Origin of the sequence: Fodinibius roseus (assembly GCF_900129315.1) — a bacterium.
Taxonomy (GTDB): domain Bacteria; phylum Bacteroidota; class Rhodothermia; order Balneolales; family Balneolaceae; genus Fodinibius; species Fodinibius roseus.
The window spans coordinates 172,046-270,949 of the sequence record NZ_FQUS01000004.1 but is presented as its reverse complement, the minus strand read 5'-3'; the positions used below and the strand labels follow the sequence as shown (position 1 = coordinate 270,949).

Annotated in this window: 84 protein-coding genes and 1 rRNA gene (1 of these 85 running past the window's edge); 52 read left to right on the top strand and 33 right to left on the bottom strand. The window is 49.4% G+C overall.

The genetic code is table 11. The features are described from left to right. Window positions 1-85, top strand: a 5S ribosomal RNA gene (gene rrf, locus BUB16_RS22355); the annotation flags it as partial. A gap of 179 nt (window positions 86-264) precedes the next feature. Continuing rightward, complete coding sequence (locus BUB16_RS21400) at window positions 265-456, top strand: hypothetical protein (protein WP_073060487.1); 192 nt, start codon at window positions 265-267, stop codon at window positions 454-456. A 110-nt stretch (window positions 457-566) separates the two neighbouring features. Here BUB16_RS21400 and tgt read toward each other — a convergent pair whose 3' ends face one another. Then, window positions 567-1,694, bottom strand: a complete 1,128-nt coding sequence (gene tgt, locus BUB16_RS05640; protein ID WP_244545646.1) for a tRNA guanosine(34) transglycosylase Tgt — start codon at window positions 1,692-1,694, stop codon at window positions 567-569. Window positions 1,695-1,841: 147 nt separating this feature from the next. On the opposite strand from tgt, the gene BUB16_RS05635 reads away from it, so the two are divergent. The 11 genes from BUB16_RS05635 (at window position 1,842) to BUB16_RS05585 (ending at window position 12,257) form a co-directional block, all read left to right on the top strand. Next, window positions 1,842-2,567: a polyprenol monophosphomannose synthase gene (locus BUB16_RS05635; protein ID WP_073060479.1), complete on the top strand. Its 726-nt coding sequence runs from the start codon at window positions 1,842-1,844 to the stop codon at window positions 2,565-2,567. Window positions 2,568-2,858: 291 nt separating this feature from the next. Continuing rightward, complete coding sequence (locus tag BUB16_RS05630; RefSeq protein WP_073060476.1) at window positions 2,859-3,830, top strand: acetyl-CoA carboxylase carboxyltransferase subunit alpha; 972 nt, start codon at window positions 2,859-2,861, stop codon at window positions 3,828-3,830. 6 nt (window positions 3,831-3,836) lie between these two features. Then, the gene (locus BUB16_RS05625) at window positions 3,837-4,271 is read left to right on the top strand and encodes an acyl-CoA thioesterase (RefSeq protein WP_280173642.1); all 435 of its coding nucleotides are present in this window, start codon (window positions 3,837-3,839) and stop codon (window positions 4,269-4,271) included. 6 nt (window positions 4,272-4,277) lie between these two features. Then, entirely contained in the window at window positions 4,278-4,784 is a 507-nt protein-coding gene (locus BUB16_RS05620; RefSeq protein ID WP_073060470.1) for a DUF2085 domain-containing protein, read from the top strand. Then, complete coding sequence (locus BUB16_RS05615) at window positions 4,756-5,352, top strand: DUF4199 domain-containing protein (RefSeq protein ID WP_084088056.1); 597 nt, start codon at window positions 4,756-4,758, stop codon at window positions 5,350-5,352. The genes BUB16_RS05620 and BUB16_RS05615 overlap by 29 nt, the downstream gene beginning before the upstream one ends. A gap of 19 nt (window positions 5,353-5,371) precedes the next feature. Next, window positions 5,372-6,337, top strand: coding sequence for a CPBP family intramembrane glutamic endopeptidase (locus tag BUB16_RS05610; protein ID WP_139240198.1), 966 nt, complete (start codon window positions 5,372-5,374; stop codon window positions 6,335-6,337). Beyond that, window positions 6,330-6,599: a putative signal transducing protein gene (locus tag BUB16_RS05605; RefSeq protein WP_073060462.1), complete on the top strand. Its 270-nt coding sequence runs from the start codon at window positions 6,330-6,332 to the stop codon at window positions 6,597-6,599. Before BUB16_RS05610 ends, BUB16_RS05605 begins: the two co-directional genes overlap by 8 nt. Window positions 6,600-6,604: 5 nt before the next feature. After that, window positions 6,605-7,426 (top strand): phosphatidate cytidylyltransferase, encoded by an 822-nt coding sequence (locus tag BUB16_RS05600; RefSeq protein WP_073060459.1) that lies wholly within the window; start codon window positions 6,605-6,607, stop codon window positions 7,424-7,426. Beyond that, window positions 7,413-8,441: a dipeptide epimerase gene (locus tag BUB16_RS05595; RefSeq protein WP_073060456.1), complete on the top strand. Its 1,029-nt coding sequence runs from the start codon at window positions 7,413-7,415 to the stop codon at window positions 8,439-8,441. Before BUB16_RS05600 ends, BUB16_RS05595 begins: the two co-directional genes overlap by 14 nt. 422 nt (window positions 8,442-8,863) lie before the next feature. Beyond that, window positions 8,864-11,224: a TonB-dependent receptor gene (locus tag BUB16_RS05590; protein ID WP_244545645.1), complete on the top strand. Its 2,361-nt coding sequence runs from the start codon at window positions 8,864-8,866 to the stop codon at window positions 11,222-11,224. Between the two features lie 67 nt (window positions 11,225-11,291). Beyond that, complete coding sequence (locus BUB16_RS05585; protein WP_084088055.1) at window positions 11,292-12,257, top strand: DUF4249 family protein; 966 nt, start codon at window positions 11,292-11,294, stop codon at window positions 12,255-12,257. Between the two features lie 163 nt (window positions 12,258-12,420). Here BUB16_RS05585 and BUB16_RS05580 read toward each other — a convergent pair whose 3' ends face one another. Next, window positions 12,421-12,576, bottom strand: coding sequence for a zinc ribbon domain-containing protein (locus BUB16_RS05580; protein WP_073060453.1), 156 nt, complete (start codon window positions 12,574-12,576; stop codon window positions 12,421-12,423). A 40-nt stretch (window positions 12,577-12,616) separates the two neighbouring features. Then, window positions 12,617-13,462, bottom strand: coding sequence for a fumarylacetoacetate hydrolase family protein (locus BUB16_RS05575; RefSeq protein WP_073060450.1), 846 nt, complete (start codon window positions 13,460-13,462; stop codon window positions 12,617-12,619). Between the two features lie 697 nt (window positions 13,463-14,159). On the opposite strand from BUB16_RS05575, the gene BUB16_RS05570 reads away from it, so the two are divergent. The 10 genes from BUB16_RS05570 (at window position 14,160) to BUB16_RS05525 (ending at window position 28,547) form a co-directional block, all read left to right on the top strand. Beyond that, a complete protein-coding gene (locus BUB16_RS05570; protein WP_073060447.1) occupies window positions 14,160-15,158 on the top strand; it encodes an aldo/keto reductase in 999 nt (332 codons plus the stop codon). A 280-nt stretch (window positions 15,159-15,438) separates the two neighbouring features. Further along, on the top strand, window positions 15,439-16,773 hold the full coding sequence (locus BUB16_RS05565) for an asparagine synthase-related protein (RefSeq protein WP_073060445.1): 1,335 nt from the start codon (window positions 15,439-15,441) through the stop codon (window positions 16,771-16,773). Window positions 16,774-17,069: 296 nt separating this feature from the next. Beyond that, window positions 17,070-18,002: an archaeosine biosynthesis radical SAM protein RaSEA gene (locus tag BUB16_RS05560; protein WP_073060441.1), complete on the top strand. Its 933-nt coding sequence runs from the start codon at window positions 17,070-17,072 to the stop codon at window positions 18,000-18,002. Then, a complete protein-coding gene (locus BUB16_RS05555; protein ID WP_073060438.1) occupies window positions 17,999-19,537 on the top strand; it encodes an NAD(P)/FAD-dependent oxidoreductase in 1,539 nt (512 codons plus the stop codon). Before BUB16_RS05560 ends, BUB16_RS05555 begins: the two co-directional genes overlap by 4 nt. A gap of 388 nt (window positions 19,538-19,925) precedes the next feature. Beyond that, a complete protein-coding gene (locus BUB16_RS05550) occupies window positions 19,926-21,557 on the top strand; it encodes a sulfatase family protein (protein ID WP_073060590.1) in 1,632 nt (543 codons plus the stop codon). Window positions 21,558-21,904: 347 nt separating this feature from the next. Continuing rightward, window positions 21,905-23,500: a sulfatase gene (locus BUB16_RS05545; protein ID WP_073060436.1), complete on the top strand. Its 1,596-nt coding sequence runs from the start codon at window positions 21,905-21,907 to the stop codon at window positions 23,498-23,500. Between the two features lie 187 nt (window positions 23,501-23,687). Next, window positions 23,688-24,986, top strand: coding sequence for an L-fuconate dehydratase (locus tag BUB16_RS05540; protein ID WP_073060433.1), 1,299 nt, complete (start codon window positions 23,688-23,690; stop codon window positions 24,984-24,986). A 35-nt stretch (window positions 24,987-25,021) separates the two neighbouring features. Continuing rightward, entirely contained in the window at window positions 25,022-25,801 is a 780-nt protein-coding gene (locus tag BUB16_RS05535) for an SDR family NAD(P)-dependent oxidoreductase (protein ID WP_073060430.1), read from the top strand. A gap of 277 nt (window positions 25,802-26,078) precedes the next feature. After that, the gene (locus BUB16_RS05530) at window positions 26,079-27,446 is read left to right on the top strand and encodes an Nramp family divalent metal transporter (protein ID WP_073060427.1); all 1,368 of its coding nucleotides are present in this window, start codon (window positions 26,079-26,081) and stop codon (window positions 27,444-27,446) included. 297 nt (window positions 27,447-27,743) lie between these two features. Continuing rightward, window positions 27,744-28,547 (top strand): endonuclease/exonuclease/phosphatase family protein, encoded by an 804-nt coding sequence (locus BUB16_RS05525; RefSeq protein ID WP_073060424.1) that lies wholly within the window; start codon window positions 27,744-27,746, stop codon window positions 28,545-28,547. Between the two features lie 116 nt (window positions 28,548-28,663). Here the strand turns inward: BUB16_RS05525 and BUB16_RS05520 are convergent, their stop codons facing one another. From BUB16_RS05520 to BUB16_RS05495, 6 genes are all read right to left on the bottom strand, one after another. Continuing rightward, window positions 28,664-29,617 carry a DNA-3-methyladenine glycosylase family protein gene (locus BUB16_RS05520; RefSeq protein WP_073060421.1) on the bottom strand — a complete coding sequence of 318 codons (954 nt, stop codon included), beginning with the start codon at window positions 29,615-29,617 and terminating at the stop codon, window positions 28,664-28,666. An 85-nt stretch (window positions 29,618-29,702) separates the two neighbouring features. Further along, complete coding sequence (locus BUB16_RS05515) at window positions 29,703-31,442, bottom strand: ATP-dependent DNA ligase (RefSeq protein ID WP_073060419.1); 1,740 nt, start codon at window positions 31,440-31,442, stop codon at window positions 29,703-29,705. 110 nt (window positions 31,443-31,552) lie between these two features. Next, complete coding sequence (locus BUB16_RS05510) at window positions 31,553-32,518, bottom strand: MBL fold metallo-hydrolase (protein ID WP_073060414.1); 966 nt, start codon at window positions 32,516-32,518, stop codon at window positions 31,553-31,555. After that, the gene (locus BUB16_RS05505; RefSeq protein WP_073060411.1) at window positions 32,518-32,946 is read right to left on the bottom strand and encodes a hypothetical protein; all 429 of its coding nucleotides are present in this window, start codon (window positions 32,944-32,946) and stop codon (window positions 32,518-32,520) included. The genes BUB16_RS05510 and BUB16_RS05505 overlap by 1 nt, the downstream gene beginning before the upstream one ends. Window positions 32,947-32,958: 12 nt before the next feature. Further along, window positions 32,959-33,918, bottom strand: coding sequence for a TerC family protein (locus BUB16_RS05500; protein WP_073060408.1), 960 nt, complete (start codon window positions 33,916-33,918; stop codon window positions 32,959-32,961). 313 nt (window positions 33,919-34,231) lie between these two features. Continuing rightward, entirely contained in the window at window positions 34,232-35,170 is a 939-nt protein-coding gene (locus tag BUB16_RS05495; RefSeq protein WP_073060405.1) for a hydrogen peroxide-inducible genes activator, read from the bottom strand. Between the two features lie 166 nt (window positions 35,171-35,336). Here BUB16_RS05495 and BUB16_RS05490 point away from each other — a divergent pair, with 166 nt between their 5' ends. Further along, on the top strand, window positions 35,337-35,621 hold the full coding sequence (locus BUB16_RS05490; protein ID WP_073060402.1) for an acylphosphatase: 285 nt from the start codon (window positions 35,337-35,339) through the stop codon (window positions 35,619-35,621). After that, window positions 35,621-36,154, top strand: coding sequence for an RNA 2',3'-cyclic phosphodiesterase (thpR, locus tag BUB16_RS05485; protein ID WP_084088053.1), 534 nt, complete (start codon window positions 35,621-35,623; stop codon window positions 36,152-36,154). Before BUB16_RS05490 ends, thpR begins: the two co-directional genes overlap by 1 nt. 187 nt (window positions 36,155-36,341) lie before the next feature. Here thpR and BUB16_RS05480 read toward each other — a convergent pair whose 3' ends face one another. From BUB16_RS05480 to BUB16_RS05465, 4 genes are all read right to left on the bottom strand, one after another. Next, complete coding sequence (locus tag BUB16_RS05480) at window positions 36,342-36,644, bottom strand: ferredoxin family protein (protein ID WP_073060395.1); 303 nt, start codon at window positions 36,642-36,644, stop codon at window positions 36,342-36,344. Beyond that, complete coding sequence (locus BUB16_RS05475; RefSeq protein ID WP_073060392.1) at window positions 36,641-37,966, bottom strand: FAD-dependent oxidoreductase; 1,326 nt, start codon at window positions 37,964-37,966, stop codon at window positions 36,641-36,643. Before BUB16_RS05475 ends, BUB16_RS05480 begins: the two co-directional genes overlap by 4 nt. Window positions 37,967-38,122: 156 nt before the next feature. Next, complete coding sequence (locus BUB16_RS05470) at window positions 38,123-39,097, bottom strand: electron transfer flavoprotein subunit alpha/FixB family protein (protein ID WP_073060389.1); 975 nt, start codon at window positions 39,095-39,097, stop codon at window positions 38,123-38,125. 274 nt (window positions 39,098-39,371) lie between these two features. After that, the gene (locus BUB16_RS05465; protein ID WP_073060386.1) at window positions 39,372-40,154 is read right to left on the bottom strand and encodes an electron transfer flavoprotein subunit beta/FixA family protein; all 783 of its coding nucleotides are present in this window, start codon (window positions 40,152-40,154) and stop codon (window positions 39,372-39,374) included. A gap of 320 nt (window positions 40,155-40,474) precedes the next feature. On the opposite strand from BUB16_RS05465, the gene BUB16_RS05460 reads away from it, so the two are divergent. The 3 genes from BUB16_RS05460 to pyk all read left to right on the top strand — a co-directional run bounded on the left by BUB16_RS05460 (window position 40,475) and on the right by pyk (window position 44,204). Further along, on the top strand, window positions 40,475-40,978 hold the full coding sequence (locus tag BUB16_RS05460; RefSeq protein WP_073060587.1) for a cupin domain-containing protein: 504 nt from the start codon (window positions 40,475-40,477) through the stop codon (window positions 40,976-40,978). 219 nt (window positions 40,979-41,197) lie between these two features. Then, window positions 41,198-42,610 (top strand): GWxTD domain-containing protein, encoded by a 1,413-nt coding sequence (locus tag BUB16_RS05455; RefSeq protein WP_084088052.1) that lies wholly within the window; start codon window positions 41,198-41,200, stop codon window positions 42,608-42,610. Between the two features lie 160 nt (window positions 42,611-42,770). Then, window positions 42,771-44,204 (top strand): pyruvate kinase, encoded by a 1,434-nt coding sequence (pyk, locus tag BUB16_RS05450; protein WP_073060385.1) that lies wholly within the window; start codon window positions 42,771-42,773, stop codon window positions 44,202-44,204. A gap of 120 nt (window positions 44,205-44,324) precedes the next feature. Here the strand turns inward: pyk and BUB16_RS05445 are convergent, their stop codons facing one another. After that, window positions 44,325-45,251, bottom strand: coding sequence for a 3-methyladenine DNA glycosylase (locus BUB16_RS05445; RefSeq protein WP_244545644.1), 927 nt, complete (start codon window positions 45,249-45,251; stop codon window positions 44,325-44,327). A gap of 335 nt (window positions 45,252-45,586) precedes the next feature. Here BUB16_RS05445 and BUB16_RS05440 point away from each other — a divergent pair, with 335 nt between their 5' ends. Then, a complete protein-coding gene (locus BUB16_RS05440; RefSeq protein WP_073060382.1) occupies window positions 45,587-46,522 on the top strand; it encodes a UbiA family prenyltransferase in 936 nt (311 codons plus the stop codon). A 266-nt stretch (window positions 46,523-46,788) separates the two neighbouring features. On the opposite strand, the gene BUB16_RS05435 is transcribed toward BUB16_RS05440, so the two are convergent. From BUB16_RS05435 to BUB16_RS05425, 3 genes are all read right to left on the bottom strand, one after another. Beyond that, window positions 46,789-49,953 (bottom strand): T9SS type A sorting domain-containing protein, encoded by a 3,165-nt coding sequence (locus BUB16_RS05435; RefSeq protein WP_073060380.1) that lies wholly within the window; start codon window positions 49,951-49,953, stop codon window positions 46,789-46,791. Between the two features lie 19 nt (window positions 49,954-49,972). Next, window positions 49,973-50,410, bottom strand: a complete 438-nt coding sequence (locus BUB16_RS05430) for a hypothetical protein (RefSeq protein WP_073060377.1) — start codon at window positions 50,408-50,410, stop codon at window positions 49,973-49,975. Window positions 50,411-50,496: 86 nt separating this feature from the next. After that, window positions 50,497-51,321, bottom strand: a complete 825-nt coding sequence (locus tag BUB16_RS05425; protein ID WP_211483098.1) for a 3-keto-disaccharide hydrolase — start codon at window positions 51,319-51,321, stop codon at window positions 50,497-50,499. A 394-nt stretch (window positions 51,322-51,715) separates the two neighbouring features. Between BUB16_RS05425 and BUB16_RS05420 the strand changes: the two genes are divergently transcribed. Together BUB16_RS05420 and BUB16_RS05415 are read left to right on the top strand one after the other, a co-directional pair. Further along, entirely contained in the window at window positions 51,716-52,900 is a 1,185-nt protein-coding gene (locus BUB16_RS05420) for an aspartate aminotransferase family protein (protein WP_073060375.1), read from the top strand. A 262-nt stretch (window positions 52,901-53,162) separates the two neighbouring features. Next, a complete protein-coding gene (locus tag BUB16_RS05415; RefSeq protein ID WP_084088050.1) occupies window positions 53,163-53,963 on the top strand; it encodes a hypothetical protein in 801 nt (266 codons plus the stop codon). 2 nt (window positions 53,964-53,965) lie between these two features. Here BUB16_RS05415 and BUB16_RS05410 read toward each other — a convergent pair whose 3' ends face one another. Next, window positions 53,966-54,400: an MATE family efflux transporter gene (locus tag BUB16_RS05410; protein ID WP_084088049.1), complete on the bottom strand. Its 435-nt coding sequence runs from the start codon at window positions 54,398-54,400 to the stop codon at window positions 53,966-53,968. A 592-nt stretch (window positions 54,401-54,992) separates the two neighbouring features. Between BUB16_RS05410 and BUB16_RS05400 the strand changes: the two genes are divergently transcribed. From BUB16_RS05400 to BUB16_RS05390, 3 genes are all read left to right on the top strand, one after another. After that, window positions 54,993-56,180 (top strand): PQQ-dependent sugar dehydrogenase, encoded by a 1,188-nt coding sequence (locus BUB16_RS05400; protein ID WP_073060570.1) that lies wholly within the window; start codon window positions 54,993-54,995, stop codon window positions 56,178-56,180. 112 nt (window positions 56,181-56,292) lie between these two features. After that, on the top strand, window positions 56,293-57,654 hold the full coding sequence (locus BUB16_RS05395; protein ID WP_073060367.1) for an NAD-dependent succinate-semialdehyde dehydrogenase: 1,362 nt from the start codon (window positions 56,293-56,295) through the stop codon (window positions 57,652-57,654). A gap of 288 nt (window positions 57,655-57,942) precedes the next feature. Further along, a complete protein-coding gene (locus BUB16_RS05390) occupies window positions 57,943-58,764 on the top strand; it encodes a hypothetical protein (protein WP_073060364.1) in 822 nt (273 codons plus the stop codon). Window positions 58,765-58,834: 70 nt separating this feature from the next. On the opposite strand, the gene BUB16_RS22025 is transcribed toward BUB16_RS05390, so the two are convergent. After that, on the bottom strand, window positions 58,835-58,969 hold the full coding sequence (locus BUB16_RS22025; RefSeq protein ID WP_280173641.1) for a hypothetical protein: 135 nt from the start codon (window positions 58,967-58,969) through the stop codon (window positions 58,835-58,837). Window positions 58,970-59,127: 158 nt separating this feature from the next. Here BUB16_RS22025 and BUB16_RS05385 point away from each other — a divergent pair, with 158 nt between their 5' ends. From BUB16_RS05385 to BUB16_RS05360, 6 genes are all read left to right on the top strand, one after another. Then, entirely contained in the window at window positions 59,128-60,189 is a 1,062-nt protein-coding gene (locus tag BUB16_RS05385; RefSeq protein ID WP_073060361.1) for a PA0069 family radical SAM protein, read from the top strand. A 303-nt stretch (window positions 60,190-60,492) separates the two neighbouring features. Further along, window positions 60,493-61,071 carry a thioredoxin family protein gene (locus tag BUB16_RS05380; protein ID WP_073060358.1) on the top strand — a complete coding sequence of 193 codons (579 nt, stop codon included), beginning with the start codon at window positions 60,493-60,495 and terminating at the stop codon, window positions 61,069-61,071. A 7-nt stretch (window positions 61,072-61,078) separates the two neighbouring features. Next, on the top strand, window positions 61,079-61,738 hold the full coding sequence (gene pdxH / locus BUB16_RS05375; protein WP_073060354.1) for a pyridoxamine 5'-phosphate oxidase: 660 nt from the start codon (window positions 61,079-61,081) through the stop codon (window positions 61,736-61,738). A gap of 24 nt (window positions 61,739-61,762) precedes the next feature. Beyond that, window positions 61,763-62,443 carry a tRNA (guanosine(46)-N7)-methyltransferase TrmB gene (trmB, locus tag BUB16_RS05370; RefSeq protein WP_073060351.1) on the top strand — a complete coding sequence of 227 codons (681 nt, stop codon included), beginning with the start codon at window positions 61,763-61,765 and terminating at the stop codon, window positions 62,441-62,443. Between the two features lie 423 nt (window positions 62,444-62,866). Continuing rightward, complete coding sequence (locus tag BUB16_RS05365; protein ID WP_073060347.1) at window positions 62,867-63,484, top strand: TetR/AcrR family transcriptional regulator; 618 nt, start codon at window positions 62,867-62,869, stop codon at window positions 63,482-63,484. 26 nt (window positions 63,485-63,510) lie between these two features. Then, a complete protein-coding gene (locus BUB16_RS05360) occupies window positions 63,511-65,985 on the top strand; it encodes an acyl-CoA dehydrogenase (RefSeq protein ID WP_073060345.1) in 2,475 nt (824 codons plus the stop codon). A 315-nt stretch (window positions 65,986-66,300) separates the two neighbouring features. Here BUB16_RS05360 and BUB16_RS05355 read toward each other — a convergent pair whose 3' ends face one another. The 3 genes from BUB16_RS05355 to BUB16_RS05345 form a co-directional block, all read right to left on the bottom strand. Beyond that, window positions 66,301-67,683, bottom strand: coding sequence for a class II 3-deoxy-7-phosphoheptulonate synthase (locus tag BUB16_RS05355; RefSeq protein ID WP_073060342.1), 1,383 nt, complete (start codon window positions 67,681-67,683; stop codon window positions 66,301-66,303). 231 nt (window positions 67,684-67,914) lie between these two features. Beyond that, window positions 67,915-68,976: a WG repeat-containing protein gene (locus BUB16_RS05350; protein ID WP_073060339.1), complete on the bottom strand. Its 1,062-nt coding sequence runs from the start codon at window positions 68,974-68,976 to the stop codon at window positions 67,915-67,917. Between the two features lie 119 nt (window positions 68,977-69,095). Further along, entirely contained in the window at window positions 69,096-69,749 is a 654-nt protein-coding gene (locus BUB16_RS05345; protein WP_073060337.1) for a hypothetical protein, read from the bottom strand. 138 nt (window positions 69,750-69,887) lie between these two features. Here BUB16_RS05345 and uvrA point away from each other — a divergent pair, with 138 nt between their 5' ends. The 5 genes from uvrA (at window position 69,888) to radA (ending at window position 77,518) form a co-directional block, all read left to right on the top strand. After that, window positions 69,888-72,734, top strand: coding sequence for an excinuclease ABC subunit UvrA (gene uvrA, locus BUB16_RS05340; RefSeq protein ID WP_073060567.1), 2,847 nt, complete (start codon window positions 69,888-69,890; stop codon window positions 72,732-72,734). 500 nt (window positions 72,735-73,234) lie between these two features. Next, entirely contained in the window at window positions 73,235-73,390 is a 156-nt protein-coding gene (locus tag BUB16_RS21395) for a hypothetical protein (protein ID WP_170864290.1), read from the top strand. A gap of 266 nt (window positions 73,391-73,656) precedes the next feature. Then, window positions 73,657-74,733 carry a class I fructose-bisphosphate aldolase gene (locus BUB16_RS05335; protein ID WP_073060335.1) on the top strand — a complete coding sequence of 359 codons (1,077 nt, stop codon included), beginning with the start codon at window positions 73,657-73,659 and terminating at the stop codon, window positions 74,731-74,733. Window positions 74,734-75,050: 317 nt separating this feature from the next. Further along, entirely contained in the window at window positions 75,051-76,142 is a 1,092-nt protein-coding gene (locus BUB16_RS05330; protein ID WP_244545643.1) for a lysylphosphatidylglycerol synthase transmembrane domain-containing protein, read from the top strand. A gap of 2 nt (window positions 76,143-76,144) precedes the next feature. After that, window positions 76,145-77,518 (top strand): DNA repair protein RadA, encoded by a 1,374-nt coding sequence (radA, locus tag BUB16_RS05325; RefSeq protein WP_073060333.1) that lies wholly within the window; start codon window positions 76,145-76,147, stop codon window positions 77,516-77,518. 26 nt (window positions 77,519-77,544) lie between these two features. Here the strand turns inward: radA and rpsU are convergent, their stop codons facing one another. From rpsU to BUB16_RS05290, 7 genes are all read right to left on the bottom strand, one after another. Continuing rightward, entirely contained in the window at window positions 77,545-77,742 is a 198-nt protein-coding gene (gene rpsU, locus BUB16_RS05320) for a 30S ribosomal protein S21 (protein ID WP_073060331.1), read from the bottom strand. 256 nt (window positions 77,743-77,998) lie between these two features. Continuing rightward, on the bottom strand, window positions 77,999-78,607 hold the full coding sequence (locus BUB16_RS05315) for a hypothetical protein (protein WP_073060327.1): 609 nt from the start codon (window positions 78,605-78,607) through the stop codon (window positions 77,999-78,001). A gap of 161 nt (window positions 78,608-78,768) precedes the next feature. Next, window positions 78,769-79,470, bottom strand: coding sequence for a hypothetical protein (locus tag BUB16_RS05310; RefSeq protein ID WP_139240196.1), 702 nt, complete (start codon window positions 79,468-79,470; stop codon window positions 78,769-78,771). A 303-nt stretch (window positions 79,471-79,773) separates the two neighbouring features. After that, the gene (locus BUB16_RS05305) at window positions 79,774-80,616 is read right to left on the bottom strand and encodes a TIGR02757 family protein (protein ID WP_073060321.1); all 843 of its coding nucleotides are present in this window, start codon (window positions 80,614-80,616) and stop codon (window positions 79,774-79,776) included. A 274-nt stretch (window positions 80,617-80,890) separates the two neighbouring features. Next, window positions 80,891-81,988: an A/G-specific adenine glycosylase gene (gene mutY / locus BUB16_RS05300; protein WP_244545642.1), complete on the bottom strand. Its 1,098-nt coding sequence runs from the start codon at window positions 81,986-81,988 to the stop codon at window positions 80,891-80,893. Between the two features lie 26 nt (window positions 81,989-82,014). Further along, the gene (locus tag BUB16_RS05295; RefSeq protein WP_073060315.1) at window positions 82,015-83,580 is read right to left on the bottom strand and encodes a putative Ig domain-containing protein; all 1,566 of its coding nucleotides are present in this window, start codon (window positions 83,578-83,580) and stop codon (window positions 82,015-82,017) included. A gap of 6 nt (window positions 83,581-83,586) precedes the next feature. Then, the gene (locus tag BUB16_RS05290) at window positions 83,587-84,561 is read right to left on the bottom strand and encodes an NAD-dependent epimerase/dehydratase family protein (RefSeq protein ID WP_073060312.1); all 975 of its coding nucleotides are present in this window, start codon (window positions 84,559-84,561) and stop codon (window positions 83,587-83,589) included. A 102-nt stretch (window positions 84,562-84,663) separates the two neighbouring features. Here BUB16_RS05290 and BUB16_RS05285 point away from each other — a divergent pair, with 102 nt between their 5' ends. The 6 genes from BUB16_RS05285 (at window position 84,664) to BUB16_RS05260 (ending at window position 93,892) form a co-directional block, all read left to right on the top strand. Then, entirely contained in the window at window positions 84,664-85,818 is a 1,155-nt protein-coding gene (locus BUB16_RS05285) for a glycosyltransferase family 4 protein (protein WP_073060309.1), read from the top strand. 10 nt (window positions 85,819-85,828) lie between these two features. Next, entirely contained in the window at window positions 85,829-86,956 is a 1,128-nt protein-coding gene (locus BUB16_RS05280; RefSeq protein ID WP_244545641.1) for a glycosyltransferase family 4 protein, read from the top strand. A gap of 94 nt (window positions 86,957-87,050) precedes the next feature. Further along, window positions 87,051-88,295, top strand: coding sequence for an aminotransferase class I/II-fold pyridoxal phosphate-dependent enzyme (locus tag BUB16_RS05275; RefSeq protein ID WP_073060307.1), 1,245 nt, complete (start codon window positions 87,051-87,053; stop codon window positions 88,293-88,295). A gap of 3 nt (window positions 88,296-88,298) precedes the next feature. Continuing rightward, window positions 88,299-89,432, top strand: a complete 1,134-nt coding sequence (locus BUB16_RS05270) for a GNAT family N-acetyltransferase (protein ID WP_084088047.1) — start codon at window positions 88,299-88,301, stop codon at window positions 89,430-89,432. 332 nt (window positions 89,433-89,764) lie between these two features. Further along, complete coding sequence (locus BUB16_RS05265) at window positions 89,765-91,159, top strand: class II fumarate hydratase (RefSeq protein ID WP_073060300.1); 1,395 nt, start codon at window positions 89,765-89,767, stop codon at window positions 91,157-91,159. A 276-nt stretch (window positions 91,160-91,435) separates the two neighbouring features. Continuing rightward, window positions 91,436-93,892, top strand: coding sequence for an alpha-ketoacid dehydrogenase subunit alpha/beta (locus tag BUB16_RS05260; protein ID WP_073060298.1), 2,457 nt, complete (start codon window positions 91,436-91,438; stop codon window positions 93,890-93,892). Between the two features lie 254 nt (window positions 93,893-94,146). Here BUB16_RS05260 and cyoE read toward each other — a convergent pair whose 3' ends face one another. Then, the gene (gene cyoE / locus BUB16_RS05255; protein ID WP_073060295.1) at window positions 94,147-95,052 is read right to left on the bottom strand and encodes a heme o synthase; all 906 of its coding nucleotides are present in this window, start codon (window positions 95,050-95,052) and stop codon (window positions 94,147-94,149) included. A gap of 96 nt (window positions 95,053-95,148) precedes the next feature. Here cyoE and BUB16_RS05250 point away from each other — a divergent pair, with 96 nt between their 5' ends. Continuing rightward, window positions 95,149-96,087 carry a COX15/CtaA family protein gene (locus BUB16_RS05250; protein WP_170864289.1) on the top strand — a complete coding sequence of 313 codons (939 nt, stop codon included), beginning with the start codon at window positions 95,149-95,151 and terminating at the stop codon, window positions 96,085-96,087. A gap of 141 nt (window positions 96,088-96,228) precedes the next feature. On the opposite strand, the gene BUB16_RS05245 is transcribed toward BUB16_RS05250, so the two are convergent. The 3 genes from BUB16_RS05245 to BUB16_RS21730 all read right to left on the bottom strand — a co-directional run. After that, on the bottom strand, window positions 96,229-97,200 hold the full coding sequence (locus tag BUB16_RS05245) for a nitrilase family protein (protein WP_073060290.1): 972 nt from the start codon (window positions 97,198-97,200) through the stop codon (window positions 96,229-96,231). A 394-nt stretch (window positions 97,201-97,594) separates the two neighbouring features. Continuing rightward, complete coding sequence (locus BUB16_RS05240; protein ID WP_073060286.1) at window positions 97,595-98,119, bottom strand: hypothetical protein; 525 nt, start codon at window positions 98,117-98,119, stop codon at window positions 97,595-97,597. A 159-nt stretch (window positions 98,120-98,278) separates the two neighbouring features. After that, window positions 98,279-98,904 carry the 3' portion of a D-alanine--D-alanine ligase family protein gene (locus BUB16_RS21730; protein WP_211483097.1) on the bottom strand. 391 nt of this gene lie beyond the right edge of the window, so the window shows 626 of its 1,017 coding nt (coding positions 392-1,017); its start codon lies beyond the right edge, outside the window — the gene reads right to left on this strand; its stop codon occupies window positions 98,279-98,281.

Sequence of the window (98,904 nt, the reverse complement as noted above, 5' to 3'; positions counted from 1 at the left end):
CCCGTTCCCATCCCGAACACGGCCGTGACCCTGCTCAGCGCCGATGGTACTGCCCTCAGGGCGGAAGCGTAGGTCCCCTCCTGCTCCCTTTTTTTAGATCAAAGCCCTTTATGCTTTATAGCATGAAGGGCTTTGCTATTTTATTCTGTAGAGCTTTTCCTTTTTTCTTTCCAAATCAAATTTGCAAGAATTAGATGATTGCATCTCTTCCAAAAAGATTAACCGGTCTTTATCATTTCATATCCGAATAATTGATCAAAAAGTGTGTCCGGAGCGATAGTCTCCCAAAAAGGTGTCTGTTTCCTTATTAAACAGCACATTCAGTTTCATCTTAAATCGAATGTGGGCGAAACCGCCCTGGTATATCCGTATATTCCCAAAGGTTTCAGGCGTCAGGCCCGGAAAGCCCTTGAAGAGCTGGAGCTAACCCGGGATTCACGGGACACTGTAGCATAAGAACTTTTTCCTGCCCGGGCTTAGCGGCGTTTAAACCAGCCATATAATCCAAAATACAAGAAAATAAGTGCCTATGTCCGCTGAAGAAGCATATTCACTGGGAAAATGGCCTATATCTTAGTATCCAATACCTTTGCCTTCTCTTGGTACCAATTATGGAAGCTGTCATTGGCTATTCGCTCTTTGACTTTTTCCATTAGCCAGAGATAAAAGGTAAGATTATGCAGGGAAGCCAGCTCAAGTCCCAATAGCTCGCTATTGCGAAACAGGTGGTGAATGTATGACATTTTGTATTGTGAGCACAGATCCGTGGGAAAATCGGGATCCAACGGCCGGTTATGATTCTTCCACTTGGCGTTTCGAATATTAATGTAGCCATTCCGGGTGAAAATTTGTCCGTTTCGTGCATTGCGGGTGGGCAGCACGCAATCAAACATGTCGATGCCGCGGGCGATACAATGTAAAAGATTCGCCGGTTTGCCGACGCCCATAAGATAACGCGGCTTGTTTTCCGGCAGATAATCGGTATTCAGATCGGTCATCTCATACATCAGCTCTGTGGGTTCTCCTACGCTGAGCCCGCCAATAGCAATCCCCTCAAAATCCAGATCGGTTACATACTTCGAGGACTCTTTCCTTAAATCGGGATAGGTGCCGCCCTGAACTATACCAAACTGAAATTGTCCGTGCTCGTATTTTGAACTCGTATTCAGAAACGCCTGTCGTCCCCGTTTTTCCCAGCGGTGTGTAAGTTCCATCGATTCTTTGGCATAGTCGCGACTGCTGGGATAAGGGGGACATTCATCCAGAACCATAATAATATCGGATCCGAGGGTTCGTTGGATATCAACTACATTTTCGGGGGTAAAAAGATGTTTCGATCCATCCAAATGGCTTTTGAAATGGGCGCCCTCTTCTTTAAGTTCCCGGTTGTCAGAAAGGGAAAAAATTTGGTAGCCACCGGAATCGGTAAGGATAGGATGGTCCCAGTTGATAAATGAATGGAGACCACCGGCATTTTCTATAATATCGCAGCCTGGTCGTAAATACAGGTGATAAGTATTTCCAAGGATAATTTGTGCCTTCACTTTATCGATAAGCTCATCCTGTTTGACGGCTTTGACGGTACCGAGGGTGCCTACAGGCATGAAAATAGGGGTAGATATGGTGCCGTGATCGGTAGAAAGGGTGCCCATGCGGGCTTTTGTTGACAATGCGGTCTTGTGTAAGTCAAACAAGGTATCAATAATTATATGGTTTTCTTATTAGTTGATCACAATGGCTTAAGGTAATGAATTTCCCGCTGTAACATTAATGCGCTTTTTTTGTTATTCTTAAGATAATTTTGAGCTAAATTTACGTAATTCGTTCGCTAATATCGCTTTATGGCTCATTCTACATTAGTTATAGTTCCCACATATAACGAATCTCATAACATCGGGAGGCTTATCGAAAAGGTGATGAGTCTGGGTGAAATGCATTTGTTAATTATTGACGACGGCTCGCCGGACGGGACCGCTGATATTGTCAAAAAGAAGCAGGAACAATATGCCGATGCGCTCTTTTTAATTGAGCGTTCGGGTAAACTGGGGTTGGGTACGGCCTACGTTCGGGGGTTTAGGTATGCACTGGAGAATGGCTATACCTATATTTGTGAGATGGATGCTGATTTTTCTCATAATCCGGAAGATTTGCCACGACTGATTAAAGAGGTGGAAAAGGGGCATACGGATGTAGCTATTGGTTCACGTTATGCGGATGGGATAAGCATTGTCAACTGGCCGCTGAGTCGTCTTATACTATCATATAGCGCAAATCTCTATGCGAGATTTATTACGGGTCTGCCCATATTCGACACTACAGCGGGATTTAAATGCATCCACCGGAAAGTGCTGGAGACGATTTCTGTTGAGAACATACGGTCCAACGGCTATGCCTTTCAGATTGAGCTGCATTTCAGGGCATGGAGAGCCGGCTTTACACTCAGTGAGGTAGCGATCATCTTTCGCGAAAGACAAGAAGGCATATCCAAGATGTCAAAGTCCATTGTATGGGAGGCTATCTGGAGGGTATGGACGCTCAAAATTCAAAGTATTATGGGGATGCTGTGATTTTGAGGCAGACTGCAGGGGTCGAGAGTCCTGCCCGACAGAGCAAGAACGGAGTATTATTATCTTCCCGGGGAGGGCCTGCGAAACTTATTTATACTGTACGGCGGACGTCTTTATCTTGCGAAGATAAGCTCAATAACCGAAAACAAACAATATTTAAACTTAATCCTTGATCCGGCGTTTAAAAATCAGCACTCTCCGATAACCGATAACAAAATAAAGTCCTTAAACTCTTCCCAGTAGTTTGTATATTTGGTTCTCAATGCCTGAAACCAGTTTCAGATTATTATTATGCAGTATTTAGATTTTGAACAACCGATTGCTGATTTGGAGAAAAAAATTAATGAACTCCGCAATCTCTCGATAACGGATGAAGATGTGTTGACGCCCGAAATAAAGCGTCTTGAAGAGCGGGTGGATGAACTGAGAAAATCAATTTTCCAAAACCTTACCCGCTGGCAGCGCGTGCAGCTGGCCCGTCATCCTGACCGACCGTACACTTTGGATTATATTAAAAAAATCACAGAGAATTTTGTGGAAATCCATGGTGACCGTTATCAAAGCGATGACAAGGCTATTGTGGGCGGGTTTGCTACGATCGACGGAAGATCGGTCGTCATTATGGGCCATCAAAAGGGAAGAGATACGGAAAGCCGTCAATACCGGCGATTCGGAATGGCGAACCCGGAAGGCTATCGAAAAGCCTACCGGCTGATGAAACTGGCAGAGAAATTTGATATCCCGGTGATTACATTGCTTGATACGCCGGGCGCTTATCCAGGGTTAGAGGCGGAGGAGCGGGGACAAGCTGAAGCCATTGCAAAAAACCTTAAAATGATGGCAACGCTTAACGTACCGATCATCACGGTGGTTATCGGAGAGGGGGCCAGCGGCGGTGCTATCGGCATCGGGATGGGTAATGAGGTCTATATGATGGAGAATACCTGGTATTCAGTCATATCGCCGGAATCCTGTTCCTCGATCTTATGGAAAACGTGGGATTACAAAGAACAGGCGGCATCGGTGCTCAAACTGACTGCTGAAGATCTGAAGGATCTTGACATTATTGAAGGTATTATCGAAGAACCCCTGGGCGGGGCGCATCGCGACCCGGAGGCTTCGGCGACAGTCGTGAAACAGCAGCTTCTGGAGTCGCTGGATCGGCTGGGGGATATGAACAGCAGCGAACTTGTAGAGGCTCGTATTGAAAAGTATTCCCGGATGGGACAGTGGAAAACAGCCTCCAAAGTAGAATCGGGGTAACGGATCGTGTTTCCTGAAAAAGAACCTGTTTATACGTACCCCCATCAACTGCGAAGTCGTTATGGAGAGACAGATAAGATGGGTTACGTTTATTATGGCCGGTACCTGGAATATTTTGAAGAGTCGCGTACCGAAATGATCCGATCACTGGGATTTTCTTATGCGCGACTTGAGGATAACGGCGTGATGCTGCCGGTGGTGCATACCGAAGTTGATTACAAAGCCCCGGTCTTTTATGATGAACTGATGAAAATTGAAGTGCTTCTCTACGATATCCCATCGGTAAAGCTGGAAACGTACTACCGTGTTTTTACGGACCGGCGGGAGGCCCCGCATATCCTGGGGAAGGTGGTACTCTGCTTTATGAAAGAGGAAACCCGCAAGCCGTGTCGGGCTCCGGCTGATTTTATAGACAACTTGTCTTCTGCTGTTGAATCCTGATTTGCTATGCAGACTCGTCATCTTACCTTATATCTGCTGGTACTGGTCTTGGTTGTGGGGATGGTGATTATGGCCCTGGGCGGGGGACTTTTTGGCCAGCAACAGTTTTGGCTGCTGCAATGGCAGCACCAGGCGCTTGCCAACCTGTGCCACCAGATAGCCGACCGATCGTTTTGGATAGGGGGTCAGCCTATGGCGGTGTGCAGCCGGTGCCTTGGAATATACGGTGGATTGGCTTTCGGATGGCTGCTCCTTCCTTTTGCAGGATTTTGGAAGATAAACTCCCATCGCTCCCGGTTGTTGAAAAAGCTTCTTATTGCAATGGCAGTGATGAATTTGATAGATATAGTTGGAAATTACGGCTCTTTTTGGGAAAATACGCTGACTTCGCGACTGATACTGGGCGGCCTGTTGGGAATAGCCGCTGCAGTACTCTTCTCGGGAGTATTTTTTAACAGGAAAAAAGAATCAACGGGGAAATATTATGGAAAACTCACAACAAGGGGAATCTGACAATTCACAGCGGGATGCAAGTTATCAACCAGCTCCATCATACTGGATGGCGGTGACGACTGCGGGACTGATATTCGGGATCATAGTTTTTGTTCTGTCCTTAATCACCAGTTACGCGACCATCAACTCAGAACCTACGGGTTCCTTCTTTTCACCCTCTCAATTTATCGGCGTTTTCGCCTGCCTGGCCGGGGCTTTTGGCGGTATGCTGGCAACCTGGCATTACGCGCGCGAATATGATAATATCCCCATCAAGTTGGGAAAGGGGGCGCTTATCGGATTTTTAACAGGGGTCTGTATCACTATTGTGAGCGTGGCGCTGAGCCAGGTGTGGCAGTTTGTGGATCCGGATATGACCCAGAAAATAATCGACAGCACAATCGCCAATATGGAGGCTATGGATATGCCGGACGCCCAAAAGCAACAAATGATTGATGTCACGGTTGAAGGAATTCGCAGCAACAACAGTATGGGCATGCAGCTGCTGTGGGGGGTGCCGATTAACGGAATCCTAAATCTTATTACCGGTATGATCGGAGCGAAAATATTTGGCCAGCAGGAAGGATAATATTTATAATATTTTTTTGATGAACGAGGAAGCAGAAAACAAGCAGCAGTTTACAGCATCTGACCCTGGCAGACTTTATACTTCCTGGGCTGAACGTAACGGTTTTTCCCACTGGGCGTTGGCGTTGATGTGGATCATAGCGGCTTTTATGCTTTTCCAGGTTACGGCTTCGGTCATTGCGCTTGCCCTGATCGGGATGGAAGGGGGACTAAGCTCAGACCCGTCGGAGGCAATGAAGATGATGACAGATAACCTGGACCTGGTCTTTATTGGTAATTCAACGGGGCAAATTCTCTTCCTTGGGCTGGCGACCTGGTTTTATGCCCGCCTCCATACTTCGCGGTCTGCCCACAAGGCCTTTATGCGGTTTAACTTCCGGGGCGATACCCTGCGTTACATGTTGCTGGCGGCGGTACTGGTGGTTGTGGGTCAGCCAGTCATCTGGTTTCTCTCGTGGCTCAATACCCTCATTCCCCTTCCGGATGCTTTTGCCAATATCCAAACTTCGCAGATGGAAATGATTGAAAATTTCCTGCAAAGCGATCATATGATGTGGCTTACGCTTTTTCACGTGGCTGTCGTCCCGGCGATATGCGAGGAGGTGTTATATCGCAGCTACGTTCTGCGGGCCTTTGAAAAAAGCTGGGGTATCTGGCCGGCTATTATTATTTCGGGGCTCCTCTTCGGACTTTATCATATGCAGTTGAGCAACCTTTTTCCACTGGCCGCTATCGGGATACTCCTTGCCTATATCACCTGGGTTTCTAAAAGTGTATTACCCGCTATGGCCGGACATTTTGCGAATAACGGGGGCAGCGTGCTGTACGGAACCTATTACCCGGAATCGGCTTTTGCCGAGATGACCCCGGAATCGATGCCTCCCATCTGGGCCGTAAGTATCAGTCTGGTAATTACGTCATATATTGTATATTGGATGTATAATCAGTATAAAAAAAACAGGCACAAGGAGGCACATTATGTTTGATGGACCGAAGCCGAATGAAATAGAAGATTGGGTGTGTGTATTCGAACGGGGGACAGAATACGAGGTGGAATCTGCCAAAAATTACTTGTCAAGCATGGAGATTCCATCACAGATCCTCTCCAAACGGGATTCCGCTTTTAGCCTGAATGTGGGTGAGACCGCCCTGGTATACCTGTACGTTCCCAAAGATTTTGAACAGCAGGCCCGGGAAGCCCTTGAGGAGTTGGAGCTGCCTGAGGATTCGAACCGGGAAGAGGAGTAGTTTTTGTGAGTGAGCTGACCAAACGTATCCTCTTTGCCGTTCCTGCTGCTGCCTTTTTCCTGTACCTTACGTATGTGGGCGGGGTGTTTTTTGCGACCCTGATTGTGCTCATCGGCCTGCTCATACAGCGGGAGGTTTCCGTAATCAGCGGGAAGGCCGGCTTTCCCGCCGATCCGATGTTCCCCTACATTATTGGACTGTGGGTTTTATTATCCCCTTTCTTATCCCACAACCTGGTGGTCGGACTGACTGTCTTTTTGCTGTTTATCGGGACCCAGATTATTAAACCCGGGGACCGGGGGCTCAAATCACTTGTGTCCACCGCGTTTTGTGGCCTTTACGCTTCCCTCGGACTACTGGCACTGCTTTTGATCAGGCAGCTGGGGAATACAGAGACCGGTTTTATATTGACGCTTAGCCTGCTGCTGATGGTCTGGGGGAACGATATCTTCGCCTATTTCGGAGGCAAAAATTTCGGCAAAAATCATTTGGCCCCGAAAATAAGTCCCAATAAAACATGGGAGGGCTTTTTCTTCGGCATTGCAGGAGCCCTGGCGGGACTCGCTATTGCCTTTTACCTGGTACCGTTCGCCTATCCGTCACCCCTGCCTCTGATGCTGCCCGCCGTCTTGCTGATCAGCGTATTTGGTCCTGTTGGTGACCTGACCGCCAGCCGGCTGAAAAGAGCGGCCGGTGTAAAAGATGCTTCAAGGCTTATACCGGGACACGGGGGCTTTTTTGATCGTTTTGATGCGCTTATCCTGGCTGCCCCCGCTTTTTACGTCTATTTGAAATCTTTGGAGATCATGGGATATGTTTCGTTTTAACATTCGTTGTGAAATAAAAGAACTAACGCTCAAACAGCCCTTTACCATTGCCCGCGGCACCAAGAGGACGGTCCCGAATGTTTTTGTCTCTCTTTCCGCCGACGGCTGTGTAGGCCTGGGTGAGGCGGCCCCGAATGCCCGGTACGACGAAGACGCCTCAAACGTAACTGCTTTTATCGAAAGCTTGCCCGGCGCTTTTTTTGAGGAGGTATCGACCGGAGAAGCACTGGCGGCAAAGCTTGATGCCCGGCAGCCGCAGGTAAAGGCCGCCATGGCTGCCGTGGAGATGGCCTGGCTCGACTGGTGGGGCAAGAAGCAGGCAAAACCGCTCTGGAGGATGTGGAATGCCCCCTCAAACGCTACCCCGCCGACCTCCTATACGATCGGACTTGATACCCTTGAGGTGATGCAGGATAAGATCCGGGCTGCTTCGACCTATCCGATCCTGAAAGTAAAGCTGGGCACGGAACGGGATCGTGCTATCATCGAAGCTATACGGAAAATTACGGATAAACCTATTCGCGTGGATGCCAACGAAGGATGGAAAACTATTGGTGAGGCGAAAGAACAGATCTCCTTTTTAGCCCGTCAGAACATTGAAATGGTAGAGCAGCCGATGCCTTCTTCCATGATGGATAAGATGAAGAGATTGAAACAGTGGTCGCCGCTGCCCCTGATGGCCGATGAGAGTTTTAAAGGAGGAGAAGACCTCGACGAGATAGCCGAAGCCTTTCACGGTATTAACATCAAACTTATGAAGATCGGGAGTCTGGTGAAAGCGCGTGCGGTTATTGAGGAGGCCCGAGAACGCAATCTCAGCGTTATGACAGGCTGCATGATCGAGAGCTCGCTGGCCAACACCGCGGGCGCTTTACTGGGACTCTGGTCGGACTACGTGGATTTGGATGGTCACCTTTTGATTAAGGATGATCCATATAAGGGAATGAACCTGGATCACGAAATGAGAGCCGTTCTGAGTGAAAAACCCGGACTGGGAGTCTCCGTAAGCAGTTAGCAAGAGGGAAAAGAAAATGGGCAAGGGTCAGAATTTTCTTTTCCAATCGTATAAATAGCTGAAACATCGGGATTATGCGTCCGTATAAAGGGACTGTCAGTTTTGAGGAAAATTTCTGAAATGCAGGTTGAGCAGGAATGATTGGAGATGGATTCCCATTTTTGTTCCTGTTACCGAGAGAAGACGAACTACCCATCACAGGGAGGCATTGACCGAATAAGGCCGGTAAAGCGTATGCCGGCAGGTACTGCAAGGGAATGAGTTTTGCCGGAAAAAGGTTGTTTTCCTGCGATAGGCCATACGTCACTATTTGTTTTCCCGTCTGATACAACCGACCCCGAATTATCAGGGTATACGAAGGGGAAGCGAGGATAAGGGAAAGTTTTTTCTTTAACCGAATGACATAATATTATCAGGAACGCATGTTAGCTACTATGATATCAAAAGAGAAATCCTCTGACATATCCGTTGCGTCAGGTGTACTATTCCTGCTAATGCTTCTAAGCTACACGGCGTCAGGGAGAGGGTGGACAGCTCACGCGGCCACCGAAACAAGTGCCGATAAGTCCCCCGGAGCAGAAGAGACAGCTGGCATAAATGCTTCGGTAAACGGCTTTATTACCGACCGGGAAAGCGGAGAGACACTGCTGGCGGCTAATGTGGCGCTGTTAGAAATTAACAGGGGGACCTCTACCAATAATTCGGGCTACTATACGATTACCAATATTCCACCGGGCACCTATACTCTCGTTGCTACTTATATTGGGTACCAGCGGTATGAGCAGGAGATTACGCTCGAAGAGGGAGAAAACCGGCGCATTGATATTGCATTGGAACCCAAGAGTCTTCAGCTGGATGAGCTTGTCGTCCAATCGCAGGCGGAAGAGGAGGAACAGAAAGATATCGGCCGCGCCCAGATATCAACCCAGCTTATTAAAGAGTTGCCCGCTGTTTTGACCCCGGATGTGTTCCGTTCGGTACAGCTGCTCCCGGGGGTTAAAGCGGCTTCTGATTTTTCGAGCGGACTCTATATTCGGGGCGGGAGTCCCGACCAAACCCTCATCCTGCTGGATGAAACCACGGTCTACAATCCCTCGCACTTCTTCGGGTTGTTTTCTACCTTTAATCCCGATGCGGTAAAGGACGTACAGCTCTATAAAGGCGGGTATCCGGCGGAATACGGGGGACGTATCGGCTCGGTGTTGACGATCTATAATAAAGACGGCAACCGGAATGAAACCGAGGGGACGGCCAGTATCGGGATGCTGGCCTCGCGGGCCTCGATAGAGGGACCCTACAAGTACGGGTCGTATATGCTGGCAGTCCGCCGTTCCACGATTGAGCCCGTACTGGGATTTATAGAAGATGCTCCCGAGACTTTTTACTTCTATGACATCAACGGGAAGATTAATTTTGATATCTCTGAGAACGACAGGCTCTCGCTGGCCTTTTATTCAGGGACGGATGTCATTTCCTGGCCTATTTTTGAGGATGCCGTCATTGATTTAAACTATGGCAATCAAACGGTCAGTGCCCAATGGAGGAAGATCATCTCGGATAAACTTTTTAGCACGGTTACGGCCACCGGATCGAGGTATTTTAATGAACCGCAATTCCAGTTTGGCGGGACCTCCTTCGAGAGTGAAAACAATGTCCGCGATGGTTCGCTGAAGGCCGACCTGGAGTATATCCCGAATGAATATCATACCATATCGGTTGGATTCTGGGGAGGAGCTATGACGCTTCGCCTCCAGGAGCTTTTTGACGGGGAATACGCCTTCGACCGGGAGCTTGATTCGCGGTACGCCTCGGCCTATCTTCAGGAGCAGTGGAAACCATCGGATCGGTGGATGGCAACGGGGGGACTCCGTCTCAACGCCTTCTCAAAAGGAAGCTACCTGAGGCTTGCCCCCCGGCTTTCAATAGAACACCGGCCGACCGAAAATATACGTCTCCAGACTGCATATGGTCGCTATAACCAGTTTCTTACACTGATGACCAACGAGGCCTTTTCGGGTTTTGACACCTGGCTGACGACCGCGGAGAATGTTCCCCCCTCGTATGGGGACCAGTTTTCCCTGGGTATTAAAACCATCCCGTTCTCCGGCTATGGTTTCGATGTTGAGGTCTACTACAGAACCATGAGAGATCTGTTTGAGCTGGACCCTTTTGTGGGTGACAATGCGGGACTGGATTATGCGGAACAATTCCGTTTCGGGAAAGGCTATGCCTACGGCATGGAAGTTTTCCTGGAAAAACAAGTGGGACGTTTAAGTGGTTTTGTCGGGTATACGTTTGGAGTCACGCGCCGAAAATTTCCCGGATTTAATGTTGATCTGCCGGATGAGCCGCGCCGGGGCCGGTTTTACCCGCCAAAATACGACCGCACACACGATATGAACATTGTTGCAAACTACCGGTTGTCGCAACGGTGGAGCGTCTCGGCCGTGTTTAATTATTCCACGGGTCAGGCTTACACCGACCCGCAGGGACGCACACAGTTTTCGAATCTTCCCTGGGGCAGCAGCGACCGCGACGCATTTGTCATTGGCAATATGAATTCATCGCGCTTGCCCCCCTACCACCGGATGGACCTGTCGTTCAGCCGGTCGGGCCGGTTCTTTAACCTGGGGGATGCGGAGTGGCAGTTCCAGCTCATCAATCTTTACAACCGGAGCAACATTTGGTTCTATAATTATGATTTTGATGAAAACCCGGTGGAACGAGAGGATGTATCGATGCTGCCCATACTCCCGGCCATCTCTTATACGGTACAGTTCTAAACGGTATTATGATCTGTCTCATATTGTTACAAGAAGTCCATCGGATTAACTATAAATTTCGTAAGTCATGATGTTGAATGCCCTGATTACCGATCATGTTAACCTCCTTCCCTCTGCAGGTGTCAGAAGAATAGGAGGACTGTTTGTTACCTTGATTTTCTTTCTTTTGCTGAACACCGCTTGTGAAAACTATGCACAGGACAGTTATGAGGAGCTTGTTGTATTGGAGGCGTATGCCACTGCCAACCGTCCCCTTCCGGAAGTACGGCTTAGTAAAACACTGCCCACCGGGCAGGAGTACAGCTTCGAGGAAGCCGCACTGGACGAGGCTAATGTGGAGGTGGTCCTGCTGGAAGAAGACGGCGCTGAGGAAGTGGTATTTGATTATCGTTCCTCTGAGGTGAAAGGAGTCTACGTTGCCGAAGACCCGACGCACCGGGTGCTCCCCCGAAGAACCTACCGGATCACAATCAATTTTGATAATCGACCGGAAATCCTTCGTGCCGAGACAACCATTCCGGATGCGATAGAGATTCTTAATGAGGTGCCAGATACCGTTATCTATCAATCACCCGAACAAATGGAACTGGTTATTTCAGCTTTTGAGCAAACACAAAAGCAGAGTATTTTTGTGTTTAATACAGTGGCTTCAGAGCCGGAAGAGGAGGATCTGACCCCTTTTTATAAAAACCTGGTGGAGGAAGAAGACGACACAGAGGTCGAGGATTTCTACAATACGGAGACCACGCCCGTCAACGAGGGAAATTTTGATGTAAATGACGATGGAACAATTACAGTCCAGTTTCCCTGGATAGGCGTCGCTTTTTTTGGTGATAACAGGGTCGTAGCCAATTCTATCGATGAAAATTTGTCGGATCTGATTTCCTCGCAGGAGGTTCAACTTGGCGGGGGGACGCTCTCACCCGGTGAGATTCCCAACCTGCGTTATTATGTGGAGGGCGGCATCGGCATTTTCGGCAGCTTTGCATCCGATACGGTGCAAACGTTCTTTAAGAGACCGGGGGGGATGTGATGGGGTGCATCTCTGCTGCTGTTTTTCCTTAGCCTTGCTGAAGAACAACTTTCTCGGTCAGAAATCCGGGCCAATCGCCTCAAAGGACCATAACATAGGTTTCAAACTTTGTCACCCGTTACAACTATCGAAGTTCGACAGACAGCTGTGAGCTGTAAGTTCATCAAAATACGAGCCATAATAGTAGCAGGATTACCATAATCCAGGCCATAATTTTGATGCTTGTGGGCTGTTGTGGAAATTCATAACCGCAAATGGGACATACTTCCGCATCACGATCAACCTCCATGGCGCAGCCGGGACATTCTTTCTTTTCCATCGCGCTTTTGAATAAGTTCTGCTCAGCTTTGTTTCGACCGTCATGCTTTTTTTACCGGGTTGTTGAGTTCGCCTATACCGCTGATCCAGGTGCGTACGGTATCTCCCGGTGTCAGGTAGACGGGAGGCTTGCGGCTGAATCCCACCCCCTGGGGCGTCCCCGATGCAATAACATCACCCGCTTCGAGGGTAAAGGAATGTGAGAGGCGGGCGACCAGGTCGGCGACTCCAAAAACCATATCCCCGGTATTGGCCTCTTGCATGGTTTTGCCGTTGACGCTGCACCCTATGTCGAGGTCTTGTGGATCAGAAATTTCATCGGAAGTGACTATAACGGGTCCCAGGGGACAAAAGGTGTCCAGTGATTTGCCGCGTACCCATTGCTCGTCGCTGAACTGCAGGTCGCGCGCTGATACATCATTGATGATGGTATAGCCGAAGACATGGGAGAGGGCCTCTTCCGGGGAAATATTTTTGGCCTTCTTTCCGATCACGATCCCCAGCTCCACTTCATAGTCGACTTGACTTGTAAGGTCGACGGGAATTTCAATAGCATCCGTCCCGGAAATAATGGAACTGGAAAATTTGGCAAAGACCAGCGGAGTGTCGGGGACTTCCATCTTGGATTCAGAGGCGTGGTCCAGGTAATTCAGGCCGATCGCCACAATTTTTGAAGGGTTACTGATGGGAGCGGCAAAATCCTCTGCACGAACCGGTTGTCCCCCCCCAGGCTGCTCGGCCAGGGCTTGTGTCAGCTGTTCATAGTCCTTTTGGTCACTTCTGATCAGTTCCATAAGGGATCCGTCAAAACCGAGATCAGCTAAAGCTATACTGTTTCCCTCAACAATCGCAGCAGGAGTACCGTCGTTTAAAGTCGTTAATTTCACAGGATATGATTTTTAATAAGTTAGTGTTTAATAATGACTGATTACAAAAAAAGGTAATAAGTATTGCCTGACCGGTGCCATGCCCCCTCTCATGATGTCGTAGCGGGCCCGATCGTCATCATAACGAAACCGCTTTGACCATAACATCCGGGATCCATGGGTTTATACATGGGGTTTATACATGTGTTCACGCGTAAGCTTCCGGGCAAAGAGCCCGTCGGACTTAGCAAAATCTACTGCGGGTTCGTTGAATTTAGCCAGGTTCCGAGCTTTTTTTGTTAAGCACGTCAATCAATCACCTCAATTGATCCCAAAATCGTCTGACGCTCTCCGCGGCCTCAAAGCACGGCAATATAAATGGTAAAAAAGAAAATTAATTATAAATAGCAACATACAGGATACCAAATTTTTCTGTTGTGCAGGGAAATTTTCATGCGTTTCCATTCCACGCCTGAAAACAATATCTTAGTCCACTGCAGGAACTCAAGAGTACGAGCTCCTGTTATTACGCTTTTGTAGGGGGCTTTGCAAAATTGCTCTTTTGCCCAATGTCAGCGTTATCGGTCGGTTGAAATTCTCACATATAACTATATGCTGCGAGGGCAACCTGCCTCTGGCCTTGACTTTGAACACAGTTTCTGGTTTTTCAAAGCTCTCTGTTAACTAATAGTATTCAAAATTATATTATTTATTGCTTATGGAATATCGAGCGCTTGGAAATACCGATCTTAACCTTTCAGTTGTCACTTTTGGCGCATGGGCCGCCGGCGGCTGGATGTGGGGAGGAACGGAACAAAATAATTCTGTCGAAGCTATACGGGCCGCTTATGATCACGGGGTCACCTCTATTGATACGGCGCCGGTCTACGGACAGGGATTAAGTGAGAAGATTGTGGGAGAAGCGATTAGTGATATCCCGAGAGATGAAGTCCAGATTTTGACGAAATACGGCCTCCGCTGGGATACCGACAAAGGTCACTTCCGGTTTGCGAGCAAAGACAATCACGGCAACGATATTGACATGCATGAGTACGCTGCCAGGGAAAGTGTCATGAAGGAATGTGAGGATAGCCTGCGACGCCTGGGAACCGATTATATCGACCTGTACCAAATTCACTGGCCCGATCCCACTACCCCGGTTGAAGAAACAATGGAGGCCATGGACCGGCTTAAAGAACAGGGAAAAATCCGTGAAGCAGCTGTCTGCAACTATAATGTGGAGCAACTGAAAGAGGCGGAGCAGTATCACAATATTGTCTCCAATCAAGTACCGTACAGCATGTTGCAGCGAGATATCGAGGAGGACGTGGTGCCGTATTGCATAGAACATGGCAAGGGGATTCTGGCGTACAGTCCCCTGCAGCGCGGACTGCTGACCGGCAAGATGGAGCCCGGACAGGATTTTTCAGAAGGCGATCACCGTGCCGATAATCCCTACTTTTCGGATGAAAATATCAGGCGGACCAACGCTTTTCTGGAGAAAATTTACCCCATTGCAGAGGCCCATGATGCTACCCTGGCGCAGCTGACGATACGGTGGACGATCCAGCAGCCGGGCATAACGATAGCATTGGTTGGCGCCCGCAACGAGGAACAGGCCACGCAAAATGCAAAGGCCGCGGATATTAAGCTCAGTGATGAGGAGATCGCCACGATCAACAGCGAACTCGATGAGCTGGAGCTTGACCTGGGATGATGTCTCATCCCTGACTACTCATAGCAGATGTTATGATGCCGTTTTTTAAGACTTCCGTTTTCTGCTATATTTATAATAACTTGTAGTGCGGGTGGCACCTAATGGGCCTTAAGTGTCCAAAAAGTACTATAAATACTGGTTTGATAAGGACGCTGACAGGAGTGTACTCCCGTTAGCATGCTTTCAGGCCAGATGACCGCACAACGCATTATAATAATACGTTAGTAAAATGTTTCGTTTCAACCTGCTTAGCTAATACTATATACCTGTAATATGTCTTATGGCTGCACCACATGAACATCAATATGTAGAGGATTTTGAAAACCTGCTCGATCCCGGGGGCAATACTATTTTAAACATGTTGCCGGGAGAGGCGCGGGAAGCTGTACGTTCCGGTGATCCGGGGAAGGTCCGCAGGATTGACGGTTCGTTTGCTATTGCCGAAAAGAAGGGGAAGGAGGTATACCTGGCCCGGTCCATCGGTCGCCCCATGCGCTATTTCCTGGCCAAGCAGGCCGCGGGACCCCTGCTGGTGGTTGCAGAACGCATCGACGAGATTTTCAGCTATCTCAAAGAGCAGGACCTGCACGAGCAGTTTCATCCCTCTTATACGCGGATGGTCCCCGCCCATCATTTGACCCGGCTTCAGCTGGTCGGCTGCCCGGATCCGAGTCCCGAGTACCGGCGCTATTTTGATCCGCAGCAGGAGACCCTGGACGGTGATCTGGATGCGATTGGTGCCCGGTATATCGGGGCATTGGCCGAGGAGTGCCGGAAATGGCTGCAAACCGTCCCGGAAAAAGAACCGGTCGGAGTGCTCTTTTCAGGGGGGATAGACAGCGGATCCGTTTTCCTGGTCCTTTATCACCTGATGCTTGAGATGGGACTCTCCCCGCAGCGGCTTAAAGCGTTCAGTCTTTCGGTGGAGGGGGGAACGGATGCCAAGCAGGCAGCGCACTTCCTGGATCAGCTGGATCTCTCCCTGTTCCTGGAAGTCATTGATGTCCCGCCCGGCGAGATCGATTACAAGAAGACCATACGGATTACGGAAGACTATAAATCGCTGGATGTGGAGGCGGCGACGATGACCGAAGCCCTGTGCCGGACTATCCGCGAGCGCTATCCCGAATGGAACTACCTGGCGGACGGGGACGGCGGGGATGAAAATATGAAGGACTACCCGATTGAAGAAAATCCCGAGCTCACCATTCGCAGTGTGCTCGGAAACCAGATGCTTTACCACGAAGGGTGGGGCGTCGACAAGATAAAGCATTCTCTCACGTATTCAGGGGGACTCAGCCGCGGACATGTTCGCACCTATGCCCCGGCCCGCCACTACGGGTTCAGGGCGTTTAGTCCCTATACCCTGCCGAATGTTATTGAAGTTTCGGAAGGTATTCCCTTTATCCGGCTGACCGGCTGGGATCCTGAAGAGCTCTACGGCCTGAAAGGGGAGATCGTGCAGCGTGGTGTAAAGGCGGTAACGGGGCTGGAGATGCCGGTATTTCCGAAGCGGAGATTCCAGCACGGCGCCGCGCCCAGAGAGAAAACAGACGAACTTTTTGCGGATGACGAGATGGAATATCGCCGGTATTTCGCTTCGCTATATGCGTAGTGGCCCGTTGGATACGTATCTTGCAGAAGCCTTTGCAAAACCGTTTTTTTGGCCAATGTCGGCGTTATCGGTCGGTTGAAATCCTCATATATAGGCAATATGCTGCGAGGGCAACCTCCCTGGGATTTGACCTTGAACAAAATTCCTGGTTTTTCAAAAACTTCTTGTATTTCATTCCGATGACTGTTCCATTTCAGAAGCGAGGATAAACGGGACCCAAAAACGTCGCTGGCCGGGTAAGTTGTACCGGCATCTCCTCTATCCTGGCTTAAGTCTTTCTAACGTATAACAAACCCATGTTGGATACTTCCGAAATTATTGATCTTCGCCCCCCCCGCAACAAGGTACGACCCGATCGCCCGTACCACTTTCTGCATGAACAGGAGCGGGGGCCCGATGGAGCGTTGAAAGAGGTGAATACCATTTTCCTGACCAACAGCGAATGTCCCTTTAAATGCGTGATGTGCGATCTCTGGAAAAACACGCTCACAGAACCGGTTCAGCCGGGACATATCCCCGACCAGATTTCGTATGCCCTCCGGCGGCTCCCGCAGGCGAGTGCCGTTAAACTCTATAACAACGGAAACTTTTTTGATCGCAAGGCGGTCCCCCCGGAAGATTACGAAGCTATTGGCGAACTCCTTTCCGGTTATGAGCGGCTTATTATTGAAAATCACCCCAAACTTTGTGGGCCCGGCTGCCTCTCTTTTCAGCAGCTGCTCGGCGGCCGTCTGGAAATTGCGATGGGACTGGAGACGATTCACCCTGAAGTACTTCCAAAACTGAATAAACAAGTTACCACGGAAAATTTTGCGGAAGCCGCTTCGTTTCTCGCCCAAAACGACATCGATGCACGCGCTTTTATCCTCCTGAATCCCCCGTTCCTGACAGATCCCGAAGAACATATAGCCTGGGCGGTAAAAAGTGTGGAATTTGCCCTCCATTGCGGCGTTTCCGCCTGCAGTATCATTCCCACCCGAACAGGCAACGGCGCCATGGAGAAACTTCAGCAAGAGGGACATTATGTGCCGCCGACCATAGCAGCACTCGAACAGGCCTTTGAACAGGCGCTCCGCTTTGACGGGGGACGAATTTTTGTCGACCTGTGGGATTTGAAGCGGTTTTCGGAATGCAATCATTGTTTCGAAGAACGAAAGCAGCGGCTCGAAAAGATGAACCGGGAGCAGCGGATATATCCTCCCGTGTCGTGTATACAGTGTTGCGAATGAAGGAAAAAAGGTATGATATCGCCGTTATCGGGGCAGGTTTTGCCGGTTCACTGACCGCCCTGGGACTGGATCAGCTGGGCTATAATGTGCTTCTCATTGAAAAAGAAGCGCATCCCCGCTTTGCCATCGGGGAGTCGTCCACCCCCATCGCCGATATGATTCTGCGCGACCTCGCGGGCCGCTACGATCTATCGTGGCTGTACAGCTTTTCCCGTTATGGTAGCTGGCAGGACCACCACCCCGAAGTGGCGTGTGGAATTAAGCGCGGATTCAGCTATTACAGCCACCGGCGGGGACGTCCTTTCCGAACGGATGAAGCGCATTCGCGCGAGTTGTTGGTAGCCGCCAGCGTCAGCAACCGGCAGTCCGATACGAACTGGTACCGGCCGGATCTGGATGCTTTTCTCGTTTCCAAGGTACGGGAGACAGGCATTGACTACTTTGATCAGACGACTGTCACCTCGCTGTTGCGAACGGCCGGAAGATGGGAACTGGAAGCCCGTCGGGAAAAGGATTTTCAACTGTTTTCCAGTGACTGGATCATCGATGCTACCGGTTCGGGTGCGCTGCTTCATCAGCTCGGCATCCCTTCGGCGGGTGTTGATCTACGGACCCGCACCTCCGCTATTTTCTCTCATTTCACCGGGTTGAAGCCCTGGCAGTCCTGGCTGCGCGAGCACCATATCTCAACCGGAGATTACCCCTACAATCCCGACTTTTCGGCTCTGCATCACCTGCTGGACGAAGGCTGGCTCTGGATGCTGCGTTTTAACAATGGCACTACGAGTGCGGGACTGGTGTTGGAGCAATACATAAGGGCCCGTTTGCCTGAAAATAAGCAGGCGGCCTGGAAGCACGTCATCGGGCGCTATCCGTCCCTCGCGGATCTGTTTGAAAAAGCATCTGTCGCTGAGCTGCCGGGACAGCTGTTCTCAGCCCGAAGACTGCAGCGAAGAGCACAAAAGGTGTACGGGGAGGGCTGGGTGGCGCTCCCGCATACGGCCGGATTTGTAGACCCCCTTCATAGCACCGGTATTGCGCACTCGCTGTCCGGCGTCGAACGTATTTTGTATGCCTTTGAAGAGGGGGGAGGGAGCGCTTCCTCACAACCCCGATCTGACTTTTTAGCAACATACGAGCGAGCTGTTTTCAGGGAGCTCCGTTTCATTGACCTGCTGGTTGACGGCTGTTACAAAACCCGGAGAAATTTCGATCTGTTTACAACATACAGCATGCTCTATTTCACTGCTGCCATAAATTATGAACAAAAGAGACTCCGGGGATTGTTTGATATCGAAAATGACGCTTTTCTTTTGGCAAATCATCCCCGCATTCCCGCTCTGATACACCAATGCTACCGGGAGGTGCAGGAGATCAGCTCACGTCCGGATAGCGAGATCCCGCAGGAGGTCATTGAAAAATTCCGGGTCCGCGTCAAAAAGGAAATCGCTCCCTTTAATCCGGCCGGACTCCTGGATCCGGATATTCCGAATATATATGAGCATACCGCTGCGGATTTGGGATGCGAAAAGTAGAATATCCTGGATGCCCTCCAGGCACAGGGCTTCACCCCGGGCAGTAATAATCCGCAGGACTTGCATAACGAACGCATATGGTACGACGAGGGTGCACCGGACTGGGGGGAAGGACCCGGCTACTAAGCTGTGGTCCAATTCCCCACCCTCTGGGTCGGGATAACAGAGAACATTTGCGGGGCAAAATCGAATCGATACCTCGATGGCTATGCCTCGAAGTAGTTTAATCCGTTAATTTATGAAAGGGAGTAGCTTTTGCAAGAGTTACTCCCTTTTTTTTGTTTAGTTCGGTTTGTTGGTTATAATCTTGTGATTGACAAGAACACAAGCTGAACAGAGAAAAATATTCTAAAATAAACGGGTTTTTAAGGTAATGGTAAAGCAACCGATGCATAAGCATATTATTTTCATACTTGTAATAGCGTGTACTGTTTTTCAGATTTCCTGCGGATCTTCTCAACAGGGAGAAGAAGAGAAGACAGAGCGTCCCAATATTGTGTTTATTATGACCGACGACCACTCCTACCAGACTCTGAGCGCCTATGATGACCGCTTTATCGAAACACCGAATATTGATCGGATTGCCGGGGAAGGGGTGAAATTTGTCAACAGCTTTGTGGGCAATTCCATTTGTGCCCCCAGCCGGGCGACGCTGTTGACGGGTAAACACTCCCACAAAAACGGCCAGATTGACAACGGTGGCGCCTTTGACGGATCCCAGCCGACATTCCCCAAGTATTTGCAGCAGGCCGGCTACCAGACAGCCCTGATCGGAAAATGGCACCTGCGCAGCACGCCCACCGGCTACGATCACTACAACCGGCTGATCGGGCAGGGAGACTACTATAATTCGGACTTTATCGTCAACGGGGATACCATCCCCTCCGACGGCTATGTAACAGACGTGATAACGGATAAGAGCCTGGCATGGCTGGAGAGCCGGGAAAGCGACCAGCCGTTTGCTCTGCAGATTCACCACAAGGCCAGTCACCGGGTATGGATGCCGGATACCTCGCTGCTGGAACCGGGCGGACCGGAGCCGTTTACACTGCCGGACATGAATGCCGGTGAAGGGAAAGATCAGGTCCCCGGCGAGCCGAATAGGCTGTCCGGACTGCCGAGTACTTTTTTTGATGATTACGAGGGGCGAAGGGCCGCGGCCGCCCAGAAAATGAGCATTATTGAGGATATGGATATCGTCTATGACCTGAAGATGCTGGATGAGGAGGGCGAATTGGAAACCAAATACCGGGATATGTATGCCAATGGCCGGTATGCAGACTTGAATGAGGAGCAGAAGGAAGTCTGGGATGCCTATTACGATCCTATTATTAAAGAATTTAAAAAGCAGCGGGATCAGATGTCAAAGGTAGAGCTGGCCCGGTGGAAGTACCAGCGCTATATGCGCGATTATCTGAAGACGGTGCGAACGGTTGATGATAATGTCGGCCGGGTGCTGGACTACCTGAAAGAGAACGACCTCTATGAGAATACCCTGATTGTCTATACCTCCGACCAGGGATTTTATATGGGTGAGCACGGATGGTTCGACAAGCGCTTTATGTATGAGGAATCGATGCGAACTCCCCTTCTCATGAAATTTCCCGAATCAATATCCACCCGAGACGAGGTGGATGAGTTGGTCCAGAATATCGATTATGCGCCTACGCTGCTCGACATCGCCGGGACGGAAGTGCCGGGAGATATGCAGGGCAAATCCCTGCTTCCGCTGGTACAACACGCCGATGAGGACTGGCGAGAGGCTCTCTACTACCACTATTATGAATTTCCCAACCCGCATATGGTCAAACGCCACTACGGGATCCGTACGGACCGATATAAGTTGATTCATTTTTACAATGATATTGACGACTGGGAGCTGTACGACCTGCAGGAGGACCCGAAGGAGATGAATGACCTCTACGGCAAGGAGGGCTACGGGGAAATTACCCGGGAGCTGAAAGAGAAACTTGCCGGATTACAGGAGAAGTATGAGGATACGGACCGGAGCACCTATTGATTGCAATAAAGCCTCTTTTAATAAAGGAGCTTTGGTCTTGCAATCCCTGCCTTGCTTCTACCGATTTCCTGGGAGGTGATCTGTGGCAGGGAAGGGGTCGGTCATCAGTACCTCACGCCTTCAGCGTGTCAGCTGCTGAAATTCGGGGGATTAGGAAGCACTGCGGGATTTGCCAGGGAACTTATAATTGCAATATGAACAACGAAGAAAGTTCTGGCGGGGATTGATGGGTGAGATTGGTAAGGTAGTGTGGAAAGATAGGGAATTTTCTTATTTTTTTCGGAATAATGCGCCCGTTTCTCTCGGTTGCCGGCAGCAAACAGAAAAAATAATAGAAAAGATTTATTATGACGGGTAAAAACTGGATTTCTCTTCTTTTGTTGGGATTGGTTATAGCTTGCAACACACAGCCGGGGCAAGATGGCCGGCAAGCCGGTTCGGAACAGCCGAATATTATTCTGTTTCTGGTGGATGATCTGGGCTGGCAGGATACTTCGGTGCCCTTTCACAAAGAGCAGACCCCGTTTAACGAGTTCTACCAGACCCCCAATATGGAGCGGCTGGCCGGCCAGGGAATGCTTTTTACGAATGCCTATTCTGCCAGTCCCGTCTGCACGCCCACCCGGAGCAGTATTATTACCGGGAAAAATCCGGCTCGTACCAATATCACGGACTGGACGTTGCACAATGATCCTGAGAGGATGGAGCGCACCGGTCAGGATTACCCGGTGAAATCGCCTGATTGGGCCGTGGAAGGAGTACAGCCGGACAGTATGCTGTTGACTGAGGTCCTGAAGGCGCAGGGTTATCGTACTATTCACGTGGGGAAAGCACATTTTGGGGCCCTCCGAACGCCCGGTGCGGATCCGACAAATCTGGGGTTCGATGTTAATATTGCAGGCCATGCTGCCGGGGCGCCGGGGAGCTATTGGCCTGAGGATAACTATGGCAACGAGGAACCCGGTTCAGCCTGGGCGGTGCCGCGGATGGAGGATTATTACGACAGCGAGGCCAACCTTACAGAAGCATTGACGATTGAAGCCAACAAGGCCATCGACAATGCTGTTGAAGCGAACAAGCCTTTCTATATGAATATGGCCCATTATACTGTGCATGCTCCCATCATGGCCGACAGGCGGTATTACGAGGATTATCTGGAGGCCGGTGTGGACAGCGTGGAGGCAAAATATGCTTCCATGGTTGAGGGCATGGACAGCAGCCTGGGCTCGATATGGCAGAATCTGAAAGAGGAAGACATTGCTGAAAATACGATTATCCTGTTTATGTCTGATAACGGGGGACTGAGTGCACACACCCGGGGCACCACGCCGATGGGGACGGGCCTCAATACCCATAACAAGCCGCTGCGCAGCGGTAAGGGATCGGCTTACGAGGGTGGTATCCGGGTGCCGATGATTGCCGCCTGGGCTGAAAGGGCGGAGGACCACCCCCTGCAGAGCCGCTTTGAAATCCAGCCCGGCAGCAGGAATGAAACGCCGATCATTTCCGAAGATTTTTACCCGGCTATTCTTGAGTTGGCGGGACTTGATTCTGGTTCGGCAGCATTTCAATCCACAGATGGCCGCAGTTTTATACCGCTCTTGCGTAGCGGCAAAGCCCCGGGAACCGGAGAGGACCGGGCGTTGGCATGGCACTACCCGCACAAGTGGGGTCCCAGTGGACCGGGGTACGAACCGTTTACGGCGATTCGTGACGGGCAATGGAAGCTGATCTATTTTTATAAGGATCAGGAGTGGGAGCTGTATAACCTGGAGGAGGATATCGGTGAAGCAAACAATCTGATCGAAGAGGAAAAAAAGGTTGCCATGCAGCTGGCAGAACAGATGAGGGCCTGGATGCAGGAGGTAGGTGCCCAAACCCCGGTATCTCGTGAAACCGGTGACCAGGTGGCTCTGCCGAAGATCAGCCGGGAAATGAGATAAGGTAGAAGCCTTAAGCGGATTTTTTACTTGACATTTTGCGGTCGGATGGTACCTTGTAGGAAGCCGTTTTGGGAGTCCGGGAAGGATGGAGCGGTAAAAACAGAATCAGGGACAGGCGGTTGAGATCTCATTGCAGTCCGCAGACAAACAAGCAGTAACGCCTGAATTATTTGAATAAACAGTGGAAATGGATACAGATATACGGGTCACCGGCATAGAAGTTAAGGATATACGCTTTCCCACCAGTCAACAGCTGGATGGCTCCGATGCGATGAATCCCGACCCGGACTACTCGGCGGCTTATCTGGTGTTGAAAACAGACACGGAATTCGAGGGACACGGGCTCACTTTTACGAACGGGCGGGGGAATGACCTGTGTGTGGAGGCAATCAGGCAGCTGTCGGTACATGTATTGGACCGCCCCTTCAGCGAGATAGTTAACAATTTTGGCACCTTTTGGAACGCCCTGGCCCGCGACAGCCAGCTGCGGTGGCTTGGCCCCGAGAAAGGCGTTATCCATTTAGCCATGGGAGCGCTCGTGAACGCCTTGTGGGACCTGCATGCGAGAATAGAAGAAAAACCTTTGTGGCAGTTACTGGCTGACATGTCTCCGGAAGAATGGATTCGCTGCATCGATTTTAGTTATATCACCGATGTTCTTACCCCGGACGAAGCCCTAAAACTTCTCCGCAGGCAGGAAGATAATAAAGCCGGACGCATCCGGGAGTTGCGGGATCGTGGATATCCCGCCTATACGACGTCCGCCGGATGGCTCGGCTACTCCGACGAGAAAATACGCAGATTGTGCCGCGAAGCCGTGCAGGCGGGGTGGGACGCCGTGAAAATGAAAGTGGGCGGCGACCTAAAAGACGACCTGCGCCGCGCTGCTATCATACGAGAGGAGATCGGCTGGGAACGGAAGCTTATGATGGATGCCAACCAGAAGTGGGATGTGGATGAAGCGATCAGGAATATGGAAGCTTTATCCGAATTTGAGCCCTGGTGGATCGAAGAGCCCACGAGTCCTGATGACATTCTGGGACACGCAAAAATTGCGGAAGCAATCGACCCCATAAAAGTAGCTACCGGAGAGCATGCACAAAACAGGGTTATCTTCAAACAGCTGATGCAGGCCGGCGCGCTGGATATTTGCCAGATCGACAGCTGCCGGGTGGGAGGCGTCAACGAGAACCTCGCGATTATGTTGATGGCGGCAAAGTTTGATGTCCCCGTATGTCCCCACGCCGGGGGCGTAGGCCTGTGCGAATATGTGCAGCATCTTTCAATGATTGACTATATCGCTGTCAGCGGACGCCAAAAGGGGCGAATGACCGAATACGTGGATCACCTGCACGAGCATTTTCTGGAGCCGGCTAAAATAGAAAACGGGCACTATATACTGCCCGACCAACCGGGATACAGTATTGAAATGAGGCAGCAGAGTCTGCGCGATTATGCCTATCCCGAGGGATCCATATGGCGATAAATAGAAAACACGACCTGAAAGAAAAAAGATAGATCATGGATATTCGATTTGATGATAAGACGGCAGTCGTTACAGGCGGGGGCAGCGGTATCGGGCGGGCCATTTGTTCGCTGTTTGCTGAGTCCGGTGCTCATGTTTGTATTCTGGATTATGATAAAGAGTCGGGACAGGCGGTCTGTGATGAAATCAAAGCAGGGGGACACTCATGCAGCTTTTATTTTTGTGATGTCGGTGATCAGCCGGAGGTTCACAGTACCTTTGATCAACTTACAAGCGAATGCGCGCAGGTTGACATCCTGATTAACAATGCGGGGATTGCGCATGTGGGCAACCTGGAAAATACGGCCGAAGAAGATTTCGACCGCATCTATGAGGTAAATGTAAAAGGAGTCTACAACTGCATGCACGCCGTAATCAAACAGATGGTGGAGCAGGGCGGTGGGGTTATCCTGAATTTGGCTTCGGTGGCTTCGTCAGTGGGGATTGAAGATCGTTTCGCCTACTCCATGAGTAAAGGCGCCGTACTGACAATGACACGCTCGGTAGCCAAGGATTATATTGATGATAACATTCGCTGTAATTGTATTTCGCCTGCGCGCGTTCATACGCCGTTCGTCGATGGTTTTTTGAAAGAGAACTACCCGGGCCGGGAGGATGAGATGTTTGACAAACTGTCCCGAACACAGCCGATCGGCCGGATGGGGCAACCGGAAGAAATTGCCGCGCTGGTGCTTTATCTCTGCTCCGACCGGGCGGGATTTATCACTGGAACCGATTATCCGATCGATGGTGGATTTATCAGGCTAAATACCTAAGTTCAATTTCGTATTCGTATGGGTGGGGTAACCCTCTGTATCGATCCGGTAATCCTGGGAAGTTACGTATAAAAAGTGTTTATGAAACGCTCTCATGTGCCCGAATTCCCGGATTGAGCCCCCGGCTTATGTACGGTATCATACCTAATTCAGGAAGTCGGACAGGAAAGGCTTGAAATGGGAAGCAATGACGAGGATTCTGGAAAGAAGAAAGGAATAACGGGTCGACAGATATGAAAATAGTTGTAGATGGATAGATTAATAAAATGCGGGATTTATGAAGCCGAAAAACAGAAGACCTGAGAATCCTTATGTGTTGACGGAGGAGAGTGTCAAAACGCCCCCGACCTCTTTTTGGGGGACCCTGAGCCACTTGGGACCGGGGTTTATATTGTCAGCCGCTATTGTGGGCTCAGGTGAACTTATCGCTACAACGACCCTGGGAGCCCGGGCGGGTTTTGTCACTTTTTGGGTCGTCCTCCTGAGTTGCCTGGTTAAAGTGACTATTCAACTGGAATTCGGGAAGCATGCGATCAGTACGGGCGAGACTGTAATGAGCGCTTTTAATAAATTGCCGGGATGGAAGTTCAGAGAAATAAGCTGGTCCATTTGGGCCTGGCTGTTTATCCAGTTTTTCAAGCTGCTGCAGGTTGGAGGTATCATAGGCGGGGTGGCCATCACGCTGAATATTGTTTTTCCCTCCCTGAGTGTCACGATATGGACCCTCGTCGCAACAGTGACAGCAGCCCTACTGGTATACCGGGGATACTACCCGTTTGTAGAACGGTTTTCGCTGGTCATGATCGCTTTTTTTACCCTGTTTACCTTTCTGTCGGTCTACTTCCTGCAGTATACCTCCTACGCATTTACCTGGGAGGAGATGGCAATGGGACTGGAATTTAATCTGCCCGCAGCTATGGCGGGAGTAGCCATCGCCGCATTCGGAATAACCGGCGTGGGCGGAGACGAAATTATGTACTACAATTACTGGTGTCTCGAAAAAGGCTATGCCGCCTACACGGGTCCCGCCGCAGAGACCGAGGAATGGAGGCAGCGTGCCAAAGGGTGGATCCGGGTGATGTACTGGGATGCTATCCTGTCCATGATCGTATATACGTTAGTGACCGCTGCATTTTATTTGTTGGGGGCTGCGGTGTTGCATGCGCAAAATCAAATTCCGCAGGGATATGAGATGATCGAGACGCTTTCCGGGATGTATACCGAGACCATGGGCAGCGGAGCCAGAAACGTTTTTCTGCTTTGCGCGGGAGTGGTGCTCTTTTCCACCCTTTTCTCGGCCCTGGCGAGCTGGACCCGTATTTTTGCGGATGCGTTCGGACAGCTGGGCCTGGTGGATTTTTATGATAACAGACAGCGAAAAAAAACGATAGCGATCCTGGCCTGGGTATTTCCCGTTTTGTGGGCTCTGTCTTTTCTCTTTTTACAGCTGCCGGTTACGATGGTCATTGTAGGAGGCTTTTTTACCTCAGTTTTGCTCCTGGTTGTTGTATTTGCGGCTGTTCATTTCCGGTATGTGCGGCTGGACGCCAATTTAAGACCCGGAAAATTATATGACGTCGCATTCTGGCTGAGCGTATCGGGCATCGTCGTTGCCGGGATCTACGGAATTACCAGATTTTTTTAAATATCAATTCATGACTGCTTGTTCGTATCCATTGTTATGGATGTACGGGGGGATCTGTAGCATTCTGTGAGTTTATGCGTGTGTCCATAAATAGACATTTATGAAAACCGACTGTCAAAGACCATTTAACAACATAAAATTTTTGACCGGAACTCACCACACCTTATAAGGGGGCTTGGCAAAACTCCTGATTTTGTAAAGATTTCTTTAAGATATTTTTTTCGATATCACGACGAAATTTGATATCATCTTCAGAGCAGTTTCACGTTAATTTTTAAAGCGTACTTCAAAACTACGATGAGAGCAACCCCCCTTTTTTTAATGATGCTCTGGCTGCTGTCGTGGAAGACAGCTCCGGCGCAGGATACCCTGACCATAATGTCGTATAACATCTATCATGCGGAACAGGCCTATGATGAGGGCAAAAGCAGCCTGCAGGATATTGCCGATCTCATTAACAGGGAACAGCCCGATTTTGTGGCTCTTCAGGAAGTTGATGAGATGACGGAGCGTCTGGCTGAAATCCATAATGGGAAGCCCTTTAGTCTCACCGATAGCCTGGCTGAACTGACCAGGATGAAGGGATACTTCGTGAAAACGATAGCCTACCGAGGGGGCGGTTACGGCATAGGACTACTTTCAAAAAGATCACTGACGCCTCAAAAGGTTGAGCTGCCGAATCCACAAGAGGGTGAAGTGCGGGCATTCCTGTTTGCCGAAGCGCAGACGGCATCGGGACAACCTGTAATTTTTGGAGGGACCCACCTGGATCATCAGTTTCCTGAGAATAAAACGGCGCAGGTCCAGGCCATCAGCGGGTATTTTTCCAACAGAAATATTCCCATTATACTGGGGGGAGATTTTAATTTCACGCCCGATTCAGAGCAATACGCACAGATGCAGCAACAGTGGACTGATGCTGCAACACTGTTCAGTGGAGAACCGGAACCGACGATTCCTGCCGACGATCCCGGCCGGAGAATCGATTACTTCTTTCTGTCAGACAGCGGCCGTTGGGAGGTAGTAGACTTGAGGACAATTAAGAAGACATACTCCGATCACGTGCCGGTGGTGGCTACCGTCGTCCTTCACCCGGAATAGCTACCTATCGGCAAGGGGAACTACATGGAACCGAATCCACCATTTCCCTATTGCTATGTTTCCTGCTTTATGGGGAGGGTTTACCTTTAACCGCGACAAGAAACATAAGAGATATGTCAGTTTTTTGACTTCTGTTTCTTTTCTTTTTCTTTGAGTACCCAGTTAACAAACAGAAATTCCAGGGCCGCCGCTTCGTAACCTTCCCAGCAGGCTGTCATCTGCCGGAATTCCTCTTCTGAGGTATGATCCGGATCCCCTCCGTAACTCATAATAATCCACCTGCGGTGTCCCTTTTCTTTGCCTTTGCTCTTATTGCTGGGAAAGACGGCATCTGTGCGATTGCGTAACAGCATCAGCTGCTGTGCCGAAGTAGGCCCCACACCGCGTACGTCCCTGATGGTGTCATAAAAAGTCTGGGGATCACACTGTTCCAACTGGTCCAAATCCTGTTGGCCGGATAGAAGATCTTCGGCAAAACCGATGATGAATTCTCCTTTGCGCTTGGTGGGACCCAGTTTACGGATGCTCATCGGGCTGGCTTTAACCAGCTGGTGGGGCCGGGGCCAGGCAGGAACATTTTTTCCCAGTTCAGTAACCAGCGAACCGTAATTCTTTCGAACTTTATACACCATTTTTTTGGCCGTGGGCTTGTGTGAAAGTCGCATCTGGATAATGCGATTGATGGTATCCTCGAACAGGTTGGCGCGGGACATGCGCTTGAGTCCGTACAGCTCGGTGAGCTTGGAACCCAATACCGGATCGTCAGCGGCTTTATCATAAAAGGGGCGCAAATCGAGTTGGGTGCCTAAAATACGACTCAGGCTCCTATTGGCTTCTTCAATTTCTGATTTGTCCAGCGGTTCGGGACTCTCAAAGTGAAATTCCGGTTCCTCCGGGTTACCGTTGAAAAAAGTGGTAATCAGCACATCGCGATCACCTACGGGGATGGGACGTCTGAAGCCTTCTTCAAATACTTTTTCGGGTTCATGTTCGTGATCAAAATATTGATCAATATCGAGACACAGGAACCAGTCGTGCGGGGGGATGGATGTAAGCGTCCAGCTACTCATGGGAATTAGGAATTAGGAATTAGGAATTAGGAATTGGGAATTAGGAATTGGGAATTGGGAAATCGCGTTTTCACTGCGCGGCGATTCAGTCTTTTGTCGACGTATAATTTTCATGAATTAAAAACGAGGGATTTTCATCCTGTTTGAGTCGATTTTGGTTAATCTTTTTCTGATATAGATTTTCAACCTTTTTGAGCGTAGCGGTTTCAACCGGATCCGAATTCCAGCGGATGATGCTGAAACGCGGCCGGTGAAGCACATAATTTGCCTTCGTTCGCTTGTTTAGCCTAATGTCATCAAATTCAAGCTCAACCACAATTTCCGGGATAAGTCCCAGTGTAGGCCCGTATTTTTCAACGGTTAGATCCCGGATACGTTTCTTGAGCCGTTTTGTTTCTTCATCACCCAGATCATCAGCACCGGATTTGCCAATGGGAATGAATTCTTCCTCATAGCGGGGGTCTTCCCTCACCCGGACCCCCAGGGTATAACCGGTATGGCGGCGGCCATGTTTTCCATTTTCGGTATGGACATACATGAGCACGGTCTTCAGTGAACCGGCTGGTTTTATTATGTTAATCCATGAATCCGAGGGCTGCCCGTATGTTTCATAGGCGCTTTCTCTGAGTTTAAGAACAAGACCCTCGTTACCATGGGACAGCGACCGGATAAATAATTTTTTAAGATGATCCCGGTCCCGCACGTCAAACTGGCTGGCAATGGGAACCGAGTGGTTCTCGGACAGTTTCTCCAATATCTGTCTCCGCCTGCTCAAAGACTTCCCGGAAATGAGCTCCCCTTTATGATAAAGGATATCAAAAGCGATAAACAGCGCCGGGTATTGTTCCAGCATATCGGCGCCGGGTCGTTTCTTTTTCATCTTCATCCGTTTTCGGAGCAGCTGTCCGGGCAGGATTTCACGATCCCGGTATGCACAGATAACCCCGTCCAGGACAACATCCGGGATTGGGCGGGACAGGAAAAAATGTGTAACATCCGGGAAGGGACCGGTGACTTCGGTACCGTCAGATGCATATAGCTTCACCCGATTTCCACTAAGATGCACCTGCGTGCGCAGGCCGGCGAACTCTTCTTCCGCCACATAGCGAGTGAGGTCGACAGCTTCAGCTTCTTTTGCTGGTGAAGCGGACATAGGCGGGAGCGGGTGGAAGGGGAAAAACCGGGCTTCCTCCAGCTTGTCATGCTTGCAGAGCAGGGCCGTACGGCCCATACGACCCGTGATTGTCACTGCATGGCGGACCCGGGAAGGGTCGCGCTCAAATGCTTCAGCAAGGGCGGAAGCCAGCTGCTGTGAGGAAAGGCCGGTCTCCAGTGCACCCCGCATAAGGCGAATGTAATAATTGATTTCCACCGGTGTCATCTTCCGCCATGCGCTTTTCAGGAGGGTTTTCTTAACGGTGCGTGTTGAGAGCCCGGAAAGCCTTTCATAGTTTTGACGGATATCTGAAAGTGAAAGTCCGGCAGATGAGCGTCTGTCACGGGCCGCTTCAATATTCTGCATTAGTTTTTCAATCGTATCGGGAGCGTTGCCTAGCGCCTTTTTGCACGGTTTGAAGACCTGTTCATAGTCAATTTCACAAAATTCGGCTGCACATGTCGAGTAGGTCCGGCTTCCGACTGCAACACGCTTCCCGGAGCGGAAGGGAAAGATTCGTTCGTCCAAAAAACGAGCGGCAAGTTGAAGTCCTTTATCCGTACGCAGGGAGCGCAGGTAAGTAGCACAGCGTGTGATTCCGACTGGCGTGTCGGGGGCCTCCGCTATCTGTTGAACGGCTTCAGCCCATTGTCGAAATGTATCAGACATCTTAACCTGTATAGTTGAATTGTAAGTGATTATATGTTTCCGGCGCCTTATCCGTGCGAACATCTCGCCCGGCGAATGTTGTGGAAAAAGTGTTTACAGGCTCCAATTTCCTATTCCAACAACCGGGAGTCAATATTCAGATTATCCAGGTAGTGCTGAACCACGCTGGCATTGGGCGTATGGGTGAGGTAAACCTTTTCAGGTCTCAACCCTTTACAGAGCTCAATAAGTTCAAAAAAATCCAGGTGATCGGATAGTGGAATCATCTTATCGATGGACGGACCGACAAACCTGGTTGTCCCTGTAGCCCATCCCGAGCAATACGCAATGCGTTTTTTGGAAACATCGGCTGGAAAACCGTTGTTGAGCGCGTGACTGGAAGCGATTAAAATTTTTCCTTCACAGGTTGAGGAGGTATAGGTTTCATAGCTTCCCAGATGAAAACCGGCCCTCTCATATATTTTGCAAAGGTTGTAGCAGGCCCTGGAAATCTGCAGCGGCCTGTTGAGTGGTGCCAGCATCTGCATGATTTCCTGTGCTTTACCCAGATCGTAAGCCAGGAAAACAGGTGCAAAATCATTTTTTAAAGAATCCGAGGCAAAGCTCCGGACCTCAGAAGCCAGCTTCTCATGAGAATCCCACTTGTAGATCGGCAGTGCAAACGTGGCCTCGGTAACAAGATGGTCCACCCGCCGGCCGGGCAGAGCGAATCCCTCGGAGGCCGGTGAAGGGGGGATGCGGCAGTCGCCCGTATAGAGCACATTTCCCCGTTCACTTTCCACAAAAACCATGGCAGACCCCAAAATATGTCCCGCAGGATAGAGCGTAATACGGGCCCGCTGCGTATCAAGAGGAGTCCCGAATTCCAGCACTTGTGCCGTTCCTTCGAACCCGCGTTCCCGCATCAGGGCACGCGTGTAGGCCGTGCAATATACCCGGCTTTTTTTACTGCGCGGCATATGATCGGCATGGGCATGCGATATAAAAGTGTGTCCCCCATCAGTGCCGCTGCAATCGAATTCAATATTGAGATCCGGAAGCAGGACACCGCTGGAACCTGCTTTGATGATATTCATTACTCGATGGTTCGTTTGACGACCAAATATGCAAGCAGAAAGATAGCAAAACCTACTGACAACATTATGGCACCGCTCTTGCGAATAATCTCAGACAGTGATTGTTGGCTGCGCTTTATAAGCAAGCGACTCTGCTCCCAGCGGACCAGCTCAGCTCCCGCTATATACAGGAGTAGTAAACTCCAGAAACAAAACACAAGCTCAATCCAGGAGAAGGGAAAGAAGGCCAGAACAAGGCCAGGAAGGGTGAAAAGCGTTATGTACTTGAGGATGCGAATGAGCAATACCGGCGGCTTTTCGGTGTCGGCAGCCTTGTTGAGCCAGTATTTTATGGTGTCATTTTTAATAACAAGGTAACTGCCGCTCAGGGTTAACAGCAATCCCAGGATAATGTAATAAACCAGGAACCATCGGGTAGAAAAAGGCATCGGTAAAAGACGTTAATCCTGTAAGGTCGGTTGATCCTGTTCCAGCTCTTCCGGCAACGTCTCTTCCTGCGGGTAGAGAATGGAAGCTACGATTGAAACGGTGAGCGTGAGGGCGATGAAAGCCAGCGCATAGGGCGTGGGAATATGGTAGAACTCCTCCAGCAACATTTTAACTCCCACGAAGACGAGGATCAGGGAGAGTCCGTAGTGCAGGTAGTGGAACAGGCGCATAATGCCCGATACGGCAAAATAGAGCGCCCGCAAGCCCAGGATAGCAAAAGCGTTCGAGCTGTAGACAATAAATTCATCGCGCGTAATAGCCAGGATAGCCGGAATAGAGTCGATGGCAAAAACCAGGTCCGTTGTTTCGATGACAATGAGGACAATAAAAAGAGGCGTCGCATATAATTTGCCCATCTTCCGAATAAAAAAGCGGGAACCGTGATAATCTTTGGTCGTCGGAAAGAACTTGCGGAAGAGCATCAGCACGGGATTGCGTTCGGGGTGCACCTCCTTGTCTTTGTCAAGCGCCAGTTTGATGCCTGTGAAGACCAGGAAGGCACCGAAAAAATAGATAATCCAGTGAAAACGTTCGATGAGTGCCACTCCCGCAAAGATGAAGAAAAACCGCATAACCAGGGCGCCGAAAATCCCCCAGAAAAGCACTTTGTGCTGGTATTTTGCGGGTACATTGAAGTAGGAGAAAACCAGCAGGAAAACGAATATGTTATCTACACTGAGCGATTTTTCAATCAGGTAACCGGTATAATAATCAAGGGCTGTCTGTGAACCCATATAGTAATAAACCCCCACACCAAAGACCAGGGCCAAAGCAATCCAGACACCTGTCCAAATAAGAGCCTCCCTGATGCTTTCTTCAGTGTCTTTCTTGTGAAAGACCGCCAGGTCAATAATCAGCATGATGATGATAAAGACATTAAAGACGGCCCAGAGTAAAAGGGAATGCTCCACAGGGGTGTTACTTTTTATATGTTTTTAACAAGCCTCAAAACTATGGAACCTTTTACAGAATTACTAAGTGTTTTTAGAGGGTTTTGTAAAACCGTTGTTTTGCCCGATCTCTACATTATCGCAATTTTGAAATCCTCATATATAAACGATGCACTTCAGTTTTAAATCGTTCAGGCTTTGATATTGAACAGAAACCCCGGTTTTCAAAGGCTTCTATAAATATATTAAACGCCTGTCGGACTTTTCGGGGGGGACCCGAAGCCGGGATAAGGATATTGTGAATTTGCAGCCGAGAAGGTCCGCCGCAGAGAGTCTATTCCACAAGCACTCCTTCTTCTTTTTTCTTAAGTTCGGGTGGAATTGCATCTAAAATTTCCTTTTTAAAAGCCTGAATGATGTTCTGTTTCAGGTACTCGCGCCCGTATATCATTCGCACCTTTCGCTGGGGCACTGGATCCCGAAAGTAGCGGAGGTGAGCTTTGGCACACTGTTCGTCGATCTGTTTTTTAGCCAGGTACGGCAGCAGGGTCATTCCGAAATTTTGCTCTACCAGCTGTTTAAGGGTCTCCAGGTTGCCGCTTTCAAACTCAATGTCGGGATCTTCCAGCTTATTTTTCCTGAACTTCTTGCAGAGCTTTACCGTCTGATCGCGGAAGCAGTGGCCTTCATTCAGCAACCAGAGGTTGGATACCTCCAGGTCGTCCACCGTAATGGTTTCTTTTGTCGCCAGCGGGTGGGTCTGGGAGATATAGCCGATAAACGGTTCATAATAGAGTTCTTCCTCGAAAATATTGCCCCGTTCCACAGGAGTGGCAATGATACCGATATCGAGGTAGTCATCGTCCAATAAATCGAGAAGTTCCTCCGTCACTACCTCTTCAAATACCAACCGCACATCGGGATACCTCTCCTTGAAATTACGCAAAAAGAGGGGCAGCAGGTAGGGGGCAATAGTCGGGATAATGCCGATTCGAAAGGTCCCGTGCAGTTCCTCCTCACTCAGCGATGCCAGATCTTCGATATGTTTGGCCTGCTTGAGTATTTTTTGAGCCTGGGTAATCACTTTTTCACCGATTTCGGTAGGGATGACGGGGGACTTCGAACGGTCGAAAATGGTGATCCCCAACTCATCCTCCAGCTTATGGATCTGCATGCTTAACGTCGGCTGGGTCACGTAGGTCTTTTCGGCTGCGGTGGCAAAATGACGGTAGCGATCGACGGCCACAATATAAGAAAGTTGCGTGAGTGTCATCGGGAATGAAGGTCTGTTCAAAGTAAAAGTTAAATTAACATCAGTGAATTATACAAACTTTATGACTATAAATTATTGAAAGTTAGATATTTCCTGATAGATTGGTACCTTTGACGCTAACGGATGTAAAATAAAAATTTTTGTATCAAAAGAGATAATACAGGAGATAATTGATATGCAACAAGCGCACATATTTATAGAAGGTCGAGTACAAGGGGTTGGTTTTCGCCACTTTACAAAAGTTAATGCCGAAGAAGTTGGGGTATTCGGGTGGGTGAAAAATCTACCCGACGGACGCGTGGAGGCGGTTTTTGCAGGACCGATAGACCATATTCGGGAAATGGTGAACCGGTGTGAGAAGGGGCCGGGGGCCAGCCGGGTCGATAATATTGATGTGGAGGTGGAAGAGGCCGACGAAGATTACGATACGTTTGAAGTTCGCTATCACTGATGCGCCTGTTTGTAGCCATACCGCTGCCGGAGTCTGTTCGGGACCGGCTGGCCGATTTGGAACAACCGGTCGAGGGGGTGCGGTGGCAGCGCCGGAGCCAATTGCATATAACACTGAAGTTTTTGGGGGACACCCGGGAAGAACAGCTGGATCCACTGGTCAGTGAATTAAGCGCTGTTCGTCAACAGGAATTTTCAATGAAGATCAAGGGGTTAGGCTGCTTCCCGCAAAAAGGACCTCCCAGGATATTATGGGCCGGCATTTCGAATGCTGCTGAACTGAAGAAGCTGAAGGACCGGATTGAGGAGAAATGTGTCGCCCTGGGATTCGATCCCGAGGAGCGCCCCTTTAAGCCTCACATCACCCTTGGACGTATCCAGGGGGTAACCAGGCGCGACATCCGCTCGTTGATCAACCAACACAAGCAGTTTGCGATTCCGGACGTATCCGTGAGGGAATTTGTAATGTACGAAAGCATATTGCAATCCGATGGCGCTGTTCATAAAAGGGTATCAGGCTTTCCGCTCCAGTGAGCAAGAGGCAGGAAGTGAAAAGGATCTTGACATAAGAAGCTGCGGCGGCAGCAGGATGGGTGAGAAGGAAACGGCTTGACAGAGCAAGAGAAGCCGCTTTTCAGAGGGGGAGGTGAAAATGGACAGATGGAGGGCGTTTTTGACAGCAGGGCAGGAGCAGGAGGAAGGATACTGCCCTGCGTACAGCTCAGCCGAAATTCCAGGTTACCCCGCGTCCGATTTCCGGATCGGGATAATTCCAGTCCACCGCCCCCTGGTCGCACGCATACATGCAGGTCCCGCATTCGATGCAATCTTCGACCTGGAAGTGGACTTTGCCGTCCTCGTCCATGGTATAGCAGTTAGCGGGACAAACGTAGGTGGTGCATTTATGGGGACAGACGGAGTTGCAGATGTCTGTATCGACCCTGATATGAGGCTTGATGTCGGATTTGGCCTGGTTACGATAGCTGACCAGCCCGAGTCGTTCTGAAAGAGTAAGCAGTTTCATAATGATTTAGCTCCTTTAAATCCAATTTTAATAAGATCCCAATAGGAAGAGTGCTTTTTAACGGACGCTGAGAACAACTTGCGCGATTTTTGGGTCGGCTGGTTATCGATGGTAAAGAATGTACGGCCAAAATCACAGACCAGGTTGGGAATGTCCCGGTACATTTCGGGACTGTGAAGCATATGTACCGCATCCTGGAAATTATTGATATCTTTCATCACATAGCTGTCATCCAGTGCCTGCCGGTATTCCTGCAGGGTACGGCTGGAAAAATCCCCCTGCTCTTTTGCTTTTATAATGGTTTCGGCCCCTATAATGCCTGATCGCAGCGCAAAGTCCATTCCCTGTATCGCCTTTCCGGCATTGATCAGCAGGTTGGCCGCTTCGCCGCAAAGCAGGACCCCGTCTTTATAGAGTTGTCTGGGCATGACGCGTTTGTCGCCGGAAGAGACCACATGTGCCGAGTATTCCACGACCTCGCCCCCTTTGATGGTATCCCGGATGACGGGATGTTCTTTGAAGTGGTTCAGGATATCGTGGGGACTTTTCTCCTTCTCCCGCATATCCTTGATGCCGGCCACGAGTCCGAGTGAAATCGTATCGCGGTTGGTATAGAGAAAGCCGCCGCCTTCCACCCCGTCGGTCGCATAGCCGACAAACTCATTCGACATTCCGCTGAGTCCGTCCAGCTGGAAGCGGTCTTCCAGCACCTTCTGATCAAAGCGAATGACTTCCTTAATACCGGTAAGCATGTGATCAGCGGGTACATAATCGTCCTGGAGTCCCACCTGACGACTAAGCAGGTTATTGACCCCTTCGGCGATAATGACGCTGTCGGTATGGAATTCCTCGTCACCCGTACGGATACCCATTGCTTTATTATCTTCCATGAGCACCTCGTCTACTTTGATATTGGTCGCGATGAATGATTCCATAGCATAGTCACTCTCGTCGATGGCTTCCTGGACCTTCTCAGCCAGCCACCGGTCGAATTTCGAGCGCAACACAACCACGCCGGAGTAGGGAGGTTCGTCAAAGTGAGACGATTTAAAATCCAGGGAAAAGGTCGACTGCTCGTCCATAAAAGTAAGGCGCCGGTGATTGATGAACCGCTCCCAGCCGCCGTCTTTTTCCTTCCAGTATTCGGGTACCAGCCGGGCCAGGTCCGTCCCCCAAAGCACGCCGCCGGATACATTCTTGGCTCCGGCAAAGTCGCCTTTTTCAATAAGCAGGAACTTCATATTATTGCGAGCCAGGATCATGGCCGCAGCTAATCCGGCGATACCCGCTCCGACGATAATACAGTCAAACTTTTCATCCATAGTTAGGGGGTTTAATTATCGATAACAGCTTTCAACTACGCAACGCGCTATAAACATTACGGGCAGGAGTCTGTCGGATGATCATGGTTTACTGCATTCCCTTAATACAATCTCCTATGCCTGACAGGCTCCCGGCGGGGCTGTTTCGTATTGTTCTTACCGCTTAATGTTTTTCAACTCTTCAATAAAAGGAGGCAGCACCTTGTAGAGATCGCCCACAATGCCGTAATCGGCAATATCGAAAATAGGAGCCTCAGGATCCTTATTGATGGCCACAATCACTTTACTGCTGGCCATCCCCGCTACATGCTGGATAGCGCCGGAGATACCCACAGCAATATAAAGCCGGGGCGAAACCACTTTCCCGGTCTGGCCGATTTGAAGGCTGGGATCAAGAATGCCGGCCTCCGTCAGGGCCCTTGACGCACCGATACTTGCGTTAAGAACCGAGGCCAATTCGGTAACAAGCCGCTGTCCTTCTTCATCCCTGGTCCCGCGTCCCGCTGCAACAATCGTTTCCGCCTCGGATAGATCGACCTTGTCACCGGAGGCACCAATAATTTCGCGCAGCGTAGCCTGAATTTCATTTTCATCGATACTGAAATCGATATTCACCACCTCACCATCCGCTCCTTTGGGGTTTGCTTCATAGGAGCCCGAGCGGACAGAGATAAGAATTTTATCACCGCGGGCTTCATTTTCCGAAAGAATCTTGGCCGCCATAACGGGACGGGTAGCCTTGATACCGTCGCCGGTAAGTTCAAAAGCCGACACGTCAGAGAGTACTGCCGCATCCTGGTTAGCTGCCAAAGCCCCCAGGATGTCTTTAGTGCCTTCGGTGGAAGCAAATGCAAAAAGATACGGATCGGCTTTATCCATGACCAGAGCAAGTGCCTTCAGGAGAGGGGTATTTATATGATTTTTAAAAACAGGATCTTCCACCGTATAAATTTTTGAAGCACCGTATTGCCGGACCTGCTCGACAAAGTCCGAAGCGGCGGCATCGATGATCACCGCTTCTGCGTCATGCCCGTGAGTATCCGCCTGTTGCCGGAGATAAGATAAAACCTCCAGTGAAGATCGCTTGATGGTGCCGTCGCTGATAGCAATATGGGTGAGTAAAGTGCTCATGGTTTATAAAATTGATTAAAGGGCTTTGCAAAACCGTTTTTTGGCCAATTGCTGCATTTTGAGCATGCAAAATCCTCACAGATGCTTTATATGCCAGGGTTTTGAATTCGCACGTGCTTTGATATTGTCTGGAATTACTGGTTTTTCAAAGTCCTCGATTAGTAATTTAACAGCTTCAATAATAATATCCTGCAAAACAGGCCAGCAGTCATATACCGGGTTTCTCGGTTTCAACGGAAGGGTAACGGAGTGCTGAAGACAGACGGCTGATGGCCTATATGACATTTGCCTCCTCATCCAGCAGCTTCGCCACTTTATGTGCCAGTTCTTCCGGGTCGCCTTCAAATTTTTGTCCTGCCTCACGCTCCGGCTTCTCCCTGTAACCAGTCACTGTTGTTTGCGTCTGAAGATCAGCTTCCTCCATCTCCAAGGTTTCGAGACCGATAGTCTCCACCGGTTTGCGCTTTGACTGCATAATACCTTTCAAGCTGGGAATCCGGGGTTCGTTCATGTCGTTAGAGCAGGTAACCAGGCAGGGGCCCGGCAGGGCGATGACCTCCCGTCCCGCATCACCCTGGCGTGTTACAATAAGCTGGTTGCCCTCCATTTGAAGTCCCACCGCATTGGTGGCGTAGGGAAGATCCAGGTATTCGGCAAGCATACTTCCGGTCAGCCCGGCATCTGTATCCTGGGATTGCTTTCCGCACGAAATGACATCATATTCCTTGTCCTTAAAAAAGCTCGCTAAAATTTTAGCATAGACCGAAGAATCGTAGTCGGTGTTCCCGTCGGTCCGGATGTGGGTCGCTTTGTCGGCTCCCATAGCCAGCGCCTTGCGAATGGTTTCCGAGGCATTGTCGGGACCGACCAGTACTACTTCCACTTCCCCGTCCTCTTCTCCTTCGTTCTTTTCCGTAAGCACCAGGGCCTCTTCTACTGCTGAAGCGTCGTAAGCGTTAAGGACCGTGCGGTCAGTATCCCGGATCAGATCACCGTTTTTGATTTGGACAGGGGCATTGATGTCGGGGACCTGTTTTATACAAATATAAAATTTCATAACGCAAAAATTTCAATTAGAATAGGGAATAGTTATCTCACCTCAGGCCTAATATACAAAACCTGGCCTTAAATTTTCAGTGCCCCTTCTCCTCCTCCGGCCTGCTTGCCGTTGTGAAGGCGAGAGGGGTAGTGACTGAACCAGGTGGGTGATTTAGGAGGTTGTTATACGCAGTTTATGCTTTAAAAGATGATATTATTTGCTATTTTCAGGGAGATCTGCGCAGGTAGTTCCGCTGGCCGGATCGTAATCTTATTTCAGAGGCATTGTCAATGGAATTCAATCGCCAAGTCCGTTATTTCTTAATCAATTTACTCTTTATGCGTATACCATCGGAAAAGCAAGAGATTTTTGAAAAAATGGCTCAAAAGATTGAAAATAAGGGATTTACCATTGTTGACCAGGATCGGCAACGTCCCTGGGGCGGTTTTTTTGTCATTGACGAGCAACAGGCACAGGAGTTTGCCGGTACTTATTTTTCTCATCTCTCCATGGGCGACTTGACCATAGCAGGTAAACTGAGTCCCAAGGTTCTTATGGTAGCGCCCGGCAAAAGGTTATCCTGGCAATATCATCACCGGCGCGCCGAGATATGGAAAGTTATCAAAGGACCGGCGGGGGTTGTGACAAGCGAAACGGATGAGCAGGGCGATCTTGAGGAGTATGGTGACAGTGATGTTATTACGGTAAAGCAGGGAGAACGGCATCGGCTGGTCGGACTGGATAAGTGGGGTGTGATTGCAGAGATATGGCAGCATACCGATCCCGCCCATCCTTCGGATGAAGATGATATTGTCCGCCTGCAGGATGATTTTGGACGGTAGCCCGGGTTGCTAACGGTGAAAGCCGAACGGAGAACAAAGCTTTCATTCACATAAACCGAGGCGTACAAGAGTAAAAATAAAATAGCTATTTGGCAGAAAAATTTTATTCTTATATATCTGGTTTCTACATTGTAATAGTTGCAGGAGGTCTGTCAATAACAAAAACCTGTTCAGATCGTTAAAATAAAGAGTGGGTGTAAAACATTTAATATACCTTTTATGAAGCGTATAAGTCGTTACATGTTGCCTTTTCTTGCGGTTTTTCTGGTATCGTGCAGCGCTTCCAGGAACCTGGATATTGAACGGGGTACGGGATATAATTTCAAGGCCGGGCATCCTGAATTCCGTACCGCTGCCTTTGGATTCGTTGATGAGCAGAATAATACCATGCTTGAAATTACGGCTGAAGTCGTGAAAGGAAGTCTTATCTATAAGGAAGAAAATGATACGCTGCAGGCGCGCATGTTGGTAGAATACCAGGTTCAGGACCTGGAAAATTCTGACAACATCCTTGTTTCCAATCAGATGGAAAGGACAGTGAAGAGTACCGATCAGGCCATCACATCTAGCCGTGAAGCCCTGGATTTGACTTTTACTCATGCCGTTGATCCCAGCAGATACCGGGTGCTGGTCAGCATAACGGATTTGAATACCGAAAAGAATATTACCCAATCAGTCGAAACGGCCATCCCGCAAACCGAGCAGGGAGATTATAACCTGTCAAACATCCAGATGTTCGGAAAAGAGAGTGACGGGGGAGATTGGGAGCAGCTCAACACCTATGATGTAAAGGGAAAAGTAGATTCGCTGCGTTTCGTATTTCAGGTAATCAGTCCGCGAACCGACGAGCGCATGCAGATCCGGTCGCGGCTGGTTCACTTTGAATCGGATACCAGCTACCCGCGGCCGATGCATTATTCCAATTACAGTCCCTCTTCTATAGAGTATAAAGGCATTGACTATGATGAGGAAACCGAGCTGCAATCGAGCCAGCGTGTTTTAACGGATTACAGCAGTACCTATATTGAATACAAGTTCGCCACCCCGGGCCGCGGCAATTATCGTTTTGCAGTGAATGCCCGGCGCGGTGAGGAAGAAGAGCTGTTTAAAGCCCGTGACTTTGGCGTTAAAAGCAAAAACTATCCGAACATCAGCACAGCAAGAGAGCTGGCACGTCCCCTGATATACCTGATGGGAGAGGGGGACCATGAAGAGATGATGGAAATTTCGGACGCAGATTCCCTGAAGAAAGAAGTGGATCGGTTCTGGTTAAAAAAAATAGGCAACACCAACCGGGCCCGGCAGGTTATTGAGCTGTACTACCAGCGTGTGGAAGATGCCAATAAGCAATTTTCCAATTTTAAAGAGGGCTGGAAAACCGATTTGGGGATGATCTATGTGCTTTTTGGCGCTCCCTGGTATACCAGAGACCGCCTGAAAGAGCTGATATGGTATTACTCCTATAACCACAGCGATCCGGATTACTCTTACTATTTTGATCAGCCCAAGTTGAAAAACCAGTATTTCCCGTTTTATCACTACCTGCTGCGTCGGAGCAACTATTATTATACCGTTCAATACCAGCAGCGCCAGCTATGGCTGACCGGCCAAATCCTTACCCGACAGATATGATGGGACATTAGTCACCCAATCCCGTTTCATCTTCATCTCCAGATATCGTTTCCGAATTTTATTTCATACATTAAAGCGCTTTCATTGGTTGGTTTTAAAAGTGCTTTATACCTTAATTACCCTATAGTGAATTTATAACTTTGGAAATATCAGAACGTAGATGAATACAGGCGAACGACGAACAAAAATTGTTTGTACTTTGGGTCCCAGCAGCAATTCGGAAGAGAAGATAGATGCGCTGGTTCGGAACGGTATGAACGTAGCACGAATTAACTTTTCACACGGTACGCACGATGAGCATGCCGAGGTTATTAAAAATATTCGAAAAGTAGCCGACCGGTATGAGGTCAGTTTGCCTGTTTTAGCGGACTTGCAGGGACCCAAAATACGGGTGGGTACCATGAAGGCAGGGGGACAACTGGTAAAAGAGAAAGATTACATAACGATTACGACGGAAGAGGTGGAGGGGACCTCTGAACGTATTCCCGTTGACTATCCGTACCTGGTACAGGATGCCTCGGAAGGGAACCGTATTCTGGTCGACGACGGATTGCTTGAGCTCAAGGTTATTAAAAAAAATACAGACAGCCTGGTAGCCCAGGTAGTCGTAGGGGGATTGCTAAAATCACGGAAAGGCGTAAACCTGCCGGACGTTGACCTTTCCATGTCGTCGCTGACGGATAAAGATGTTAAAGATCTGGAATTTGCCGCAAAACAGGGGGTCGACTACTTTGCAATGTCGTTTGTACGTTCGGCCGGCGATATTCAGGATGTGATATCACGAGTGCGCGCTGAGGGTTCCAATGCCGGTATTATTGCCAAAATTGAAAAACCCGAAGCGGTAGAGGTGATCGATGAAATTATAGAGGAGTCGAATGGCATTATGGTTGCCCGAGGCGACCTCGGAATCGAGATAGCCAGTGAGAAAGTGCCGCTGGTACAGAAAAATATTATTGGCAAGTGCCGAAAAGCCGGGAAACCGGTGATTACCGCTACACAAATGCTGGAATCGATGGTGGAAAACGCCCGTCCCACCCGTGCTGAGAGCTCGGATGTAGCCAACGCCGTACTTGACGGCACCGACGCGGTGATGCTTTCCGGGGAAACCGCCGCCGGTAAATATCCCGTGGAATCCATCGAGACCATGGATAAAATATGTCGGTCTGTCGAAGAGAACGCACCCGATATGTATCGCAGTCTTGATTATCGTCAGCCGGAATGGAAGGAAAAACAGATTATTGAATCACTGGCTTATTCGTGTGTAGTGCTCGCCGATAATGTAGAGGCCCGTGTTATCAGTACAATTACCCATTCGGGCACAACAGCGCGGCGAATTGCCAAATTTCGTCCCCGCGTACCGCTGGTGGCTTTTACCGAAAGTGACGAAGTATGCCGTCAACTGGGACTGGTCTGGGGCGTTCAGCCCGTAAAGATCGATGAAATATTTGATACGGATGAGAGCGTGCGGATGATGGAGGATTACCTTAAGGCCCACGGACTCGCCCAGGTCGGGGAACGGGCTATCATCGCTACAGGTATGCCGATTGCAAAGAAAGGACGGACCAATATGATTAAGGTAAGTACCATAGAATAGACGTGAAGGCGATGCTACGCAGATATATCCCTCCCTTTACCGTGTTTTCTCTATCCCCATTTCCACTGTTCACCAAAAATCAGGTCATCCTCCGAATACGAGCACTATCTTCCCACCTGCCTATGTGGCAAGATGAATCCGGTTTGCGGAATCCAGTAACCGCCGGTATTCTTTGATCAGCTGTCCCCGAATGGGCTTTGATTTTTTGAAAATGGCATGCTGCTTTTCCACGTATTCCCGTCGGCCCGGTTCGGTTTCAATTTTTATGGGTTCCAATCCACGGTGCCGGAGGTCATAGGGACTGGCTTTCATATCGATGATACGCGTTTCGACGGCCAGTTCGAACGCGCGACGAATCGTACGGCTCGATATCCAGGGATACATTTTGAACGCCCACTTGTACAGATCCATATTGGTATGCAGACAGCCGGGCTGTTCCATGCTGTTGAAGTTCTCTCTGTTCAGTTTAAACTTATTTTGCGGTTTGGCCTCGTCCGTAAAAAAACGGAAAGCGTCAAAATGCGTGCAGGCCAGGGGACGTGATTCCACAAAAGCAGCGAGCTCATCCCTGTCCATCCGCAGGGAAAGGTATTCGTGCCTGATCCTGTCGGCCTTGTAAACCATGGCCCACTCATGCATGCCGAAGCATCCGAAAGAGGGATGACGGTTCGCTGAATTCTGTAAAACGCCCAGTATCCATTTCAGTGAAGAGAGGCGGTCCGGAGAAAAATGGCCAATATCGAGAAAATATCTGCTGTCACGGCTGTTCATCTCGTCGAACGGCCAGTCGTGAAGATTTCCTTCGAGCAACAGCACACCCAGTCCTGGCGACCAGCGGCGCAGGTGCGAGGGACGAAAGGCGTAATATTCGAACAAAAAGTCCATAACGGGATCTTTTTGCTGCTCGCTCCTACGCTGCAGGTAAGGATCGATGAGCTCCGCGATTGCCTGTTCATGGCTGGCTTTCTGTCGCTTCCATTCACCGGGGGCAAGCCGGGTATGAATATTTGTGGGTGCTGTTGTGGACTCAGGTGATTTCATATTCATATACTGTAATATAACAATCTTTTCAGCATATTATCAGCAGTATTCAGGTGACAGGTGCAATAGCCCGGTGTATTAGCGGTTGTTGAACAGGATTGAGATAGTTAAATTTTCGGATCAGACTAAAGTCCAGGTATCTGTTGTCCGGAAGCTCTGGTTCGCCGCCGGCCGGCCATGCGCGGGCCGGCCCCTCGCAAAGAGCTTCCTGTTGATGCAAATGTGGCTTTCGACGGCTTTGCAGGGCGAATAAACTATTAAAAAAACAGCTGTTTCACGGTGGATTGATACGTCCAAAATTGGTATGCTACAGTTGAATGTTTACAAATAAGCAATAATGTGTGGCTGAATCAAACCGGGGCAAAGCGGGCTGGGGTAATCAAGTTTGGCACTTCGTGTTACACCTACGGCTTCATTATCAACTTTTTATACTGTCGGGTGCCTATTTGCTGGGAGCCCTCCTTAGTGAGAATTTTAACCTGCAATGGTTTGTTATACAATTCCTGAATGTACATCTGTTGCTTTTTGGGGGAGCGACAGCCTACAATTCGTTTTGGGACCGGGACGAGGGGCCCGTGGGGGGACTGCCAAACCCTCCACCGATGGTCCGGTGGATGTGGTTCGCTTCCCTGCTTATCCAGATGATAGGACTTTTGCTGGCTATTCCGATGGGGGCCTTTTTCGTTGGAATCTACCTGTTGAGCATGTTGCTTTTCTGGTTGTATTCTTCTCCATGGTCCCGCTGGAAAGGACGTCCCCTCAAGAGTCTTGTTGCCATTGGCATCAGTACGGGCTGTAATGCCGTGCTGCTGGGCTATTATGCCACAGGGTTCGGTCCACTTTACGGTTCGACATGGATGGCAGCCGCGGGCGTAACCTTCATCCTGTTAAGCCTGTACCCGGTATCGCAGCTCTACCAGCAGAATGAAGATCTCCGAAGGGGAGATCGAACCTTTGCCGTTTCCTATGGCAAATACACGGTTATGCGTTTTTTTGAGGCTTCTTTTACTGTGGGATTGCTGCTGGTGACTTTAGCCATAGGATTGCAACATTTGATGCTGGGACTGCTATTCGGAATTACGGGAGGAATTACGGGTATCCTGGTAGACAGGAAGCTAAAAGGAATGATGGCACATAACGAGGGAGATTATAGAAGTGTGATGCAGGTAAAATACCGGACTTCCATGGCGTTTGTCTCCTTTCTGGTGATAGCCCTGTTTGCCAAGCATAATGATTTTTTAAACTCTTTTGCCTTTGTTGAATGGTTGTTAAAATAAATGCGTTGTGCCCTCCTGACACCAAAAAAATGCAAATAGTAACACCTTGAGTGGAGGGCGCTTTCAGTTTTGACCGCCAATGAAGGAGGACTGAATTTTTTAAGTCTAACTACTGAAGGTGTTGCAATGTTGAGTTTACAATAAATTTAGGGACCAGACATCAGAACAAATTATTACCCCGGAAATCATTGACAACAGTATGAGTTATAGCGAGTACCGATCGATGATTGACCGGTTGCTTGAAGAAGGGAAGACCACCGGCAGTATTATTTGATAAGCGTCATTTTTTTGGAGTCTATTTGTGTCCCCCTGTCCGACTGTGCTACCAGGCGATAGATGTAAATCCCGCTGGCGAGGTGGGAAAGATCAATCTGTTCATCATACGAACCCGCGTTAAAAGATTCGGTACGAAGAGGCTCAATCACTTTCCGGCCGTTTATGGAATAAACAGTAAGACTGACTTCACTGTCTTCGGAGACATCAAACGGGATATTCGTCGTACCCCTGAAAGGATTCGGGTAGTTCTGGTTAAGCGCAAAACGGGTCGGGGGAAGCACCGTAAAGGTAACCGCCGCCGGTTCGGTACTGTTTGAGCGAACCTTCAGCATCACTTCATTATCCGGTGCCTCCGGGAAGACGGCATCACGGGGTACCTCTATAGTGAGCTCCCCGGCCGCTGCACCGAGGACCGTAGCCTCGGTTTCCCTGGTCTGGTTGTTGTATCGATCTGTAAGTATTACCTCATTTTCTGAGGCCGTGGTATTAAACTCAAAATTTTCTGCCCGTATGACCAGCGGTTCACCAACTCTTTCCTCTGATCTATCCAGCTCAATCCAGGGGATATCGGAGAGGTCCACCGTACCACCGAAGTCGCCGGAAAGCATGCCGCGTCCATGCGTGCCGGCTGCTACGTCGCCGTCAGCAAGCCTGGCTGCCACGTAGTCCGTGACCGCATTTCCGATTACATCAGCCGCCTCCTGTCCCCATTCCGTATTGGCCCCGTCAAGTATTTGTGTGGAATACAATCCCGTGCTGGTGCCCAGGAGATAGACCGTCCCGTTTTCCGCCGGTATGATTGCGGCGGATCTCAAAGAGGGACCGGGATTGGACTCGTTGCCCGTCAAATTTCCTTCCGCGGCCGTCCAGTTTTCGCCGCCGTCGGTCGTGTGGTAGAGCCCGACGATATTATAGTTGGAAAGCACCGCCAACACCTCGTTGGCGTTGCCCGGATTCACGGCAATATCCTTGAGATAGGCTCCGTTGAGCCCGGCATCGCCGGGCAGAGAAACATTTGTTACATCATCCTCACCCGTAGCCGTGTGGGCATTGTCAATGCGCCTGATAACGGGAGCACCACTCGTGCTGAAGCCTCCCAGATACAGTATATTGGCCGGGACGGTGGACACGGCAAGCGTGGAAATCACGTGTCCGCTTCCGACCGACAGGTCGGTCAGCTCTTCCCATCCCTGGGTCGTGCCCGACGGATCCTCATTGGAGATGGTATTCAGGCTGGTATTTCGCCAGATGTAGTGACCGTCCGGGTAATACATGATATTATCGTCATTGGGGTCCACCTGGTAGGGATGAAGGAACAGCTGATTTTCGGCTGCCGAGGGATATACATACGAGGGAGGATTATTAAAATCATCCTCCCAGCGGATCACCCCGCCCTCCTGCTGCGAAACGTAGAGGTAATTTTCCGTGAAATAGGCGTACCCTCCGTCCCCGGAGGAGATATCCAGGGTATTCTGGCTGTTTGGGGCCCCGGCCTGGAAGTACGGCGTCCCGTTATCCTGCGTGCCGCCCATCCGCCGGGGATCGTCCGAAACGTTGGGAAGGGCCGCCGTATAAAACTGAGAGGTCACATAGCCGTCGTCGCGATTCTCCCAGCTTACCGATTCCGCCGTAACGTCCGTGGTGTAACTCAGTCCCCCGTCGTGCCCCGCCCACATCCGGTCGGGATTGGCGGAAGGTTCGGGAAAAATAACCCGGTGCTGGTCGGCATGCTGGTTGGGGTACTGGGCATAGCTGTTGTCCTTGTTATAGCCGCCGATCCAATACTGATCTTTCTGCGCCTCGTTCTCCCCGTCATATCCTCCTTCCGGCGTGGTCGCAAACCCATCGGTGGAACGAAAAAGGTTGATTCCGCCCACCAGCACGAAGTTTTCATCGTCCGGTTTTACAGCCACTTCCATATTATACCCGGCCTGCATTTCCATATACCCTGTATCTTCATCGTCAACACGGAAGTCGGGCAGGTGCTCCGAGCGGTCCTCCGCACTGCCCGCGGACAGATCCAGCTTGTGAAAGCTTACACCCTGGTTTTCCGTATCATTAGAACCTTTGAGGGTTAACACATAGAGAATATCAGGATTGCCCGGGGCAAAGCTCACCACGCTTCTGCGATGGGTGTCGGGATAGGTATCCGGGGTGACCTCGGTCCAGTTTTGTCCGTCGTCGGTAGAGATGAATACACCCGGGTTGTGATTGGGAGAACCGGGATCGGTGGATTGTTGATCGTCAAATGCAGCTTCTGAAATAACAGCTGCCAGGGTCCCGTCCCCGGCCACGGACAGGTCGCAATAGAGCTGTTCGCCCTGCGTGCCGAGGACCGGCCCCGAGAATGTTTGCCCATCCGTAGATCGATAAATGCCAAAGCCGTTGCTGGCGGCAAAGACGGTGCTGGTAGTGGGACTGACGGCCACCCGGCTGACGGTATTGTAGGGCCCCACCAGACCCTGTACATTCGAGCTGGTCTGGGGCAGGAGCGACCAGGTGCTGCCATTGTCAGTGGATTTATAGATGCCCTGCCCGTAATAGGGTGCAGAATTGTTGGCGCTGGCCGAATTTCCGAGGATCTCGCCCGAGGCGTAATACCAGGTGTCGGGGTTGTTGGGATCCTGCGCCACCGATGTTACGCTTAAATTGGCGAGGTCGGGCGTCGCCAGGTTCCAGCTGTCCCCTCCATTGGTGGACTTCCACATGCCGCCGGAAACCCCGCCGGCCAGCACGATATCCGGGTTGCGCCGGTCCACCGCCAGCGCACGGGTTCGTCCGCCCACGTCAAAAGGTCCCGCATGCGACCAGCTGTAATCGACGGCCTGGAAAGAGGGATCTTTGGCCTTCATCCTGCTTTGCACCTGCTGAATAGTGGGCAGCGTGCGGGCATATGTCAGCTCGCGGTTGCGAATGTTTTCAGGAATGGAGTTGGTCGACGGGTCGCGCATTAACCGGAAAAAATACTCCGACCGGGCCGCCTTTTTTTCGGTGCGGTCCATTTTTCCCATCTGCTCCTCGATGCGCTCGGCCAACCCGGTATTTTCCGGGGGCGCAGAGAAGAACCCCGAAAAGTACAGGAGTCCCCCCGCCAACAGCAGCAGCGAAGAAATTCCGGTTATTATTAGCAAACGTCGTATCCCGTTTTGGCTCATAGTACTGGTTTTCCTGTTATTATTCGATATTGATCAGCGACCATGCAGTTCCCTTGCCGTTCTTTTGAAAGGAAACATTATGATGCAATCGGGCACGGATCACCGTTCCCCTGGTTAACGTGTCCTGCTCTGCACTGAGAGGAATATCAAGCGTATCGCCTGTTGGGATCGGGGGGGTAGAGGGACCGTATCCCAGAATGCTCCGAATCTGAAGCCGGAGCGTCTGACGGGCATCCTGTGGCTCCGGCGAGACAGCAATTACGGTCCCCTCCACCCGGGCCTGCCCGGGCGGCAGGCCCCGCCCGGGGGGTGGTACTGTTGGTATGGTGTCTTGTTGGATGGACTGCACGTGCGAGAGCGAATCGTTCTTATGCCGGTCGGCGGAGGAATCATCATCACTTTTTTTACAGTTGTAAAGCATGAGCGTTAGCGATATGAAAATGGTAAAATATGTCATACGTGTCGCCTTTTACCCGGATTGATTGTCCGAATTGAATCTTTACCTGTCTTGTAATAAATAAGACAGCGGGAGATTTTACTCATTCATTCATCCAGCGGCAATACCTCGATTTTGCGAAACTGGGTAGGGTGACTTTCCGCCTGTATGGAGATGGTTCCGCGGTCAATAAGCAAGTTAGTTCCCTCAATAAGAGGCTGTGCCGTCTCGTCCTGTTTATCGTACTGCGGATCCGTATACTCCATCACCTGTTCGCCATTTACATAATGTTTAAAAATCTCGCTTCCCCGCACTTCCACTTCGACCGTTACCCACTGGTCACCATGATAGGTTTCTGAGTCGGATGTGGTGCAGTGCGGGGTAAAAAGTTCTCCGTTCAGCACGACATTCGTCCCGGGCGTACAGAGATTAGCCGTAGAGCGCGGATCCTCTCCATTTCCGCCCAGCAGCTGCACTTCAACAGAGACCGGAAACTCCTGATCTTTTGCCATTGTTTCCGGGTGCTGACCGTGCAGCATCAGCCCATTATTGCGAAACGCCCAGCCTTCGCCGCCCTTGACCTGCTCGCCGATAAAGCGGTATTCTGCCCGTATCCTATAATTGGAAAAGGAGTCTTTATAAAAAAGGTGTCCGAACTCCCCGTTAAATTCATCCCACTTGTCGTACGAAACCGTCAGCAGTCCATCTTCCACGCGGAAGGTGTTATTGTAATTAATGCCCGGCTCGTAGCCGGCAAACTTGGGGGTCCAGCCCTCCAGGTCCTCTCCGTTAAACAGGGAAATCCAATCTTCCCCAGAGGCCGTAACCTGATCATTTTTCAGGGGTAATAACGCCGTTGTTACTACCATCAGGCAAAGCAGGGAGCCGGTTATAGAAATATTTTTTAACCAAACAAGCTGTTTAATAGTCATTTTAAAAAAATAAATTTATCACGGGCATCGGAGGGACAGCCGGTCATTGAAATTAAGGTTAGTCTCTTCCGGTAAGAAGCTAAGCCCTCAATGTCTTATATTATACCCATTAGCCCGGATTTCTCACAACTAAAAATGGAATAATGCTCAGCCTCTAAATACGTAAGGAATTATCGTTATTTTTGGACATAAACTAAAATTGCGCCCTGAAATAGCTGCCTAACGGGTAATGTGTCCACCGTTGAGCTTTAAAATGGTCGCTACGCAGAACACGTTTGTATCCTGACCTCTCTCCCGCATCCGGATGTTTTCGGAGAAGGAAAGCCCTTGACTCCGGTCCATTTTCCCTGTGAGAATCCCGGTCAGGGATAATTATTAAACATAATATACCACTTTGGATAATACCGATTCCTTTTACCAGCATATAGCCCAAACCAGTGATGCTCCGATAGGTTTAGAGGTGGAACGAGCCGAAGGCCCGTTTATTTATACGGCCGACGGGAAACGATACGTGGATTTCATATCCGGCATCGCCGTAAGCAGCCTGGGTCACCGGCATCCCAGCGTCGTGGAAGCAGTCAAACGGCAGGTCGACCGGCATCTGCATGTGATGGTATATGGGGAGTTTATCCAGGAACCCCAGTCGTCTTACGCCGAGCTGCTGACCTCCCGGCTGCCCGCCTCGCTGGATCGCGTCTATTTTGTAAACAGCGGCACCGAAGCCAACGAAGGAGCGCTGAAGCTGGCTAAAAAACATACGGGTCGGCATAAACTGGTCGGATTTCGTCACGGTTACCACGGGGATACCCACGGTTCGCTGAGCGTGACGGGACGTGATGTCTACCGCGACCCGTACCTGCCGCTGCTGCCCGATGTGCATTTCTTAAAATTTAACGATTACCACACGCTGGACGCTATTGACAGAGACACTGCCGCGGTTATTTTAGAACCGATCCAGGGCGAGGGAGGGATCATCCCCGCTGAACGGGAGTGGCTGAAGGCCGTTCGCCGCCGTTGTGATGAAACGGGTGCCCTGCTCATCTTTGATGAAATACAGACCGGTTTTTACAGGACGGGATCGCTGTTTGCATTCCAGCAGTATGAAGTCGTCCCGGATATTTTATGTTTGGCAAAAGCGATGGGAGGCGGCATGCCGATGGGAGCCTTTGTATCGTCAACGGATATTTTTACTTCCTTTATGCACGACCCGCCGCTGAATCATGTAACGACGTTTGGGGGACACCCGGTATCGTGTGCGGCAGCTTATGCTACGCTGACCGAATTGCTGAAGGGCGATTTTGAAAAGCGAACAACGATGATAGAACAAACAGTCCGGGAAACCTTAACAGCTGAGGCTATCACAGAAATACGGGGACGCGGTGCCATGCTGGGTATGGAGCTCAAAGATCGTGAACTGACGCAACAAGTAGTAAAAGGGTGCCTGGAGCGTGGCATTATTCTGGGTTGGACCCTGCATTCCGATACCCTGGTGCGGCTGGCTCCTCCCCTGATTATTGAGCGGGACCTCCTCCGGAGTACCCTGGAGACCATTAATACGGCCGTAGAACAGTTCAGCTGACTTTACAGGGGACTTTGAAAACCAGGGATTAGGGATTTTGGTTCAGGATCAAAGCCGGAGTGATTAAAAATCAACGCATACAAGGCATTTGTAAGGATTTTGAATGTGCAAAAATGCAGAGATTAGCCAAAAGAACCGCAAGGTTTTCTCATAGCTTGATGTAGTTAACAGAGATATAAGAGAACAAATTGAAAAAAGTGCAGTATGCATAATGTATAATTAAAACATAAACCTGACATACATAATCTATAAACATACCATAATGATGCTTAAGCGACTGCTACTGTTCACCGTTACCTGCCTGCTGTTGGTTTCCTGTTCCGATGACCCTTCGACCTTTACTGATGAACCTCCTGAGCTTCCACCGGTAGCATCCGTGGATGTTGATATGGCAACCCTTACAGGAAGCACCCAGCCCAAAACCGCAGCGACTCAATCCGGTGATTATTATATCCAGGCAGTATTCCGGGCCGGCATTATAAAAAAGGTGATTGATACCAATCTCCTGATTCCCAAAAATCTGTTAATAGCAGCGGGAGATACGGTTGCTCAGCTGAATGATGACCAGCAGTGGGAATGGAATTATTCATACACCGCCAATACCGGCGACTTTGCCGTACGGCTTGTGGCCGAACGGATTGCTTCGTCCGTCGTTAACTGGTCCTTTTTCGTAACGGCCGATCATTTAGAACTTGAGAATCATTTGCTCTTTACCGGGACCACCAAGAATGAGGGTCAGGAGGGGACATGGACGTATAACGGTCTGCAGGATCCGGAGAATGCTCAGCATCTTTCTGAAATAAACTGGAGTGTACAAGAAGAACAGACAGAGCTGCGGCTTGATATTCTTTCGGACCGTTTGGTAGCGGCCGGCAGTTATATTGATTTCAGCTTTGACGGTGAACAGAAGTCCCTTGTATATTATGACGCCGGTGAAGACAGGACCACCAACATAGCGTGGAACATGGATACGAAGGCGGGCTATATTATTGCTCCCGATATTAATAACGGTGAAAAAGCGTGCTGGGGCGAGCAGCAGGAGAATGTAAGCTGTAGCGAGTAATCCTAAATTTGCTTGTCCTTCCACCCGCCCCTGGAGAAAATCCACATGCCGAGCACTCCGAATATGGATTCGGCGATTACGATGGACCAAAATACGCCGTTTCCCTGCATGCCGAGGTTCATGGACAGAATCCATGCCAGGGGAATTTCTATGATCCAGAAACAGATGAAGTTAAGCCATGTGGGGTGGGGTACCGTGTCGCCGGCCCCGTTAAAGGCCTGAACCATGACCATACCCATCCCGTAAAAAAGATATCCCACAGCTATGATTTTCAGGCATCGGGCGCCAATGGCAATCACCTCGATTTCCGGGGTGAACAACCGAATCAGGGTTTCGGAAAACAGGAAAAAGGAGATCCCGATAAGCACTAAAAAAATGGTATTTACATACCCGCAGATCCAGGCCGAACGCTCTGCCCGTACTGCCGGAGGTAAAATCGTACTCCATTCCTCTTACAGAGCCTGCAATATCCTGCCTAAGGCTTTGCTGACTGGGAGTGGGGGGGACTTAGGTTTTCGGGAAGTGATTTATCCGATTGATTTTTCATACAATCACAGAAATTTTTACAGCTAATAAATAAAGGGAAAGAAATAGTGGGTTTTGTACAAGCACAGGGGTCAGCCTTCAAAGAGAAGGGCTCAGGTCTATATGTATTGCGTCCGTTTATAGTTTCGGATTAATACTGATATACTGATATACTGATATGTGGCCGACGGCTATTTTCATATTCACAATGATGTATCAGAGGAAAATATCCGACTATTTTTAATTTGAATCATTTTTTTCTGTTTGGTAAATAAATTCCGAATGAAGAGGATAATCCTGAAGCGTGTATGCTATTGTTAAAACAGGTTAATACCTTGTTAAATATGGTTTTTAGAAGAGGGAGTATTAGGAAATTGAGAGAATTATTTCCATTTTCTGCTTGTATTGATGCCTTTTGCAGCAGGATACAACCTCCGCAATGAACGGCTGAAACCACAACAAGGATCTTGCTAATTGAAATATAATTTAGTTAAAACGTTGATTATGAAATCCCCGTCCCCTATGTATACGATATTGATAGCCTTCCTGATGATTTCGATCGGTTGTGTGGATAACGAGCCCAATGATGAAGTCTCCCCGGGCAATGGTTCCTATGGTATAGTCGAAGCTTTCCCGGCTCTGGAATTTACGCGGCCGGTGGACCTTCAGCACCCGGGGGATGGCAGCGACCGACTTTTTGTCGTTGAGCAGCGGGGTATTATTTCTGTTTTTCCCAATGATCCCGGGGTCGAAAGTGCAACCACCTTTCTGGATATTGCAGAGCAGGTCGATAACGCCGGCAATGAAGAGGGACTGTTGGGACTCGCATTCCATCCGGACTACGAGGATAACGGCTATTTTTACGTGAACTATACCACGCACGACTCCAAGACCCGTGTCTCCCGGTTCGAGGTCTCTTCCGATGACCCCGACCAGGCGGTCAAATCCACCGAGCAGGTACTGCTGTCGTTCGAACAGCCTTACGGCAATCATAACGGGGGACAGGTTTCCTTCGGTCCCGACGGTTACCTTTACATTGCGGTGGGTGACGGCGGCTCCGGCGGCGACCCCCACGACAACGGGCAGGACCCCACAACACTGCTCGGAACCATCCTCCGCATCGATGTGGATAGCCAGGAAAATGGCATGAACTACGGGATTCCCGAAGATAATCCTTTCGCGGGTAACGAAGAGGGATACCGGGAGGAAATCTACGCCTATGGCCTGCGCAATGTCTGGCGGTTTAGTTTTGATCCGGAGACCGACCGGTTATGGGCCGGGGATGTGGGACAAAACAGCTATGAAGAGATTGATATTATTAAAATAGGCGAAAATTACGGCTGGAATATCATGGAAGGCAAGCACTGCTTCAGTCCCGGGTCCGGCTGTGACCAGTCGGGTTTGGAACTCCCTGTCTGGGAATATGGTCGGAGCGAAGGCGTATCGGTAACCGGTGGTTTTGTCTACCGGGGCCCCTCTCTGGACGGTTTGGCAGGTCAATATATTTATGCTGATTATGCATCGGGACGTATATGGGCGCTCGATTATTCCGATATGGGTAATCCCGAAAATACCGAACTTATTGAAACTGATATTCGTATCTCATCATTCGGGGTTGACGCGCAAAATGAGCTCTATATCTGCGCTTTTGAGGGAGGAAATGATAAAATTTACCGGTTGGCAGCGGAATAAATAGATTGATGGATGTCATCCCAGCCGGTCATTTTTTGCTGCCGGCAGGGAATGTAGCGCTCTTTTTTTAGGTTATGATACCTCAACCGAACCCAAAGTAAAGAGGCGCGTTATGGAATCTGTAAATCCCGCTACGGGCGAAATCGTAGCCACCTACCAGGAGATGAACAGCCAGGAGCTTGGAACGATTGTCCAGGAGGCGGATGAGGCGCAATCCCACTGGCGAAGGCGAAGCTTTGAGGAGCGTGCCGTCTTGCTTCGTAAAGTGGCGGACCTGCTGGAATCGAATAAAGAAAAGTATGCCGGGCTCATGGCACGTGAAATGGGGAAGCCGCTGCCGCAGGGCAAGTCAGAAAGCGAGAAGTGCGCCTGGGTCTGCCGCTATTACGCCGATCACGCCGAACAGTTTCTCGAAAATGAAATGATCGAGTCGGACGCCGACAAAAGCTATATTACCTATAACCCGCTGGGCACGGTGCTGGCGATCATGCCCTGGAATTTCCCCTTCTGGCAGCTTTTCCGGTTTGCGGCCCCGGCCCTGATGGCGGGCAATGCTGCTGTCTTAAAGCACGCCTCCAACGTTACCGGTTGCGCCCTCGCCATTGAAGAGCTCATGCATGAGGCGGGTATTCCGGAACCTCTGTTCCGGACGCTGGTTGCGGGGAGCGACCGGGTGGAGCAAGTCATCTCCGACGAGCACATTGCGGCCGTTACGCTTACCGGAAGTACCCGGGCCGGCAAAGCTGTGGCATCAACGGCTGGAAGCCTGGTAAAGAAAACGGTATTGGAGCTGGGCGGCAGTGATCCCTATCTTATTTTGGCCGATGCCGATATCGAACAAGCGGCCGAGACCTGTGTTACGTCCCGGCTGATTAACGGGGGACAAAGTTGTATTGCGGCCAAGCGCTTTATTGTTGTGGAGGATAACTACGATCTTTTTATAGAGAATATGACAACATTGATGAAGGAAAAACGTATGGGCGATCCTTTTGAGGATGACGTTGACCTCGGGCCCATGGCACGCGCGGATTTGCGGGATGAACTCCACGAGCAGGTCCGGCAAAGTGTCGATGCCGGCGCTGAGTGTATTTTGGGAGGCGAAATTTCCGATCGCAAAGGGACCTATTATCCCCCGACGATATTGACGAACGTGACGAAAGGCATGCCGGCCTATGAGGAAGAACTTTTTGGTCCGGTTGCTTCGGTCATTCGGGTAAAAGATGAGCAGGAAGCCATCCGCGTCGCCAACGATTCCGATTTCGGACTCGGGGCCGCCGTGTTTTCCAGGGATGCGGATCACGCTGAGCGGATCGCCGCTGAAGAATTGGAAGCCGGCTGTTGCTTCGTCAATGCATTTGTAAAATCCGATCCCCGCCTGCCGTTCGGAGGGGTTAAGCAGTCCGGTTACGGCCGGGAACTTTCCCACCTCGGCATCAGGGAGTTTGTAAACATCAAGACGGTTTACCGGGCATAAGCGTTTGTAGGATCTCCTTTTAAAAAGGTTCTTGCCGGGGCCTTTGAACTCGCGCGGGGCTTTGATCAATGCCAAAGGATGCGCATCAAAGCCTGATCGACTTAAAGCCGCAATGCATAGACTGTTCATGAAGATGTTAAAATCGCTAAAAGGTAGCGATTGGACAAAACAATAGTTTTGCAAAGGCCTCATACTTATAAATTTATTTTTTTGAGCTGTTTTACCGGGAGAGTACGTATTACCTAATGGAACAACCATTTAAATAAATTCTAAAGTTGAGGAGATGTTATGAAAAAAATAAGCTATGCAGTATTAATGGCCATCCTGTTTGTTGGCTTCACGGGATGCGGAGACGACAGCAGCAGTACCGGACCGGATGTTAAAGAAAATCCGCCAGAAATGCCTAATATTGAAAATGCTCAACCCGATGTTTCTTTTTTCCAGGAAAACAACCCCCAAAAATCAGCTACGGATGAACTGAACGAGACAAATAACTTTAATCAAGCCCGGATGACAGTTCTTTGGAATACCATGTTCTTTAGCTTTGGACAGAGTTATGGGACACTTTTTTCTCAGGCGAATCAGGAAGAGGCTGATTTTAACAACGGAGTTTGGGAATGGTCTTATACATATAACTTCGAAGGGATGAGCGCCAGTTACCGTACAACTGCCGAGGAAGTCGGTAATTCTGTTAAATGGGCAACATACTGGAGTTACGATGACGGTCAAGGTAATAGCGTTGATAATTATAAGATTTTTGAAGGAACCGTCTCCAATGATGAGTCAACGGGTGATTGGACTTTTAATGCTATGGATTCCGACCTTCAGGAGGAAGTTCCTTTCATTACCTCAACATGGAATTTCACCAGTGAAACAGAAAAAGAAATTAATCTGACCATGTATGGCGATGCTATTGATGATGAAAGTGCTGATGAAACCGCCACCATTGACTTTGTACAAGAAGGTACGGATTTCAGCATGGACTTAAACTTCGCTGATGGTGAAAATCATTTGGTCACCTGGAATACCGATACCAATATCGGTTCTATTACTACCAATGGAGAAACAGTATGCTGGAATGAAAATTTTCAGGATGTTTCTTGTGAGTAATTTATAATTCATTGAGTTAGTTACAATTGAGAGAGATGGCCCCGGGCATGACGTTCGGGGCTTTTTTATGTTAAAAGGCGAGCTTGGGATAAAAATCCTTCCACTGCTTCCGGTCCGTACTTCCTGCTTCCTGCCGCTGTGGCTGAAGCGGAGAAAGTCCACCGGTGAACCGGGTTTGAAACCGGATGAATGAACACGTTATCATTACAGCCTGAGAGGATTTGTTTGACAAAAGGAGAGGAATAAAGGCCAAACAGATCTAACTGGTGCAACATTCATGATAAAGGGATGACACGATGCTGTCACTGTTTGTGTTATTATAACAGCAGACGAAAAGAAGAATAAAGATCATACGCGTGCAGCATGCCGAAGGATAGTCAAAACCCCATACGCGGCCGGGGTGCTTCCGATAACCCGGCCAACCGGTTCGAGAATGAGTATCTCGATTATGACGTGGATGAGCAGACCGGCCAGAAGCCCGCGCAAAAGACCCGGCTCATCCGCGACGATACCAAAGAGATTTTATCCAAAAACGACAGTCCCGATATCCCGTTTACCTATGGACTGAACCCGTACCGGGGGTGCGAGCACGGCTGTATTTATTGCTATGCGCGTCCCACGCACGAATACCTGGGGTTTTCGGCGGGGCTCGATTTCGAGTCGCGCATCATGGTCAAGTATGATGCGGCGGAAAAACTGCGGGCCCGGTTTGCTTCAAAAAACTGGAAGCCTGAGCCCGTTATTATGAGCGGTGTTACCGATCCCTATCAGCCGGTGGAGCGGGAGCTTGAAATCACGCGCAGCTGTCTCGGGGTTTTTGCCGAAGCACGGAACCCGGTCAGTATGATTACCAAGAACTACCTGGTAACGCGCGATATGGACCTGTTAGGGGAACTTGCGGAATATAATGCCGCCCACGTAACGCTTTCCGTCACCACGCTGGACCGTGAATTGGCACGGGTCATGGAGCCGCGGACCTCCCAGCCGTATCGTCGGCTGGAGGCTATCAAACAACTCGCCGGCGCGGGAATCTCGGTAGGGGTGAATGTCGCTCCGATTATCCCGGGATTAACCGATCATGAGTGTGCGGATATTTTGAAAGCCGCAAAGGAGGCGGGCGCTTCGCATGCCGGCTACACTATCGTGCGGCTCCCCCACGGCGTCAAAGACCTGTTTCGGGAATGGCTGGAGCATCACTTCCCCGACAGAAAAGAAAAAGTGCTTAATCGTATCAGGAATATGAAGGGAGGGAAGCTGAATAAAAGTGAATTCGGTGATCGCTTCAAGGGAGAAGGGGCCTTTTCAGATCAAATAAAGGAGATGTTTGAGATCCAGACCAAAAAATTGGGGTTTAACAGGGAATGGAATCCGCTGTCGTCCGAATATTTCAGGCGGCCGGAACAGGGGCAGCTGCATCTGTTTTGACGAGTATCAGCCTGTTGTCTTCAAAAATGTTCTGAGAACAGCTTAGATGATGGCAGGATAGATAGAAATGCTACCTAACATTTTCCTTCTTCTTGCGTATAGGAATACATAGCCCGGCCCAATATCTGTTTTACTGTTTTATTAGCTTTCTAAACATAAATTACCGCTAAAAAACATATAGATATTGGGCTTTTTTTATTCACATCTCTCACAGCATTTTATATATTCAGGCAACTGCACGGCTAAACTTTTTGTATCTTTGAGCTAACAGAATAAAAAACACCGAATAAATATTATTGCATTATGTCTGATACCCCATCCACCATGTTGGAACTTGGAACTCAAGCTCCTCAATTTAGATTATTTGATACCATCAACAACCAGCTCGTCGCGCTGAAAGATTTTGACAACGCCAAGGGATTATTGGTTGTATTTATCTGTAATCACTGTCCGTTCGTACAGCATATACTGGATGAATTTGTTATCACTGCACGGGATCTGCAGCAAAAAGGTATTGGTGTCGTTGCGATCAGCTCCAATGATGTAGAGAATTATCCGGACGACAGCCCCGTTAAGATGGCGGCCCTGGCCCGCGAGAAACAATTTTCATTTCCCTATCTGTATGACGGCACCCAGGAAGTGGCCAAAGCATACCGTGCAGCCTGCACACCTGACTTTTTCCTGTTTGATGAGAATGATAAGCTGGTGTATCGGGGACAGTTCGACGACAGTCGTCCGGGCAATGACAAGCCGGTAACGGGAAAAGATATACGCGAAGCGGCCGACCTGCTGTTTGATGAAGAGATAAAAGATGAACAAAAGCCAAGCATAGGCTGCAATATCAAGTGGAAGGCCGGCAACAAACCGGATTATTTTGGATAGGGGGAGCATGTCCGAGGACGACGATCAGGAAAAAGTTGAAAAAATACGGCGCGATTATACCCAGGAAGTATTGTCGGAGTCGTCGGTGGAAGAAAGCCCGATAGATCAGTTTATGGTCTGGTTTGAACAGGCATTGTCCGCTGATCTGCTTGACCCCAATGCCATGACACTGGCGACGGCAACCAGGGAAGGGGTGCCGGCTTCCCGCATTGTATTGCTCAAGGGGGTGGACCGGGATGGATTTCGGTTTTATACGAACTATGCCAGCCGTAAAGGCAGAGAGCTGGAAGAAAATCCACAGGCGGCTTTGTGTTTTTACTGGCCTCCGCTGGAACGACAAGTGCGCATTGAGGGACAGGTACAGAAGGTAAGCCGGGCTAAGTCGGCCGACTATTTTCGGCGGCGTCCCCGCTTAAGTCAGCTGGGTGCCTGGGCCTCTCAACAGAGCAGCAGGGTAGATTCTCGAAATGAGCTGGAGGACACCTTCAGGGAAGCAGAGAAGCGATTTGAAAATCAGGAAGTGCCCCTGCCGGAATTCTGGGGAGGATACTTGCTGGTACCTGAATATATCGAATTTTGGCAGGGACGAAAAGGGCGCCTTCACGATCGTATATGCTATGAAAGGCAGGGGGAGGGCTTGTGGGAAATCTTTCGCCTTTCTCCCTGAGCAAGACAGATTAACAGTCGGTTTATGGGACGAAATAAGCTCGAGCGTTTTGAAGATATAACCGCATTTGAGAATGTGCTTGAATACACTGATTTTCAGGAGTCGGAGGCCCCGATGCCGAAAGGTCGGTGGAATTCCGAGATTTTTGAAAAGGAGCAGCCGATCATTCTGGAGCTGGCCTGCGGGAAAGGTGAATATTCACTCGCGCTCAGCGAACAGTATCCCGGTAATAATATTATAGGGGTTGATATCAAAGGTGCCCGCATCTGGAAAGGAGCACGTGAAGCGCTGCAGAGCAATCGTGAAAATGTGCGTTTCCTGCGTATATATATCGACCACCTGGACGGATATTTTGCCCCCGGTGAGGTGGAGGATATCTGGATCACTTTTCCCGATCCCTATCCCCGGGGGAGCGATCGAAACAAGCGACTCACTTCTCCCAAATTCCTGAATATCTATCAAAACATCCTGCAGCCGGACGGATCCGTGCGGCTGAAAACCGACAGCGATCAGCTTTTCTCCTATACCCGGAGCGTCATCGAAAAGACAGGATGCAGGATCCTGGAGATGGTGGAGAATATATATGAAGAGCGACCCGGGGATCCGATGCTCACCCAAAAAACCTATTTCGAACGTAAACACCTGAAAAAAGGAAAGACGATTTCCTATCTCCGTTTTACGCTTCCGGGAGATCCCGTTTTATAAAGGATTTTAAAAAACGGCCGTTTGCCCGATCCCGTCATTATCAGTCGATTGAAATTGGCTGTATGCTTTGGTTCCAACCTCCCTCTGACTTCGACCTTGAAAACCTGTTTTTCATAACCTTCTTATTCAGATAGTCTATGGGAAATTTAATACAACGCCCCGGGCGAACCTTTCAGATTCCCTATGGTAGCAGAAATATGAAAGTATTAGTAAAACATGATTAGAGGAATAGGGAATATATTCGTATACATAAGTAATCGGAACCGGAAAATTTATTTTTATAACCTTTGAGTGGAATGGGACTAACTATTCTTTTTGATCTATTAGCAAAGTTTGCGTAACCTTTTTAAAAATAAGATTGCTTAATGATCTTAGAAATGTTTACTTACGACTTAACGGTGTTAACTGCTACCTATAAAAGAAATGAATAAACAAAGTTTAAAGCTTCGGATTATAAGTGCAGCCAGGGAACTGCTGCTTTCGGATGGATACCGTAACCTGTCACTGCGCAAGATTGCTCGTAGCATCGGAGTAAGTGCAACCAGTATTTATCTTCATTTTGAAAGCAAGGATGATCTCGTTCACACGCTTATTGAAGAAGCTATTGAACGGTTGAACAGAGCACTTGAAATTTCTGTAGTTAATAAAAAATCACCGGTCAAAAAGTTAGAGGCGCTTGCACAAACATATGTAAGCTTTGCTCTCAAACATCCCCGGGAGTACCAGGTTATCTATCTGGTTAGCTCAGAAGAGATGACTCGCTATCCGAAGAAGAAATTTCGCAAAGCCCGAAAGGGATACGGGTTGGTGTTGGATGTTTTGACAGAGGGGATAAGCTGCGGAAAAATTGAAGAAGAGAATCCAAATATAGCTGCGTACACTTTTTGGGCACAACTGCATGGAGTCATGTCAGTAGTGTTATCGGAGCGGCTTGATACCCGGATCGATCAGAACGAATTTATCGAAGAAGCTATTAATCATATTATCAGTGGTTATATAACGTACGATTCGCTAAAGCTGGAGAATATTGTAGATAATTAAGTACAACTCAATTGTGAGGAATTGTTATGGATTTTTTTAATGAGAGTTTGGGGTTTTTGTTTCAGTATCCACTGTGGGCGGTTATTGTAAGTATGGTTATTGTAGCCACACTTCTTGCTTTTTGGGGCACTCCGCTCTGGATCTGGGCGATCGGTGGTTTTGTTGCGCTTTGGGGTTTTTCAGCCCCTTCCTGGCTGTTTGTTGTCTATAGTGCACTGGTGCTGCTGTTCAATATAAAAGCTATCCGCCGAACTTTTTTAACGGGTCCGTTGATGAAGCTGCTGGATGCGCTGAATTTTCTCCCGGTTATCTCAGAGACAGAACGCACGGCTATTGAAGCGGGAAATGTATGGGTGGATGCCGAGCTGTTCTCGGGGAAACCGGACCTGGAACGACTGGCCAACGAATCTTATCCTGAATTATCGGATGACGAACAGGCTTTTTTAGAGGGACCTGTTGAAGAGCTCTGCAGCATGGTCGATGACTGGGATGTATTTGTCCGCAAAGGTTTTACGGATGAAGTCTGGGATTATATGCGGGAACATAAATTTTTCGGCTTAATTATTCCCGAAGAATACGGCGGATATAATTTTTCGGCTACTGCTCACAGCGCTATTATTGCGAAGCTGGCTTCCCGCTGTGGTCCGCTGGCGACAACTGTAATGGTTCCGAATTCACTGGGACCGGCGGAGCTCTTAATGCACTACGGGACACAGGAACAGAAAGATCGTTACCTGCCGGGACTGGCGACTGGAGAGGAAATGCCTTGTTTTGCTCTTACCGAACCGACCGCTGGTTCTGATGCCGGTGCCATGACCGCGGAAGGAGAAGTTTTTAAGGGGGAGGATGGAGAGCTCTATATCAGGCTTAATTTCGAAAAGCGCTATATTACCCTGGCGGCCATATCAACGATTATCGGACTGGCCTTTAAATTGGAAGACCCGGAAAATCATCTGGGAAAAGGCAGGGATCTGGGCATTACCTGTGCCCTGATTCCCAGCGATACCGAAGGCATCCGGCTGGGGCGGCGCCACGATCCTCTGGGGGTGCCGTTTTATAACTGCCCGATTAACGGGGATGATGCCGTGGTATCGATCGATCAGATTATCGGGGGTCCCGAGCAGGCAGGCAACGGCTGGCAGATGCTGATGGAATCGCTTGGAGTGGGACGTGGTATTTCGCTGCCCGCCCAGAGTGCGGGGGGTGCTAAAGTTGCTACCAGGGCGATCGGTGCGTATGCGGCCGTGCGGCGACAGTTTGGAATTAATATTGGAAAGTTCGAAGGGATTGAAGAACCCATGGCTCGTATCGGCGGCTTTAATTATCTGATGGATGCCGCCCGCCGTTATACCTGTGCCGCCCTGGATACGGGAGAAAAACCGGCGGTCATTACGGCTATAGCCAAATATAACTTCACGGAGCTGGGACGCAGGATCGTAAACGATGCGATGGATATTCAGGGCGGAGCGGGGATTTCACGGGGACCCCGTAATATCTTTGCTCACCAGTATACCGCGCTGCCGATCGCTATTACGGTGGAGGGAGCGAATATCCTGGCCCGAAGCCTGATGATATTCGGGCAGGGCGCCATCCGTTGCCATCCCTATGCATATGATGAAATCGATGCCCTGACAAGGGGGGATGTCAAAGCCTTTGACAATGTCTTCTGGAAGCATATAGGCCATATTGTCCGTAATACGGCGAGAGCCTTTCTGTTGAGCGTAACGCGGGGTGCCATTTCTTCATCGCCGGTTGACGGTGCGGCCTCTGCATATTATAAAAAATTGTCATGGGCCTCGGCTTCTTTTGCCTTCCTGGCGGATGTTGCCCTGGGCTCTTATGGCGGGGGACTTAAAATAAAGGAGAAAATAAGCGGGCGGTTTGCCGATATTCTCAGCTGGATGTACCTGGCCACCACCACGCTGCGCCGCTATGATGCCGAGGGACAGCATGAAGAAGATCGCATCTTTTTTGAATGGGCGATGCAGTACGCTTTTGCGCAGATCCAGGAAGCCTTTGACGCCATCTATCGAGAGATACAGGTGCCCGGACTTAGCTGGCTGTTCCGGGGACCCATTGCCCTTTGGTCGAGGATGAACAGGATAGGAACCATGCCGGCCGATGCGTTGGGACACAGGGTGGCCCAGGCAATGCAGAAGCCCGGCAGGCAGCGGGATCGCCTGACTGACGGCATCTACCTTCCCGAGGATAAGAACCAGGCGATGGGACGGTACGACTACGCCCTGCAGGCATTGGCAGATGCCGAAGCTGTCTACAAAAAGATCTACAAGGCGACGAAGAAAAAAGAGCTGCCTAAAACACAGCCCCGGTTTGTAATTGATGAGGCCCTGGAGAAAGGGATTATTTCGTCGGATGAGGCTGAGCTGATTCGTGAGGCTGAAAATGCGCGGCTTGACCTCGTAGAGGTTGATGAGTTTACGCTCGAAGAATACCAGAATCAGACGCCTGCACCGCCGCTGAAAACCACAGGGAAGGTTTAATCTTAGCACATTGGCGGCGTCATGAAAATTAAAAGAAATCCTGTTTGACATCCATTCCGTTTCCATCGTAGCACACAGAGGATCGGTCCGCCTGTGGGTGAATTGGTTGGTTACCAGTTATTGGTAAGTGGTAGCCAATAAGCGGCAATTATTATCAAGGTAAGGGTATAGTAGAATTGTGGTAGCAAGGGAAGAAATCGGAGGATTTAATGGCTAACCTTCGGTTCGGATATATACATTTTTTCACGGTATTGATAAGTATCGCGATAGGTCCAAACAACGATTTTCCATTAACCAACAACTGAAAGCCATTACCTACGCATGGCTTTTCTTCCATTCCTTGGCAATCAGGAAGGCCATTTCCAGGCTTTGCTGGTAATTCAGGCGCGGGTCACAGTAGGTTTCATAATTATTATGCAGCTCGCCCTCATGAAGTCCTTTGGCTCCGCCCACGCATTCCGTCACATTATCGCCGGTGAGTTCAAGGTGTACCCCGCCGAGGTAACTGCCCTGATCGCGGTGAATAGCAAATGTCTTGCGAATTTCGGAGACAATGTCATCAAAATTACGGGTTTTGAAATCATCGTTCGTCGCAAAAGTATTGCCGTGCATGGGATCGCAGCTCCATACCACCGGCATGCCTTCATGTTTGATATGACGGATGAGATCCGGTAATCCCTCCTCCACTTCATCTTTGCCGAACCGGCTGATCAGCACAATTTTACCCTGCTCGTGTATGGGGTTCAGCCGGTTGATCAGCTTCAAGGTGTGATCCAGATCATAATTCGGACCAATTTTAATTCCGACAGGGTTTCGAATTCCCCGCAGGTACTCCACATGGGCCCCGTCCAGGTCCCGGGTTCGATTGCCTAACCAGACCATGTGGGCACTCAGGTTGAACCAGCCTTCGCGCCGGGGCACTTTGCGGGTTTGCGCCGAATCATAATGAAGGTTCAGGCTCTCATGTGAGGTATAAATATTTACTCTCTGCGCAGTATTAAAAGAGTTGGGCGTGATGGTCTCCATAAAGCTCACTGCTTTTTGGATAGAGTTGACCATCTCTTCATACTCTTTGTAGTACTCATTCTCCCGCATAAAATCCAGTTCCCAGTACTCGGGATGATGCAGGTCGGCAAATCCTTCGTCAGCCAGGGCCCGCAGAAAATTAAGCGTCAGCGCCGCCTTATTGTATCCGGTAAGCAGTCTCTGCGGATCGGGGACTCGGTCTTCGCGCGTGGGATTGATACTGTTGATCAGATCTCCGCGATAATTATGGATCTTCTCTCCTTCTACCATTTCAAAATCGCGTGAGCGGGGCTTGGCATACTGTCCGGCAATACGTCCCACGCGTACAACGGGCGTCTCCATCTCATGGATGAGTATGAAGCTCATCTGCAATAAAACCTTCAGCAAGTTAACAATCTTTGGCGATTCGCAACCGTCAAAACTCTCGGCACAATCGCCTCCCTGTAGCAAAAAGCCTTCCCCGGATGCTACTTCGGCCAGCTTATCTTTGAGGGCTTGTATTTCCCATGAAGTAATCAGCGGGGGATTGTTTTTAAGTTCCCGATAGACCCGTTCCAACTCGGCTTTGTCCGGGTAAGTGGGAAGCTGCTTAATAGGAAATTCTTTCCAGGATGTCGGAGACCAGTCTTTGGGGTTTGCCACTTCAGGGGCCACGGTTTGTTTGGAAAACATGCTATAGTTTTATCGATAAGTAGTTAAGTGAAACCCTGAAAATACAGAAAAATACGTGTGGGAGCAATTACGATGTATCTTTAATTAAAAGAACCCTTGCAAAACCGTTCTTTTGGGCAATTCCTGCATGTTCGCACATTTAATATGGGATGATTTTGACTACGCTCAGGGGTTGATATTGACCAAAATTTCCGGTTTTTATAATCTTCTTTAAAGAAGGAGTACAGGGCTTCATTCTATAGGTTCAAGTACTAAAATTCCCTGTTTATTAATATAACCGTATTTTTTTCCCAGATTAACCAGCGCCAACCCGTTCCTGAAATCCCACGCCCGATCATAAATTGGATCCACAGTTATCCGTCCCTGACGGTTAACAAAGCCTACCCGCCCGTTTTGCCGGACTCGCGCTTGCCCTTCACAAAATGAATAGGCCTGGTCATATTCGGGGGCAATAATAAATGCTCCCTCTTTGTCGATATACCCGTACTTCTTCCGGTCCAGGTTGGTATCGCTTTCCGGCATAGCTACGACCGCTATCTCTTCAGAAAAAGGCTCGGCATCCAGGTACCTTGAGGGGATGGCTATCTCCCCGCTGGTATCGATATAACCCCATTGCTGAAATTCCAGCTGTACCGGTGCCAGTCCGTCGGAAAATGATTTTGCTTCCCGGTAGCGGGGAGAAATGACCATCTCACCCGAGCGGTTAATATATCCCCATTCCCGGTGAGTTGAGGTCTGAACGAGCGCCCGTCCGCCCGAAAAATTTTCGGCGGCGCTGAACTGCGGCTCAATCGCGAAGGTTCCGTCTGGGGTTATAAACCCCCATTCCCCTCCTCGTTCTTTCTGGACGGCAGCACGCCCATCCTGGAAGTCGAGCGCCCGGTGAAATTGCGGGTGAATCACAAAATTCCCGGAAGAATCGATATATCCATACCGGCCGTCGGACAGAACCCGGGCCAGGTTCTCAGAGAAGCCGTACGCTTCCTCAAAGCGTGGCTCGATAGCTATCGTACCCTCCCGGTCGATATAGCCTGCCGCATTTGAACGATAAACGACCGCCCGTCCCTCTGAAAAAGAATAGGGCCAACTCTCGCCGCTGCGGAGCTGAAACTGCGGGGAAATGCGCTGGATCAGATGTTCATCCATAAAACCGACCTGTTGATTTTCCACAAAAGGATATAAAGTCTCCCCTTTGCCGGGAGCAGCGCCTTCGGGGGGCTCAAGAATTTTGCAGGAGGTCCACAGCAGGCAAATGGCAATGAATAGCGCGAGATTGCGAACGATCAGTTTCATGAATAAAAATGAATATATATTTTTTTATGCAAGATCAGGATCCGGAGGTATATCAGCTATTAAAATATGTACAAAAGATTCTTCTGTTGTATTACGATTTCTGCATGATATTGTTCCCTTCAAAGCTGGTACGGGTCGGAGGGAATGGCAGTAACACCGGAGCTCAGGTGTTTATAGATAACGGCGGTAGCCATGGTGGTCAGGGGATAGGTAAGGATAATGCCGATGCCAAAAAGAAGTGCCCCGAGCATGTTGAGCACTATGACGACCGCGCCGAACAGGAAAAGTTCAAGGGTAAGATTTTCCGTTTGGTAATAGCTTTTCTGCAGCGCAGTAATAGCGGAATGGGTATCCTCCAATAGGTAATAGGGATAAAATTGAAAGCGTATGGCGATAAATATGCCGGGCAGTATAAACAGAAACAGTCCGACAACGACAGCAATCATATAGAGCAGATAGGCCATGAGATAAGGGGGAAATGGTGAGAAACTGTTGAACAGATCTGCCACTTCAACATAGTTGTCGTCGATGAGCAGCAACATAATATGAAAAAAACCCAGGCTCAGGAAGAGTTGAAAAACAGTTAATGCAAGGGAAAGAATTTGGAGCTGACCAGAGGGCTCTTCCGGTGAATAAAGCATGACATATACCTGGGGGATAATTGCCAGGACGTAGTAGGTGACAGCTATGCCGATTATAAACGAGCTGTACTTTTTATATTGATGAAAACTGAATTTGAAAAGCCGGATCAGGTCAATAGAATATTGCTGCATAGAGGTTGAATGAATAAGAGGATATTTCGGTTATATTCGAGGATGGCGATGACCAAATTTTTAAGAATTTAAGGCTTAAAAAAATACGATTTATCTGTATCTTTAAAAGTTTAATTGAACCTAAATATTGTACCCCTTTTGCGAGAAAATATAGTTATCCGTGGCGCACGCGAACACAATTTAAAAAATATTGACGTTAATATTCCCCGGGAAAAGCTGGTCGTTGTCACTGGTATCTCGGGATCTGGCAAGTCATCTCTTGCTTTCGATACGATATATGCGGAAGGACAGCGGCGTTTCCTGGAATCACTGTCGGCTTACGCCCGCCAGTTCCTGGGCATGATGGAGCGTCCCGAGGTGGATTTCATAGATGGACTTTCCCCGGTGATCTCAATTGACCAGAAGACGACCAACCGAAACCCGCGGTCGACGGTGGGGACGGTAACCGAAATTTATGACTTCCTGCGGCTGCTCTACGCTCGCATCGGGGTACCTTATTCCTGGAAGACGGGAAACAGGATGTCTAAGCAGACTTCCGAGGAGGTGGTTTCTGCCATCATGGATATGCCCGAAGGCACTAAGGCCTATTGTCTGGCACCGGTGGTGCGGGGACGCAAGGGTCACTACCGGGAACTGTTCGAACAGACTATGAAACAGGGATTTGTGCAGGTCCGGGTGGATGGTGAGCTGATGGATATCGAAGAGGGGATGAAAGTGGATCGCTACAAAACACACAATATTGAGGTCGTTGTCGACCGGTTTGTGATTAACCGGAACAGCGAAAAGCGCATTGCCGAAAGTGTGCGCCTGGCACTGGAGATGGCGGAAGGCAACGTCATTCTATCGGTTCCGAATGAAGAGGTCGGGTTTGATGATCATCTGTATTCCCAAAATTTGTTTGACCCGGAAAGCGGCCTCGCCTATGAAGATCCCGCCCCGAATATGTTCTCCTTTAATTCGCCCTACGGGGCCTGCCAGAACTGCGACGGACTGGGCTACACCTATGATGTGGATCGCAACCTGGTCATCCCCAACAAAGAGCAGACGATCGAAGAGGGGGCCATTCGCTTTCTGGGAAAACCGCGTGATATTTTTGCTTTTAAACAGCTGAAAGCCGTTTTAAAAACACTCGACCTGGACTTTGAAACACCCATTGATGAATTTTCCGAGGAGGCGCTGGACCTGCTGTTCGAGGGAGGTGGTGACAGGAAGTACGATGTAAGCTACGACTTCCGCCGGGATAATGTCACCTACAAGCACTCCTTTGACGGATTGCGCAACATGATACGCGAGCAGTACAAGGAGAGTAAATCCAATAAAAAGCGCGATAAGGCGAAAGCCTATATGAGTAAGATCGCCTGTCCCGACTGTGGGGGCGGCCGATTGAATAAAGAATCGCTTTCGTACAAAATTGACGGTTATTCGATTGACGACCTGGTGCAACTGGACATCAAAACGCTTCGTCATACCTTGAATAACCTGGATCTGGATGAACGACAGCAGAAGATCGGCAGCCAGGTATTGAAGGAGGTACGCGACCGGGTGGATTTTCTGTTGAATGTGGGGCTCAATTATCTTACGCTCGACCGCGAGGCCCAGACGCTCAGCGGAGGGGAAGCCCAGCGCATCCGGCTGGCCACGCAGATCGGCACGCAGCTGGTCGGTGTGCTCTATATCCTGGATGAACCAAGTATCGGCCTGCACCAGCGGGATAACATTAAGCTTATTCGTTCGCTGGAGACCTTGCGCGACCTGGGCAACAGTGTCATCGTGGTCGAACACGATCGAGAGACCATCGAACAGGCTGATTACGTCCTGGATCTGGGTCCCGGCGCGGGAGAGCACGGCGGGGAAATAGTGACGGAGGGACGACCGGATGAGCTTGATCCCGACTCAATGACGGCCAGGTTCCTGAATGATGAGGAGGCGGTTCCGTATTCGGAAGAGCGGCGGGAAGGCAGCGGGCAATTGGTTCGGCTGGAAGGCGCGCGCGGGCATAATCTCAAGCAGGTGGATGTGGATATCCCGCTGGGGAAGTTCATCTGTGTAACCGGCGTGAGCGGAAGCGGCAAGAGCTCGCTTGTCAACCAGACGCTTGAGCCCATCCTCTCTACTGAATTCTATAACTCAAAATCGGTGCCGCTGCCGTACGATGAGGTGCACGGCATTGATAACCTCGACAAGATTATTTCCGTCGATCAGAGCCCGATCGGACGCACCCCGCGATCAAATCCCGGGACGTATACGAAAGTTTTTGATCACATCCGCAAGCTGTTCGCCCAGCTGCCGGAATCCAAGATCCGGGGATATGACCAGGGACGCTTTTCCTTCAATGTGAAAGGCGGCCGTTGTGAGGCCTGCAACGGGGATGGCGTTCGCAAGATCGAGATGAATTTCCTGCCCGACGTATATGTGGATTGCGAAACCTGCAACGGAAAGCGGTATAACCGTGAGACCCTGGAAATCTACTACAAGGGAAAAAACATTTCGGATGTGCTGAATATGTCCATTCGGGAAGCCCATGATTTTTTTGACTCTGTTCCGGCCATTAACCGTATTCTGGGTACGCTTGTTGATGTGGGACTCGGATACCTGCGATTGGGACAACCAAGCACGACCCTATCCGGGGGCGAAGCACAGCGCATTAAGCTGGCGCGCGAGCTGGCCAAAGTAGGTACCGGCGATACGCTTTACATTATGGATGAACCGACAACAGGGCTGCATTTCCAGGATGTTCGCCTGCTGGTGGATGTGGCTCAGCAGCTGGTGGACAAGGGTAATACGGTCATCGTTATTGAACACAACCTGGATTTGATCAAGGCGGCAGACTGGATTATTGATTTGGGTCCAGAAGGCGGACAGGAGGGAGGAGAAATTATTGCCGAAGGGACCCCCGAAGAGGTGGCTGAGGCTGAAGGAAGTGCTACGGGGACCTTCCTGAAGGAGGAATTCGAACGGGAAAAGAACCAAAGAATTACCGCATGAGGATTTGAACCAGGTACGTTGTATTGAATGCGGCCACTGCTACTTTTCTGAAGAGAATTATGTAGGGAGAGCTTCGTAAAACTGCTCTTTCAAGCATGTGGTGATTCAAAACAGCTTTGAACGGCATCCTTCACTCAATGTCGGGGTTATCGGTCGGTTGAAATGCTCACATATGGGCTATATGCTGTAATTCCAACCTCCCCCTGTCCTTGGTCTTGAACAAAATACCTGGTTTTGCAAACCCCTCTTATTATAACATGTGCATGTTGTAAGTAAAGACTGACTTACAGTGTGTCATCGTAAATTAGCTTCATCCTGCACCTTTACCAAAATAATATTTTTGGGTCTTGTAGACACTGAAAGATTATTTGGAAACCAGCGGCGCAACGCGTTATTTATATATGATAGCGTTATGAAATATTAATTTCGGTTAACTGTCAAATACCAAAGAAAGGTGATCTGTTATGGCGTTCTTTATTCGATGTCTCGGAGTCTTCATTTTGTCATGGATCATATTTTCAACAGGGGTGTCAGCTCTGTGGGTTGGCGAGCACGCTCTTGCCTTTTCAATTCTATATGGCGGAGTGGCAGGTATTTTCCTTAGCGTGCTTTACGGCTGGATTGACGAATTGACGATCCGGCATCACGGGGCGTAGAAAATGCCTTTCGTTCGGTCCGTATCCTCTGCGACGCCGACCAACCTGTAATCGAGCAATGCCCCAACCCGTCCGCCGGGTCCTCCCGCTGTCATAACGGGCAAGATGGTTATTTTACATTCTTTTTATCTTGTTTTCATTATTAAAGGCGCGCTTCTGTTTCCAAAAAGAATCTTTATTTGACTAATGATATGAATAGCGAAAATTGTTATAATAGCCTCTTCAATCATTTATAATATAAATTTAATCTCTTAGAAAACGGGATCATGGCATTAGCATCCAAAAGCATAGAAGAACTGTTAGGTGATGAAGCAGAAGATTTGCTGACTCACAACTGCGACACAATATCCAAAGACAAACTCCATCTGCCCTCAGCATCTTACGTGGATGATGTATGGTATCAGTCCGATCGGAATCCACGGGTACTGCGAAACCTTCAGTCGCTGCTGGATCACGGCCGGCTGGGCGGTACGGGCTACACCTCCATTTTACCGGTTGACCAGGGCGTTGAACACTCCGCCGGCGCCTCATTTGCACCCAATCCCGACTATTTTGATCCCGAGAATATTATCAAATTGGCCATTGAAGGTGGATGCAACGGTGTTGCTTCCACCTTCGGAGTGTTGGGAGCGGTAGCTCGAAAGTATGCTCATAAAATCCCTTTTATTGTTAAGATTAATCACAATGAGCTGATGACCTATCCGAATACCTACGACCAGGTGATGTTCGGTTCGATTGAACGTGCCTACGATATGGGGGCTGCAGCGGTGGGAGCTACGATCTACTTTGGTTCGGAGGAATCCAGCCGTCAAATTCAGGAAGTCGCCCGCGCTTTTGAGCGTGCACACGAACTGGGACTGGCTACTATTCTCTGGTGCTATACCCGCAATTCAGCTTTCAAAGTGAACGGAGAGGATTATCACGCTTCAGCTGACCTTACGGGTCAGGCTAACCACCTGGGGGTAACGCTTCAGGCCGACATTATCAAGCAGAAGCAGCCGACGAATAATGGTGGTTACAAGGCCCTGAACATGGGAGACTCTTCTTATGGAAAGCTTGATGAGGATATCTACAATAAGCTGGCCAGTGAACATCCCATTGATCTTACCCGTTATCAGGTGGCAAACTGCTATATGGGGCGCGCCGGACTGATTAACTCGGGAGGGGGTTCCGGAGAAAATGATTTTGCCCAGGCTGTTCGAACAGCGGTTATTAATAAGCGTGCCGGCGGCATGGGACTCATTAGCGGCCGTAAAGCCTTTCAACGTCCGCTAAAAGAAGGGGTCAAACTGCTTAACTTTATTCAGGATGTCTATCTGGATGAGGATATTACCGTAGCATAGAAGTATTGCCATTCTGGGTGTCTGTCGCACTCAGGAGATCGTAAGGAGAGGCGGCCATTTGAGTCAGGTTTTTTGGGATCTTTTGAGGCGAATGAGGGACTGTTTGGCGAAAAAGAGCTCGGAATCCGGCCTATTCGGCTGACGAATTTGTAAGACCGGCCCCGGCTATGGCCTTATGGAACAATCCATAGGGCCTTTTTTTAATTCATCAGATGAATAAGAAGAACGACGGTATTTGTATTTCTATTATTTAACTGTGATGTCTATTTTGGCCTATCAGTTTGTTTGACTAACGGCAAGTCCTAAAATAGTTTCCTTTGGCAAATAGCGACGAACAAATACAGGAAGATCCCAAGAAATATTTCTCCAAGAAATATCTTTTTATATCGATAGCCCTGAGTGTGGCTACGATGGGATTCCTTATTTATTATACCTATACGCCGGGGGTACTCAAACATTTGAGGATAAAACGATTGCCGGGCATTGTTCTGGCGGTCGTGGTTTCTTTTCTCAGGCTTTGGTTTGTGGCGGCCAAGGTTCGCTATCTTTCTGAAAAAAAACTGGGGTGGACTGCCTCTTTCAGGGTTATGCTCAGCTGGGATTTTACGTCATCCATAACACCTTCTACCATCGGAGGAGCTCCAATGGCTACCTATGCTCTGACCAAAGAAGGGTTTAAGCTGGGACAATCAACCGCAATCATACTGTATAGCGTATTGCTTGACCAGCTCTGGTTTGCTCTGGCAATCCCTATTCTGGTTGTTGCGGGTTTTTTTTACGAGGTGGTGCCCGACAATACCGGTATGGTGGGACACGCTTCTATGGTTCTTTTGTACATCGGACTCTTAAGCTATGCCGGCTTGATGGCATACGGCGTATTGAAAAATCCCAATGCCATTAAAAAAGTAGTGAGTGTGGTGTTCAAGCTTCCCTTTTTGCGGAAGTGGCAGGAAACAGTCAATGCCGAGGCCGATAATCTGGTCGAATATTCTCATGAACTGCGTAAAAAGCCTGCCAGCTTTTTGGTGAAAACCTTCCTTCTGTCAACGATGTCCTGGTTGTGTCGTATTGCATTGCCGACCATCGTGGTACTGAGCTTGCTGCCCGCCGATGTTATATTGTCTGTTCTGCGCAGCCTGGCCATGAACCTGGCCTTCCTGATCATGCCTACGCCCGGTGGCAGTGGTGGGGTGGAGGGACTCTTTGCTATTTTTCAGGGGCCGCTTATCGACCGTAAAGCATTTATCGGCCTGGCGGTATTTGCCTGGCGCATAATAAGTTATTATATCACCGTGGGTCTCGGCATGATGGCGACAACCTGGTATATTAATCGTTCTGTTGTTGACAATTACGAGGATCTGCCTGAGGAAGCGGTTGAAAGTGACCTTCCATCATCCAAATCGGTATAACTATGGCAAAAGATCGAATGCAGTATGTCTGTGATGAATGTGGGCATACAGCCACTAAATGGCTGGGAAACTGCCCGAATTGCGGGAGCTGGCATACCTTCAAGGAGTTTAAAGTGGAGCGGAAGCCGGCTTCCGAGAAAGAGCACAAGGGCAAGGTAGAGGGACTCGAAGAGTCGCCGCCGCCTCAGAAGCTGGAAGATATTGCCTCGCATGCGAAAGACCGGTTTATGAGCCATATTCAGGAGCTGGACCGGGTGCTGGGCGGCGGATTTGTATCGGGCTCGTTCGTCCTCATAGGGGGTGATCCCGGTATCGGGAAAAGTACGCTTACCCTGCAGATCGGAAAGGCCAACCCGGAGCTTAGAATATTGTACTGCGCCGGAGAGGAATCGGCTGGACAGATCCGCCAGCGTGCCAAACGCCTGGGGGTGGATTCGGCTAATTTTTATGTCTATACCGATACAAATATCGACAACGTTCTAAAGGAGGCCCGTAAAATGAATCCCGACCTCCTGATTGTGGATTCTATTCAAACGGTGTACCGCACTGAGCTTACGAGCATGGCGGGGAGCATTCAACAGGTCAAGGAGTGTGCCGCACTGCTGCAGCAGCTGGCCAAGAAGCAGGACATTACCACGCTTGTTATCGGACACGTTACCAAGGAGGGCAGTATCGCAGGTCCCCGGGTACTCGAGCATATGGTCGATACTGTGCTGCAGTTTGAGGGGGACAGCAATTACAACTATCGCATGCTGCGGAGCCTGAAAAATCGATTTGGTCCCGCCCAGGAAGTCGGTGTTTTCGAAATGAAGGAATCGGGTTTGGTCGATGTGCTCAATCCCTCGCAGCTGTTTTTATCGGACTACGACAGCAGCGTCAGCGGTAACGCTGTTATCTGTTCCATAGAGGGATCGCGTTCCCTGCTGGTAGAGGTACAGGCCCTGACGACTCCCAGCAATTACGGCACGCCCCAGCGCACGGCCAATGGTTTTGACCACCGGCGCCTGTCGCTTTTGTTGGCGGTTTTGGAAAAACGGGGCGGATACCAGTTTTCGGGGCAGGATGTGTACCTGAATATTGCGGGGGGACTGAAGGTAAACGATCCCGCGGCAGACCTGGGCGTGATTTGTGCGCTGGTATCGAGCCTGCTTGACAAGTCGATCAGCAGCAATATCGCCTTTTTGGGAGAAGTGGGATTGGGCGGGGAGATTCGTGCCGTTAACAAGGTGGACCAAAGGCTCGGGGAGATACAGAAACTCGGTTTTGAAAAAGCTCTCATTCCCTGCGCAAGTGCTCCCGAGCGGCGTTACGACCTGCAGCTCATGGAGGCATCCAATATGATGGAGGCCATAAAAAAGCCTTTCAGCAAAAGCTAAAAGGCCTTGTCGAAAAAATACTCTTTTTATTTGTACTGGTGGCGCTCTCGACGGCGTTGCTCACGAATACTTTTCTTCAGGGCCTCGCGACGTTCTTTCGAGGGCTTTGTATACTGCTGACGATCTTTGTATTCGTTTAAAATGCGCGAGCGAGCAACCAGTTTCTTGAAGCGGTTTACCGCTCGATCAATGCTCTCGTTATCTTTTACTTTAACTCCAACCATATATTATCTATTGTTTTGCTTTCAGTTCAGGGACGCGAAATATAAGGATCTTTTTATAAATGTGCATAACAGTAACAAAGAAAAATTGTGTATCATTTCATCCAAGCCGGCCGCCGGGGTTAAGTACGAGAGGACAAAGCAACGAATAATTCCGCGGCAAGCGGTAATAACATCCGGTATGAGGTTGCCCTGGAAGTAAAATCCGGGATGGCGCCGTTCCAGCAGAAAATGAACGTTGCAAAAAAAGTAACAGGCCCTAATCAATAGTAACACTCAGTCCCACCCCGAATTCAACACCAGAACCGTAGAACCGGGTGTTTTTTTCTCTGTCATACACCGGAATTTCCCGACCGGTTCCCGGGATTGTCTCCATTCTCTCGTTATGAAGGGTGGTCGTTTCACTTTCCAGGAAGCGGTATCCGGCTCTGGCGAACAATGACAACCTCTTTGCAAACAGCCATTCCCACTCCAGGTATGCAAAATATGTTTTATGCAGATTGTCCTCCTGAATACCTCCCTCTTTATACTCATTTTTATACTGATCCATCTTCAACCGGCCATTTGCAGCCCCCAGCTTTAACCGGTGTCTTTTGTATACGTCAAAAATAAACGCCAGCATAACTCCGTATGAAAAAGCGACGGAGGAATCGTATCCTCTGGTATAATACAGGCCCAATTCTACGGGCGCTTTATCAAAACTATACACGCTTAGCTTCAATCCGCTTGAAAAGGCATTGCTGTGCGTTGTATGATTGAGCCGGAAAGCCGGGGCTACCCGGGTGTTCGTACTTATCTTTAATGCATGTTGAGCGGAAGCGACTCCCGTTGTAAAACATAACAGGAGTGAACAAATTACATATCGCATGGGAGCTTGAAAATTATGTGAACACCTGCACATTACTGTCGGAGGTCTTCTGTACCGTAAATTGTGCATCTAAATGACCTGCAAACCCACTTTCGAATGAACTGTCGGTGCTTGGCAGACACAGAGATTCAACAAACAGTAACCACATATTGTTTATAGGATTAAAAGTTTAGCTGAACGTTGAAGAGTAATGTGTTTCCGTACTTATTATCATTAGTATTCAAGGGGATATTGATTTCCGGATTGGCTACCAAGTAGAATGAATCCGACAGTTCGAGAGACACATCAAAACCGAATTGAGGACCAACTACAAATCCATCAAAACCCTGACGTAAATTTGCGGAACTGTAAGGAGCCGTATAGTTGCCGTACCCTAAAAACACTCCACCATTGGGAAGCAGAGAAATAGAACCTGATAACGGAAGTTTTCGGTACAGCGAAGAAGAGATTATCCCGGATGTCAAAGATGGATCCGAAATATCATTATATGCTTCCGTATTGAATATAATAGCTTGATAAAAAGAAAGCTCTGACCGCAGTAAGTATTGTTCAAAAAGAGAATTCGTACGGCCAAGAATGACTCCAAGATTAAGCAGGGTTGTTTTAGGGTTTGGGTTGTTATCAAATTTATACTCATTGGAGAGAAACTCAGTATGAATAGTTAAGTCATACCTTTCGTTGAAACGGTAGCCTACTGCAGGACCGATAAGCTGAGCATCTTCAAAAACACCACCGCGCAGGTACAGCGATTTTACAACGGGGGTAAATAAGCCCGAGTCGCTTTTGTAGGTGGTTTGGGCATGGGAGTTTAATGACAAGCCAACCAGTAAACAGAGGGAAAGAACAGTAGCCGTTTTCTTCATGTGATAAATAATCATATTTAATAAACAGGATAATTTTCCATAAAATAAAAAAAGTAACTCATTATAATAGTAGGAATCTGTTTTGCAATCAAAAAAGCCTTAAGGGAAAACGAATAAGAGGGTTTTGCAAAAGGTTTCTTTTACTCAATGTCGGTGTTACCGGCGGCAGAAATCCTCTCTATGGGTTTTATGCTTCGGTTGCAACTTCCTCCTGTCTTTAATCGTTAACAGTATTGTTTCTTTCAAAGTAAAAAAGCGGGCGGGGGAGAAATATCTCACTTGATTTTCTTTTATAAAAGTACGCTATGATGCGAAGGAAGGGTTCAGGAGAAACTCCTCCGGTATGCCTTCCTCGTCGACGCCCAGCCCGAACAGGGCATAATCGTACCTGGCGGGATCTTCGGGATCCAGCAGCCGCAGGGCTTCAGTGAGCTCCCCGACGGACCACCAGTCGTTATAGGTGCGGCAGAGCAGTCCCAGCGCCCGGGCCTGCCGGGCCACATGCACATCAAGGGGGATCATCAGTTCGGAGGGGGGCATAAAATTCATCACTCCCAGGTCAACCGGGCTTTTTTTGCGCAGAGCCCAGCGCAGGTACAGGTAGAGCCGCTTGCAGGAGCTCTTTTTATCGGCATTGGATATGTGCTTGTAGGTACGCCGTGGCGTGCCGGGCTGAAGGGCGAAAAAATCCTCATGAAAAACAGACATCAGCGGGCGGTCGTTGCCTTTGGCCTTTTTGTAACAAGCTTCCCAAAAATGCTCGAAAGAATCATGCTTGTGGAGAATGGACTGAAGTATTCTGGTCAGCCACTCCATATCCACCGGCTTGAAAGTACGGTGCTTGAATCCCCGGAAGCGTGCGGCATCTTTATCTGAAAAGCGGGTGATGAAGTCAGTGGGACGATGGTCCATTCGTTCCAGCAGGTCCCGCACTTTGCGGATCACTACGTCCCGTCGTCCCCATGCCATGATTGCCGCGAAAAAGCCGGCCAACAGCTGATCTTCCCTGTCGCTGAAAGCGTGCATGAAAAGAACCGGGTCGGAATCGATGTAAGCCGGGGTTTCAACGCGGTCCACCCATTCATCCAGAAACGGTTTGAGTTTTAAGACCTGCTCTTCGGAACGCTTCGCCAGTTCTTGAGGCATGATTTAGTTGAAATTATGAATTATTGACTATTTTATGTGAATTCAAAATAAAAGATTAAAGTAAAAACAGGCTGTTTCAAGATTCCTGGCTTGAAACAGCCTGAAAGTATGATGCTACCGCGTGGACGCTTATCACTGCAAAATATCTATTGTTTTGGTTTTTTTCTTATATCGTATTCACATGACTTATATTTATTTGGCATGGATTTGCAGCAGTCGGACGACCTGTACGGGACACTGGCGTCTGTTCTTGTCCTCCCAATGAATAAACGGCTTATATCTCCAATTCCTGCTGACCTTTGTTAAGGTTCATCAGCTTTTCGGTGAGCCTGCGATTGGCTTTGGGAAAGGGAACATCGGCCAGTTTTTCAATGGAAATCCACCTGACCTCCTGGCTGCTTTGAGGCCTGGGCGTGCCGCTTTGTAGCTCGCACAGGTAGGCGTGCATGGTAATCTTAAAATGCGAGTAGGCGTGATCGAGCTTCATGAACGGTTTGACGATGGAAACTTCGACGCCCAACTCCTCATGCAGTTCTCGCTTAACGGTCTCGGGAAGCTCTTCCCCGGGCTCTTGCTTGCCGCCCGGGAATTCCCACAGTCCCCCGAGCATGGCGTCATCGGGACGCAGGGCAATGAGCACCTTATCGTCACCCGGCTGTTTAATAATCCCGACGCCGATATGGTGGTGGGGACGTTTTTTCTTTTTGGATTTGTAGGGAATTTGATCCGTTTTCACTGTTTTGAAAGCAACGCAGCCTGGCTGCAGCGGGCATTCCCCGCATTCAGGATTTGAAGGCGTGCAGACGGTGGCTCCCAACTCCATGACCGCCTGGTTGAAATCACCGGGACGCTCATCGGGAATGAGTTCATCGGCATATTCCTGGATACTGTTTTTGGTTTTGGTCTCGCGCACATTCTCCTCAATCCCGTAATAGCGGCTGAGCACGCGGATGACATTGCCATCCACCACGGCGTATTTTTTTTGAAAGGCGATGCTCAGGACAGCGGAGGCGGTATAGGGACCCACGCCCTTTAGTTCGGTAATTTCGTCCCAGCTGTCGGGCACTTTTCCATCGAACTGGTCGACGACGAGTTTGGCGGCGGAATGAAGGTTTCGTGCGCGGCTATAGTAACCGAGTCCCTCCCAAACTTTGAGCACCTCCTGCTGATCAGCAGCTGCTAAATCATGAACGGTGGGGAAGTGATCGATAAACCGGTTGAAATAGGGGGTAGCCTGGTCAACACGGGTCTGCTGCAGCATGATTTCCGAGAGCCATATTTTATAAGGGTCCCCGCAGTCGCGCCAGGGCATGGGGCGCTTGTTTCGGTCGTACCAGCTGATCAAACGAGACTGAATTTCAGTGTTGTTCAATGGAATGAAAAAAGATTAATTTGAAATTAATTTTCGGGTTGTTCCTGTTTTATGTTATCAATGACGTTGATCGTGACATCCACCGAAGAGGCCGCTCCATACTGATCGGTTGCAATAACCCGGAAAGTATTCTCGCCCACCTGACGGGCTGTGGGAGTCCACTGTATTATTCCCGATGCTTCGTCAATGGTAGCTCCTTTAGGCAGGTTTACCCCCAGATACCGGATAAGGTTTTTGTTGATCCCGTCCGAGTCGACCGCGTTCAACGGCAGAGAAAAGGGTTCTCCGACGGGAATACTGACAGGTCGAACCGGTGTAAAGCGGGGGGGCGCATTGAACGAGCGTACATTGATGTTAAAACGGGCGCTCGAGCTGCGACCGTCGCTGGTAGAAGCGATAATTTCGACACGGTGCGAGCCCACATCATCGGAAGAGGGCTCCCAGTAAAAACTTTGTCCCCGCACTTCGGCGTCATGAATATCCGGAGACTGGTAGGTGAACCGGACATTCCCGGCCGATACCCCGCCGTCAATCCTGATCGGAAAGATCAGCGGTTTGGAGTGCGGGATGGTATAATTGGGAATTTCCCGGAGGGTAAAATCCCCTGCGGTATTTTGTGATGTACCGGAAGCGTCCCCTTTAGCAGCTGATGGCTCCGAAGCGTTTATTTTAGTGATTTGTCCGTATTCACTGATCCAAAGCTGACCCTTGGTAAGGGCAATATGGTTTCCGGCCTGTTCATCCCTCTTCCAGAGTTCAGGGCTGCGGCTTTTATAGGAGGTCCAGAGCCGGTCGGAGGTTCCTTTGATAACAAGCCAGTCGTCCCATGCCACGATATCCGTTATTCTTTCCCCCACATTTCCCAGTTCAGAAAGCTCACTATTGCCGCTGATCTCAAATATATTACCTTCGTCGTCTGAACCGTAGAGGGTCCCCCCGGTCAGGAACAGGTCCGTAAGGTTTTCCGGGAGCTCGAGGGAGCGGCTCAGAGAAACGGTGTCCTCATCCCGGTCAAGCTGAAAGAGTTGCTGGTTGCTGCTGAGCGCGAAAAGCCGATGAGCGGTGCCCGCCAGGCTGATGATTTCGGGTCCCTCCAGGTCGGGGGTAGTAACAAAGTCGATCCCGGAATCCACGGCTGACGGAGTTTCGAGCGACAAGGTACCGATGCCCCGGTTGCCCAGGGCAACATAGAGTTGTTGTCCCATTCGTTTGACATCGAGGGGACGGGCGGGAAGATCCGTGGAGGAATATACGCCAAGCACGGAAGTAGGTTCAAGTACCGTAAGCCGGGGACCCTCGCCAAACAGGTAGGCAAACCGGATATCGGCAATGACCCGGTTGCCACGGCGCTGCATGCCGGTAGATGAATATAACCACTGCAGCGAGTCGGACCGGGAACGAAAAACGGCCATTCCCTCGGTTTCAGAGAGTACATAAAAGTGAGCGGGAGAGCTGGCCATTGCGACGACCGATGGCACATTCATGACGAAGGAGTAATCTTTTTCCAGGCTAAGCTGTCCGTGCAGCGTAGGTGTAGTTGTCAGCAGTAAAAAAACGAGAGTAAAAAAGTTTCTGATATTGATATATCTCATAATGTCTTATAACCAGTGATGTCGTTGATACCAGTGAATAGTTCGTGATACGCCTTCCTCAAGGGTATATTGAGGAGTGTATCCCAGTTCTTTGCGGGCTTTTTCGCTGGAGCAGGTCCATTCCAGGATCATTTCCTTTGCCTTCTCGCTGTTAAGAACGGGATATATCCCGAAAAATGATGCCGTTTTTTCTACCAGACCGGCAATTTTTTTTACCAGACCGGGCTTCAGGTAGATCGGGATATTTTTTTTGCCCAGCACCCGGCTGGTCGTTTCCCGTATCTTGTTCCAGGTATGCGGGGTGCCGTCTGTCAAAAAATAGGTGTGGACGCCCGGTGTTGCCTGCCGGGCGGCTTTCAGGATGCCCTGAACGACATCTGCGACGTAAACCATCGAAATTTCCGGCTTTTCTCCGTCGCCGATGATGGGACAAATACGCTTGTCGACCATTTTAAAGAACGAGTAGATCTGATCTTCGCGCGGGCCGTATACGGCTGGGGGACGTAAAATGGTAATAGAAGTGTCGCCATGGGCAATTTCGTGGATGCGCCGTTCCATCTGTTTCTTGGATCGCCCGTACATGCTAACTGGTTTCAAGGGGTCTTCCTCGGTCACGGGCCGCCCATTGCTGGGACCTACTGCCGCCAGGGATGAAAGCACAATTATTTTGGGAACGCCCGCTTTTTGAGCCACCCGGATAATATTTTCCGTAGCCTCAACGTTGGCGTGCTCAAGCTCCCGGTAGGTCGGCGCCATCACGCGTCCCGCTATATGAAAAATAATATCCGTATCCCGAACAGCATCTCTCAGTGCGGAAAGCTCATCCAGGTCCCCCATAACAGCCGTGATGTTTTTACCCTTTAGCCATTTTCGGTTACTGCGGATGAGGCACCGTATCTCCGAATAGGCGCTGTGATCCAGCAGGGCATCCACCAGATGACTTCCAATAAAACCTGTGCCGCCGGTTACGAAGGCTTTCATCAAATTTTGTATATTTGGTGACTAAGTTAACTTTGTTAACCCAAATAAAACGGATGGGTTCAGCTGCAAAGATACAAATCTCAATGATGCATTGGAAAATTTATGAATGAGCTTCGTGTTGCCATATTTACCGGAAATTATAATCACATACAGGACGGGGTATCGCTCACTCTGAATCGGCTGGTGGCTTATTTAGAGTCGCAGAACGTCCCCGTCCTGGTCTTTGGTCCCACCGTGGATGATCCGGCCATCGATCATGAAGGAGAGTTTGTGCCGGTCCCTTCGGCCCCGATGCCCGGCCGGTCGGAGTACCGTGTTACGGTAGGCTTTCCGGAGTCGGCTCAGAAAAAGCTGCGGGCCTTCGAGCCCACACTTGTCCACCTGGCCACCCCCGACGTGCTCGGTTTCCGGGCGATGCGATGGGCTCAGGCGAATAATATTCAGATCGTAGCTTCCTATCACACGCATTTTACCAGCTACCTGAAATACTATAACCTGGGAATGCTGGAGATGCTGGGATGGAAATACCTGCAGTGGTTTTACAGCCAGTGCAAGCATATTTATGTGCCCTCGCCTTCCATGGCTACTGAATTAAACGAGGAGGGGATTGATGAAGGGATCCGGATCTGGGAGCGCGGGGTCAATACGGATGATTTTAATCCCAAACATCGTGACATGGATTGGCGCCGCTCCATAGGGTATGAAGATTCGGATACCATCGTAAGTTTTGTCTCACGACTGGTATGGGAGAAAAACCTCCAAACCTTCGTAGATACGATAAAAATATTGCAACAGGAGAATCCGGATATGAGAGCGATGGTGGTGGGGGACGGACCGGCTAAAAAAGAGCTGGAGCATATGCTGCCGGAAGCTCATTTTACCGGCTTTATTACCGGTGAAGAGCTCAGCCGGGCGTATGCGAGCAGCGACGTTTTTCTTTTTCCCTCAGAAACGGAAACATTTGGCAATGTTACACTCGAGGCGATGTCCAGTGGACTGCCTTGCGTGGTGGCGGATGCTACAGGAAGCCGGTCGCTGGTTGAGTCGGGTGTAAACGGCTACCTGGCTGCTCCCCGGGATACACAGGAATTTGCCCGGTGCGTTGCCAGGATTGCCGATAATGAAACGGTCTGGCAAGAGATGAGCAGGGCGGCGCGTCAAAAGGCCCTGGCATACTCCTGGGATAATGTGAACAGAAAGCTGCTTGAAAATTACCGGGAAGCATTACAAGAGCCGCGGCCTCAACTCAAATTTTAGGATCATAATTGTGCGCATATTATACGTATCACACAGCCATCCGCAGGAAGGCGACATACTCGACAATGTGGGGGGAATGCAGCGGGTAAGTCAGCAGTTGATTCGAGAGCTGGAGCAGAAAGAATCTGTCACTGTTTTTAAAGAGACCGTCAACGTATCCGGTAGAGGAAAAATCGTTGCCAAAGCAGCCCTTTTTTTATTCAGGCAACTGATGGAACTTCCGCATAAAGTACGGGAGAATGAGGCGGATATTGTCCTGTTTTCCTCTATGGTAACAGCCAGCCTGGCCTATTTTCTGAGGAGCCGTATTTCAGTGCCCTTGGTTACGATCAACCATGGGAGGGATGTAACGCTGCCGGTCGGGATCTACCAGTGGTTTATCCCCAAAATTTTTAAACGGCTTGACGGAGTGATTTCCGTTTCCCAGGCAACACGGGAAGAGTGTATCAAGCGGGGCATGGCTCCCGGCAAAGGGGTGGCCCTGCCTAACGGGTTTGACTTGAGCCGGCTCGGCCAGTTTCCCGGTAAGCAGGAATCGCGAAACCGGCTGCAGAAGAATTTTCGTATTCCGCTGGATGAAAAATTTATGCTTCTTACGGTGGGACGGAAAGTCGAACGGAAAGGACATGAGTGGTTTATCCGGGAGGTCATGCCCCGGCTCAGCGACCAGGTGGTCTACGTTACCGTAGGTGACGGACCCGAATACGACAGCATTAGCGAGGCCACCGGGGAGGTGCCGTATAGCAATCGCATTTTTTTGCTGGGACGCCAGCCTGATCAAGTCTTGAAACAGGCCTATGCGGCAGCCGACCTGTTCGTGATGCCGAACATTCCGGTTGAGGGGGATATGGAGGGTTTCGGCATTGTATTGTTGGAAGCGAATATGGCACGAACGCCGGCTGTTGCGGCCGATCTCGAGGGCATCAGGGATGTGATAACCCAGGGTAAAAACGGCTATCGCGTGCCCACCCTGGACGCCAAACAATTTGCAGATACGGTTCATGCTTTATTAAACGGGGGAGAACTGAAGGATTTATCCGAACAAGCGAGAAATCACGTACGAAAACAATTTAATTGGAACTATGTTGCTGATCAGTATGTAAAATACTTGCACGTTGTGGTCAACCGATCCCGATAAAATAACATAATATTATTCATAATTTGATTGATGAATAATATGGAAGTATATTTGCAACGATAAGCACTCATATAAAAGTCGAAAGCAGGAACGAATGGCTAATTCCAGGTCAGACCTCAAAACAAACGACATATTCACCAAAGCATACAATTTTACCAAAGCTGAGGAGATAAAATCAGAGGGTTTGTATCCTTACTTCAAGCCTTTACAGGCTACTGACGGGACTATAGTTCAGATTGACGGCCAGGATGTAATTATGGCCGGTTCGAACAATTACCTTGGCCTGACGAATGATCCCAGGGTTATAGAGGCGGCACGGGATGTCATCAAAGTATATGGGACGGGATGTACCGGATCCCGCTATCTGAATGGTACCCTTGACTTACATATTGAGCTGGAGGAAAAGCTGGCCGACTTTATGCGCAAAGACGCGTGTGTGCTCTTTAGTACCGGTTATCAAACCAATGAGGGAGCGATCCAAACCATTGCGGGCCGTAAGGATATTATTTTTTCGGATAAAGACAACCATGCCTGTATTGTTACCGGTACGCTTATCTCAAATGCTAAAACCATGCGTTTTCGACATAATGACATGGAGCAGCTTGAGAAATTGATGAAACGGGCGGATAAACAGGCGGGCAAGATTATTGTAAGCGACGGCGTATTCTCTATGTCCGGTACGATTGCCAAAGTACCCGAACTGGTTCGACTGAAAGAAAAATTTGGGGCCCGTCTTTACCTGGACGACGCCCATGCTATCGGAGTCATTGGCGAAGGGGGGCGCGGCTCCGCCTCGACTTTTGATATGATGGATGACATCGATTTGATCAGCGGAACATTTTCAAAGTCGTTTGCTTCGCTGGGAGGCTTTTTGGTGGGGGACAAGGAAGTGATCGAGTATATCCGGCATAATTCACCGGCTCATATTTTCAGCGCCTCCATGCCGCCGGCCAATGTCGCTACCGTTTTGAAGGCCCTTGAAATATTAAAAGAAGAAACCTGGCGGCTGGACCGGCTGAGAGAAATATCGGATTATATGCGCAGGGAGCTGCGGGCCATGGGATTTAATGTGTGGAACAGTGAAACCCCCATTATTCCTATTGTTATTGGTGAGATGGAAGAGTGCTTTAAATTCTGGAGAGAGCTGCTCGAATCGGGGGTTTATGTTAACGCCGTGGTACCCCCCGCGGTGCCCCAGGGTATGTCGCTGTTGCGGACCAGCTATATGGCCACACATACCAATGAACATCTTGATCGCATATTAGACGCTTTCCGTAAAGTGGGCATTAACCAGGGAATCATCGACCGGAATGGTCAGTCATTGCTGGAAACCCAATAGATCGTGAAAGTTTCTCAGCGCACACACAAAATTACGCTTGTTTCGACGGACGAACAGCGTAAGCAGTTTCTCGAGTTTCCCTACCGGCACTACGCCGGCGATGAGCACTGGGTTGCTCCGCTTAAGATGGAGCAAAAAAAGCTGATTGATGAGGAAAAAAATCCTTTCTATGAAAATGGTGAAATCGCCATGTTTCTGGTCGAACGGGATGACAACATATGTGGTCGCATAGCTGCTATCAGGGACCATCGTTACAACGAACATCACAATAATAATACCGGCTTTTTCGGTTTTTTTGAATGTATAAACGACCAGTCGGTCGCCAATCTACTGCTGAAGGTAGCTTCCGACTGGCTGCGAGAGCGCGGGCACAGCGATGTGCTGGGCCCGTCAAATCCCAGTATGATGGACGAGATCGGCATTTTGGTTGATGGCTTTGAGTACTATCCCAGCATTATGATGCCGTATCACAAGCCTTACTACGATGAACTCATCAGAAACGCCGGATATGAAAAAGCTATGGATATGTATGCGTTTCGAGTGACCCAGGCAACGGTCTCCCTGGACCGCATGTACCGGGCTGAGGAGGTTGTCCGCCGGCGCCTGCCGATGCTGCAGATCAGGGAAGTGGATCTTAAAAACCTCGACGAAGAGGTTAAGATTGTCCGCCGTATTTTTAATAAGGCCTGGGCGGGTAACTGGGGCTTTATTCCAATAACGAAAAGTGAGCTTGAAGATCTGGCCAAGGATTTAAAGCTTATTCTGGATCCGAAAGTTGCACACATTGCGGAAATAAAGGGAGAGCCGGTCGCTTTTTCTATTGCTCTGCCGGATCTGAACCAGGCACTCAGGCATATGGATGGTACGCTTTTTCCGACGGGTATTTTCAAGTTGCTGTGGCATCGCCGCAATATTAACCAGATTCGTACGGCCCTGATGGGGGTGATTCCGGAATACCAGGGCAGGGGGATAGATGCTCTACTCCATAAAGAGACGATTATCAACGGCAAGCAGGAAGGATATAAATCATCAGAGTTGAGCTGGGTTTTAGAGTCAAATACCGGGATGATCCGTGTTGCGGAAAAAATCGGTGCTAAAATCGAAAAAACCTACCGGATGTACAGCAAAGAGCTATAGTAACTGCAGGATGTGAACGTGAAAAGTCAACGCTGTATTCCGCCTGTCATAGTCCCACCGTTTGAAGCTTCCCGATCCGTTCCCCCGAAAGAGAGGAAGACCAGAGTCGTCTCTTATTCGCACTACCTGGCGTGAGGAGCGGGGCGGGATGAGCCCGCTTTTGCCGGTCGAATGATCGAAACTGTTGTTACCCGGATCCCGTTGCCGAGCAAAGTCCCAGTCCTATTAATCTCCAAACTTTCCTAAAAAATCACTACCTTTAAGTCTTTATTAATGGTGAGTTCGTTTGTAACAGTTTTGGCAACTAATTTGAACTTAACAAGGCGATATTTATGAGTGAATACCGAGTTGAAAAGGATTCAATGGGAGAGGTAAAAGTACCGAAAGATGCTTATTACGGCGCACAAACCCAGCGGGCGGTGAATAACTTTCCGGTCAGTGATCTGCGGTTCAGCAGGGCGTTTATTATGGCGCTGGGATTGGTGAAAAAACACGCCGCATCGGTAAATGCCGCGCTCGGTGAGCTTGATAAAGATATCGCAGAAGCGATCCAAAAAGCGGCGGCTGAAGTCAGTGAAGGAATGTTTGACGACGATTTCGTTGTGGATATCTTCCAGACCGGTTCGGGGACCTCAACCAATATGAATGCCAATGAAATTATAGCTAAGAGAGCCAATGAGCTCAAGGGAGAGGAAGTGAAGCCGGAAATTCATCCCAACGACCATGTAAACTACGGACAGAGTTCGAACGATGTGATTCCCACTTCTATCAGGGTGGCAGCCTTAGTAACGGTCAAAGAGAAATTGATCCCCGCCCTGAGGCACCTAAAATCTGCTTTTGAGAAAAAGGGAGCAGAGTTTCCGGATGTGGTCAAAACAGGCCGGACGCACCTGATGGATGCAATGCCGGTCACCCTTAAACAGGAGTTTGAAGGATACGCCCGCCAACTCGAGCTGGGTGTTGAGCGATTGGAATCAGCGTTGCAACGGGTTTCGGAGCTGCCCCAGGGCGGTACGGCGGTGGGAACGGGACTCAACACCCACCCGGAGTTTGGAGCCCGGATGGCTGAAGCGCTTTCTGATGCCACCGGCTTATCTTTTTCAGAGGCGGCCAATCATTTTGAGGCACAGGCGACGGTCGATGCCCCGGCAGAACTAAGCGGACAGCTCAAGACCATTGCCACGGGGCTGATGAAGATCGGTAATGATCTGCGATGGATGAATTCAGGTCCCAACAGCAGTATTGGTGAGATTAAGCTGGAGGCGCTGCAGCCTGGTTCTTCTATTATGCCGGGCAAGATCAACCCGGTCATCGAAGAGTCTGTCACGATGGTTTGTGCACAGGTTATCGGCAACGATTCGGCGATTACGATAGCGGCCCAATCCGGCAACTTTGAGCTGAATGTCATGCTGCCGGTGGTTGCCCACAATTTACTGGAGTCAATCATGATTTTAGGCAATGCCGCCCGTAACCTGGCAGACCGTTCTGTTACGCGCCTTACCGTAAACAGAGAGAAGGTTGCTGATACGGTGGGACGGAATCCGGTATTGGTTACAGCGTTGAATCCTATAATAGGATATGACAAGGGATCAAAAATTGCTAAAAAAGCCTATAAAGAGGGACGCCCGGTGAAGGAAGTAGCCCGGGAAATGACGGATCTTTCCGACGAAGAGCTTAGTGAAGCTCTGGATCCGATAAAAATGACACGTGGCGGATTTATGGAATAGCTGTGCAGGATTTTGTGCGGCTAAAGCATTGTCCTACATTCACCGGGCCGGAAGATATCTTCTCCTGCTCCTTTTTATAGGATTGAGAGGTAGTGATGCAGGAGTAGAGATGGAAACATACGTTCAAGTATTGATGTAATTGAACGTATGGTGATCATACATAATTTAGCAATATTATTAAGGTTTATATCCGGAAGATGACTTGAAAATTACTTTCAGAGCTTTGTGATTTACTAAATAATGCCACAGTCGTGAACGAACTGAAAAACAGAAATTATGGCACCTACGGGAACGAGGAAGAAGAGCAGAACGCAATCGAACGGTTTTACTACTGCTAATTTGACTGATGCTGAAAAACAGGAGATCCTGGCGGATTACAAATTAGCCGTAGTAAGTCGTGAAGCTTCGTATATAGGACGTAGAGAAACGCTGACCGGTAAGGCTAAGTTCGGGATTTTCGGGGATGGTAAAGAATTGCCTCAAATTGCGATGGCAAAATATTTTGAAGAGGGAGATTTTCGGTCTGGCTACTACCGCGATCAGACGTTTATGATGGCTATCGGTCAGGTTACGGTACAGCAGTTTTTTGCACAGCTTTATGCGCATGCCAATACCAAGGCTGATCCTCATACCGGGGGACGCCAGATGAATGCCCATTTCAGTACGAGAAGCCTTAATGAGGATGGAAGCTGGAAAGACCTCACCCGGATGAAAAACTCCTCGCCTGATATTTCTCCCACGGCGGGACAGATGGCGCGTTTGTTGGGATTGGCACAGGCCTCCAAAGTATATCGTAATCACAAAACTCTGCCTGAGCTGGAGCGATTCCGGAAGTTTTCTGACGGGGGAAAGGAGATCGGGTGGGGAACCATCGGCGATGCCAGTACGTCGGAAGGAATCTTCTGGGAGACCATAAATGCCGCCGGTGTGTTGCAGGTACCGATGGTTCTTTCGGTCTGGGATGACGGCTACGGCATATCGGTGCCGCGGGAATACCAGACGACCAAGGAAAGCATATCTAAAGTTCTTTCCGGTTTTCAGCGAACGGAAGAGGAAGAGGGAGTAGAAATACTTACGGTTAAAGCATGGAACTACCAGGCTTTGATGAATACCTACAGGAAGGCTGCCGATCTTGCGCGGAGCGAGCATGTGCCGGTCCTGGTTCACGTGAAAGAGGTTACCCAGCCGCAGGGACACTCAACCTCAGGCTCTCATGAGCGCTATAAGCCGGATGAACGGTTGCAGTGGGAGGAAGAGCACTGTTGTATCCGCAAGATGCGCAGCTGGCTGCTGGACCAGGAGATTGCTTCCGAAGAAGAGATAAACCAACTTGAAGAGGCTGCCCGGGAGGAGGCCGAAGAAGCTAAGAATGCGGCCAGGGAAGCCTATATCACCGAGCTGAAGGAAGATCTCAATACGGTCAGAGGGCTGATGGATGATATTATTGAGGAAAGCAGTCATAAGTCAAAGCTAAAATATCTTAAAAGGCAGCTGGAAATACCGAAGGTCCCCCTTCGAAAGCATGGATTCTCTGCCGTCCGCAGAGCATGCAGAATTACCCGGGATGAAGAACTCCCGGCAAAAGAGAAGCTGTATGAATGGCTTGACGAACATTTTGAGATTAATGAAAAACGTTATGGTTCTCACTTGTACAGCGAAAACAACCAGTCTCCGCTACATGTTGAAGAAGTAAGACCAACATACAGTGCTGATGCAAAACGGGTGGATGGGCGCATTGTGCTGCGGGATAATTTTGAAAAGATCTTCGAAAAATATCCTGAAACGCTGGTTTTCGGAGAGGATACGGGCAAGCTCGGGGATGTAAACAAGGGTCTGGAAAATATGCAGAAAAAGTTTGGCGAACTCCGGGTGCAGGATACCGGAATCCGGGAAGCTACTATTTTGGGGCAGGGAATCGGCATGGCTCTGCGCGGGCTGCGTCCCATTGCTGAGATCCAGTATTTAGACTACATCCTTTACTGTTTTCAGGGGTTAAGTGATGATCTGGCAACCATACGCTACCGGAGTGCCGGGGGACAAAAGGCCCCGCTTATTGTGCGCACGCGGGGACACCGGCTGGAAGGAATATGGCATACGGGCTCGCCTATGGGTATGATCCTCAATGGCATCCGGGGTCTGCACCTGTGTGTGCCGCGGAATATGACGGAGGCTGCGGGCATGTATAACACTCTGCTGCAGGGTGATGACCCCGCACTGGTTGTTGAACCACTCAATGCCTATCGCCTGAAGGAGAAGCTGCCGGATAATTTGGGGGAGTTTACCGTAGCACTGGGTATGCCAAGTGTTGTTTCTGAGGGGACGGATATTACCGTCGTCTCATATGGTTCAACCTTCAATATTTGCCAGTCCGTGTTGCCGCAGTTCGAAGAGGTCGGTATTTCTGTTGAGCTGATTGATGTTCGGACTCTCCTGCCGTTCGACCTGGAGCATATGATTGCGGAGTCGCTCCGGAAGACAAATCGTATCCTTTTTGTGGATGAGGATGTGCCGGGCGGGGCTTCCGCTTTTATGATGAACAAGGTACTACAAGAGCAGAATGGATATTTTTATCTTGACTCCGAGCCGCAGTGCCTGACCGCCGCGGAACATCGCGGGGCCTATGGGTCAGATGGAGACTATTTCTCCAAGCCGAATAAAGAGGATATTTTTGAGGCCGTATACGCCGTTATGAGTGAAGCTGACCCGATAAAATATCCCCCGATCTACGAGTAATATAAATATGGTCCTCTTTTGAAATGGTATACGGAATATTTGAAGCTCAGAAAACCTCATGGTGCGGAAAGGCAAAAACTGTAAAGCGAATCCGGGAGCTCAGGTCCTGTTTCGCGGGGAGTAATAATAGATAGCGGATTCAGATAACTTTATGTCTTCTTCTCCTTTCGGTGGTTTTAAAGTTACGGCCAGAGAGTGCCGGCATCGGCATTACTGATATTTATAAACCATCAGGATGGGAAAACAGGATTAACCTATAGCAACAGCAGGTCCAGAATGACGAAAGCCCAGACGGCGGGTAGATAGCCGAAAGAGGCAAACATCAGTTTTTTAGCCGATGCTTTATCACGGTCCCGGGCAAAGAGTAGTCCGTAGTACAGAAAAACGACGGAGCTGGCGAGCGCTCCCCCCAGGTAGAGCCAGCTGTTCATATCCACGTAATACAGCCCGTAAGACACCGGTATGAGCGCAATGAGGCAGGGAAGGATCAGCGCAAGAGCTTTATATCCCCCGGGGTCATTTCTGGGGAGCATCTGAAAGCCGGCGTTGGTATAATCATCCTTGCAGACCCAGGCAATAGCCATAACATGCGGCACTTGCCATAAAAAGACAATGCCGAATAAAATCCACATGGCCGTACTGCCGAGATGTCCCGTCGCGGCGGCCCAGCCGCCAACGGGAGGGAGGGCCCCGGGAATGGCACCGATGAATACGTTGATTACGGACACACGCTTCATGGGCGTATAAATGCCAAGATAGATAAGGGTGGTCAGCAGGGAAACAAGTCCCGCCACATAATTCACAACCGCAATAAGGTAAATGAGTCCCGCTACCATCAAACCCATAGAAAATAACACACTTTGTTGTGGGGTAATCTTGCTGGAGGGAACGGGACGTTTTTGGGTGCGTTTCATTTTTCCGTCGAGCCGCCACTCCAAAAACTGGTTGTGTGCGGCCGTGCCCGAGGCGATGAGCCAGGTACCGAGGGCGGCATGAAGCAGAAGCAGGTAGTCGACCTCACTTCCGGAGCCCAGGATAAATCCGATGAGCATGCTGGCGAGGACCGTCAGCGTAATCCCGGGCTTGGTCAGCTCATAATAGGCTGCAATCTTCTTTGTATTAATAAACTTTGAAAGCGTAAAATCTGTGCTTAAATTCATGCCTCGTCTGTAATTTTAATAGGTCATAAGGTACCAATTTTTATTCAAAAGTGGTACCCCGGGAAAAAAATGGCGTTGGTCGTTGTGCAAAATTATATGAAGCTCAATAGGTATCAAAAGGTTGCGCTGACTACCGTCGGGGCCACGATATTTCTGATATTTATCGGGGGACTTGTTCGGGCCTCGGGGGCGGGACTTGGTTGTCCCGACTGGCCCAGGTGTTTCGGCATGTGGATCCCGCCTACAGCTGTTTCCGACCTGCCCGCCGGGTTTGATGCCACCCAGTTTAATGTATTGAAAACCTGGACTGAGTATATCAACCGGCTGATCGGGGTGATTATCGGGTTGCTGATTGTCGCTACTTTTGTACTTTCTATTCCTTATCGCAAAAAAGAGCCGTCCGTGGTTTATAGTTCCGGCGCTGCTTTGGTTCTGGTTCTGATTCAGGGATGGCTCGGGGGACAGGTGGTTATTACGGGGCTCAGTGAGTGGCTGATTACCCTGCATATGCTGCTGGCCATGATTATTATGATGACCCTTATTTATGCGGTGTTTAAAGCTTCGGAACAACAACTTGAGCTACGGATCCCGCCCAAAACCCGGCGCTGGCTTCTGGGAAGCGGCTTGTTACTGTTAGTCATTACCTTTGTGCAGCTGAGCATAGGTACGCAAGTGCGCGAGGCGATCGATCTTCTGAAAAACATGGACCGTCCCCCCGCCCGGAATCTGTGGATATCAAAAGTGGGGCCTGTCGACGAACTGCACCGATCCTTTTCATGGGCCGTTCTTTTGTCCGGGACACTCCTTTTTTACGTTGCGCGCCGGCGTACCGGCAAGCCACTGTTGAACAAGCTCGGCAGCTGGATTTTCGGGCTGATACTGCTGCAGATAGCAACGGGGGCGGGACTTTATTACCTGGGGATTCCTCCCGTTTATCAAGTGATACACCTGGTGGGCGTTGCCATTCTCATCGCGCTTGAATTTATACTGGTACTGGTGGTGAACCGTGCCGGAGAACAGCCCGATACCGGATAGCTTTCCGGTGAAATTTTCCTGCAAAGAGAGCCCGGTTACCGACAGGTCTACCCGTTTATTTATTGTATGAACATATGTTACATTTGATCCCATGGGTCCAGGTACCGGAGACTGGCTCCTATATTGTTTATAAAAAAAGCTCTATGCTGTGTTTCCACTCTCTTCTTTACCTTCCCCCTGTTCCTTCATCCAGGCAGGATTCGTCTCGGGATTATGATCCCGGCCGATGATCTCCCGGTACAATTCAGGCCTTCGTGCGTTTCGGTATCTCCGTCCGCCCGCATGCTTTAGCTTTTCCTTTGTGATTCTTGCAACCGTAATCTCATCGTCAAAAGACTTTACCTCGGAGAGCAGTTCCCCATAGGGGTCCAGGATCATGGAATTGCCGTTTTTAAGCTGATCCCCATCATATCCTATGGGATTCGTGAATGCATAATAAACGCCGTTGTCATACGCTCTGGCCGGCAGCCATCGCATCAGCCACCGCCGGCCCTTGGGACCGTCAAACTCCAGCCGCAGTGACACCGGGTCATCCTTCCTGTTCTCCCAAAGTTCATCGTCGACATAATCTCTGCCCGGCATGCTGGAGGGCGTGCAGCCCGTCACGTGGGGAGCGAAAATCAGCTCCGCACCTGACAGCGCAGTGGCTCTTACATTTTCAATAATATTATTGTCGTAGCAAATCAGGATCCCGCACTTCCATCCCAGCAGGTCAAATACCACGTATTCATTCCCGGGGGAAAGATGTCCGTTAATAAAGGGATGCAGCTTTCTGAATTTTGCAAGCAGCTGGTCCCCCGATACCGCAACATAGGTGTTATACAGTTTGTCGCCTTCCTTTTCCACCAGTCCGGCAAGAACAGGGATGTCATGGCGGGACGAAATCCGCATTAATTCCTGCGTGCTGCGTCCCCCGGGAACAACTTCAGCCAGTTCGGTAAGTTCATCCAGGTTGAGATCCTTGGTAAAGGTATAGGCGGTAACGGACATCTCGTGAAAGCTAATCAAATCGGCTTCCTGCTCTTTGGCTTTTTGGGTCAGTGCTTCGATCACGGAGAGGTTATACGATTTATCTCCGTCTCTGGGTTCAAACTGGGCAACTGCAATATTCATGGCGAGTATGGGATCTATTTTTATTAATGCAAGGGATAAGGTTTTTCGTAAAAGGTCTGATGCTCCGGTAACAGTTAACTCTTTGTTGCCCCGAAACATCCACCCTCAACCTGAGTTATTCCATAAGAATAATTGACTATATCAAAGGCTTAAAATAATAAAAGTATCACAAATGATTCCTTATTAGTTATGAATAATCCAGGCTAAAGAAGGAATTTCAGAAATTATCTAAATGGAGGAGAATATAAAAAGCAGTCCACAGTTGCAAAACTGTAGCTGACAATACCTATCCATTCGGTTCGAATTGACCAACCGTTACCGGAAGGGACGGAAGTAGAAAAGGGTAAATATCGGTGTCGTTATTTAATTATGTATCCCTCCATACATTACCAGGTTACTTTAGCACTACCTTTCTTTCTATGTCCGGCAGGCTCGTCTCCTCTCCATTGATTTTCATAATATCCGGTTTTACCCTGAAGGTGTATTTCCCGGCTTCGGCAAGCGTAGTATCAGGTTCCCGGTCATCCGGATAAGTCTTGAGCGAAAACGGTTTGACCTGCCATTCCAGCTCCAGCTTTTCCCCGGCGGGAATTTCATAGCTGCTTATAGCGGTAAAACACACGTCGGACGAGCCCTCTAATCTTACGACTTCTTCCTGGCGGAATACCATACCCCTCGCAAATGCGGTGCACCCGCTGACCAGCTTAACTTTTTCCGGATTGTTATTCTGAACGGAATAGGTCACTGTAAACTCTTCTTCGGGATTTACAGTGATTTGAGCAGGTTCGACTTCCAACTGTAGACGCAATCCATCCGTTGAAATATCCGAATACGGCTCGGCACTCTGTTGTTGCAGCTCACAACCCGCAAGAAATAAGCCGGCAGTCACAATGGTGATAAATGATATTTTTAACTTCATGATAAATCCCAATACTAAGCTTCCTCCAGGTTTCTTTCCCATATATACACATCAACACACATCAATAACTAAAAGAAATTTTGTAAAACTGGTTTTTTGCCCAATGCCGGCGTTATCGGTCGGCTGAAATCCTCACATATATTCATATATATGGGCCGCCTATATGCGAACCGGAAGCCTCTCCGAGGGATTATGACGCAATTCTGCAGCGCTTAGAATAGCCTCCAGCATGGTGGAATAGTCCATTCCCCCATAACTGCTCATTTTTGCCAGGTGACCGTCCCAGCACCAACCGGGATTGGGATTTGCTTCCAGCAGTTTGGGTTCCCCAGAGCTGCTTAATCGCCAGTCGAACCGGCAATAATCTTTACAGTCCAAGCGCTGGAACAACTTCAGGCTGTGATTGATAAGTTCCCGCTCGACAGGCAAAGGGAGGTTAGCTTTGACCGACTTTAACTTTTGCATATAGGGAGAATCTGTAATCCATTTTGCTTCATACCCGCAAATCTTGGGCAACCCTTCGGGCAGCTCGGAGTAGTCTTCCTCTATGACCGGAAAGATCGTATAGTTGCCCAAATTACCGATAACACCTACGGAAACTTCCGCGCCGGTCAGGAACTCTTCAAGCAGGACCGGCTTACTGTAACCGAATTGCTCTTTAATTCTCAGGATAGCGCCGGCCAGCTCTTCAATAGAATAAGCAACGCTTTTTTGCGTAATGCCAAAACTGGAATCGCCAAAGTTCGGTTTGGCGATGACCGGGAAGGGAATAGTGAGCTCATACA

Excerpts from the sequence above, each read along its gene's own strand:
- BUB16_RS05275 (WP_073060307.1), top strand. The coding sequence starts at position 87,051 with ATGGCTAATTCCAGGTCAGACCTCAAAACAAACGACATATTCACCAAA.
- BUB16_RS05260 (WP_073060298.1), top strand. The coding sequence starts at position 91,436 with ATGGCACCTACGGGAACGAGGAAGAAGAGCAGAACGCAATCGAACGGT.
- BUB16_RS05460 (WP_073060587.1), top strand. The coding sequence starts at position 40,475 with ATGCGTATACCATCGGAAAAGCAAGAGATTTTTGAAAAAATGGCTCAA.
- BUB16_RS05470 (WP_073060389.1), bottom strand. The coding sequence starts at position 39,097 with ATGAGCACTTTACTCACCCATATTGCTATCAGCGACGGCACCATCAAG.
- BUB16_RS05315 (WP_073060327.1), bottom strand. The coding sequence starts at position 78,607 with ATGCGATATGTAATTTGTTCACTCCTGTTATGTTTTACAACGGGAGTC.
- BUB16_RS05505 (WP_073060411.1), bottom strand. The coding sequence starts at position 32,946 with ATGCCTTTTTCTACCCGATGGTTCCTGGTTTATTACATTATCCTGGGA.
- BUB16_RS05535 (WP_073060430.1), top strand. The coding sequence starts at position 25,022 with ATGGATATTCGATTTGATGATAAGACGGCAGTCGTTACAGGCGGGGGC.
- BUB16_RS05595 (WP_073060456.1), top strand. The coding sequence starts at position 7,413 with ATGTTTCGTTTTAACATTCGTTGTGAAATAAAAGAACTAACGCTCAAA.
- BUB16_RS05350 (WP_073060339.1), bottom strand. The coding sequence starts at position 68,976 with ATGAAACTGATCGTTCGCAATCTCGCGCTATTCATTGCCATTTGCCTG.
- BUB16_RS05380 (WP_073060358.1), top strand. The coding sequence starts at position 60,493 with ATGTCTGATACCCCATCCACCATGTTGGAACTTGGAACTCAAGCTCCT.
- BUB16_RS05415 (WP_084088050.1), top strand. The coding sequence starts at position 53,163 with ATGATGCTTAAGCGACTGCTACTGTTCACCGTTACCTGCCTGCTGTTG.
- thpR (WP_084088053.1), top strand. The coding sequence starts at position 35,621 with ATGCGCCTGTTTGTAGCCATACCGCTGCCGGAGTCTGTTCGGGACCGG.
- BUB16_RS05395 (WP_073060367.1), top strand. The coding sequence starts at position 56,293 with ATGGAATCTGTAAATCCCGCTACGGGCGAAATCGTAGCCACCTACCAG.
- BUB16_RS05365 (WP_073060347.1), top strand. The coding sequence starts at position 62,867 with ATGAATAAACAAAGTTTAAAGCTTCGGATTATAAGTGCAGCCAGGGAA.
- BUB16_RS05495 (WP_073060405.1), bottom strand. The coding sequence starts at position 35,170 with ATGACACTCACGCAACTTTCTTATATTGTGGCCGTCGATCGCTACCGT.
- BUB16_RS05250 (WP_170864289.1), top strand. The coding sequence starts at position 95,149 with ATGAAGCTCAATAGGTATCAAAAGGTTGCGCTGACTACCGTCGGGGCC.
- BUB16_RS05585 (WP_084088055.1), top strand. The coding sequence starts at position 11,292 with ATGATGTTGAATGCCCTGATTACCGATCATGTTAACCTCCTTCCCTCT.
- BUB16_RS05385 (WP_073060361.1), top strand. The coding sequence starts at position 59,128 with ATGCCGAAGGATAGTCAAAACCCCATACGCGGCCGGGGTGCTTCCGAT.
- BUB16_RS05265 (WP_073060300.1), top strand. The coding sequence starts at position 89,765 with ATGAGTGAATACCGAGTTGAAAAGGATTCAATGGGAGAGGTAAAAGTA.
- pdxH (WP_073060354.1), top strand. The coding sequence starts at position 61,079 with ATGTCCGAGGACGACGATCAGGAAAAAGTTGAAAAAATACGGCGCGAT.
- BUB16_RS05435 (WP_073060380.1), bottom strand. The coding sequence starts at position 49,953 with ATGAGCCAAAACGGGATACGACGTTTGCTAATAATAACCGGAATTTCT.
- BUB16_RS05635 (WP_073060479.1), top strand. The coding sequence starts at position 1,842 with ATGGCTCATTCTACATTAGTTATAGTTCCCACATATAACGAATCTCAT.
- BUB16_RS05525 (WP_073060424.1), top strand. The coding sequence starts at position 27,744 with ATGAGAGCAACCCCCCTTTTTTTAATGATGCTCTGGCTGCTGTCGTGG.
- pyk (WP_073060385.1), top strand. The coding sequence starts at position 42,771 with ATGAATACAGGCGAACGACGAACAAAAATTGTTTGTACTTTGGGTCCC.
- radA (WP_073060333.1), top strand. The coding sequence starts at position 76,145 with ATGGCAAAAGATCGAATGCAGTATGTCTGTGATGAATGTGGGCATACA.
- BUB16_RS05355 (WP_073060342.1), bottom strand. The coding sequence starts at position 67,683 with ATGTTTTCCAAACAAACCGTGGCCCCTGAAGTGGCAAACCCCAAAGAC.
- BUB16_RS05290 (WP_073060312.1), bottom strand. The coding sequence starts at position 84,561 with ATGAAAGCCTTCGTAACCGGCGGCACAGGTTTTATTGGAAGTCATCTG.
- BUB16_RS05480 (WP_073060395.1), bottom strand. The coding sequence starts at position 36,644 with ATGAAACTGCTTACTCTTTCAGAACGACTCGGGCTGGTCAGCTATCGT.
- BUB16_RS05610 (WP_139240198.1), top strand. The coding sequence starts at position 5,372 with ATGAACGAGGAAGCAGAAAACAAGCAGCAGTTTACAGCATCTGACCCT.
- BUB16_RS05335 (WP_073060335.1), top strand. The coding sequence starts at position 73,657 with ATGGCATTAGCATCCAAAAGCATAGAAGAACTGTTAGGTGATGAAGCA.
- cyoE (WP_073060295.1), bottom strand. The coding sequence starts at position 95,052 with ATGAATTTAAGCACAGATTTTACGCTTTCAAAGTTTATTAATACAAAG.
- BUB16_RS05570 (WP_073060447.1), top strand. The coding sequence starts at position 14,160 with ATGGAATATCGAGCGCTTGGAAATACCGATCTTAACCTTTCAGTTGTC.
- BUB16_RS05540 (WP_073060433.1), top strand. The coding sequence starts at position 23,688 with ATGGATACAGATATACGGGTCACCGGCATAGAAGTTAAGGATATACGC.
- BUB16_RS05515 (WP_073060419.1), bottom strand. The coding sequence starts at position 31,442 with ATGTCTGATACATTTCGACAATGGGCTGAAGCCGTTCAACAGATAGCG.
- BUB16_RS05580 (WP_073060453.1), bottom strand. The coding sequence starts at position 12,576 with ATGGAAAAGAAAGAATGTCCCGGCTGCGCCATGGAGGTTGATCGTGAT.
- BUB16_RS05295 (WP_073060315.1), bottom strand. The coding sequence starts at position 83,580 with ATGAGATATATCAATATCAGAAACTTTTTTACTCTCGTTTTTTTACTG.
- BUB16_RS05430 (WP_073060377.1), bottom strand. The coding sequence starts at position 50,410 with ATGACATATTTTACCATTTTCATATCGCTAACGCTCATGCTTTACAAC.
- BUB16_RS05545 (WP_073060436.1), top strand. The coding sequence starts at position 21,905 with ATGACGGGTAAAAACTGGATTTCTCTTCTTTTGTTGGGATTGGTTATA.
- trmB (WP_073060351.1), top strand. The coding sequence starts at position 61,763 with ATGGGACGAAATAAGCTCGAGCGTTTTGAAGATATAACCGCATTTGAG.
- BUB16_RS05425 (WP_211483098.1), bottom strand. The coding sequence starts at position 51,321 with ATGACTATTAAACAGCTTGTTTGGTTAAAAAATATTTCTATAACCGGC.
- BUB16_RS05560 (WP_073060441.1), top strand. The coding sequence starts at position 17,070 with ATGTTGGATACTTCCGAAATTATTGATCTTCGCCCCCCCCGCAACAAG.
- BUB16_RS05360 (WP_073060345.1), top strand. The coding sequence starts at position 63,511 with ATGGATTTTTTTAATGAGAGTTTGGGGTTTTTGTTTCAGTATCCACTG.
- BUB16_RS05345 (WP_073060337.1), bottom strand. The coding sequence starts at position 69,749 with ATGCAGCAATATTCTATTGACCTGATCCGGCTTTTCAAATTCAGTTTT.
- BUB16_RS05605 (WP_073060462.1), top strand. The coding sequence starts at position 6,330 with ATGTTTGATGGACCGAAGCCGAATGAAATAGAAGATTGGGTGTGTGTA.
- BUB16_RS05510 (WP_073060414.1), bottom strand. The coding sequence starts at position 32,518 with ATGAATATCATCAAAGCAGGTTCCAGCGGTGTCCTGCTTCCGGATCTC.
- BUB16_RS05310 (WP_139240196.1), bottom strand. The coding sequence starts at position 79,470 with ATGAAGAAAACGGCTACTGTTCTTTCCCTCTGTTTACTGGTTGGCTTG.
- BUB16_RS05305 (WP_073060321.1), bottom strand. The coding sequence starts at position 80,616 with ATGCCTCAAGAACTGGCGAAGCGTTCCGAAGAGCAGGTCTTAAAACTC.
- rpsU (WP_073060331.1), bottom strand. The coding sequence starts at position 77,742 with ATGGTTGGAGTTAAAGTAAAAGATAACGAGAGCATTGATCGAGCGGTA.
- BUB16_RS05530 (WP_073060427.1), top strand. The coding sequence starts at position 26,079 with ATGAAGCCGAAAAACAGAAGACCTGAGAATCCTTATGTGTTGACGGAG.
- BUB16_RS05630 (WP_073060476.1), top strand. The coding sequence starts at position 2,859 with ATGCAGTATTTAGATTTTGAACAACCGATTGCTGATTTGGAGAAAAAA.
- BUB16_RS05550 (WP_073060590.1), top strand. The coding sequence starts at position 19,926 with ATGCATAAGCATATTATTTTCATACTTGTAATAGCGTGTACTGTTTTT.
- BUB16_RS05620 (WP_073060470.1), top strand. The coding sequence starts at position 4,278 with ATGCAGACTCGTCATCTTACCTTATATCTGCTGGTACTGGTCTTGGTT.
- BUB16_RS22025 (WP_280173641.1), bottom strand. The coding sequence starts at position 58,969 with ATGATAACGTGTTCATTCATCCGGTTTCAAACCCGGTTCACCGGTGGA.
- BUB16_RS05590 (WP_244545645.1), top strand. The coding sequence starts at position 8,864 with ATGTTAGCTACTATGATATCAAAAGAGAAATCCTCTGACATATCCGTT.
- BUB16_RS05245 (WP_073060290.1), bottom strand. The coding sequence starts at position 97,200 with ATGAATATTGCAGTTGCCCAGTTTGAACCCAGAGACGGAGATAAATCG.
- BUB16_RS05520 (WP_073060421.1), bottom strand. The coding sequence starts at position 29,617 with ATGAGTAGCTGGACGCTTACATCCATCCCCCCGCACGACTGGTTCCTG.
- BUB16_RS05445 (WP_244545644.1), bottom strand. The coding sequence starts at position 45,251 with ATGAATATGAAATCACCTGAGTCCACAACAGCACCCACAAATATTCAT.
- BUB16_RS05615 (WP_084088056.1), top strand. The coding sequence starts at position 4,756 with ATGGAAAACTCACAACAAGGGGAATCTGACAATTCACAGCGGGATGCA.
- BUB16_RS05400 (WP_073060570.1), top strand. The coding sequence starts at position 54,993 with ATGAAATCCCCGTCCCCTATGTATACGATATTGATAGCCTTCCTGATG.
- BUB16_RS05390 (WP_073060364.1), top strand. The coding sequence starts at position 57,943 with ATGAAAAAAATAAGCTATGCAGTATTAATGGCCATCCTGTTTGTTGGC.
- BUB16_RS05465 (WP_073060386.1), bottom strand. The coding sequence starts at position 40,154 with ATGAAATTTTATATTTGTATAAAACAGGTCCCCGACATCAATGCCCCT.
- BUB16_RS05555 (WP_073060438.1), top strand. The coding sequence starts at position 17,999 with ATGAAGGAAAAAAGGTATGATATCGCCGTTATCGGGGCAGGTTTTGCC.
- BUB16_RS05240 (WP_073060286.1), bottom strand. The coding sequence starts at position 98,119 with ATGAAGTTAAAAATATCATTTATCACCATTGTGACTGCCGGCTTATTT.
- BUB16_RS05475 (WP_073060392.1), bottom strand. The coding sequence starts at position 37,966 with ATGGATGAAAAGTTTGACTGTATTATCGTCGGAGCGGGTATCGCCGGA.
- BUB16_RS05565 (WP_073060445.1), top strand. The coding sequence starts at position 15,439 with ATGGCTGCACCACATGAACATCAATATGTAGAGGATTTTGAAAACCTG.
- BUB16_RS05455 (WP_084088052.1), top strand. The coding sequence starts at position 41,198 with ATGAAGCGTATAAGTCGTTACATGTTGCCTTTTCTTGCGGTTTTTCTG.
- BUB16_RS05285 (WP_073060309.1), top strand. The coding sequence starts at position 84,664 with ATGAATGAGCTTCGTGTTGCCATATTTACCGGAAATTATAATCACATA.